The 115,343-nt window shown below is 43.8% G+C and carries 98 protein-coding genes (2 of these 98 running past the window's edge); 48 read left to right on the top strand and 50 right to left on the bottom strand.

Annotated elements, in window-relative coordinates; genetic code table 11:
* Positions 1–196, top strand: the final stretch of a protein-coding gene (locus AC3WJC_RS12555; RefSeq protein ID WP_492399459.1) for a DUF6602 domain-containing protein. The gene continues 794 nt to the left of window position 1, outside the view; the window shows 196 of its 990 coding nt (coding positions 795–990); its start codon lies beyond the left edge, outside the window; the stop codon is at positions 194–196.
* 614 nt (positions 197–810) lie between these two features.
* On the opposite strand, the gene AC3WJC_RS12550 is transcribed toward AC3WJC_RS12555, so the two are convergent.
* Positions 811–1,428 (bottom strand): hypothetical protein, encoded by a 618-nt coding sequence (locus AC3WJC_RS12550; RefSeq protein WP_492399458.1) that lies wholly within the window; start codon positions 1,426–1,428, stop codon positions 811–813.
* A gap of 202 nt (positions 1,429–1,630) precedes the next feature.
* On the opposite strand from AC3WJC_RS12550, the gene AC3WJC_RS12545 reads away from it, so the two are divergent.
* The 3 genes from AC3WJC_RS12545 to AC3WJC_RS12535 all read left to right on the top strand — a co-directional run bounded on the left by AC3WJC_RS12545 (position 1,631) and on the right by AC3WJC_RS12535 (position 5,973).
* A complete protein-coding gene (locus tag AC3WJC_RS12545; RefSeq protein ID WP_492399457.1) occupies positions 1,631–3,139 on the top strand; it encodes an IS630 family transposase in 1,509 nt (502 codons plus the stop codon).
* 546 nt (positions 3,140–3,685) lie between these two features.
* The gene (locus AC3WJC_RS12540) at positions 3,686–5,548 is read left to right on the top strand and encodes a hypothetical protein (protein ID WP_492399456.1); all 1,863 of its coding nucleotides are present in this window, start codon (positions 3,686–3,688) and stop codon (positions 5,546–5,548) included.
* A 2-nt stretch (positions 5,549–5,550) separates the two neighbouring features.
* Entirely contained in the window at positions 5,551–5,973 is a 423-nt protein-coding gene (locus tag AC3WJC_RS12535) for a hypothetical protein (RefSeq protein ID WP_492399455.1), read from the top strand.
* A gap of 59 nt (positions 5,974–6,032) precedes the next feature.
* Here AC3WJC_RS12535 and AC3WJC_RS12530 read toward each other — a convergent pair whose 3' ends face one another.
* The 3 genes from AC3WJC_RS12530 to AC3WJC_RS12520 form a co-directional block, all read right to left on the bottom strand.
* Positions 6,033–6,269: a hypothetical protein gene (locus AC3WJC_RS12530; RefSeq protein WP_492399454.1), complete on the bottom strand. Its 237-nt coding sequence runs from the start codon at positions 6,267–6,269 to the stop codon at positions 6,033–6,035.
* 65 nt (positions 6,270–6,334) lie between these two features.
* Positions 6,335–7,105: a non-homologous end joining protein Ku gene (gene ku / locus AC3WJC_RS12525; protein WP_492399453.1), complete on the bottom strand. Its 771-nt coding sequence runs from the start codon at positions 7,103–7,105 to the stop codon at positions 6,335–6,337.
* A complete protein-coding gene (locus AC3WJC_RS12520; protein ID WP_492399452.1) occupies positions 7,102–7,380 on the bottom strand; it encodes a hypothetical protein in 279 nt (92 codons plus the stop codon). The genes ku and AC3WJC_RS12520 overlap by 4 nt, the downstream gene beginning before the upstream one ends.
* A 130-nt stretch (positions 7,381–7,510) precedes the next feature.
* Here AC3WJC_RS12520 and AC3WJC_RS12515 point away from each other — a divergent pair, with 130 nt between their 5' ends.
* From AC3WJC_RS12515 to AC3WJC_RS12500, 4 genes are all read left to right on the top strand, one after another.
* Positions 7,511–8,710, top strand: a complete 1,200-nt coding sequence (locus tag AC3WJC_RS12515) for a pentapeptide repeat-containing protein (RefSeq protein WP_492399451.1) — start codon at positions 7,511–7,513, stop codon at positions 8,708–8,710.
* A gap of 1,314 nt (positions 8,711–10,024) precedes the next feature.
* On the top strand, positions 10,025–14,302 hold the full coding sequence (locus AC3WJC_RS12510; RefSeq protein WP_492399450.1) for a DUF5977 domain-containing protein: 4,278 nt from the start codon (positions 10,025–10,027) through the stop codon (positions 14,300–14,302).
* A 17-nt stretch (positions 14,303–14,319) separates the two neighbouring features.
* On the top strand, positions 14,320–17,832 hold the full coding sequence (locus tag AC3WJC_RS12505; protein WP_492399449.1) for a DUF6443 domain-containing protein: 3,513 nt from the start codon (positions 14,320–14,322) through the stop codon (positions 17,830–17,832).
* Positions 17,833–18,556: 724 nt separating this feature from the next.
* The gene (locus AC3WJC_RS12500) at positions 18,557–18,769 is read left to right on the top strand and encodes a hypothetical protein (protein ID WP_492399448.1); all 213 of its coding nucleotides are present in this window, start codon (positions 18,557–18,559) and stop codon (positions 18,767–18,769) included.
* Between the two features lie 735 nt (positions 18,770–19,504).
* Here AC3WJC_RS12500 and AC3WJC_RS12495 read toward each other — a convergent pair.
* A complete protein-coding gene (locus tag AC3WJC_RS12495) occupies positions 19,505–20,872 on the bottom strand; it encodes a TlpA family protein disulfide reductase (protein ID WP_492399447.1) in 1,368 nt (455 codons plus the stop codon).
* 561 nt (positions 20,873–21,433) lie between these two features.
* Positions 21,434–22,879, bottom strand: a complete 1,446-nt coding sequence (locus AC3WJC_RS12490; RefSeq protein ID WP_492399446.1) for a TonB-dependent receptor — start codon at positions 22,877–22,879, stop codon at positions 21,434–21,436.
* 375 nt (positions 22,880–23,254) lie between these two features.
* Here AC3WJC_RS12490 and AC3WJC_RS12485 point away from each other — a divergent pair, with 375 nt between their 5' ends.
* A complete protein-coding gene (locus AC3WJC_RS12485; protein ID WP_492399445.1) occupies positions 23,255–25,018 on the top strand; it encodes a sensor histidine kinase in 1,764 nt (587 codons plus the stop codon).
* Positions 25,019–25,027: 9 nt separating this feature from the next.
* On the opposite strand, the gene AC3WJC_RS12480 is transcribed toward AC3WJC_RS12485, so the two are convergent.
* Positions 25,028–25,555 carry a DUF892 family protein gene (locus AC3WJC_RS12480; protein ID WP_492399444.1) on the bottom strand — a complete coding sequence of 176 codons (528 nt, stop codon included), beginning with the start codon at positions 25,553–25,555 and terminating at the stop codon, positions 25,028–25,030.
* 54 nt (positions 25,556–25,609) lie between these two features.
* Positions 25,610–25,969 carry a response regulator transcription factor gene (locus tag AC3WJC_RS12475; protein ID WP_492399443.1) on the bottom strand — a complete coding sequence of 120 codons (360 nt, stop codon included), beginning with the start codon at positions 25,967–25,969 and terminating at the stop codon, positions 25,610–25,612.
* Positions 25,970–26,443: 474 nt separating this feature from the next.
* On the opposite strand from AC3WJC_RS12475, the gene AC3WJC_RS12470 reads away from it, so the two are divergent.
* On the top strand, positions 26,444–26,887 hold the full coding sequence (locus tag AC3WJC_RS12470) for an Hsp20/alpha crystallin family protein (RefSeq protein WP_492399442.1): 444 nt from the start codon (positions 26,444–26,446) through the stop codon (positions 26,885–26,887).
* Positions 26,888–26,968: 81 nt separating this feature from the next.
* Here the strand turns inward: AC3WJC_RS12470 and AC3WJC_RS12465 are convergent, their stop codons facing one another.
* The 4 genes from AC3WJC_RS12465 to AC3WJC_RS12450 form a co-directional block, all read right to left on the bottom strand.
* The gene (locus AC3WJC_RS12465) at positions 26,969–27,439 is read right to left on the bottom strand and encodes a VOC family protein (RefSeq protein ID WP_492399441.1); all 471 of its coding nucleotides are present in this window, start codon (positions 27,437–27,439) and stop codon (positions 26,969–26,971) included.
* Positions 27,440–27,450: 11 nt separating this feature from the next.
* Positions 27,451–28,371: an AraC family transcriptional regulator gene (locus AC3WJC_RS12460; protein WP_492399440.1), complete on the bottom strand. Its 921-nt coding sequence runs from the start codon at positions 28,369–28,371 to the stop codon at positions 27,451–27,453.
* Positions 28,372–28,546: 175 nt separating this feature from the next.
* Complete coding sequence (locus AC3WJC_RS12455; RefSeq protein WP_492399439.1) at positions 28,547–30,427, bottom strand: DUF4859 domain-containing protein; 1,881 nt, start codon at positions 30,425–30,427, stop codon at positions 28,547–28,549.
* A gap of 184 nt (positions 30,428–30,611) precedes the next feature.
* Positions 30,612–31,979 carry an aspartate kinase gene (locus AC3WJC_RS12450; protein ID WP_492399438.1) on the bottom strand — a complete coding sequence of 456 codons (1,368 nt, stop codon included), beginning with the start codon at positions 31,977–31,979 and terminating at the stop codon, positions 30,612–30,614.
* Positions 31,980–32,140: 161 nt separating this feature from the next.
* On the opposite strand from AC3WJC_RS12450, the gene AC3WJC_RS12445 reads away from it, so the two are divergent.
* The 4 genes from AC3WJC_RS12445 (at position 32,141) to AC3WJC_RS12430 (ending at position 33,818) form a co-directional block, all read left to right on the top strand.
* On the top strand, positions 32,141–32,518 hold the full coding sequence (locus tag AC3WJC_RS12445; protein ID WP_492399437.1) for a Crp/Fnr family transcriptional regulator: 378 nt from the start codon (positions 32,141–32,143) through the stop codon (positions 32,516–32,518).
* A complete protein-coding gene (locus AC3WJC_RS12440; protein ID WP_492399436.1) occupies positions 32,497–32,703 on the top strand; it encodes a hypothetical protein in 207 nt (68 codons plus the stop codon). The genes AC3WJC_RS12445 and AC3WJC_RS12440 overlap by 22 nt, the downstream gene beginning before the upstream one ends.
* A gap of 133 nt (positions 32,704–32,836) precedes the next feature.
* Positions 32,837–33,517 (top strand): type 1 glutamine amidotransferase domain-containing protein, encoded by a 681-nt coding sequence (locus AC3WJC_RS12435; protein ID WP_492399435.1) that lies wholly within the window; start codon positions 32,837–32,839, stop codon positions 33,515–33,517.
* 4 nt (positions 33,518–33,521) lie between these two features.
* Positions 33,522–33,818 (top strand): putative quinol monooxygenase, encoded by a 297-nt coding sequence (locus AC3WJC_RS12430; RefSeq protein WP_492399434.1) that lies wholly within the window; start codon positions 33,522–33,524, stop codon positions 33,816–33,818.
* A gap of 82 nt (positions 33,819–33,900) precedes the next feature.
* Here AC3WJC_RS12430 and AC3WJC_RS12425 read toward each other — a convergent pair whose 3' ends face one another.
* From AC3WJC_RS12425 to AC3WJC_RS12415, 3 genes are all read right to left on the bottom strand, one after another.
* Positions 33,901–35,682 (bottom strand): alpha-L-fucosidase, encoded by a 1,782-nt coding sequence (locus AC3WJC_RS12425; protein WP_492399433.1) that lies wholly within the window; start codon positions 35,680–35,682, stop codon positions 33,901–33,903.
* A gap of 118 nt (positions 35,683–35,800) precedes the next feature.
* Entirely contained in the window at positions 35,801–37,450 is a 1,650-nt protein-coding gene (locus AC3WJC_RS12420) for a glycoside hydrolase family 32 protein (RefSeq protein WP_492399432.1), read from the bottom strand.
* A gap of 70 nt (positions 37,451–37,520) precedes the next feature.
* Positions 37,521–38,585: a glycoside hydrolase family 43 protein gene (locus AC3WJC_RS12415; RefSeq protein WP_492399431.1), complete on the bottom strand. Its 1,065-nt coding sequence runs from the start codon at positions 38,583–38,585 to the stop codon at positions 37,521–37,523.
* Positions 38,586–38,757: 172 nt separating this feature from the next.
* Between AC3WJC_RS12415 and AC3WJC_RS12410 the strand changes: the two genes are divergently transcribed.
* The gene (locus AC3WJC_RS12410) at positions 38,758–39,090 is read left to right on the top strand and encodes a hypothetical protein (protein ID WP_492399430.1); all 333 of its coding nucleotides are present in this window, start codon (positions 38,758–38,760) and stop codon (positions 39,088–39,090) included.
* 35 nt (positions 39,091–39,125) lie between these two features.
* On the opposite strand, the gene AC3WJC_RS12405 is transcribed toward AC3WJC_RS12410, so the two are convergent.
* Positions 39,126–39,587 (bottom strand): hypothetical protein, encoded by a 462-nt coding sequence (locus tag AC3WJC_RS12405; RefSeq protein ID WP_492399429.1) that lies wholly within the window; start codon positions 39,585–39,587, stop codon positions 39,126–39,128.
* A 153-nt stretch (positions 39,588–39,740) separates the two neighbouring features.
* Here AC3WJC_RS12405 and AC3WJC_RS12400 point away from each other — a divergent pair, with 153 nt between their 5' ends.
* On the top strand, positions 39,741–40,301 hold the full coding sequence (locus tag AC3WJC_RS12400; protein WP_492399428.1) for a Crp/Fnr family transcriptional regulator: 561 nt from the start codon (positions 39,741–39,743) through the stop codon (positions 40,299–40,301).
* Between the two features lie 135 nt (positions 40,302–40,436).
* Positions 40,437–40,826: a RidA family protein gene (locus AC3WJC_RS12395; protein WP_492399427.1), complete on the top strand. Its 390-nt coding sequence runs from the start codon at positions 40,437–40,439 to the stop codon at positions 40,824–40,826.
* 71 nt (positions 40,827–40,897) lie between these two features.
* Here AC3WJC_RS12395 and AC3WJC_RS12390 read toward each other — a convergent pair whose 3' ends face one another.
* Positions 40,898–41,761, bottom strand: coding sequence for a DUF808 domain-containing protein (locus tag AC3WJC_RS12390; RefSeq protein ID WP_492399426.1), 864 nt, complete (start codon positions 41,759–41,761; stop codon positions 40,898–40,900).
* 236 nt (positions 41,762–41,997) lie between these two features.
* Here AC3WJC_RS12390 and AC3WJC_RS12385 point away from each other — a divergent pair, with 236 nt between their 5' ends.
* Complete coding sequence (locus AC3WJC_RS12385) at positions 41,998–43,458, top strand: S41 family peptidase (protein ID WP_492399425.1); 1,461 nt, start codon at positions 41,998–42,000, stop codon at positions 43,456–43,458.
* Between the two features lie 43 nt (positions 43,459–43,501).
* Here AC3WJC_RS12385 and AC3WJC_RS12380 read toward each other — a convergent pair whose 3' ends face one another.
* Complete coding sequence (locus AC3WJC_RS12380) at positions 43,502–44,140, bottom strand: NAD(P)-dependent oxidoreductase (RefSeq protein ID WP_492399424.1); 639 nt, start codon at positions 44,138–44,140, stop codon at positions 43,502–43,504.
* A gap of 279 nt (positions 44,141–44,419) precedes the next feature.
* Between AC3WJC_RS12380 and AC3WJC_RS12375 the strand changes: the two genes are divergently transcribed.
* Complete coding sequence (locus AC3WJC_RS12375) at positions 44,420–46,675, top strand: glycoside hydrolase family 95 protein (protein ID WP_492399423.1); 2,256 nt, start codon at positions 44,420–44,422, stop codon at positions 46,673–46,675.
* 152 nt (positions 46,676–46,827) lie between these two features.
* Complete coding sequence (locus AC3WJC_RS12370) at positions 46,828–49,284, top strand: glutaminase family protein (protein WP_492399422.1); 2,457 nt, start codon at positions 46,828–46,830, stop codon at positions 49,282–49,284.
* 75 nt (positions 49,285–49,359) lie between these two features.
* On the opposite strand, the gene AC3WJC_RS12365 is transcribed toward AC3WJC_RS12370, so the two are convergent.
* On the bottom strand, positions 49,360–50,205 hold the full coding sequence (locus AC3WJC_RS12365) for an alpha/beta fold hydrolase (RefSeq protein ID WP_492399421.1): 846 nt from the start codon (positions 50,203–50,205) through the stop codon (positions 49,360–49,362).
* 9 nt (positions 50,206–50,214) lie between these two features.
* Positions 50,215–51,081, bottom strand: a complete 867-nt coding sequence (locus AC3WJC_RS12360) for an alpha/beta fold hydrolase (RefSeq protein ID WP_492399420.1) — start codon at positions 51,079–51,081, stop codon at positions 50,215–50,217.
* A gap of 210 nt (positions 51,082–51,291) precedes the next feature.
* On the opposite strand from AC3WJC_RS12360, the gene AC3WJC_RS12355 reads away from it, so the two are divergent.
* The 5 genes from AC3WJC_RS12355 (at position 51,292) to AC3WJC_RS12335 (ending at position 58,739) form a co-directional block, all read left to right on the top strand.
* Positions 51,292–52,197, top strand: a complete 906-nt coding sequence (locus AC3WJC_RS12355) for a DUF1338 domain-containing protein (protein WP_492399419.1) — start codon at positions 51,292–51,294, stop codon at positions 52,195–52,197.
* The gene (gene amaB / locus AC3WJC_RS12350) at positions 52,197–53,735 is read left to right on the top strand and encodes an L-piperidine-6-carboxylate dehydrogenase (RefSeq protein WP_492399418.1); all 1,539 of its coding nucleotides are present in this window, start codon (positions 52,197–52,199) and stop codon (positions 53,733–53,735) included. The genes AC3WJC_RS12355 and amaB overlap by 1 nt, the downstream gene beginning before the upstream one ends.
* 3 nt (positions 53,736–53,738) lie before the next feature.
* Positions 53,739–56,669 (top strand): FAD-binding and (Fe-S)-binding domain-containing protein, encoded by a 2,931-nt coding sequence (locus AC3WJC_RS12345; protein ID WP_492399417.1) that lies wholly within the window; start codon positions 53,739–53,741, stop codon positions 56,667–56,669.
* A gap of 64 nt (positions 56,670–56,733) precedes the next feature.
* On the top strand, positions 56,734–57,408 hold the full coding sequence (locus tag AC3WJC_RS12340; RefSeq protein WP_492399416.1) for a phosphonatase-like hydrolase: 675 nt from the start codon (positions 56,734–56,736) through the stop codon (positions 57,406–57,408).
* A 77-nt stretch (positions 57,409–57,485) separates the two neighbouring features.
* A complete protein-coding gene (locus AC3WJC_RS12335; RefSeq protein ID WP_492399415.1) occupies positions 57,486–58,739 on the top strand; it encodes an alkaline phosphatase family protein in 1,254 nt (417 codons plus the stop codon).
* A 78-nt stretch (positions 58,740–58,817) separates the two neighbouring features.
* Here AC3WJC_RS12335 and AC3WJC_RS12330 read toward each other — a convergent pair whose 3' ends face one another.
* The 3 genes from AC3WJC_RS12330 to AC3WJC_RS12320 form a co-directional block, all read right to left on the bottom strand.
* The gene (locus AC3WJC_RS12330; RefSeq protein ID WP_492399414.1) at positions 58,818–59,945 is read right to left on the bottom strand and encodes a TIGR03364 family FAD-dependent oxidoreductase; all 1,128 of its coding nucleotides are present in this window, start codon (positions 59,943–59,945) and stop codon (positions 58,818–58,820) included.
* A gap of 2 nt (positions 59,946–59,947) precedes the next feature.
* A complete protein-coding gene (locus tag AC3WJC_RS12325; RefSeq protein ID WP_492399413.1) occupies positions 59,948–61,291 on the bottom strand; it encodes a DUF5690 family protein in 1,344 nt (447 codons plus the stop codon).
* A 72-nt stretch (positions 61,292–61,363) separates the two neighbouring features.
* On the bottom strand, positions 61,364–61,948 hold the full coding sequence (locus AC3WJC_RS12320) for a helix-turn-helix domain-containing protein (protein ID WP_492399412.1): 585 nt from the start codon (positions 61,946–61,948) through the stop codon (positions 61,364–61,366).
* A gap of 168 nt (positions 61,949–62,116) precedes the next feature.
* On the opposite strand from AC3WJC_RS12320, the gene AC3WJC_RS12315 reads away from it, so the two are divergent.
* The 7 genes from AC3WJC_RS12315 to AC3WJC_RS12285 all read left to right on the top strand — a co-directional run bounded on the left by AC3WJC_RS12315 (position 62,117) and on the right by AC3WJC_RS12285 (position 72,568).
* A complete protein-coding gene (locus tag AC3WJC_RS12315; protein WP_492399411.1) occupies positions 62,117–62,704 on the top strand; it encodes an HDIG domain-containing metalloprotein in 588 nt (195 codons plus the stop codon).
* 182 nt (positions 62,705–62,886) lie between these two features.
* The gene (locus AC3WJC_RS12310; RefSeq protein ID WP_492399410.1) at positions 62,887–66,165 is read left to right on the top strand and encodes a SusC/RagA family TonB-linked outer membrane protein; all 3,279 of its coding nucleotides are present in this window, start codon (positions 62,887–62,889) and stop codon (positions 66,163–66,165) included.
* 22 nt (positions 66,166–66,187) lie between these two features.
* On the top strand, positions 66,188–67,792 hold the full coding sequence (locus AC3WJC_RS12305; protein ID WP_492399409.1) for a SusD/RagB family nutrient-binding outer membrane lipoprotein: 1,605 nt from the start codon (positions 66,188–66,190) through the stop codon (positions 67,790–67,792).
* 61 nt (positions 67,793–67,853) lie between these two features.
* Positions 67,854–68,945 (top strand): phosphoglyceromutase, encoded by a 1,092-nt coding sequence (locus AC3WJC_RS12300; RefSeq protein WP_492399408.1) that lies wholly within the window; start codon positions 67,854–67,856, stop codon positions 68,943–68,945.
* Between the two features lie 163 nt (positions 68,946–69,108).
* The gene (locus AC3WJC_RS12295; RefSeq protein ID WP_492399407.1) at positions 69,109–70,827 is read left to right on the top strand and encodes an FAD/NAD(P)-binding protein; all 1,719 of its coding nucleotides are present in this window, start codon (positions 69,109–69,111) and stop codon (positions 70,825–70,827) included.
* Positions 70,828–70,872: 45 nt separating this feature from the next.
* The gene (locus AC3WJC_RS12290) at positions 70,873–71,334 is read left to right on the top strand and encodes a ferritin-like domain-containing protein (protein ID WP_492399406.1); all 462 of its coding nucleotides are present in this window, start codon (positions 70,873–70,875) and stop codon (positions 71,332–71,334) included.
* 118 nt (positions 71,335–71,452) lie between these two features.
* Entirely contained in the window at positions 71,453–72,568 is a 1,116-nt protein-coding gene (locus tag AC3WJC_RS12285) for a glycoside hydrolase family 43 protein (protein ID WP_492399405.1), read from the top strand.
* Between the two features lie 2 nt (positions 72,569–72,570).
* Here the strand turns inward: AC3WJC_RS12285 and AC3WJC_RS12280 are convergent, their stop codons facing one another.
* The 4 genes from AC3WJC_RS12280 to AC3WJC_RS12265 form a co-directional block, all read right to left on the bottom strand.
* A complete protein-coding gene (locus tag AC3WJC_RS12280; protein WP_492399404.1) occupies positions 72,571–72,927 on the bottom strand; it encodes a hypothetical protein in 357 nt (118 codons plus the stop codon).
* Between the two features lie 67 nt (positions 72,928–72,994).
* The gene (locus AC3WJC_RS12275; RefSeq protein ID WP_492399403.1) at positions 72,995–73,330 is read right to left on the bottom strand and encodes a hypothetical protein; all 336 of its coding nucleotides are present in this window, start codon (positions 73,328–73,330) and stop codon (positions 72,995–72,997) included.
* A gap of 77 nt (positions 73,331–73,407) precedes the next feature.
* Positions 73,408–73,914, bottom strand: a complete 507-nt coding sequence (locus AC3WJC_RS12270) for a GNAT family N-acetyltransferase (RefSeq protein WP_492399402.1) — start codon at positions 73,912–73,914, stop codon at positions 73,408–73,410.
* Position 73,915: 1 nt separating this feature from the next.
* The gene (locus AC3WJC_RS12265) at positions 73,916–74,620 is read right to left on the bottom strand and encodes a S24 family peptidase (RefSeq protein ID WP_492399401.1); all 705 of its coding nucleotides are present in this window, start codon (positions 74,618–74,620) and stop codon (positions 73,916–73,918) included.
* A 140-nt stretch (positions 74,621–74,760) separates the two neighbouring features.
* On the opposite strand from AC3WJC_RS12265, the gene AC3WJC_RS12260 reads away from it, so the two are divergent.
* The 4 genes from AC3WJC_RS12260 (at position 74,761) to AC3WJC_RS12245 (ending at position 76,110) form a co-directional block, all read left to right on the top strand.
* Positions 74,761–74,964 (top strand): hypothetical protein, encoded by a 204-nt coding sequence (locus AC3WJC_RS12260; protein ID WP_492399400.1) that lies wholly within the window; start codon positions 74,761–74,763, stop codon positions 74,962–74,964.
* Positions 74,965–75,068: 104 nt separating this feature from the next.
* Positions 75,069–75,389, top strand: coding sequence for a hypothetical protein (locus AC3WJC_RS12255; RefSeq protein ID WP_492399399.1), 321 nt, complete (start codon positions 75,069–75,071; stop codon positions 75,387–75,389).
* Between the two features lie 153 nt (positions 75,390–75,542).
* Entirely contained in the window at positions 75,543–75,731 is a 189-nt protein-coding gene (locus AC3WJC_RS12250) for a hypothetical protein (protein ID WP_492399398.1), read from the top strand.
* A gap of 238 nt (positions 75,732–75,969) precedes the next feature.
* Positions 75,970–76,110 (top strand): hypothetical protein, encoded by a 141-nt coding sequence (locus tag AC3WJC_RS12245; RefSeq protein ID WP_492399397.1) that lies wholly within the window; start codon positions 75,970–75,972, stop codon positions 76,108–76,110.
* 110 nt (positions 76,111–76,220) lie between these two features.
* Here AC3WJC_RS12245 and AC3WJC_RS12240 read toward each other — a convergent pair whose 3' ends face one another.
* From AC3WJC_RS12240 to AC3WJC_RS12225, 4 genes are all read right to left on the bottom strand, one after another.
* Positions 76,221–77,018: an alpha/beta hydrolase gene (locus AC3WJC_RS12240; protein WP_492399396.1), complete on the bottom strand. Its 798-nt coding sequence runs from the start codon at positions 77,016–77,018 to the stop codon at positions 76,221–76,223.
* An 81-nt stretch (positions 77,019–77,099) separates the two neighbouring features.
* Complete coding sequence (locus AC3WJC_RS12235; RefSeq protein ID WP_492399395.1) at positions 77,100–77,759, bottom strand: MBL fold metallo-hydrolase; 660 nt, start codon at positions 77,757–77,759, stop codon at positions 77,100–77,102.
* A gap of 13 nt (positions 77,760–77,772) precedes the next feature.
* Positions 77,773–78,546, bottom strand: coding sequence for a DNA-formamidopyrimidine glycosylase family protein (locus AC3WJC_RS12230; RefSeq protein ID WP_492399394.1), 774 nt, complete (start codon positions 78,544–78,546; stop codon positions 77,773–77,775).
* 78 nt (positions 78,547–78,624) lie between these two features.
* On the bottom strand, positions 78,625–80,232 hold the full coding sequence (locus AC3WJC_RS12225) for a gliding motility protein RemB (RefSeq protein WP_492399393.1): 1,608 nt from the start codon (positions 80,230–80,232) through the stop codon (positions 78,625–78,627).
* 544 nt (positions 80,233–80,776) lie between these two features.
* On the opposite strand from AC3WJC_RS12225, the gene AC3WJC_RS12220 reads away from it, so the two are divergent.
* The gene (locus tag AC3WJC_RS12220) at positions 80,777–83,800 is read left to right on the top strand and encodes a glycosyltransferase family 117 protein (protein WP_492399392.1); all 3,024 of its coding nucleotides are present in this window, start codon (positions 80,777–80,779) and stop codon (positions 83,798–83,800) included.
* Positions 83,801–83,860: 60 nt separating this feature from the next.
* Here the strand turns inward: AC3WJC_RS12220 and AC3WJC_RS12215 are convergent, their stop codons facing one another.
* The 6 genes from AC3WJC_RS12215 to AC3WJC_RS12190 all read right to left on the bottom strand — a co-directional run bounded on the left by AC3WJC_RS12215 (position 83,861) and on the right by AC3WJC_RS12190 (position 89,197).
* Positions 83,861–84,514 (bottom strand): HAD family hydrolase, encoded by a 654-nt coding sequence (locus AC3WJC_RS12215; protein ID WP_492399391.1) that lies wholly within the window; start codon positions 84,512–84,514, stop codon positions 83,861–83,863.
* Between the two features lie 659 nt (positions 84,515–85,173).
* Positions 85,174–86,430, bottom strand: coding sequence for a metallophosphoesterase (locus tag AC3WJC_RS12210; protein WP_492399390.1), 1,257 nt, complete (start codon positions 86,428–86,430; stop codon positions 85,174–85,176).
* Between the two features lie 156 nt (positions 86,431–86,586).
* Positions 86,587–86,943: a hypothetical protein gene (locus AC3WJC_RS12205; RefSeq protein WP_492399389.1), complete on the bottom strand. Its 357-nt coding sequence runs from the start codon at positions 86,941–86,943 to the stop codon at positions 86,587–86,589.
* A 274-nt stretch (positions 86,944–87,217) separates the two neighbouring features.
* Complete coding sequence (locus AC3WJC_RS12200) at positions 87,218–87,667, bottom strand: DUF983 domain-containing protein (protein WP_492399388.1); 450 nt, start codon at positions 87,665–87,667, stop codon at positions 87,218–87,220.
* Positions 87,668–87,671: 4 nt separating this feature from the next.
* Complete coding sequence (locus tag AC3WJC_RS12195; RefSeq protein WP_492399387.1) at positions 87,672–88,544, bottom strand: helix-turn-helix domain-containing protein; 873 nt, start codon at positions 88,542–88,544, stop codon at positions 87,672–87,674.
* Positions 88,545–88,633: 89 nt separating this feature from the next.
* Positions 88,634–89,197, bottom strand: a complete 564-nt coding sequence (locus tag AC3WJC_RS12190) for a hypothetical protein (RefSeq protein WP_492399386.1) — start codon at positions 89,195–89,197, stop codon at positions 88,634–88,636.
* A 150-nt stretch (positions 89,198–89,347) separates the two neighbouring features.
* On the opposite strand from AC3WJC_RS12190, the gene trxA reads away from it, so the two are divergent.
* Positions 89,348–89,644 (top strand): thioredoxin, encoded by a 297-nt coding sequence (gene trxA / locus AC3WJC_RS12185; RefSeq protein ID WP_492399385.1) that lies wholly within the window; start codon positions 89,348–89,350, stop codon positions 89,642–89,644.
* 90 nt (positions 89,645–89,734) lie between these two features.
* Entirely contained in the window at positions 89,735–89,881 is a 147-nt protein-coding gene (locus AC3WJC_RS12180; RefSeq protein ID WP_492399384.1) for a hypothetical protein, read from the top strand.
* A 5-nt stretch (positions 89,882–89,886) separates the two neighbouring features.
* On the opposite strand, the gene AC3WJC_RS12175 is transcribed toward AC3WJC_RS12180, so the two are convergent.
* Positions 89,887–92,751, bottom strand: coding sequence for a T9SS type A sorting domain-containing protein (locus tag AC3WJC_RS12175; protein ID WP_492399383.1), 2,865 nt, complete (start codon positions 92,749–92,751; stop codon positions 89,887–89,889).
* Between the two features lie 327 nt (positions 92,752–93,078).
* Here AC3WJC_RS12175 and AC3WJC_RS12170 point away from each other — a divergent pair, with 327 nt between their 5' ends.
* Positions 93,079–93,648 carry a YceI family protein gene (locus AC3WJC_RS12170; RefSeq protein ID WP_492399382.1) on the top strand — a complete coding sequence of 190 codons (570 nt, stop codon included), beginning with the start codon at positions 93,079–93,081 and terminating at the stop codon, positions 93,646–93,648.
* Between the two features lie 145 nt (positions 93,649–93,793).
* Positions 93,794–94,855 carry a type I restriction endonuclease gene (locus AC3WJC_RS12165; RefSeq protein WP_492399381.1) on the top strand — a complete coding sequence of 354 codons (1,062 nt, stop codon included), beginning with the start codon at positions 93,794–93,796 and terminating at the stop codon, positions 94,853–94,855.
* A gap of 36 nt (positions 94,856–94,891) precedes the next feature.
* On the opposite strand, the gene AC3WJC_RS12160 is transcribed toward AC3WJC_RS12165, so the two are convergent.
* The 3 genes from AC3WJC_RS12160 to AC3WJC_RS12150 form a co-directional block, all read right to left on the bottom strand.
* Positions 94,892–95,335, bottom strand: coding sequence for a DUF2147 domain-containing protein (locus AC3WJC_RS12160; protein WP_492399380.1), 444 nt, complete (start codon positions 95,333–95,335; stop codon positions 94,892–94,894).
* Between the two features lie 240 nt (positions 95,336–95,575).
* Positions 95,576–95,917, bottom strand: a complete 342-nt coding sequence (locus AC3WJC_RS12155; protein WP_492399379.1) for a response regulator transcription factor — start codon at positions 95,915–95,917, stop codon at positions 95,576–95,578.
* A 59-nt stretch (positions 95,918–95,976) separates the two neighbouring features.
* On the bottom strand, positions 95,977–98,976 hold the full coding sequence (locus AC3WJC_RS12150) for a PAS domain S-box protein (RefSeq protein ID WP_492399378.1): 3,000 nt from the start codon (positions 98,974–98,976) through the stop codon (positions 95,977–95,979).
* Positions 98,977–99,204: 228 nt separating this feature from the next.
* Between AC3WJC_RS12150 and AC3WJC_RS12145 the strand changes: the two genes are divergently transcribed.
* Positions 99,205–100,380, top strand: a complete 1,176-nt coding sequence (locus AC3WJC_RS12145) for a GAF domain-containing sensor histidine kinase (RefSeq protein ID WP_492399377.1) — start codon at positions 99,205–99,207, stop codon at positions 100,378–100,380.
* 1 nt (position 100,381) lies between these two features.
* Here AC3WJC_RS12145 and AC3WJC_RS12140 read toward each other — a convergent pair whose 3' ends face one another.
* Both AC3WJC_RS12140 and AC3WJC_RS12135 read right to left on the bottom strand, forming a co-directional pair.
* A complete protein-coding gene (locus AC3WJC_RS12140) occupies positions 100,382–100,603 on the bottom strand; it encodes a PspC domain-containing protein (protein ID WP_232176721.1) in 222 nt (73 codons plus the stop codon).
* Position 100,604: 1 nt separating this feature from the next.
* A complete protein-coding gene (locus AC3WJC_RS12135) occupies positions 100,605–101,891 on the bottom strand; it encodes a DUF2851 family protein (RefSeq protein WP_492399376.1) in 1,287 nt (428 codons plus the stop codon).
* Between the two features lie 181 nt (positions 101,892–102,072).
* Here AC3WJC_RS12135 and AC3WJC_RS12130 point away from each other — a divergent pair, with 181 nt between their 5' ends.
* The 3 genes from AC3WJC_RS12130 to AC3WJC_RS12120 all read left to right on the top strand — a co-directional run bounded on the left by AC3WJC_RS12130 (position 102,073) and on the right by AC3WJC_RS12120 (position 105,104).
* Positions 102,073–103,386, top strand: coding sequence for an MFS transporter (locus tag AC3WJC_RS12130; RefSeq protein WP_492399375.1), 1,314 nt, complete (start codon positions 102,073–102,075; stop codon positions 103,384–103,386).
* A gap of 73 nt (positions 103,387–103,459) precedes the next feature.
* Positions 103,460–104,524 (top strand): M20 family metallo-hydrolase, encoded by a 1,065-nt coding sequence (locus AC3WJC_RS12125; protein WP_492399374.1) that lies wholly within the window; start codon positions 103,460–103,462, stop codon positions 104,522–104,524.
* A gap of 1 nt (position 104,525) precedes the next feature.
* Entirely contained in the window at positions 104,526–105,104 is a 579-nt protein-coding gene (locus AC3WJC_RS12120) for a GNAT family N-acetyltransferase (protein WP_492399373.1), read from the top strand.
* Between the two features lie 939 nt (positions 105,105–106,043).
* Here AC3WJC_RS12120 and AC3WJC_RS12115 read toward each other — a convergent pair.
* The 4 genes from AC3WJC_RS12115 to AC3WJC_RS12100 form a co-directional block, all read right to left on the bottom strand.
* Positions 106,044–106,970: an aspartate carbamoyltransferase catalytic subunit gene (locus tag AC3WJC_RS12115; protein WP_228951615.1), complete on the bottom strand. Its 927-nt coding sequence runs from the start codon at positions 106,968–106,970 to the stop codon at positions 106,044–106,046.
* A gap of 91 nt (positions 106,971–107,061) precedes the next feature.
* Positions 107,062–107,607, bottom strand: a complete 546-nt coding sequence (gene pyrR, locus AC3WJC_RS12110; RefSeq protein WP_492399372.1) for a bifunctional pyr operon transcriptional regulator/uracil phosphoribosyltransferase PyrR — start codon at positions 107,605–107,607, stop codon at positions 107,062–107,064.
* A 188-nt stretch (positions 107,608–107,795) separates the two neighbouring features.
* A complete protein-coding gene (gene rpsA / locus AC3WJC_RS12105) occupies positions 107,796–109,742 on the bottom strand; it encodes a 30S ribosomal protein S1 (protein ID WP_492399371.1) in 1,947 nt (648 codons plus the stop codon).
* 120 nt (positions 109,743–109,862) lie between these two features.
* Positions 109,863–110,549 (bottom strand): ACP phosphodiesterase, encoded by a 687-nt coding sequence (locus tag AC3WJC_RS12100; RefSeq protein ID WP_492399370.1) that lies wholly within the window; start codon positions 110,547–110,549, stop codon positions 109,863–109,865.
* A 112-nt stretch (positions 110,550–110,661) separates the two neighbouring features.
* On the opposite strand from AC3WJC_RS12100, the gene tyrS reads away from it, so the two are divergent.
* The 3 genes from tyrS to AC3WJC_RS12085 are packed head-to-tail and all read left to right on the top strand — an operon-like array spanning position 110,662 to position 112,933.
* Positions 110,662–111,945 (top strand): tyrosine--tRNA ligase, encoded by a 1,284-nt coding sequence (gene tyrS / locus AC3WJC_RS12095; protein ID WP_492399369.1) that lies wholly within the window; start codon positions 110,662–110,664, stop codon positions 111,943–111,945.
* Positions 111,946–111,993: 48 nt separating this feature from the next.
* Positions 111,994–112,470: an Xre family toxin-antitoxin system antitoxin gene (locus AC3WJC_RS12090; RefSeq protein ID WP_492399368.1), complete on the top strand. Its 477-nt coding sequence runs from the start codon at positions 111,994–111,996 to the stop codon at positions 112,468–112,470.
* 7 nt (positions 112,471–112,477) lie between these two features.
* On the top strand, positions 112,478–112,933 hold the full coding sequence (locus AC3WJC_RS12085; protein ID WP_492399367.1) for an RES family NAD+ phosphorylase: 456 nt from the start codon (positions 112,478–112,480) through the stop codon (positions 112,931–112,933).
* A 3-nt stretch (positions 112,934–112,936) separates the two neighbouring features.
* Here the strand turns inward: AC3WJC_RS12085 and AC3WJC_RS12080 are convergent, their stop codons facing one another.
* The 3 genes in view from AC3WJC_RS12080 to AC3WJC_RS12070 are tightly spaced (at most 59 nt apart) and all read right to left on the bottom strand, a layout consistent with a single transcriptional unit that may run on beyond the window.
* Positions 112,937–114,103, bottom strand: a complete 1,167-nt coding sequence (locus AC3WJC_RS12080) for a hypothetical protein (protein WP_492399366.1) — start codon at positions 114,101–114,103, stop codon at positions 112,937–112,939.
* Positions 114,104–114,129: 26 nt separating this feature from the next.
* Positions 114,130–114,792 carry a PH domain-containing protein gene (locus tag AC3WJC_RS12075; protein ID WP_492399365.1) on the bottom strand — a complete coding sequence of 221 codons (663 nt, stop codon included), beginning with the start codon at positions 114,790–114,792 and terminating at the stop codon, positions 114,130–114,132.
* A gap of 59 nt (positions 114,793–114,851) precedes the next feature.
* Positions 114,852–115,343, bottom strand: partial view of a LuxE/PaaK family acyltransferase gene (locus tag AC3WJC_RS12070; protein WP_492399364.1) — the 3' portion only. Its footprint extends 495 nt past the window's final position; the window shows 492 of its 987 coding nt (coding positions 496–987); its start codon lies off the right edge, out of view; it ends in the stop codon at positions 114,852–114,854.

Raw genomic sequence — 115,343 nt, 5'->3', positions numbered from 1 at the left:
AGAATTCGCATTTGACATCATTGCATTGCTCAAAGGAACCTATCGCCCCTACGCGCTTTCGAGCATGTATGGCTTTGGTACATCAAATTGGGAAAATGGTAGTGCAGTTGATGTGAGATATACACATCCTGAAGATGTTAAAAGGTATAATGAGGAAACCGAAAGGTTTTTCAATCGTAGTACCGAAAACGAGTAGCAGTAACGCATATTGCCGCTACTTTTAAAAGTAATTAGTATGCGTCGATATATTTTTTTCTTATATTTGTACTGATAATCAACCGGATATATTTGTTCTTAATCAATTCAGCTTCCTTGCAGGAAGCTTTTAAAAATACAGGGAAAATCGGCTTGTGGCAGTTTAGTGGCAGTGATTTGAAAAGCACGCTAAAAACGGCCTAAAAACGCCGTAATCGGACAATGTTCGAATCCCTCCGGAGCCCGCAACCTTATTCTAGAAAATCATTTATCATGCGGCTTACTAAATTGGATGGTCTAATGAAATACCTTTTAATTCTACTATCAGCGGTAGATCGCACGAACAAATTCCTGGCTTTCTAACAAATCCACCTGATCCAACTTCCATACTGCGAGGGATTTAAAGGTTTTAACTGTAAATAAAAGTTTGTGAAGCAAATAATTTCTGTCTCTTTTTACTTATACTAATGTCGTGTGTCGGTAAAGGAAGTCTCCTTGGTAATTATAAAGCAAAAGGTAAAGATTATATTATGGATCTGCAGTCGTGGGAGATAGCCTGTTTAACCTTCTAAACAGTACACATGAAGTAAGAAAAAAGTATTAATTAAAGTATTATTAGATTTTAGAAATCTTGACCAGCGATTTGTCAAATTCCGCTAATAACTGTTCCCGGATGGCTTCGGCATTCTCCTGCATTCGCTTATAGATTTGCTGATAATGGTTGCAAAGATCGAAAACCGACAAATTATAAGATGGGTATAGTTCGGCGTTGGTATTCACAGCTGCAGCACGAATTTTATGCGACAAATCCGTCACCTGCAAAAAAAGACGATGAGAGTTACGATTTGCCCCTTCCATCTCCTCCAAGGTGAAGGGTAAAGTAAAATAAATTCCGATAAGGTTAAATTTCCAATTCTCTGTATGCAGCCGGGCTTGGTATGCCTCCAGTTTATTCATTTCCTTTTTCATCATTTGCAAGGTTTCCTCGCTGCGGTCGCTGCGCAGGTTCTGCCAGTAGTCTATGTTCTTGCGAACCATGGTCATCAACTCTGCATTAATAAAATAAAAGTTCTCCCCGATCTCAAGCTTCTTCAAACGAAACTGATTCTTTAACTCCATCTCTTGCTTGCGGCGGTCTTGAATATAGGAAAACAGTCCCGTCATTAGTTGAGTCAATAAGGCACCTGCCAATCCGGAAAAAGCGCCAAGCATTATAATAAAATTCTTGTCCATCGATACGATCATTTTTTACTTCGTATGCCTATAAAGTTAAATAAAGTAACATACGAAATTACTAATAATATTAGTAATTTCGTATGTTTAGAATCAGTTTCTATTTATTCAATTCTCACTTGAAATTACGTAACATTTTGTTTTGAAGCCTGTTAAATAAGGTATGTGGCGGCATCAAATATCAAAAACCAAGATGAACATCATGCGCAGGAGTTTCATTGAGGGCACCTATAATTCTCACCGGCTTGCTAAGGAACTTAATATATCGAGAAAGACATCCTGGCATTATAAGAAAGAGTTCGAACGTATCAAATCGGCGTATCCCGATAAGCTTAGCGATATGGAATTTTATATGCCGGAGCCGCCACGCCCGCACAGGGAAACACCGCTTTATGTAGAATTAATGCGCGTATTGCCCGATGTGATTAAAAATGAGAAACCCGGCACGGATGCAGAGAGCGTCTGGAAGAAGTACCGCTTGTCTTATCCTAAAGGATACAGCTATTCGCCGTTTAAAATGCTGTATTACAAGTGGATGGCCGAGCACCCCGATTTTCTGAAAGGCAGACTGATCGAACATATACCGGAGGCAGATCAAAGGGTATTGTTAAAATGGCGCCATGGTAATGACCATCGGCGCTGGCAGATCGCGGTATCACTATCAGCAGCATTGGCAGGCAGTGATGTTACCCGCATCATGGAAAAGGCAGATTGTGGACGTAAAACCGCCAATGGCTGGATTAATACCTATAAAATATCCGGACTGAAAGGCTATGATCTTCCGCCAAGAAAGACTAACACAGGGGTTATTAGCCGAATTACGGAACGTAAAGACAAACTGCTCCGGCTCTTGCACGAAACACCTAAGCTATACGGAATCAACCGCACCAGTTGGACGATAACAGCGCTTACCGAGATTTATAACCGCATTTACCCGGTCAAAGTGAGTTACTCGCAAGTGTCAGATTCGCTCAAAGCTATGGGTTATAGTTACAAAAAATCCCGCGATATGTTAACGAGCCAAGACCCAAAGTTCAGGGAGAAGATCAACCATATTCAACAGATTCTCCAACATCTAAAGCCTGACGAGAAATTCTTTTCCATTGACGAGTACGGTCCTGTCGGCATTCGTTTAAAGGGCGGCCGGACACTCAAGCGTATAAATGAGCCTCCCGATATCATACCGGAAAAACAAAAAGCCAGAGGCTTTGTCATCTGCACAGCCGCTTTGGAGTTATCAACCAATCAAGTAACCTGGTTTTACTCGGTAAAAAAAAACACATTTGAGATGATCAAATTGATCAATATCCTCTTGTCGCAATACGCGAACCAAAACGTACTGTATCTGTGCTGGGATGCCGTAAGCTGGCACAATTCTCAGATCTTGAAAACATACATCAAGGATCATAATAGTCAACGTAAACCGGAGATTAGGATCGCCCCATTACCCTCATGCAGCCAATTCCTGAATGTTATTGAATCTGTTTTCTCAGGTGTGGCCAGAGCTGTTATTCATAACAGTAACTACATTAACGTCGATGAATGCAAATTGGCTATTGATCTTCATTTTGAAACGCGTAATGTTTACTTTAAAGCAAATCCAAAGCACGCTGGTCGCAAGATATGGGGTAAAGAGCAGGTTAAAGCACATTTTAGCGAAACGCACCATACCCGAAGTAGAAGTGGCATGCGCGGCGCGAGTTTAAAATAGTTGTGGCATTTCCTATTTAAATTTCGTACCTAAAATGGTCTAATAGACTCATTGCATTGAATATACAAATGACCGATGTCTTCAATTTTGCATTAAACATGGTCGACAACGGTTCTGTGATTGTTAGCCATGTTGCAACCAATCATTGGGCAGCCTAAACATTCAGAATGTTTATAGATAGTGTTCATCATGTAAGCGGTAATAAAAATTGGGGGCTTTATGTCAAAGATAACGGTACTTAAACTTTTTATATAAGGGGGACAAATTAACCAAAGGAACATATGAGTTTGAGACCTGTCCTTGACCTATCGTCTCCTTTCGCTCCTCATTAGGCAGCTTCATTGCATTGGCATAACGGCTCCGTTCTTCCCACCAAGCTATCTCAAGCTTTTTAAGTTCCTTAATAGTTGAGGCAATTTAATTAATTAAAATATCATACAAATGTCAAAATTAATTGCAGATACAATATGTTTTGCTTCTCGATAAATTTAATTTAATCTTTAAGTAAAGTTATTTAACTGAGGAAAATAAATTTAAACTTTATCTATGAAACCAAGAAAACTATCATTAAGAGTCGTTTTTTGCATGTTGTTCCTCTTTACTGCAATGGCATCAGTCATATACAGTTGCCGAAAGGACACTCGTGAACAACATTCTAAGGGTATGAGCGACACTGCAACCCTTCAGGCCGTCGATATTGATCAACTGAAGGCGATTTACGAAAAGGAAACTAATCTTAAAGTAAATGCTGTCAATAACGTGAGCCAAAAACGATTCGTTAGAGGTAAAAATGTTGATTGGACGCATTATTTTCAAAAAGAAAGACCAGACAGTAGGGTTCTCGACTTTGATGTTGAGCAAGATAGTAACATTGTAGTGCTCGAACAACTTAAGGATGGTAAAAAGAACAATTACCGGAATAACACCAAAGCCGTATTTCTTGAATATAAAAATGGCAAACGGCTTAACTTTTATATGAAAGTTATTGAGGATGTTTCCGTTAATGGAGGATTTTCTGTAGCAAAGGAAGTTCATTATGATTACATCCCTACCAATTTCAACGGATTAATCCTGTACTATACATTAGATAAAACCTTCATAACCGGGTACCGATTCTCTCAAGGTAAACCTACCAAAACCATCTCGATAAGCGATAAAAAATTACCTGGTTCAAGTAATACAAGAAATGGATTAAAGGTCAATTATGCCATGGTCTGTGTTACTTATGATGTTTATGAGGTATGGTGCGAATGGGGTGGTACAACAGAGAATCCATACGAATACTTTCATGGCTGTGAAGAAACATATATAGGATCTGTAACTGAATGCAGCAGTACCGGGGGCACTGGCGGTGGTGGCGGCGGTGGTGGCGGAACACCGAGTGATCCAGGCTATGGTGGCGGTGGCGGAACACCTCCTACTCCTAATCCGTGTACACCTTCGGCTCCTACTGTTTCGGTAGTAACAAAAAGCGGTACGTTGAAGGTAACGGTGGTGCAACCTCCTGACGGTGGCGGTGGCGGCGGTGGCGGCGGAACTACTCCTTGCCCTACTGTAAGCCCTAAAGAACAAAAAGAAGAAGACCTCAAAGATGCACTGGACGAAAATCCTGATCTTTTAATTAAGTGTGCCGTAGCGGAAGCATTTAAAGCCCTGGCTTCTTATAAACCACCGGTACCGGTGATCGCAAGAATTGATGGGTTAAATCAAAGCTCTACAGACTTTACATTATTTTCTGATCCATTCTTCGTTCAACAAATAAAAAACGCCGCCGGTTATAAAATCAATCTGGACCGTTTTGAAATTAATGTTCAGCAATTGCCGATAATCAACGGCCAACCCGTGACCGCACCACAGTTTCTAACCTATTTACGACTTAACATCAATAACTTTGTTGATAACAGTATCGCTAAATTTGTACCATATGACGATCAGGGGCATCAGGTTAATGACTATGCAAAATGGAATTCCAGCGATCCTATGTCTGCAATTTTGCATTTAAATATGGCCGACAACGGCTCTGTAATCGTTAGCGATATTGCCAGCAATCATTGGACTGTATCAACTTTAAGAACGCCAATGGATGGCGCACATCCGGTAAGCGGAAATAGAAGTTGGGGATTTGATGTTAAAAATGATGGTACCTATACTTTTTATGTTACTGGTGCTGACAGGTTAACTACTGGAAGGCACGAGATCGCGCAATATCTATTGGGTATTCCATTTGAGGGTGCGGATAATCTTTGGAGCAGTTATCAGACCAAGGTTACAAATTTCGTTAATAGCATGAATGGAAGTGCATCAGTTGGAAATAGCATTAAGGAGCGCCCGCAATATCAAATGGTTAAAGACTATTTTGATGGCAAGATAACTTTACAACAATTAAAAGCCATGGGCGCGTGTGAATAGGTATGAAAGATACTGAAAAAATAAAGATTCTAATTAAGGCTACCCTTACAGGCGCAACCTTGCTGGCACTTTATAGTTTATTTTACGACTTCATTTATGATTTTAATAATACTGTTGATAAGATTAAACAAGTGATGATGTATTTATTGCAGTACATCAGTTTCAGAAGCTGGATAATAGCTTTTCTAATAGTACTATATTATCAGCTATTCAAAAGTGCCCGATCTCGAATCTTTATACTTGTTAAGATTTTGTTTGTACTGGGCGTATGCACTATTCTGGCGATACACTATGGCAAAGACGATTGGAGTATCACAATTGAAATGCCACGCAATGACAAATTTATACCAGTTTATTGCCTTTCTGGCTTAACATTATGGTTTTTGTTTTCAGGAGTATTAAGGCAAGACAGAATAAAAGTGTAACGCTGAACCATTATTATTGATAACAATAAAGGCTGTATTATTACAGCCTTTATTGTTAATTATTGTGGCTGCTTACCTGTGCTGTCGGTCCCAATGACAGGTTGATCCCGTTTTCCACCAGGTTGTGTTTTACTACCACTGGTATCTGCTGCACTAGATCCGCTGGTATCGCGTAAGGTGTTTTCCCTCTGCTGAATTTTGGCTTTCTTCTTTTTTCCGCCTGACGTCTGCGCTATCGCTGACATTGATCCTAAACTGAATACCGTCGCTAAGATGATGACTGTTAACTTTTTCATAGTGTCTTTATAAATAAGACACAAATACACTTAATTTGTTTAACTAAAAGGAAATCAACATTATACTATGCTCCCTTCTTTGCACTCAGGCTGCTCATCAATTGATCATAAAGATCGTCGTTCTTCGCCTTCTGCGGTTTAAGCTTTTTAATTGTTGGTCGTTTACCCTTGGCTTTTTGCTCGATGATTTTCATTAACTGGTCGTGATACTCGTCCTTGTATTTTGACAAGTCCAAATCCTCGGCATACTGATTGATCAGCGCAAGGCCCATGTCCAGTTCCTTTTTGCTAACCTTAACTTCATCATCCAAATCCAAGTCTGCCTGATCGCGGATCTGTTGCTCGAAGCGAATCCGTGTAACCACGATATCCTTGTCAACCGGATGTACGATACATAAGCTTTCGGTGCTGCGCAAAACGAACCTTGCCAGGCCTGCTTTACCTGATTTTTTTAAAGCCTCCAGCAACAACGCATAGGCTTTGTTTTTTTTGGTTGCCGGTGCGGTATAATAAGAGCTTTCATAATACATCGGGTTCACTGAGGCTAGGTCAACAAAATTTTCAATCTCGATCACTTTAGATTTCTCAGGAGCTGCTGCTTCGAAGTCGGCATCTTCAATGATCACGTAATCATCGTTATACTTATAACCTTTGACAATCTTGTCATAAGGCACTTCCTTCTTAGTATTCTCATTAACACGCTGGAATTTGATATGCGCATGATCCCGACTATCCAGCATATCAAGGTCGAGCCTGGTTTCCTGCACAGCAGAAAACAATTTAATGGGTATGCTCACTAATCCAAATCCAATTGAGCCTGTCCATATAGATCTCATAATTCGTCCTCCTTATCGTTGAAATGTTTAGGAGACGGATGCGGTATCTGCGCTTCAATCTGATCAGCTAACTGATACAACAGGTTTTCAGTAACTATGCCCGGGTTTTGGCAGATGTGCAAAAAATTATGAGCATCAGGCTCAAAGCTGGCTACAAACTGCCCGTTCTCAAATACACGATACCGGCATCGCTGTGCATCATGGTGAGGGTATTCACCCACCCGGAAATGATGTACGTCTTTGTCATGGCTGATTGTAATTGTAAAGTTCTCCATGATAAGACAACTGTACAAAGATGGGTTTTGTTTAAGGGAGCGAATAATTGTTATACTTACTGTCGTTGGATATGAAATAAAGGCAACTATTTGTAAATTAGCGTCATAGATTTTTACAGAATACGACACAATGCCAACATCCGATCAACCTGAAGAATCACAAGAAAATTTAAGCATTAATGAAGAAGAAACTCGGCATAAACTCGAAAAACTTAGATTTGAAGCGCGTTTAATTCAACAAGAAGCTGACAGTCACGCTTCTAAATTGAAGTTGGAAAAACTGAGAACCTGGCTGACTTTTATAACCGGTCTAGTAGGGATATTTGGTATCCTGTTTACATTTCTTTCTCAAAGACATCAGGTTAATATTCTACAAGTCCAACAAACGGATGACAACTATACAAAACGTGTTGAGTTACTAACTGTAGCGACTACAGAGCATGCAAAATTAGCCGCATTGACCGGACTGTTTGGATATCTTAACAAAGAGATAGAAAATGATTTATTTATTAGAACCATTAGCTTACTATGTATAGTCGCCGAGGAGGATTCATCCAACTTAATAAAGACTTTTGTCAGAGATGAGTTAGTTCGAAAAGCGCCTCTTGAAACTTTAAATTATCTTGTAGCTCAAAACAGGGAGCTTTATAAGGAGACGGATCAGGACATTGTTATTTATGGTGATCAAAAAACACAAAGCTATTACTTGGATACTAAGGAACATATCGTGTGGAATGTAAACGCGATTCAGCACTGTATTTCAGCGTTAAGAAGCGTAGAAAATTATGACTTATCTGATGTTGTTTTAGGTATTGTTAGTTATACCCATGGTGTAAAGGTTACTGCTTCGAAATATGTTTATAAAGGAGGGAATATATATCATCATGTGGAGAAAGCTGTATCAGACACTTTCGCTTTTACAACTAATAGTCAAATAAGCAATTGTAAATTTAAAAATACGAATTTTCAAGGAGCGCTATTGAATGGCATGACATTCAAGAAAGTTCATTTTGAAAATTGCAAATTTGATAACACTATGCTACTAAAAACTGTATTTTCAGAATGTACCTTTAACGAAAAGTGCAGCTTCGAAAGAATCCATTGGTATGGAAATGAGATCACGCATCCGAAGGACGGCCTGGAGTTGAATTATCCTACATGGGTAAATTGCGAACTAAAGGGAACAAAGTTCACGCCCGTAACTGGCACAGAACATGAATATTTTTTTAGTGATTCTTTACTTTTCGAAAACACCAACTGGAAATTTAACGCTGCTTACAATACACCTAATTTCTCAATCAGAAAATCCGGTTTGGCTATAAAGCATTGACATTTACTATTCGATATAGCTTATTTTAAATTGCATTTGTTGATATCCCAGTAATATCAAAACCTCACCAAATCATACCTCGATCCCACTGAAGGCCGCCATTGATTAGCATCAAAGTCATAGTAGTAAGTCCCAACCAGGCTAAAGCGCTTAAAATCGAATTGAAGGCCGGGACTGACATTCATTAACTTCCTGGAAAAGATATAGTTGCTTATAGCTTGAACACGCAAACCGAATGAAGGCTCCTTTTGCGCTACAATAAGTCGCTTTACCCCATTTACCGTTGTACGTGAGTCATTAGAATAGATGTCATGCATCTAACATTCTTACGATTCGAATAACCCCCCAAATTAAATGCTTAAGAGCGGCGACATGCACCACTTATTTTGAGTGAAGAAATTCATAAATTGTGTTAGTTAGATGAACAATTTAGCAAATTAAAATTTACAATTCGTTTTGTACATCTTAGAATATAGTAACGGATTATTTAATCTCAAAGTGATCTTACTGTTATACCCCAAGCAACCGAGCAATAGTTCCTCAGCAATACAAATCTTACTACTTTTGTATAAGTAATCAATCGAATTGCAACGTTCTTTAGTTAAGTCGCTTCCAGCAGGAAGCTTTTAAAAATACCGGGATTTCGATTAGTGGCAGTGTTTTAAAAAGCACGCTAAAAATGCCCTAAAAACGCTATAATCGAAGAAAGTTAAAATCGCTCCGGACTCATTTACAGTCCAGACACTAATTGATAAAGTGATATTTAGTCAACGATAAAGTTGTGGCACAATCGTGGCACTAACTATTATTATCCCCTAACGTACATAGAAAAATAGGGGAGAGGTTCGATTCTTATCTTCTCCTGAATTTTAAATAGCCTTATATCTTAGCAGTTTGCCCTGGTAATTTTCTGATAAAGAAGTTTACAGGGTGTAAATCAATTGTACCTATTTACCTGAACGTTCAGTCATCTTAAATGGCCTTCTTACCAATTAATAATGATAATTATTATGTCGGAATTTAATGTACTTCAATTATTAGTTAGTAATAAAATTTTTTAGTAAAAAAATAGAGTTATTAATTAATCAATCAAAAATAGTAGCAGATTATATTAAAAATCAACATTAAATCATTAAAATTGCTTAAAAATCAGAAATCGACCTTTATCATGAACTTCCACTGGCTCTCCTACTTAAGGATTATTAGTATTGAGTTACCATCGTCAAAATTATACTTAATTAGTTCTTCACCAATTTGAGTTAGAGCTTTCTATCTTCGACGTAATAAATCTTTTCACATTAGTTATTTAACATCATGAAACTTCATTGGTCATGTCCAAATGTATTGCTTACTTTTTTTCTGCTATTCTTATTTATTGATGCCCAAGCTCAAACATTTTCTTACGACAAAAAGCCAGCTGTCATCCCTCCACTTCCCGAAGCTGCCGCTTTAGGATCTTATGGTCAACACAATGTAAACCTGTCTAAGGGAAAAGTTAATTTAAATATTCCAATCTATGAATTACCTTACAGAGATATAAGACTGCCTATTTCATTAAATTATATTACTGGTGGCATTAAAGTCAATGATATGGCGACACAGGTAGGTTTAGGTTGGATATTAAATTCTGGCGGAGTGATAACAAGAAGTGTTAAAGGGCGAGCAGACTATAATGGTATTCAACAAGACTTGCCTCCGACCGGCAGTACCAACCTTTCAAGTGAGACTAAATATTGGTTAATGACTTCTTTCAAAGATTCCGAATCCGATATTTATATGTTTAATTTCAATGGGAATTCTGGCAGTTTCTTCTTTGATAGGAATGGAAATGTGCGAATGTCTAACATGGAGCAATTTAAGGTCGTGCCAATAATTGGAACAAATACGCCAATTACAGGGATAATTGGCTTTACGATTATAACAAACGACGGGTTCAAGTACATATTTGAGACAATTGAAACACAGAGTACTTGCTCCAGCAGCACACCGGGACCCGAGCTTAATGATGGTGATTTCAGCTCATGGTCTTGTAATGCAGAAAACTATATTTCCTCCTGGTATCTTACTAAGATTGTTTCACCTAAAGGAGCCGAAATGAATTTCCAATATGATTCAGGATATCAGCCAGGGTATGATGTATCTGAAACCCATAAGAGATATATCATTGACGATAGCCAAAATCATGACGTTGATTATCAGACGTTCAAAAAACAGTCAACCAGATCCAAGCTAAGGATAACGTCAGATAACGTCAAGAGATTAAAAACAATAACCGCAGGCAATTATAGGATAGAATTCATTACAGGTGCCGCAAGGACAGACTTGCCAGGAGCTTATACTCTTGGTGCGATTGACGTTTATAATAAAACAGAAAAAATCAAGTCTTTTACTTTTGAGTACAAATACCTGAGTGGACGATTAATTTTGACAAAATACAACCAGGTATCTGTAAATAACATAAACGACAAAATAAGTCATCAGTTTTTATATGATGAAGGTGGTATGCCATCCAGGCTTTCTTATAGCCAAGATCATTGGGGATATTATAACGGTCAGAACAATACTAATTTAATCCCAGGCCGTAAAATAGGGTCTAACACTTATACAGGCGCTAACCGCGATGTTAATGCATTAACAACCGGTATATTATCACTTAATAAAATTATTTATCCCACAGGGGGATCAAGTGAATACTACTATGAGCTTAACAGTGCTTACACTTCATTTCCGGTAACTAATCAAATTACGGTTGGTGATTACTTTACAATTTATACTTATAATGGTTTGCCAAATATCACTAATTGGAATTATTGTGATTATTTGGAGGAATCACATAAAGATTTTACAGTAGATATCAATACTCCGGTCGATTTTTATATGTCGATGCCATATGTACAGCCTAATGACATGAATCCTCCGGTGCGATGGGAATTATGGGATATGGATACTAACCAACAATTGCTGTATAACGCCAGTTTCACGTTGACCAGTAATAACGGGAATGGTGTTGCGAATTATAAAGCGTCGTTGGCGTTGCAAATCAATAAGCATTATAGGATAAAACATATCATAAAACCTTGTGTGTACAACAGAAATATTTCACCATATACATTTCAATACGTGTATACGAAAGGCGTTCAAACGATAACAGAAACCCAAGACGTTAATGTAGGTGGATTACGGATTAAGAATATACTTAACAGAGACGCCAACGGAAATGTCACAAATAAAAAAACTTATAACTACCCAGAGTCAGGCCATTCATCAGGCTATTTGCCTTTTTATCCGGTATATTATTATAAGTATCAAGAAAATTTCATTGCAGTTCGCCCACCCATGTCTGGAGAATTTTCACCCGTTCAAAGATTGGTAAGGGGTGGTTGCCAAGTTGGTTCATCAAGTTCAATAGTGCTCGGGTCAAATAATTTCGATGTGAGCTATGCGTATGTTGAAGAAGTGGAAAATGATTCCTATAAAACTTTGTACAATTTCACAAGTGCCTTAGATGTAAAAGATCAACTTGATCTTGGCAATGGAAGCACTTTAGAGTTAGTTGGAGGGAATTATGATAATACATTTTACGAAAATCCATATTACAATGTGGTTTCCAATGAATGGGGGCGTGGGTTACTGAAAGAGAAAACGATTTTTAAGGATAATATTGCATTGCAAAAAGAAACTAATTTATATGATTTAAATTTTGGTACTAACTCCACTAACTATGGCTCTGAAAGTTTTTTAAAAGTGAGTTGTTATAATAACGATCGTTCAGGAGGCTCGCCAGTATATGGTCCCTGGACTGTTTATCTTACCAATAACGACTCATTTGGATATGATATTTATTGGTATAAAACGCAAAATAATCACTATAAATTGCTTCAAAAAAAGACCGAAGAATTTTCAGGAGCTAATATTTTGAAAAAAGAGACAAGCTATAAATATAACTTAAATAATCTTGAACTGAGTAAGCAAACTACTGTGGGTAGCGATGGCGTTGTCAATGAGGAATACTATAGGTATCCAGAAGATATTATCCCAAATACAACTAATACCTATACTGATGACATAGCGAATGGTTATCAAAAGCTTTTGAAGCAAAATATTATCGTACCTGTTGAATCATATAAAAAGCGTAATAACCTTTTTGTCGATGCGAAGGTTGTAACCTACGACAATATATTGCCAGTCAAAAGAGCCTTATGGAATATGGCTAAAAATGACTTATCAAGTTATGCATCTTTGCAATTTAATGGCGGTGTAATTGCCTTTGACCCCAAGCTTAAAAAGGAAGTGTCATTTCAGTATGATAACAGCCAAGGAAATTTAATAAGTATAATTCCTACAGATGCACCAAGCACAAGTTACCTGTGGGGCTATAACAGTGAGTACCCTACAGCCGAAGTGAATAACGCTCAAGTGAAAGATATATTATTCGAGGACTTTGAAGACGCAACAGGAACCGGAATAAGTACATCAAGCAGCCATACCGGAAACAATAGTAAGACCAATGGGTATTCGAAAAGTCTGACAGGTCTTACTAATGGTAAATATATTTTAAGTTATTGGCGGGAAACCGCTGGCATCTGGTCGGAAGTCGTTGTTGACAATATTGTTGTCAGCAACTCAACATACGCTATCAGTATCAATAGCACCTATCATATTGACGATATTCGTTTCTATCCAAAAGAGGCTTTAATGACTACTTATGCTTTTACACCACTAGTAGGAGTGATTAGTCAAGTTGATTCTAAGGGGATGGCGAGCTATTACGAATATGACGGTTTCCAGCGTTTGCTAAACGCGAAGGATGAGGAAAAGAACATTATAAAGAACTATGCTTACAATTATGCCCCTGGGACATTGCCGGCGACGAGCCTGTTTGGCAACCTGGTTCAATCACAAGCGTTCAACAAAAACAATTGCGGATCAGGGTACATGGGCTCGGCAGTTACCTACACAGTAGCCGCAGGTACCTATTCCGGGAGTACACAAGCCGAGGCGAACCAACTGGCCTTAAATGATATTACCGCTAACGGTCAAAACTATGCTAACACCAACGGCACCTGTACAGCCTTGCCCGCAAACCCTTACATTGAACTGGAGATTAAGTCAGGCTATGTGGGGGCGGATAATCATTATTATAAAGTATTTTCTTTTGTAACGTATGCTGATGCAGCCAAGACGATACCCATGACTGTCTCCAGTAACTATCCGGTTGCCTATCAGCAAGTATCAACGACTACCTATTCCGATGGCAGCCCATCAACAACCCAGATACTCAATAAAACAATCAGTATACTGGCAGGCAGTAGTTTCCGTGATCTGACCGTAGATATAAATACTTGTGGTGGTGTTTTACCAGCTATGACTGCCGGTACAGAAGCTGCTACAGCAATGCAATCCGACGCGACAGGCAATCAGGCGCAAGCCACAGGGACAAAGTCAGAAACGAGCGGAGAGGCAACGCAGCCTACCACCACACAGCCAGCAGAGGCAACAAATACTACAAATGCAGTTCCTCCCGGCGGTGGTGGAGTTACCACTTGCACCAGTACCGATATCAGCCTGACAACAGCCGTAAATCCAAATTAACCTGCCTTATCAAGACCATGCAATTATCACGATCAACCAAACATATATTATTGAGCGGTGCAATGCTGCTGCCGGTCGCAGCAGTTCACGGCCAGTCCGCTAATCAGAACTACATCCGTGTGCGTACGCCCCGGACGGAGATCACGACAGAGACCAAACTGCAAACCTTATCATCGAATGCCGATTCCGTAATGACGGACGTGCAGTACTTTGACGGGCTGGGCAGGCCGATACAAACGGTGCAGGTAAAAGGCAACCCGTCAAAGAACAAAGACATCATACAGCCGATGGAGTATGACCAGTATGGCAGAGAAGTAAAAAAATATCTGCCATTTGCCTATACTGGAACCGCAGACGGTACCTACAAGGCAGACGCGATAATCAAGCAAGCCGCATTCTACAATCCCACAGGCAATGGCATCAGCGGCACGCAGCAGGGAACTACCGGTATCCCGGTGATACCGACACCGTATGCGCAGACCGTATTTGAGCCTTCACCTTTAAACCGGGTATTGCAGCAGGGTGCTCCCGGTGATGCCTGGCAGCCCGGAACCCGAACTGCCGATGCAGGAAGGACTATAATAGCGGACTATACATTTAACAACCAGACCGCCTTTACCACCACGCCGCTAACCAATAATGCAGGGAGCAGAAAAGTCGTGTTATATACGGTAAGTACAACCGGATCACTGACCCGCAACACCACCACACCTTATTACGCCAGTAACCAGCTATATGTGACGATCAGTAAGGACGAGAACTGGTTAATTGCTAATGGCTGCCTAAATACGACAGAAGAATATAAAGACAAGGAAGGCCGGGTGGTACTCAAACGTACGTACAACCACAATAAGAAAACCGCCTTATTGGAAATGCTGTCAACCTACTATGTGTATGACGACCTGGGTAACCTGAGGTATGTATTGCCGCCAGGCGCAAATCCCGATCTGACCGCTGGCGTACCCAGTCAGGCAGCGCTTAGCGCCTGGTGCTACCAGTATCGCTATGATGAACGAAACCGTTTGGTAGAGAAAAAGATCCCGGGCAAAGGCTGGGAGTATATGGTTTACAACAAACTTGATCAGGTAGTGGTAACACAGGATTCCTTGATGCGGATGCGTGCACCTTTACAGCGTGGTGCCTTTACCAAGTATGACGGCTTAGGACGAGTGGTCATGACCGGTATCTATGACATTCCGGGCACATCTGTTGCCGGACAAAACTATCGTGCGACCATGCAAACTACTGCCAATGCACAGGACACGATCTGGGAAAGGCGGCAGTACGGAACGCCGGTTAGCACCTATGATTATACTTCAGGTGCCATGCCTAAAAATGGTTACACTGTATTAACCGTTAACTACTATGACAGCTATGATAACATACCCGGCAGACCAGGAACTGGTGCCCCTTCTGGATACAATACAAATCCCAAAGGGTTGTTAGTCGCCAGCAGGGCAGCAATATTAAATAGTGTAACTCAGCTCCCATGGACAGTAGATTATTATGATGACGAAGGGCGTACCATAGCCACCTTTAAGCAGCATTACAAAGGCGGTGTATACACAGTGAAAAACTATGACTTATTTGTCAGCCGTTATAACTTCAATAACCAGGTAACTTCGACGACCCGCACACATTATAACTACAATGCGACAACCACTAATGCGGAGCTAAAGCTAACGATAGGTAACCGGTACATCTACGACCATATGGGACGTAAGCTAAAAAGCTGGCAACGCATGACCAATGCCGGTCAGACGGGAGATGTACGCACCTTATTGTCACAGTTAGACTATAACGAGGTCGGACAGCTAAAGACCAAAAAGTTGCATTCGACAGACAGCGCAACCTTTAAGCAAACCATTCCTTATCTGTATAACGAGCGAGGCTGGCTGGCGCAGATCGGCGATCCCACTACGGTAAGCGCTACCAGCGTGTTCGGTATGAAGCTGGATTATAACGGCGGTAGTAGTAATAAGCAGTTCAACGGTAACATTGGCGGTCTGGCCTGGAAAACGATGGTGCCTACCGGGAGCGGGCTGTACCAGTATAAACAAAGTTACCTGTACAGCTATGATAACCTGAACCGCTTGTTGGAAGCCGATTATGATGATGACAAAGGCGGTAATGCAGACAAGTATAACGAGCTGCTTACCTATGACGTAATGGGCAATATCCAAACCCTGAAACGCAAGGGCAATACGGGAACAACCTACATCAATGACTTTACTTATAATTACACTTCAGGGGGCGCAGGAAACAGGTTATGGAATGTAACAGATGCCGGAACGAGTGGCCAACCCAGTACGTATACCTATGACGGCAACGGCAATGTAAAGAGTGACACCCGGAACCAGATCAGCGACATCGGCTATAACATTTTAAACCTGCCAAGCGTATTAACTAGAACCGGCGGAAACGTTTCTTATATTTACGATGCAACGGGCGCAAAGCTCCGTAAAATTGTTACCGGTGGAGAGACCAGGGAGTACATCAGCGGTATAGAATACAGCGGTACGACACTAGACTTTGTTGCTACCGAAGAAGGCAGGGCGGTACCGAATGGTGCGGCGGCTTATAGCTTCGACTACTACCTGAAAGATCACCTGGGGAACACCAGGGCAGCGATTAAGCAGGATGGCTCGATTGTTCAGGTGCAGGATTATTATGCGTTTGGTTTGTCATTCAATCCAGGAAACGCGTACTCGCCAAGTACCGAGAACCGTTATAAGTACAATGGCAAGGAATTGCAAAGTGAGACGGGACAATATGATTACGGAGCAAGGTTCTATGATCCACTTGTTGTTAGGTGGGGAACAATTGATCCTTTAGCAGAAAAGATGAAAAGATATTCGCCATATAATTATGCGTTTAATAACCCTTTAAGGTTCATAGACCCCGATGGAATGTCACCAGAAGACTGTTGTAAAATCCCGGATTGGGTGAAGAGTGGATACAATAAGACTGTAGCGACTGTTGAAAGACTTATATCATCCATTCCTAAAGTAGATATTTCAGCTAAAATATCTATTGGTGCGCAAGGTTCACTAAAAGTAGGTAACCTTCTTAAAGCTGATCTAAATTTACTTAGCGTTACTGCTGTTCAGTCTAAGGTCTCTTTAGACAAAGGGCAAGTCGTGCATCAACAGACTGACGTTTTCGGTGTCAATGTAAGAAGTGGTGAGAATGGAGGTGCACCTTTAGAAAGCAAAGCATCTATAAAAGTGTTGGATTTTGTAAATACAGGAATTGGGCAGAAGTTTAATGTTACATTTCCAAAATATGGCGATAGTCAAACTTCTAATGCGTTTTCATATACGGAAACAGGAATTAAATTTGGGGTCCCTAGTGCCGAAGGTTCTAAATTAGAAGGAAAATTGGGCTCATCAAAAGCACCCTCAATATCTGCAACTCAAATTGATGAATATAGGTATGGGGTTAAAACAGCCACAAAAATTGATAACTCTTACACTTATGGAGGAGGATTCATACTCGTGCCAGAACTAAAAATTACCATAAAAAATTAAATATGAATACTTTCTTAAGCGGCCTTAAGCACATTAAAAATTTAGAAAAAATATTTTTAGCCTTAACACTACTATCAATTTTGCTTAAACATGTTTTCTATGTGAAAGAAACAATAGATATTCTAATATTTGGATTAGTGTTAGCCATAATTTACTTCCCTATGGGCTTTCGATATTTGCAAGGTAGATCAGGGGAAGGCAGTTTACCTTTTGCCATATGCTCTGGATTCGTTTACAGTTTGGCAACTATTTCAGCAATCTATGGAACCTTCGACGTTGAGTTGAATGTTTTCCCTGCTACTATCGTATCGATTCTCTTGGTGACTTTATTGGTTTTTATTATTATCAAACGAAAGGAACCGTTGTATTCTAATAATTACTTAGTGTCGCATTACATTAGATTAACATTCATGATAGTAATTAATCTATTAGTATTCCTATAAAATATTACTGAAACCCATCAAGTAAGTATGTAAAGTTTAGCAAACGCAAAGAAATTAATTTTACAACAAGAATGAAAATAATCATTTCGATATTAATAACATGTTTCCAAGTTTTTTCATTTCAACATAAGCCAACTGTTCCTCAATTAACGTCCGCAAGAATTGAGTTTGAAGGATTCGATACGGAGACCATCATTCAAATCAATTGTGACCGTTTCAGCAAAGTTTTTAACAATACAAACAAAACCGTTACCCTAACATGAAAGAAGAATTTAGATAAAATGAATTTTTTACTAAAATGTTTTGCGAAAGAAAAGTACCAAGATATTGATGTTAAGGGAAAAATCACTTTTCTTTATAGAAATCATCAAACAACCTATTGTTTTGACACTTTTGGTATATTTTATAAAGATGGAATGGTTCCTTATAATAAGGATCTATTGCGCTTTATTTCTGATAAAGTATACGGTGGACATCCGGATGACTTAAACTAGTACAGTAGGAACAGATGAGGTTATTCATTGTTGCCGCAAAGAAGCCATATACTAATGGTGTGAATTCTTTTTATTTATCATTTTATCTCGAAAACTATACATGAACTCGGTTTTCGATCGTTGGACAAAGTCGACGGTACGGTGTTTATATTTCTAAATAGAAGCTTGGCGGTTTGTCTTTAGGATGGAGCGCTTAATAGATGCTATGTCTTGATATATTGTTTCCGGAAGTAAGCTTCCATATGATGGAAGTTGTGGCAGGTTTACAAGCATTCTCAAATGCGCTCAAATCGCCAGAATTGAAGAATTTAAAACTTCACCGATATCGATATGATCTGACTTTACATACATGTGAGGTATCGAAAGAAAATATCATGGTCATTAGTCTTTGTTATCAGCCCAATATCACTAACTTTGCACATATAACACGAGCTATCGTTCTTTTAAATTGAAACTCCGTGCAGGAGTTTTTAAGATATATGCTGGACTGGCCGATTATCGTGGCTCTTTTATCCGTGCTTTCTGTGGCACTTTCGTGGCACAGCGTTGGAATACAGGCAAAAAATGGCTTTTAAACACGATAATTCATCAAGGTTCGAATCCCAGCGGGATCACAAGAAAAGCCTCTTTAAGCAATTAGAGAGGCTTTTTAATTTTCTGACTTTTCTACCATCGCCATATTGATCAGCGTTATTTAACACATCGCCTTGTTATATTAACAACTATAGGGTGTCTTTATTCCGTAATTTCAGAATCTATAGACGCATACAAATCGAGATGTGCCGAAGGGCGTTTAAAGTTATTAGTGATCTTGCCCTCTTTTGTGATAAATAAGTAATGTGGAATGCCAACTATTCCAAACGCATTTTTGTAGTTAGTGTATTGATCATTATTTAAAAAGAAATGGTTGCCTTTGAATTTAAGATTATCCAATACTGCTTTAAATGCATTTTCTTCTGAAGCGCCGCATAAAAAAATAAAGGTCACTTTGTCTTTATACTTTTCCATAACTTCAGGATAGTACGGAAACTCGGCACGGCATGGCGCGCACCAGGTAGCCCACAGATCAATATAGAGGTTTTGTCCAGGAAACTTCGCTGTCAACATTTTTACTATATCAGCCTCGGTGGATTTTGTATAAGAAACTTTTTTATTTGATGCCGAGCCGGAGAGAATTTCGCTGTTGAGGTAATCTTGCATTTTTGAGCTTATACCTTTAAACAACAGCGGTTTTATCTGGTTGAAAAAGCTATTAAGATATTCACTCTTTATCAGTCGGCCGTTTGCAAAATCCGCAATTCGTGTCGAAAAATTTGCAGCCTGGTAAGCTCCAACAGCTAATAAGTAAGCCGAGTCTGAAGATGCTATCGCTTTTTTATTATCCTGATATTTTTTCTCAAAAATTTTTGCATTAGAGCTATCTGCCGGTGTAGCTTTGCCAGAGAACATTCTGTTAACCAAATGAGCTTCTTCTATGTTAAGCTTAAAGTTTGGGTTGTTCACCACAGCCATACGTCTAAATCGGTAATCTACACTATCCGGTATCGATATCTTTTTTACCACAGCAAAAAATGAAGAATTGTCTGCATTATTAGCCGGAAATTTTATCTGACTGTAGTTTATAGTAATCCCTGTTTTCTCGCTTTGCGATAGAAAGTTTTCAATAAGCTTATACGTAAAATAGCTTTCCAGCCACTTGGATGTAGTTTTATCAACATTAATGAATTCAGCTTTAACTACTGCGTCGACCTTTTTTAGTTTTTGATTTAATAGGTTGATGTTATTGGCAGTATCGGTCGATATAGATAATCTGGCGGCCTTTAAATAAGTTGTTAAAAAGTTAGACAACCGGCCACGATTTTTGCCAGAAAAAGAATTTTTAAAATCTGCGCGATAATGTATGTTAGGGTAACCCCGCGTAGCCTGATTGGTTTTGAAATACCTTAGGGCCATGTGCACTGTATCATTAGGCACAACTAATGTTGTTATAAAATAACCGGTACCAGATTGTATGTTGATATCCTGTGCATGCAGCAAAAAAATAGACAGTTTGAATTTACCCTGCTTGTCAATTTTAGCTGATTTACGCTGGCTGTAACCCAACGGATCATAATATTCTACGGATATGGTTTTGTCCAGGTAAACTGATTTATCCAGTTTAGCAAAGTCTGCTACGTAACCGTCAATAAAAACATTGTCTGTAGTTTTAGCAATGCCTTGGCTGCTTAAAAGCAATAAACAGGTTAATAACAATAGTATGGCAGGTGATAAGGTCTTCTTCATAATTGATAAGCAAGTAACGAAAAAGTTTTATAAACAAATTAATAATACGCTGTAATACAAATAAACGGGCCTTTAAGAGAGTTAAGGAAAAGGAATGAAAAAGTTAGAGTGTCGAGTAACATATAAATTGAAGTTAACGCTTATTTCAGGAAAAAAACAAATATTTAAGTCTGTTTAGTTAGCATAGAGCGTTACTGCACCGTTGCTATAGATATAATAATGATAAGTTAAGCTACAAGGTTCGGCGCTCCTGAATGCGCTTGACGGCGGATCTACGGTACGACAGGTATACCACAACTACATTAATTTTATGCGAGTCATTCACAAACAAAACTTATCCAGATAAGTTCAAAGGGTATCAATAAAATTTACCGCGCACGACTAACTAACTGCCTTGCTTTCTTCGCTCAAGTCTGGGTCATAATCAAACAGGCGGCGTTCCTTGATGATCTCGGCTACCTTGGCCGGTACGTATTGTTCCCAGCCTGGTTTATGGTCTTTTATCAGCTTTAATACGTTGTCGGTTTCTACCTGCAGGTTTTTTGCATTGTAATCGCGAATGTCTGCAATTTTATCGTTAGCCACCAGGTATTCATACAGGTCGATCAGCTTGGGCGGTAATGAGAATTTGGCTACGTTCCAGATCTCGCCATCGCGCAAGGTTGGGTAAATGTATAGCTTAACCTTACGACTAAACAGGGTGGAAAACGACTCGAGTATGCCGCCCGGCAAATTAGTGTAGTGCTCTTCGGAGAAAATGTATTGCAAATTCGGGTAGCCCAGCACAATACCTATCTTGAGTTTGGTGATACTGGAGAGATAAGCGGCTAACTTATAATATTCGTGGAAATTGGATATCATAACCGTTTGCCCCATACTGCACAAAATGTCTACCCGGTCCAAAAAGTCCTTTTCATCAATGTTGGCAACATCGCCCGCATCCCTTTCTTTGAGTGATTGCAGGGTGAGTTCGGATAGCACCACAATGTTTTCCTTGTCAATATCCGGCTCGAGGGTGAACTGTTGCAGGCCGCGTTCCAGCATTTCCAGGTGAACATTAATAAGCGGGCGAAACCTCCCGCGTACAACAACAATATGTTTTTTGTAAAGTATTTCTGACGGTTGCTGGTTCTTACCATTCGGGCCGAAAAGGGCTGCGTCAGAAAAGCCGTACTTTACCAGATACAGGCTCATTAAACGGTTGTCTATCTTCTCAAAATCAGGCCCCTCAAAATGGATCATGTCGATCTGGATTCTGCTCACGTTGAGATCATGCATCAGCGATAGCAAAAAATCCTCCGGCGAATCACGATGGTAAAAGCAGGCATACAAAAAGTTTACACCCAACACGCCAACAGCCTGCTGCTGTAAAACATTATCATTATCCAACAACTTTACGTGTAAAATAACATCATGCGGCGGGCTGTTAGGCACAGTTTGAAACCGTACACCGATCCAGCCATGCCCTTCGTTTGTTTTATGATAATTAAGGGCAGAAAATGTACCTGATAGCGCGAAGAAGGTAGTATTGTCGCCACGCTGCCCGGCAAGCCTTTCTATCAGTAACTGGTACTCATGGTCAAGCATGGCAACAAGCCGCTGGCGGCTAACGTATCTCTTGATCTGTTGCGTGCCATATATCGCGTCTGAAAAGGTCATGTCATAGGCCGACATGGTTTTAGCTATGGTACCGGCGGCACCGCCTGCCTTAAAAAAATGAGCCGCAATATCCTGCCCGGCACCGATCTCCGCGAATGATCCGTAGATCTGCGAATCCAGATTGATAGTCAATGCCTTCTGCTTGGTTGAAATGTAGTTGATTTTCATAGCCGGTATTTTTTGAAAAGTCGCATGCGTTGATAGTAATAGCTCCTGAATGGCTTAATTGTTTGCAGCCTGAATTTTTAGATCATTCAAAAATTAATTCAACAAGCCGTCGCTTTTATCAGAGATTATATCTGCCCACAAGTATAGCGAATGTTCTTAAATAAGTGTTTATACTTGTTTTTTGAACTTAATGTAAAGTGTATATTTTAGGGTTGAACCCGAACTTCATTCTGGTTAATCCGTAAAATCCGTTTGGATAAAATAAATATCTTTACTTGAAATTATAATACCCCCGCTATTGAATACCACGCTGATTAAGGAACAGGAAGCCATGCTGGCTATATTAAAAGCCTGCCCGGAAACTATCTTATCCTGTTGCCTAACGCGCCTGATTTTACCATAGTTGAGGTTAGCGATGAATATAACAGAGCTACGCTAACCAAAAGGGAGGATATCATAGGGTCGGGAATTTTTGATGTTTTTCCGGATGATCCTAATGATGTGTACGCCGATGGGGTTGACAATATATCCGCGTCATTTAATACGGTGCTTAAAACAAAGCAAATCCATGAAATGGCCGTTCAGCGCTACCCCGTGCCTGAACCTGGTACCGACAGGTTTGTTGAAAAATTCTGGGCTCCGGTTAATAAGCCGGTTGTTATTAATAATGAGGTAGCTTACATTATCCATTCGGTTACGGATGTTACGGAAAGCAAGGTGCTCAAATCGCGCGAGCAATATTTTAAAACGCTGGCGGATGAATCGCCTTTTATGATATGGCGAAGCGCCGGTGCTTCATGTATCTATGTAAATAATTCTTGGATGCAGACTACCGGCCTCTCCCTGGCAGACAGTTTGGGGTCGGGCCATTTACAAGCCTTTCATCCGGACGATGTTCCCGCCCAGCGGCAGGCTTTTGCTGATGCTTTACAATCCCGGAGTTCTTATGAAACCAAGTTCAGGATCATGGATAAAAACGGTGCCGTACGGTGGGTTTTTATGAAGGCTGTGCCACATTTGCTGAATGAAACAACGGTGGAGTACATTGGCAGTATGATTGATATAACCGATCAGGAAATTGCCTCCCAGCGTATCCGGGAGAGTGAGCAGCAGTTCAGGCAAATGGCGGATTCTATCATCCAAATGGTATGGATAACGGACGCGCAGGGCATGCACGAGTATTATAACCAGCGCTGGTATGATTTTACGGGTGCTACGCACGATGAATCAGAAGGCGAGGGCTGGAATGATATTTTTCATCCGGATGACCAGGAGCGTGCCTGGAAAACATGGCATCATTCATTACAAACAGGCGAACCTTACGAGATTGAGTACCGCCTGCGCAAATATACCGGCGAATACATTTGGGTGCTGGGCAGGGCGGCGCCTTTTTATGATGCCGATGGCCGGATCATTAAATGGTTTGGTACCTGTACCGATATCAATGAGCAAAAACTATCGCAACAGCGAAAGGATGATTTTATAAATATTGCCAGTCATGAGCTGAAAACGCCGCTTACCAGTTTAACGGCGAATATTCAATTTATGGAAAAAATGATGCTCAACCGACCTGAACCCGACCCGGTGCTCAGCAAACTGGTAAGCGCCGGCTATAATAACGTAAAAAAGCTGAACAACCTGATTGGCGAATTGCTGAACGCCAACAGCATCGGTTTGGGCAAGTTAAGTGTAAAAAGAGATTGGTTTAACCTGGTTGAACTGATTCGTGAATCAACGGCTTATTTATCTACCCAGGCGCACCCCATAAAGTTAACCGGCCAACCAACGGTGATGGTTTGCGCTGATGAAGGCAAGATAGAGCAGGTAATTGTAAACCTGGTTAACAACGCGCATAAATACGCCGGCGAATCAGACTTAGTTGAAATTCATGTTGCTGACGCTGACGATCATATTAAGGTAAGCGTGATTGACCAGGGAAAAGGAATCCCCGAAGAGAAAATAAAGTTTTTATTTGACAGGTATTACCAGATTGAAAACCCGGGTGGCAGGTACTCGGGTATGGGCCTGGGGCTATACATTTGTGCCGGCATCATACATGGCCACAACGGCGAAATAGGAGTTGACAGCCAGGTAGATAAAGGCAGTATATTTTGGTTCACCCTGCCTAAAGCGGTTTGATGCGGTTTGTTATTTCGAGGTTACGTATTTCGCGGTGATCAGCAATAATAATGTACGGTCTGCCTTGGCTTCATCGTAATTTTCCCTGATAAGCTGTTTGATCTGCTTGTTTTTAAGTTTTACGGCAGCCATTTCCAAAACCTGGAACGATGCCATTTCAATACTCTCAATATTCTGCATGTAAAAAGCGATGGAAAGATCGCGCAGTTCCGGCTCGTCGCTATGCAGCCTGATGTCCTGAAAAGCGTCATCAACCAGGCCTGCCAGTCCGCTGTAGTTGCCCTTTCCGGGTTCGGCATCCAGCATGGCATAAATAATATCCATCCTTGCAATCTGCTTTTCTACATCTTCCAAAGTTTCCAAAATGGCTAAACGCAGGTCCGAAAAGTGTGTTTCCTCGGCAATCTCAGGCAGGTGTTTAACCAGGTGGGTTTTTGCCGCGTAAATCTTATCCAGATTATTAATAAAGTAAGCAGTTAGTTTCTGTGGCCCGAGATTGATTTTTCCCGGTTTTGATTCGTTTGATCTCTTTTCCATTGGCATCGGTAAAAAACAAATATAACACTAAAGCAACAGAAGTAGTCAATCAAATCATAACAGGCATTTATTTACTTTAGATAGCAGCTCGTAAATATCAAAAGGCTTTTTAATATAAAAATCGGCACCGCAATCATTAGCCAGCGCTGCCAGGTTCGTTTCGGCGGAAACCAGTACAACGGGCAGATTTTTAGGGTATTGTGCCTTTATTTGCGCGCATATCTCATCGCCTCTTTTGGCATAACCATCAATACGAACATCAAGTAAGATCATGTCAGGATTAATAATATGGATATTCTCAGCGGCTTCACCCGTATTTGAAATTACAACGTTATAACCTTCATCACGGAAGATAATATGCAGAATATCCAGAATGTCTTCATCATCATCAATTATGAGTATCCGCTTATTCATGTCCTGGCTTGTGCAATATCTATACCTTTAATTAATAATAACGCCCTGCAGTTAAAAAAAATTCGGCTATCTATGCTTAAATTTCTGATAAAGAACAATAAACCCTCTTTTTAAAACGGGTTTGTTATACTAACGCTGTAGTTATATATACGTAACTGTAAAAACAACTGTATGTTTTATAATACTATCAATATTGCGAAGTATTTATTAATACCCGGAATTAAAAGGTGTAGTATTTTGATTGCCCGGCAGCCCTGATAACTGTGACCAATAACCATAACAGACATTAAGATCTTGCCAGATTTCCTGTTACATTGAAAAACTGACAGCTCCCATTACTTTATCGCCGGCATAAATCTGAAAAATTTTCAGGCTTTGAATGCGGTTAGATGGATTGGCATTTTGTTTGATTAAGACTTTATAGTTTAATTAATTATAAGTTTTAATCATTAAAATTTTTAAGGAGGAAAACCCATGACATTGGTTAAATTTAATCCCGAAAAAAGAAACAATGGTTCATTATTGCCAGGCTTTAATGACGTTTTCGATTCAATTTTAAACGATACTTTTTTCAACGACCGCATGGTTACCCGTGTACCGGCAGCCAACATTAGTGAGTCTGAAGATCATTATCATGTTGAATTGGCCGCGCCGGGCTTAAAAAAAGAGGATTTTAAGATCAGTCTTGACCGTAACGTGCTGAATATTTCGGTAGAGCAGCAAAGGGAAAATAATGACGCGCAAAAGAATTACAGCAAACGCGAATACAGCTACAGCTCGTTTGTACGCTCATTCACCTTGCCCGAAAGCGCCAATGCCGAAAACATTGAGGCCGCTTATATCGATGGCGTGTTGAAAATTGATATAGCCAAACGCGAAGAGGCTAAGATCGTTCGCCGTCAGATTGAAATTAAATAAGGTTTAATCATCCTGTTATACGGCAAAGGCTCCTCAAAAGGGAGCCTTTGCCGTATAATACTATAAACACTTCAGCCTCAACTAATCCTTAGCTTCCCAAAGTTGTATTTTGTTTCCTTCCGGGTCTAAAATATGGATGAATTTTCCGTAATCATAGCTTTCAATAGTGTCTACCACCGTCACCTTTTCTTTTTTTAATTCCTCTACCAAGGCCTCCAGGTCTTCTACCCGGTAACAGATCATAAAATCCTTGGTTGAGGGGCCAAAATATTTGGTGTCTTCCGCAAACGTGTTCCATTGGGTAAGCCCTGTTTTGTCGCTGCCTTTTTCACGCCATTCAAAGCTGGTGCCGTACGGGGTGGTGTCAAAACCAAGGTGCGTTTTGTACCAGTTGTTAACTGCTGCAGGATTTTTGCATTTAAAAAATATGCCTCCTATGCCGGTTGCTTTTTTCATGTTTGATGATTGTTTGTTAGCCATTATTGTTTTAAAACCGAAACCCGAAAAAAAGGAAACGGCTATCAGTAGCGGGATAAGTATTTTCTTTTGCATAGATATTTCAATTAATTATCGATCCCATATTTTTTAAGCGGCCTCACTGGGATGCATATTTCCAGGTTAAAATGCGCCCAGTTGCAAATGTTTTCTTTATCCGTAAAAATCTCCAGCGAATGCTGCGTTTCACACTCGTAGGCACTGTTAATAAGCCAGTGATCAAAAAGATAGTTCGTGGCCGCGGCAACGATGTTTAAATCTCCGGACACTGTGGTTACGGCATATTTACATCCAGGCATCAACTTGGTTTCCAGATAACTGTCCGGGTCAATTTTTAAATGCCGCGGAATAGTTATGCAAACTTCATAACTGTATTTTTCCTTGGGTGTTACCTCCGGATCATCTTTTGACATGCCAAAAATGGTTTCCGAACTATAGAGGTTCATTTGTTTAGCCCATTTAACCAACACATCAAAAGCGTTTAAAACCACATTTTCCCTAAACGCGTCAGTAACCCTGATGTAAGCGATGCGCCTTTGCGGCAACCGCCTGATGGCAACCGGAAACTTAGCTTTTAATTCCGCCGCTGTCATACCACAATTATACTGATCAACCGGGAATAAGGCTTTGCGAATCTTGCTGTTTTTAATTTCGGCACCTTTACGGTATTCCATAGGCGAAATACCGAAGTATTGTTTAAACAAACGGGATAGGGTTGAGGGCGACGAGAAGCCACAGGTTAGGGCTATCTTGGATATGGGCAGTGCGGAAAAGCGTAATAGCCGGGCTACTTGTTCATTCCGCAAACGCGAAGTAAAATTGTTAACGGTTTCGCCCGTAACGGCAACAAAAATGCGGTGGAAGTGAAACGGCGAAAAAAAAGCCACTTCTGCCAGTTCAGTAAGCGAAAGTGGTTTATGTAAATTGCTGCTTATGTAATCAATGGTTTTGTTAATGCGGCTTTGGTATATTTTGTTGGATGCATTCATGGTTTTGATTACCCTAAGCTACTCAAATAAGTGCATATAACTTTACCTATCCGCAACGGAGCGTTGATCTGTTTCTAAAATCAATTACCATTTTTTGGTACGCATCAATAAAAATGCCTGCACGGTATATACCGGCAGGCATTTTAAGGGGGGGTAAATGTATGCTGTTCGCTACTTATTCAACCGTAACAGAAAACCTGAAGGTAGCTTTCGCTTTTTTGCTGCCATCCTCGTAAACCAATGCCTGGCTGATGTTAAAATGATCGTTACGTGCTACCTGCTTAGGGAACTGCCCTATGCTGAACGTGAATTTAGTACCATCCATTTCTGAAAATACCCTCGCGTCAGCCCCCCAGTTAATAACGTTACCGGCAGCGTTAAACCAATGCCCGTAACCATTGGCGGTGGTTTGCGCGTTGAGGCTGCCGTTAGCCTCAACTGCGTAAAACTTAACAGTTTGGTTTGCCAGCCCCTGGGTTATTTGTGCCGGGGTAAGTACAAAGGCCTGGGCCAGTTTTTCCAGGTCAATTTCAACCGTGTTGCGGCTGTAGTTAACGGTATCATAAGGCACCTTAACATTAATATCAAACGTTACATCCTTAGGGGTTGAGCCGGGCACAATTTCAATATCATTTAGAAGGGAAGTGTTGGTAAACTTAACCTTATATGGCCATTGATCGTCGTTCGAGTTATCATCATCCCAGGCGTGCTGCGCGTAGGTTGACGGCGCGCCGGTCACTATCAGCCATAACTTATTACAATTAGCCGGTACGGTAAAATCCGCGTTGCCGGTTTTGTCCTGAAACATGGTGCTGTACACCCTTGTGCCGTTGTTTAGCAAGGCCACGTATCCGTACCGCCAGCCTGCTACGGTTTCATCTACATGGTTGTAACCGCTCGCGTTAGCCAAGCCAGTAAATTTGGTGTTTATAGCTGTACCGGCAGCCGGTACTTTTAAAGGTACAATGTTGTAACCGGTGGTTGAGGGGCAGCGCGAATATTTTACCTGGAAACTGCCATCAGCCAGTTTATCAAATTCATAAGGTTGCTTGCCTATATAGTCGGCACCTATGGTTCGCAGGGCATCCAGATCCCAGGTGGCAAATTTGGTGGCCGCATCATAAATCTCATCATTAAGCTGTTTGTTGCTGATGCCTGTTAAGCGCATGTAGGCCTGTATCGCGTCCTCAGGTTTTGTGGCACCGCGCCATATTTTCCCAATGATATCAATACCATGTTTTGATGCCCAGTAACTGTGTATAAAGTAACTCGCATAGCGTTGATCCTCGTGATGGATATGCCGATGGCAGTTTTCCATATATACGCCAAAGTCGTATGATGTAAATGCCTCTTCAGGGTAGCTTTGATAAGCCTGCCATTGCGCGGTTTGTTCCCAAAAGCCGTTACCGGGCTTGCCGCCAAAACCATACCTAAAACCGCTTTCGCCCTTCAGGTCGCAATATACCTGGTACTGAAAGCAGTGGCCGATCTCGTGCGCTAAGGTTGAGCCTACCGGCTTTACCGTTCCCGGACTGATCCACAGCGACCCGATCATATCGTCATACCCTGATCCGGTGGCGAGCCACTCATCCTGGTAGTATAAAAATATCATCATTTTATACTTGTCAAGGTTTGATCTTCCTTGCCCCACTTCGGCAAATTTCAGGGTGTTCACGTTTAACTGATAAAAGTCCTCGGCCTTTTGCAGCAGGTTATCTATATCAACCCTGTATTGTTCAGGTACGCTTGCGGCATTTGGGTCATTACTGCCATATTGGGTATCCCAAAATACAATAAAATGTTCTGATTGCCTGCTGCGCTTGTAGTTCCATCTGCTGGCGGCATTTTCAAAATCGCTGTTCTTAAATTCTTTTGGGGTGTAAATAGCAAGCGTATCCTTTTTAAACGGCGTTTCAGGTACCGCAGGCTGTTCGCTGCGAGGCTCCTTTTTGCAACTGTTCAATACTAAAAGGCAGGCTATAAAAAGCAAGGTGCTCCATAAAATAGCAGGCGTACGCTTGTAACTAATAATTTGTTTGGGTAATAATGGCATCATATTCAGGTGATTATTTTTGCTAATATCTGCTGAATTTATCACGCCTGATAAGATGATATTGCCCTATGTTACCCGAATTTTAACCTGTGTATCAATAAGTTATTTAAATGATAAAAGGTTTAACCCGGTGCTATTTACCTGATTAAACCTTTTAATATAGTGGTTAGGTGCGTGTTATTCCGGCTTATCCTATCGCTTTATTAAGCGCTATAATTGCGGGCTTAAACATGTCGCGTGCTACCACAAACTGAATGTTTACCCGGCCGCTGGCCATACCCGCGGCAATGATAGATATATCAGCCTTAGCTAAAGCGGCAGTGGCGTTGGCGAGCAATCCCGGCTGATCCATATTGGTGCCCAACAGGCATACCATGGCCACCGGTTGCGTGGTAACCCGTTCAAACTGTTGTTGCAGGTCAATAATCAGTTGTTCCTTAAAATCATTCGCCCATATAATAATGCTGATGCTGTTGGCACTGGTTGCTTTAAAAGTATAGCTGATGCCATGCCCGGCAAAGCATTGCATAATTTTTAAATCGCTGCCTACGTTGCCGGTCATCAATGGGTCGTAAATATCTATCAGCAATTGCTGGTCGGTACCGGTAATCACCTCAATACGTTTCAGCTTTGAAATGTAATCGCGGGTGATCAGCGTGCCGGGGTGCGTGGGCTCAAACGTGTTTTTTATACGCAGGTGTACGCCCGCCATTTCCAGCGGTTTTGATGCCTTGGGGTGTATGGCTTCCATGCCAACGTCGGCAAGCTGGTCGGCAATGTCATAATTGGTATTGCCAACCGGCTTAACATTTTCAATACCCACCAGGCCCGGGTCGGCGGTTGAGAGGTGGTATTCCTTATGTATAATGGCTTCCTGCGGTTTAAGTATCTCTGCTATCTTGCTAAAGGTAACTTCTGAGTAACCGCGGTCAAACTCGCGCATAATACCTTCCTTACCCTTAGCGTAACCGGTAACAATACAAACGTTATGCTCCAGATCGAGCCCGTTAAAAGCATCGCGGATGCGTTCATTAATGGTTAATGCCCGGCTATCGTGCGAGCCGGCCAGGTCAATAAGATAAGTATTGATGTTCCGTTTTTTCAGGATATTGGCAAGTACAAACGCCGAGTGGCTTTCGCCTATGGAAGCTAATATCTCACGAACGGCAAGCAACACGCCCTCATTAAGGTAGCCCGAAGCAAGCATGGTGGTGGCGCTATCCAGGTAGCGTGTGGTAAGTTCCATAGTACTGTCTACCATTTGGTCGGCATCGGCAATGTCAAGGCCTAAAGCGGCGTATTGCGCGTTGAGGGTTTTTAAATATTGTGCTAATGCTTGTAACGCGCTATTGTAATCGCCACTGTTGGCAAACTGCTGATAAACACCGGGGGCCTTGGTTTTCTTGTTCTCCAGCAATAAATTGGTTACGCCCGAAAAGGCGGAAACCACATAAACCCGGTTGTAAACCTGCTCGGGATTGTACAGGATGATGTTATCAATTACCTCTTTCAGCGCGCTCATGGAAGTGCCGCCAATTTTCTCTACAGTTAGCATGCCGCGAAATTAATGGTTTTGAGTTATTGATGGTTAGGATGATAGCGTTTAGTTTAATTTTTAAAAGAGGATGTTTGTTGATAAGTACTGAGGATGTAGCGGCAAAAGCGCCTGATTAGCCACCAAGCGAAACTTTTGCTTACCTTCAAGCTCTTGGTTATATGGATAGATTAAGAAAGCATATAGAAGCGATTGTGCCGCTTAGTAATGAAGAGTTTGAACAGGTAGCACCTTTCTTTACATTAAAGAAAGTTAAGAAACATCAGTACCTTATTCAGGAAGGCGAGCAGGCTAATTTTGAGTACCTGATCCTGTCGGGCATATTCAGGGTGTTTTACCTTGACAGTGAAGGCAAAGAGTACATTGTGCAGTTTGCGGTCGAAAACTGGTGGATGGCGGATTACCAGGCTTATTTTAACGGTAACAAAGCTACCCTGCACATTACCTGTATGGCGATGCCGAAGTACTGTGCCTCACGCTGGATGGCCGGGAAAAACTTTCGGCCGCGCTGCACAAAATGGAGCACTTTTTCAGGGTGAAGCTAACCAATGGGTATGTGGCCCAGCAGCGCCGCATCATCTCCCTGCTCTCCGGCAATCCTCAGCAGCGGTATGAGGAGTTTGGCCAGCTATACCCGCACCTCATGCAACAGATCCCTAAAAAATATATTGCGGAATATCTTGGCGTAAGCCGCGAAACCCTGAGCAGATTGTATTCAAAGTAAAGCGGCTGCCGGCTTTTGGTGTGATTTGCCTCACACTTTTTTTGTGATTTGGCTCCTCGTATCGGGGGTGCCTGATTGCTGACATTTGAGTTATCAAAACAATCAGTAATCGATCATTAAAAAAGTAAAAGCCATGAAAAAGAAAATCCTGATCATCGTATCAAACGCCAATACCATTGGACCAAACAACAGAAGAACCGGTACCTTTTTACCCGAAGTAGCCCACACTTATGCCGAATTTGAGCATGCCGGTTACGAGGTGGATTTTGCCAGTTTAACCGGTGATACCCCATACCTGGATGCCCTGAATCTGGCAGACGATCCGGACAACCTCAGGTTTTTAACCGGAAAGGGCTGGGAGGATATGCAAAAGGCCGCCAAACTATCTGATGTTGATGCAAGTGTTTACGACGCGGTTTTTGTACCTGGCGGACTGGCACCGATGGTAGATATGCCCGAAGCGCCTTTGCTTAAAAAAGTGATTGGCGAAACCTGGGAACGCGATGCCGTTGTCGGCGCGGTTTGCCATGGCCCGGTAGCACTACTCAATGTAAAACTGAGTGACGGCACTTACCTGCTGAACGGCAAAAACATCGCCTCGTTCACTACCGAAGAAGAAGATAACTACGCCCGTGCTGATGTACCCTTTGACCTGCAAACAGCGTTAACCGCGCAAGGAGCTATCTTCCATGCGGCTACGCCATGGTCGGCCAATAGCATTGCCGATGGTAAGCTGGTAACGGGCCAGAACCCGGCTTCGGCAAAGGGTGTCGGCCAAAAAATTGTAAGTATATTGCAAACTACTAAAGCTTAATAAAATGGAAAAGCATATTCATGTATTCGCCAAATGGCAGGTTAAAGCAGGGCAGTTGGATACGGTGTTACCGCTGCTTACCCGGGTTGCCGAACAAAGCGTGGCCGAAGCGGGTAACCTGTACTATCACGTTCATCAAAGCGGGGCTGATGCCAATACGCTGTTTTTAGCTGAGGGTTATACGGATGAAGCGGCAATAACGGCACACCGTGAATCATCCTACTTCCAAACCATCGTGATCGGCAAGATCGTTCCGCTGCTGCAAACGCGTGAGGTTACGCTCACCAGGCGCCTGGTTTAAGCCATAAAGTTGGGTATAACCCATATAAACAAAGAAAGGTGCCAGCAGCACCTTTCTTTGTTTATCGGTATAAAATTAAATATTATCCCTTAGGCGAAAGAACTATCTTACGCACATTCACCGGGTTCCAGTTGGCTTGATCAGCGGTGAGGTAAATGGTATTTAAACCTGATTTATCTAACCTGATCTCGCCGATCACCAGTTTTTTATAGTTGCTGTAGCTGCCGGTTTTTTCAACTGCTTTTTGTATGGTTTGATTGCCCGCTACTATATTGATCTTTGACGTTTCAGCCGGAGTAGCCACCCAGGTTTCAACCGAGTAAGTACCTGGCTTTGCTACCATAACTTTCCATGATGCTGATGCTTTAGGGTCTGTCCAGTAACCCAGGTTTTGCTCATTGCCACCTTCGGAATTCATAGACGAGCCACCTTGTGCCGTATGCAGGTCGGCCAAGCCCGGCTGCAATACAATCGAACCATCGGCTTCAGGTTTTTGTACAAAGGCATCAACCTGCGGTTTGCCTTTGATCTGTAACTTTACTACGGTAGCTATCTCATCCAAAGCCTTGGCAGGTACGGTCAACATTACGCTGTTATCCTGTTTGCCTGCTTTTAAACTTTTGCCGTTAGCCAGTAATTTGGCCGAAAGCACTTCATTAGTTAAGCCCGGTACTAATAATTGCCCGTTTGCAGGCCAGTTATATACATGCAGGTAAATGGTGGTGTTGCCGTTGGCAGCCGCCTTAACCGTTGCCCTTCCCCATGGTAATACCTTAAACGGACTTGGCGAGGTGGCGTATATGGCCTCGTTATTAACCTTCATCCATTTACCAATAGCCTGCAGGCGCTCAACAATAGGCCGCGGGAATTTACCGCTTGCTTCGGGGCCAACATTCAGCAGGTAGTTACCACCTTTTGATGCTGTTTCTATCAGGTTGCGTATCAGCGTTTCGCTCGATTTCCAGTTATGGTCGGTTACTTTAAAACCCCAGGTATCATTCATGGTCATGCAGGTTTCCCATAAACCTTTAATACCCGTAGCCGGAATGTATTGTTCCGGGGTAAACAGGTCGCCCTTAAAGCCTCCGCCTAAACGGTCGTTAGTAATTATCTGTGGCTGCATGGCCAGCAGGGGTAAAAATTTGGCCGCGCGTTCTTTGGTCATATCGGTTGGTACATCCCACCATAGTTCGCATACATCGCCGTAGTTGGTTAAAATTTCTTTTACCTGTGGTATGGCAACCTTATCAATATATTCGTCCATGCTGCCTTTTTGCGCATCGTCCCAATAGCCGTGGTCGGCAGCGCCGCCTTTGTTGCCCCAGTCATTAGCTTGCGAGTAGTAAAAACCCAGTTTCATGCCATGTTTGCGGCAAGCCTCGGCAAGCGGTTTTATCAGATCCTTACCATAGGGCGTAGCCTTTACTACGTTCCAGTCACTGGCTTTTGTATCAAACAGCGCGAAACCGTCATGGTGCTTGGTGGTGATAACAATATATTTCATACCGGCGGCCTTCGCCATTAAAACCCATTGCTCCGGGTTATATTCGGTAGGGTTGAATTTTTTGGCGTAATCCTTATAAGTAGCTACCGGGATATGGGCATTATCCATAATCCATTCGCCCAGGCCCGGAATATCCTTGCCGTTATACTGGCCTGCCGGTATGGTGTACACGCCCCAATGGATAAACATACCGAAACGGGCTTTCTCCCACCAGGCGGTTCTTGAAGTATCAACATGGGCGTGCATAGCGGGTTTTTGGTGTGGTTTGATCTTATGATCTTTTGCCTGTAAGTTACTGGTGCAAATTAATGCAGCAATACCCAGGGCCATTTTTTTAGCTGTAGTATTAATACTGATCATGAATAATTATAATTGGTTGTACCAACAAAGATAGAGGGGTTATCAGTTTATTAATCTGCTATTTTGCCAAATCATTAAGAGACTTTGGCATCATGCCTCAAAAGCAATCCGGGTGATCTTACTCCCAGATAGATTTTACTTTAAATACCTCCAGGTTTTTTACCTCGATGTTGTTACCCCAAAAATGTAAGCCCTCTGTGTTTTTCTCATCGGGTTTGCGTTGTATGGAGTAGGAGTAGGCACCATTGTCAATAAACACTTCGATAGAGGTGCGGTCAATATAAATATCGGCGCTTAGTTCCATACTGGTCATGTCCTCGGGCGAGTAAAACGTACCGTTAACCAAGTTATAATTCATGTCATAATCAATAATATGCTGGCCAAACAGGTTAAGCCCCGCGCTTGTAGCGTGCGATAGCTTAATAGTAGCCTTAATGCGCAGGCGGTCGCTGTTGTTATAAGGTTCGAGCTGCTGGTTGGCATCGGCCTCTTTAAGATTAGTCCATTGACCGGCTTTTTCAAATAACTGTTCGGTTTCCTTAATGGGTGCACTAAACAGGCGGATGCCGTTTTTGGTGGTTTTTAAGGTTAGCTCGGTAGGTAACAGCATCATACCGTTAAAGGGCATGCCGGGATGCGATACCCGGCCCCATCCAATTTGTATGCGGCGGCCATCGCTTTCAGGTATATTGGTAATGGTTTGCGCGGCATAAATGGTACCGCTGCTAAAATAATGCTTGCCCGATTCGGGTGTGAACTTTTTGCCGTCAAACATGCCGATCATGTAGGTGTTTGACGCGCCGTACATTACCCATTTTGTTTTGCTTTTGTCGCCATCAACAGGCAGCTCAAATAAATCGGGGCACTCCCAAAAACCGCTGGTATGGCTTTGGTATTGCCAGTTTTTCAGGTTAGTTGAGGTGTAGATAGAATGGCCGTCGCGTTCATTGAGCGCCATTACCCAATGGTTACCCGGTTTATACCAAAACACCCTGGGGTCGCGTGTGTCACGGCTGTTCCATTTCTCCTTGGAATCTATGATGGGGTTGCCTTTATACTTGGTCCAGGTGCGGCCTTTGTCCAGGCTGTAAGCTATGCATTGCACCTCTTTGTCGGGCATGTCAGTAGTATAGGTAACTATCATGGCCAGGGTTTTGCCCTTGTTAAAGCCGGCGGTATTGTTATAGTCGATCACGGCCGAACCGGAGAACATCGTGCCCAATTCATCCGGACTAAGCGCCGTAGGCAACTCCTGCCAGTGTATCATATCCTTACTCACCGCATGGCCCCATGACATGTTTTCCCACTCACGCTCAAAAGGATTATGCTGATAAAACAGATGGTATTCGCCCTCGTAAAATATAAGCCCGTTAGGGTCATTGATCCACCCGCGGCGGCTGGTAAAGTGAAACTGCGGGCGGTTTTTTTCATGATACAGGGAATCCTGCCCGGCAATCTTATCATCCTGATATATTTTTGACAGGCCCGCGCCATCGCCATCATAGCTGATGGTAATTGTTTTGCCCTTCAGGTTGCTAACATCGCAAAATACCCAGTACTCCGGTTCGCCGCCGGCCAGGCGTACCTTAAAATAGCGCTCTTTTTTGCCTCCAACCGTAAAGTACATATTGCCCCGTTGCTGCGCGTGCGATACCGGGATGTTTAAATACCTTTTGGTAATTTTAACAGCCAGATCGGCAGCGTAAAGGTGTAAGGTGAAAAAAACGCCAAGGCAACAGGTTAATAAAGCTTTAAAGGTTGGTTTCATGGTTAAAAGGGTATTTATGCTGATGCAGGTTTTGCAGGTTATCGTTTTTAAAAATAGTAAAATTGATCGATTATTCTTCCGGAAAAGCATTTAGCAAAGCTTTGACTTCGGCGGCTGTAATGCGAGAGAGGCTGCCGTGGCGCGCATCGGGCGGCAGGCTTATATCTTTTACAATATTCCAGTGCAACAGATCAGGCGAGGAGGAGATGCCATACTTGTCGGCCATCGGGTAATCGTAATATAACAGCCAGGCTTTCGGGTTCAACGGATCGGCCATTACGCTGGGGCCTTCGGTAATAGTAGGTGCTATCTGCCCCTGGTTTAACGGCCCATTGTAAATGGTGTACGGCCCTTCTAAATGTTTTGACGTAGCTACACGGATGCCCCTGTGTTCGCCCGTTTTAGCGCCAAATTCCTCTTCTTTATGAAAAAGATAGTAAGTATCCTGATGCTTTATCAACGTGCCATCAATTACCGAGTAAGCTGGCGCAAACAGCACCTTTGCCGGTGTAAAGGTTTGCCAGTCGCGGGTTTTGCAATACCATAACCGGCTTTGCTGCCAGCCCTCGCTTTTAAAGGTTGATGACCATAGCAAAGTATATTCGCCGGTAGCTTCATCATAAAAATACTCCGGTGCCCAAATGTTATTTACCATGGCGCCGGTATCATCACGTACGTCCTTCATCAGCGGTAAATACTTTTCAAACTGCCAGTGTATCAAATCTTTTGATGTGGCATAGATGCAGCTTGGCCCAAACGTTTTACGGTCGGGCGCGTTATTACCGCCGCCGGTAGCCACTAAACGCCAAATACCATCAGGGCCTTTGCGTATAAACTGGTCGCGCATGTGCTGGTCCCATATCGGTTTATTGTTGTTTAAGGGTTTCCAATGCCGCCCGTCGGTTGATAGGGCTATGTGTAGCTGTGCCACCAGCATCGGGTCGGGCAAGGGTACTTCAACAGTTTTGCCCTGCGCGTCTATTTCAATACGCGTAGGGTAGCGCTGCCTGAAATACGTAAGCAGCCACACTTTGTTTGATTGTGCCGCGGCTGTTTGCAGGGCAGTAAAAAATAACAGGCACACTACAGCAAACCTTACGGCAGGTTTGCCAAGCGTAGGCACAAAAATTTTCATGCTGATATTAATTTAACTGGTTATAAAGCAACTAAAATAAGGTATCAGGCATTAATAAACTGTAATAATGCTGATACCCTTACGGTATATGCTTAATACTGCCGTTAACCAAACCTCACAACAATTTGTTGCTATGATTGTACTATATCAACAAATCAATTATCTTAAAAAAATGAACGATCAGGAATTCAGAGAGCAGCATCAGCCGCTGCATGTACCGGCTCATTACGATGCGGCTTCGCCTTTAAAAGAGCGGCTGGCATTTGCCCTGGCTGACCTGGGTGAAGGTACTGCGAAAGAGGTTACAGCGCATTTGTTAAAGCTTGAAGGCGATGGCGGCGATAACCTGAAACAGGAAGGGTTGGAACTATTAGCCATTTGGGATAAAAACGGCCTGGTTACCGTTAATACCCAAAGTGGCCAAAAGCATTATAATCTGCATAAAATTACCCATGCCAATGATGGCAGCGTAAACCCGGGTTTGCTGGCACCGGGATTGGATTAGGTTTTAGTTTTATTAAGGGCTAATATCAATAAAACCTATCTTTTAAAGGTATGCCAGATCTTTAACTGAGCAGCTTGTCGTTGTTGGTTGGTGTTAGGGTCAACATAAGTAACATTGTACAGTGTGCTTTCCCAGGTCATGTCCTTTTTTAATCCGCCTGTTAAACGTATACCGCTGTTTGATTTAAATGCTAAGTAATCGGTATTTCCATTTATGATCAGGAGCTTATCGTCGCCCGAAACAGCAGTTGAATAAGATGCTTGTGCCTGGGTGCCTGAAAAGTTTAACTTTAATTCACCGCTGGTAATAATAAGATTGCCGCCTACATTACTGGTTGATTCGAGCAAAACGGTATTCTTATCGTCTGTGTATACAGTTTTGATGCTTGATAATGTCCAGTTTCCTTTAATGTCGTCTTTAAGTTCCTGCTGAGCGCTTTTGTCTTTTTTGCACCCGAACAGAGTTAGTAATAGAATAACTACAATTGCATTTTTCATAGTGTATAATTTATATATTTAATCTGCAAATGTAACCTATTATGATGCTCTTAGGGCATATATTTAGCCGGATATATTCCTTTTTGGAGTATTGGGAGGAGGGAATTGGTACCTGGTGATTGTTTTCAGGCCAAACTTTATTTTTAGTAAAACATGTCGCAAGTACTACGTAATCATATCGAGAAGGTTGTATCACTTACAGATGAGGACTTTGCATTTGTAATGCAGTATTTTATCTCTAAAAAATATAAAAAGCACCAGTTTTTAATTCAGGAAGGCAATAAGGTACCTTATAATTTTTATGTAGTTAAGGGTTTATTAAAATTGGTACATACCGATGAAACGGCCCGGCAGCATATACTGGCCTTTGCTATGGAAGATTGGTGGGAAAGCGACCTGTTAGCCTATTATACACAAACGGCGGCAACCATGTCATTAGAATGTGTGGAAGATACAGAGGTGCTTTGCCTCTCCCTGGCTGATTACCGGGCATTATGCCTGCAAATGCCAAAAATTGAACACTTCTTTCTTGAAAAATCCATCTTCGGTTACATCGCAGCGCAGCGGCGCATCCTGTCGTTAATGACATCCGGCGCGCAGCAGCGTTATGAGCAATTATTGAAACAGCACCCCGCTTTATTACAGCGCGTACCCAAAACCTTGCTGGCTGCCTACTTAGGTGTTACCCGCGAAACCCTTAGCCGGCTTTCATGATGGTGTGATATACCGCACAGTATAATTGTGCGGTATATCACTTTACAGTACAGGTCATTCTTTTCAATTTTGTATGGTTAAATAACACACGGCTAATAGCGGTGTGTAAGCATCAAAATTAAAAAGAGTAAAAAAATGGAAAAGCGTATTATAAATCCCTGGCAATGGCAGGATGGCCGCAACTACGTACAGGCGGTAGAAGTAAAGCAAGTTGAAAACACCCTCTATTGTGCCGGGCAGGCAGCGGTGTTAGCTAACGGAGAATCAAGTATGGCTGATATGAAAACCCAATTGGAAATAGCTATACAAAACCTGGAGCTGGTAATCAGCACGGCAGGTTATGAGTGTAAAAATATAGTCCGGCTTAATATTTACACCACCTCGCATGAGGAGTTTTTTACCTGCTTTGATGTATTTCAAAACTGGATCAGCAAACATGGCATTAAACAGGCAAGTACTGTTTTTGAGGTTAAAACCTTGTTTGAAACTTTAAAGGTAGAACTGGAGGCCACTGCTGTAAAGTAATTATTACAGCGGGGTATAAACAAGTAAGGCTGCCTGATGGTAGCCTTACTTGTTTACAAAAACGCATAAAATTATCCCTTAATTAATGACACCGCTTTTTTGCCGCCACTTATAACGGCTACAGCTATCAGGCCTGCCACAAGGCCCAAAGCAAATTCTTTAACTGTTGCCGGTACGTTGGGTGCAACATGGTGTAAATAACTGATGTTATGAGTAAAAATACCGCCCGAAACCAGTATCAACGCGATGGTGCCCACAACAGCCAGAATTTTAATGATGATAGGTAACAGCTTAACCAGCAGCGAACCCAGGCCCGATAAAATGCCTTTGTTGTTCGCGTGTTTCATAAGCTTGTAACCGGCATCATCCATACGTACAATAAGCGCCACTATGCCGTATACGCCAATGGTAGCCAACAGCGCCACAACCGAAACGGTAAGTGCCTGTATGGTTAATGTTTTATCAGTAACTGTGCCCAGCGCGATGATCACGATCTCTACAGATAAAATAAAATCAGTTGTTATGGCTGATTTTATTTTGGCATCCTCTGCCGCCTTATCGTTTTCCTTTTCTTCAATTACCTCGTGCCCCGCCTTATTGCGATGAAAGAAAAATTCTATGATCTTCTCCACGCCTTCATAAGCCAAATAAAATCCGCCTAAAATTAATATGATGGTAATAGCCGCGGGTAAAAACAGGCTGAGCAATAAGGCAACCGGAACAATTATAAGCTTATTAATAAAGGAGCCCTTGGTAATGGCCCAAAGCACTGGCAACTCCCGCGAAGCTAAAAAGCCGGTAGCCTTTTCGGCGTTTACGGCCAGGTCATCTCCCAGTATACCGGCAGTTTTACGGGATGCAATTTTAGCGGTAACCGCCACATCGTCCATTAAGGCCGTAATATCATCCAAAATCGCGAAAAAACCTGATGCCATGTAGTACTTGTTAAGCGTGCAAATTATATCTACCCTGTTAACCCTGCTTTATTAAAAATGTTCGCTTTACATTGGGTTTAAGAAGTCATATAGAAAATACAACTTGAGTATTTTGACCCGGCAGCATGATCAATTAAGGAGGGAATGAGGGTGAAAAGTTAATAGATGTTAAAGTTTCCGGTGATGGCGGCCACTTTAATAGATTTGGTCACATTTAATCCTTAAAACGCCCATTAATGCTTCGTTATTATAAATTAACCCTCGTTTGTTTATTATTTGCACTGGTATCATGCCAGCAAAAAAATTCAAAAAATTCACAACCTGTTATACAAGGCATCTGGAAAAAATACGGATATGGTCAAATTATCCGCATTAGTAAAACAGGCATTGAATTTTATGATATAACGCGAAAAAGCTGCCTTCCTGTAAATACCATCAGTTTAAAAAACATTAAGGAGTTTGGGGAAATAGTTAGTGTAACTGCAGACACATTGCTGATTAAAAGCGAAATTAATAGTTACAAATTTACGCGTATAAATGCACTTCCGGGATCTTGTACGATACAGAGCGCTGTAGCTTTAAAAGATCCGGTATATAATTTTGAGGTATTCTGGAATACTTTCAAAGAGAATTACGCATTTTTCAAAAAAAGGAATATAGATTGGGATCAGGTTTATAAGGATTATCGGCCTAAAATAAATAAGAAAACAAGCGACAAGGATCTGTACCTGCTATTAAATGAAATCATCACTAAATTTAAAGATGGTCATATAACGCTTGACGCACCCGAGGATATCGTAAAACTAGCTGCCGCACCAACGCCAATGCTTAATGAAGGAAGCTCTGCTCCTGAATTTCAGCATGTAACCCCATTAAAGTTGCGTACAGCGTTATTGAACAGGTATTTGGAAAAGCCTGCCTTTTCGGGTAGAGATCTTTACGGAAACGGGCTCTTGAACTGGGGCATAACCAAGGAAAATGTGGGTTACATACAAGTAAACTGGATGCTATTTTATCATGATTACAAAATAGCGGATTCGTTAAAAGGGGATGATTATGTTGCGCTGTACTTTCAGAAAGCGGGAGACAATCCGATACACATAAGCGAGGAAGTTGAACAGGCGCGGAAAATTATGGACAGAGCACTCACTGAATTAAAAGATGTTGATGGAATTATACTGGACATCAGGCTTAATGGGGGAGGATATGATGGGGTCGCCCTTGAAATTTTAAATCATTTCGTTATTAAAAAAACGATAGCTTTTAGCAAAAGAACCTGGCTCGGAAAAGCGTTTTCTGCCCCTGCACCTACCTATTTGAGTCCTTCAGGCAAAAAATTTACTGGCCCGGTTATGTTGCTGACAAGCCATAGTACTGCCAGCGCCGCAGAAATTATGGCAATGGCCTCAATGGGGTTAAAGAATTTTAACAGAATAGGTTCGTCAACCGAGGGGATATTTTCTGACAGGCTTGAAAAAAAACTACCCAACGGTTGGAACTTTAGCCTGTCAAACGAAGTTTACGTGAACAGTTCAAACCAAAATTTCGAGAACTCCGGCATTTCCCCAAGCATTAACATAGGCTATCCGAATGACGAAAATAAATTCAGGTACTCAATTTTAAAAAATATACGTGTTGGTGATCCGGCTATAGATACCGCTATCTCATTGATAACTAATGGCAAAAAAAATCATTAGTTATAAGTATGGGCGATAAAAGCAGCCCATACTTATTCAGGAATTAAGTGTTGTAAATAAACGGACTTTTATTGTAATAGGTATCGTCAAAAAGCTGCTTAATCAGGAACGCAGCAATATCGCCTGCATTTATTTTATCTCCGATACAATCATATAAGTCTGTTGCTATTTCGCTCTGAGCATTGGTAAACTCAATAATAGGTACCCGTACCAAAGTCCAATCAACGTTACTATTCACTAAAAGGCTGTAGGCTTTTTGCCTGTCCTCCTGAATTACAGGATAGTTTGCCTTCATCCAATTAGTTGCCATAAGTGCTTTATCACCTTTTTTATCAAACGGAGTGTCAATATTTATACCTGCTACTAATAGATATCGCTTAACGCCAAAAGCCGCCATAGCACGTAAAATGTTTTTAGTGGCTTGCTCCGCAACCAGCGGTTCGCCCGGGCGCTGTCCAATTGTACTGATTACTGCGTGGCACCCATCAATTACTTTACTTACTACCGTGAAATCTAAAGCGTCTCCTTCAATTATTTTGATTAAAGGACTTTCTATTTGGAAGGTTTCCGGATTTCGGAGAAGGACGTTAACGCTATAACCTTTTTCTATTAACTGGCTAATAAGGTACTTGCCGGTTCTGCCGCCGCCACCTAAAACGGCTATCTTTATATTTTGATGCATTGTTACTTGTAAAAATTTGTCAATATTTATTTATGCCTAAACCTTAGCTTAAGCTTCATCCAAATCGTACATCGATTTGTTATAAAGTCAATATTTACAAGACAATTCTAATAAGACAAATATATACTAATTCTAAATGCAAACGGGGGCGGTTGAATTAACGCACTCAATTTTATTGGCTAATTATTATGCGATAATTACATGCGCCGCAATAAACGCTTTTGATGATGTACATTGCGCTTATAAACACTGATACAAACCAATTACCTGCAACCTTTTATGATGAGGAAGATTTACCTGTTAATTCTGCTAATTATTACGGTATTCGTACAGTTAAGCACTGCGCAGCACCGCACTTCAACGGTTGATAATAACCTGTTGCTTTGGGCCAGCAAACCGGCTACCGACTGGATGACCGAAGCATACCCCATCGGTAACGGGCGCATAGGTGCTATGGTTTTCGGCGGTGTTAAGCAGGAGCATATTCAGTTTAATGAGCAAAGCCTTTGGACCGGCGACGAAAAGGAAACCGGAGCCTACCAGGCCTTTGGTGACCTGTTTATTGATTTTGAGCCAATCGCCGATAGCACCGCATCAGCTTACACCCGTAAGCTTGATATTACTAAGGCGGTACAAAACATCAAATATAAAGTTGGTAAGGTTGATTATGCCAGGGAATATTTCTGCTCTTTTCCTGATAAGGTATTAGTGTTGCGTTATACCGCCGGGCAAAAGGCGGCTTACAATGCTGTGCTTAAATTAAAGGATGCCCACGGCGCCAAAATTACGGGCAAAGGCAACACGCTTATCATAAATGGCACGTTGGATAATGGCCTGGCCTATGCTGCTTCGCTAAAGATCATATTAAATGGCGGGCAATCGGCATTAACGCAGGATGCTGACGGCAACGCGCAGCTTTCTATTAAAAAGGCGGATAGCTTTACCATATTATTAACGGCGGCTACCAATTACAGCAATCAGCAAGCAAAAAAATGGCGAGGTGAGGTAATGCCATCCTCCAAGAATGAAAAGGTCATGGCTGCCGCTGTTATCAAACCTTACAATCAATTACTGGCAAGGCATATCAAGGATTATACAAACCTGTTTGGCAGGGTAAAATTATCCTTGGGCAACGCGCAGGCAAGCAGTGCTAAAACAACCTATCAGCGTATTGTTGCTTATAAAAAGAATAACGATACCAGCCTCGAAGAGTTGCTGTTTCAATACGGGCGGTATTTGTTCATCAGTTCATCAAGACAGGGTGGTTTACCCGCCAATTTGCAGGGCTTATGGAATAACAGCAACAACCCGCCATGGCGATCAGACTACCACTCCAACATCAACATACAAATGAATTATTGGCTGGCCGGGCCAACCAACCTGGCCGAATGCGAATGGCCGTATATAGATTATATCAACAGTATGCGCTCCGTAAAAAAGCAACGTACGCTTGAGGAATATCCCGATGTGAGGGGTTGGACGGTACGTACCGAGAACGGCGTTTTTGGCGGCCAAAGTTATTTATGGAACACGCCCGGAAGTGCCTGGTACATGCAGGCTGTTTGGGATCATTACGCTTTTACCAAAGATGTAGCTTACTTGCGCAACACAGCATACCCGGTTATAAAGGAGATCGTTGAGTTTTGGGACGATCACCTGAAGCGCCGTGATGATGGCACCCTGGTTGCCCCCATGGGCTGGTCGCCGGAGCATGGGCCTACCGAGGACGGCGTTACGCACGATCAGGAGATCATATACGATCTGTTTACCAATTACATTGAGGCCGCTACCATACTCAATATTGATAAGCCATACCGCGATCGGGTGGCCGATATGCGTGCGCACCTGCTTAAACCTAAAATAGGTAAATGGGGTCAATTGCAGGAGTGGGAAACCGACCGCGACGACCCGAAGGATAATCATCGCCATATATCGCAACTGTACGCCCTGCATCCCGGCAGGCAGATCAGCCCGACCACTACACCCGAACTGGCCAAGGCCGCTCGGGTAACCCTGCAGGCCCGTGGCGACGAATCAACCGGCTGGTCAATGGCCTGGAAGATGAATTTTTGGGCACGCCTGCACGATGGTAACCACGCCCACAAAATACTGCGCAACTTTATCACGCTTGTTGGTGGCGCGGGTGTTGATTATAACGAGGGCGGTGGTATTTACGCTAACCTTTTTTGCGCGCATCCGCCATTCCAGATAGATGGTAACCTGGGCTACGCAGCAGGGGTTGCCGAAATGCTGCTGCAAAGCCAAACCGGCGAACTGGAACTGCTTCCGGCCCTACCCGATGCCTGGTCTGCCGGAAAAGTTGAAGGCCTGGTAGCTCGCGGCGGCTTTGTGATCAGCGAGTTGCAATGGCAAAATAAACGTATTACCAAACTGGTGATCGCCTCAAAAAGTGGCGGCGTATGCAAGCTCAGGCTGCCTAATGGGTTAACCGATACCGCAGGCAAAAGCATCGGTACCACTTATAGTTTTAAAACAAAAGCCGGCGGTATTTATACTTTTAAAGCCGGTAAGTAAGGACAGTTTTTTTAATATTACGATGCGTTTCCAGAGTAATCAGCTTGAGGGGATGGTAATTTAATTTAGTTTTTGGTTGAATAACTGCCTAAATCGTTTTAACTTACGGGCTTTAAAACCAATAAATTAAATTAATAACTCCATTACTTCGCATGAGAAAAACACTTTTCGCATGGTTGCTTGGCTGTTCTGTGGCTTTTGCCCAGGAGCGTAAAGCCCCGGCTTATCCGTTAATCACCCACGATCCTTACTTCAGTATATGGTCAACCACTGATGAGTTGAACAAAGGCACCACCAGTCACTGGACAGGCGCTAACCAATCGCTCACCGGCTTAATTAATGTTGATGGTAAGGTTTACAGCTTTTTAGGCAAACCCGAAAAGGCTTATCAAACCATCGTTCCGGCAGGCGAGCAGGAAGCGTACCCCTTAACCTTTACAGAAGATAAGCCTGCCGATGATTGGATGAATGCTGATTTTAATGATGCACAGTGGCAAAAAGGTGCGGGCGCTTTAGGCAGCCGCGGCTCTGTAGCCAAAACCGTTTGGGCCAAGGATGAAGTTTGGATTCGTAAAACATTTACCATACAAAAACTATCAGGCGGCACCGTATACCTTAAAATTCAGCACGATGATAAGGCGACAGCCTACCTTAACGGGCAAAAAATATATACCAAGCCCGAGTTAGAAGGCAGGTTCGCTTACATACCGCTAACCGGTGCTTTAGCCAAAGCCGTTATAAAAGGCCGTAACGTATTAAGTGTTTACGCGGTAAATACCGGCGGCCCGTCGTTTGTTGATTTTGGGCTGGTTGAAGAGCCGCCTGCAAGCCAGGCTATGGCTTTTACCGAGGCAAAGCAAAAGAGCCTGCAATTTAACGCCACGCAAACCATCTATGAATTTACCTGCGGCCCGGCTAATTTAAAGGTAACATTTACCTCTCCTTTGCTGATGAATGATCTGAACCTGCTGGCCAGGCCGGTAAGCTATATTGCTACCAGCGTAAAAGCTAATGATGGCAAGGCACACAATGTAAAACTATACTTTGGCGCTTCAACCAACATTGCAGTGCATAATGCCTTTCAGCAGGTAACTGCCAGCAAATACACGGCTAACAAGCTATCTATATTAAAGGCAGGTACGGTTGAGCAGCCCCTGTTAAAGCGTACCGGCGATGATGTACGTATTGACTGGGGTTATATGTACATGGCTACACCACAAACCAACCATGCCGTGCAAAGCATAACCACTACTTCCAACGCGTTAAAAACCTTTTACGGCAAAAGCGTAGCAACCTCCGCACAATTAAAAGGCGAGCAGTTGGTATTAAACACTGTTATACCGGTGGGTAAGGTGGGTGCTGCACCTAAAGAGCAGTTTGTTATGTTGGGGTACGATGATTTATTTTCGGTACAATATTTCAAAAAGAATTTACGCCCTTGGTGGAATACCGATGGCAAGCAAACCATTGAGCAGCAACTGGCATTAGCCGCGGCGCAATATAAAACCGTAACGCAGCAATGCAGCGCATTTGATAAAAAGCTATATGCTGATGCCCTTAAAAGCGGCGGCGAAGCGTATGCTAACCTTTGCGAACTGGCTTACAGGCAGGCGGTATCGGCGCATAAACTGGTGAAAAGCCCGGAGGGGGAGATGCTGTTCCTGTCAAAGGAAAATTTTAGCAATGGCTCTATCGGTACGGTGGATATTACCTACCCATCGGCACCCTTGTTCCTGATTTATAACCCTGATTTGGTTAAAGGGATGATGAACGGTATATTTTATTTCAGCGAGAGCGGTAAATGGAATAAGCCTTATTCATCGCACGATCTGGGTACTTATCCCCAGGCTAACGGACAAACCTACGGCGAGGACATGCCGGTTGAGGAGTCGGGCAACATGCTGATCCTGGCCGCGGCCATCGCTAAAACGGAAGGTAATGCCAACTACGCCAAAAAGCACTGGAAAACGCTGACAATATGGGCCGAATATTTAGCCAAAGATGGCTTTGACCCCGCCAACCAGTTATCAACCGATGATTTTGCCGGTCACCTGGCGCGTAATGCTAACTTATCTGTTAAAGCTATCGTAGCATTAGGTGGCTACGGTATGATGGCCGACATGATGGGCGATAAAACAACCGGCCAAAAGTATACCGCCATGGCTAAAGATATGGCCAAACGCTGGATCGAAGCTGCCGACGCGGGCGACCATTACGCGCTGACGTTTAACGACAAAAATACCTGGAGCCAAAAGTATAACCTGGTTTGGGATAAGGTGCTGAAGCTTGATCTGTTCCCGAAGGAAGTGTACAGCAGGGAGGTAAAATACTACCTTACCAAGCAGGAAAAATACGGCCTACCATTGGATAGCCGTAAAACATATACCAAAAATGATTGGATAACCTGGACGGCTACGCTGGCTGATGATAAGGCTGATTTTAAGGCATTGATAGCACCTGTTCATACCTACGTTTTAGAAACACCTGACCGTGTACCCATGAGCGACTGGTACGAAACCAAGGATGCCCGCCGCCAAAACTTTACCGCGCGCAGCGTAGTTGGTGGGTTTTATATCAAAATGTTGAATGATAAATTAAACCGTAAGTAGTTACGTAACTGCTTACGTAAAGAGGCCGTTTGTTTCAACAGCAAACGGCCTCTTTATTTTTATAGGTATTGTACTTTAATTAAACCGGTCATCACCGCTGATAGCGCGGTAGGGATTTTTAAAGAAATGTTCTACTGTATTGTTAAACTGGTCCTTATAATTAACAAGGGTTGCATGGCCCGAGTTAGGGACGATCCATAAATACGATTCCGGGAGGTTTTGCGCTATCTCGATGGTGTGGTGGGTGGGTATGGCATCATGGTCGCCGCCTATAACCAGCACTGGGCAGCGTACCTTGTGCAGGTCGGCTAATATGGTTTTAGGCTCAACCAGCATCATGTGGTTCACTTTCCATGAGTTTTTTAATACGGCATTCTTGCCATCTTTCTTTAGCGAATCGCTGTAACGCTTATCCGTTTTGGCAATATCATTATACACAAAAGGATGCAGGGTTGTGGTATCGGGCCGAAGGTTAGCGCCGGTAATGGCCAGCTTGGCCACCTTATCCGGATGGCGAAGGGAAAGGGCCAGGCCGTTGATGCCGCCATCGCTCCAGCCAATTACGTAGCAGCTTTTAATTTGCAGCGTATCTAACAGGGCGTTCAAATCATCCGCCATCATATCATAACTTAACGAGTCGGTAGGGTCTGTTGAGTTGCCTTGTGCCCGGCTGTCAACCGCTATCACCTTGTAGTTTTTGGCGAAGTAAGGTATCTGGTTCTCAAAACTGCTGATGGAGCCGCCATTGCCATGCACCAGTAACAAGGGTTTACCCTCACCATAAGTTTCATAGTACATTTTAAAGCCCCGTAGCTTTACATATTTACCGGCGCCGCTGTTGCTGCCATATTTTTGTGCTGTCGCGGTTAAGGTAAAGCCGCATAGTAGCAGTATTATTAATCTATTATAGATGCGCATCATGTTCCCTGGTTAATTAAAACGGCCTTCACCCTCAATTTTGCGGTATGGTTTTTTAAAGAATTCATCAACCACCTTATTAAACCAATCCTTTTTATAAATAGGGGTGGCATGTCCCGAGTTGGGGATGATCCACAGATAGGCGTTTGGGATATTCTCGGCTATTTCGAGCGTATGGCTGTTTTTGATCACATCATGATCCCCGGCCATAACCAGCACCGGGCAGGTAATTTTATGTAATGCCGATGCCGGGATATTGGGCTGGTAAGATAGCAGGTGCATCACCTTAGCTACGTTTTTAAGTTTTGTCGAGGCGGGTTTCATCAGTTTTAATGAGTCCTGTATTTGGTGGTTCCAGCCCATGGCCATGTTGTTTATCTGTGCATCAACGGCAGTAGTATCAGGCCTCAGGTTCGCACCGGTAATGGCCAGTTTTTTTACCTTATCAGGATGCCGCAGGGCAAGCAGCAGGCTATTAATTCCACCATCGCCCCAACCAATTACATTAACATTTTTAATATGCAGGTTATCCAGCAGCGCGTTCAGGTCGTCGGCCATCACCTCGTAGCTTAACGAATCTGTCGCGTCCGTTGATCTTCCCTGCGCGCGGCTATCAGCTACGATCACTTTATAGTTTTTAGCGAAGTAAGGTATCTGGAAAATAAAGCTGCTGATGGAGGCACCGTTACCATGAACAATAAGCAAGGGTTCGCCTTTGCCATAAGTTTCATAATACATTTTAAACCCGCGTATGTTGGCGTATTTGCCGGTAGCGGCATTGCGGCCGTAAGTGGTAGTATCCATTTCGGCAATTTGAGAGAAAGCCATTGCCGGGGCGGTAAACAAAACGATCAGTAATATAAATTTATATAAGGGCATAGTCAGTTATTAATAAAAGCCGGTGTTATTGGTACATATAAAGGTATAATATGTTTGTTTATTTTACATTAATATGGCATATTATTTAATATGCACTGATTTTCAGGCATGTTGGTAAAATTTAATACAGGCTTGTATAATTTGTTGATATTAGTACTAAAATTATAAGCCCCCAAATCCGTTTATATTACTGATATAATACATAGGATTATGAAATTTAATGAGCATAAACCGCTGGACATAGCCCTTAACGATTTGTTTGAACGCTACAGCGAAGGTGTGCCTGCCGTTAAGCGGATCACCGCCGCGCTGGTTGAAAAAGGTGTGGTTGCCTCGCAGCAGGATATTGTGAACGACCATGTTGCCTTTCGTACGCTGGGGCTGCCGCATCTGGGCATAGCCTCATTAGGCAAAATATTTTTGCACTACGGCTATACGCAGCGCGATCATTATCACTTTGAAAAAAAGAAACTGGATGCCTACTGGTTCTCACCGCCGGAGACTGTTTACCCACGCATATTTATCAGTGAGTTGCGGGTGGATGAATTATCGCCCGAAGCGCAGCAGATCATTAAAAAATATACCGCCGATATACATAGTGACCCGGTAGATACGCTCGATCTGGATAACGGTGCCGAAGTTGGCGCGTTCTTTCAAAAACCCTTATGGGATCGCCCCACCAAGGCTGATTACCTGCGCCTGCTTGAGGAGAATGAGTATGCTGCCTGGGTAATATACAACCGCTACTACCTTAATCATTACACCATCAGCGTGCACGCGCTTAAAAACGGCTATAATACCATTGAGGATTTCAATACCTTCGTGGAGGGTTTGGGCATCAGGCTGAATACCGAGGGCGGCAAGATCAAGACGAGTCCGGATGGATTATTAAGCCAGAGCAGCACCGTTGCCGAAATGAAGGAAGCCCTATTTGCCGGTGGCGAAACGCTGGCCATAGCAGGCAGCTACGTGGAGTTTGCCGAGCGCCGTCCGCTCCCTGAATTTAGCCATATTCCGGCAGCGCAGCTAACCACCGCGCAGCGCCGTGAGGGTTTTGAAACCGGCAATGCCGATAAGATTTTTGAAAGTACATACACCAGTCAAACCCAAAAATAATGGTTGATATACAACAGATATTAAGCAGATTACACATAAATGACGTTAATCCTGCCTACAGCACCGGCAGTGTTTGGGGCGAAGTTAACAGCACGAATGCCCATACCATTTATTCACCGGTAGATGGTAAAGCCATCGGCAAGGTAAATATGGCTACCGGGGATGATTATAATAAAGCTACCGATCAGGCTCAGCAGGCTTTTACAGCCTGGCGTGCCGTGCCTGCGCCACGCCGGGGTGAGATCGTTCGCCAGGTTGGCAATGCCCTACGCGAGGCCAAGGATGATCTCGGCGCGCTGGTAAGTTACGAAATGGGCAAAAGCCTGCAGGAGGGCCTGGGCGAAGTTCAGGAGATGATAGACATCTGCGATTTCGCCGTTGGGCAAAGCCGCCAGTTGTATGGCTTAACCATGCAATCCGAAAGGCCGCTGCACCGCATGTACGAGCAATATCACCCGCTAGGAGTGGTGGGCATTATATCGGCCTTTAACTTCCCCGTGGCGGTATGGAGCTGGAATGTCATGCTGGCCTTGGTTTGCGGCAATACCTGCATCTGGAAACCGTCCGAAAAAACACCGCTTACGGCTGTGGCCTGTCAGCATATCATCAGTAAAGTATTTAAGGCGAATGATATTCCCGAGGGTGTTTGCTGCCTTGTTATCGGCGACCGTGAGGTAGGCAGCCTGATGGCTAATGACCCACGCTTGGCATTGGTATCGGCAACCGGCTCAACCCGCATGGGCAAGGCCGTGGCAACCGCGGTAGCTGCAAGGCTGGGCAAGGTATTGCTGGAATTGGGCGGCAACAATGCCATTATCATCACACCGGATGCTAACCTGGAAATGGCGCTTATTGGCACCGTTTTTGGCGCGGTGGGCACTGCCGGGCAGCGTTGTACCTCAACACGCAGGCTGATTATTCATAATTCGGTTTATGATGATTTTAAGCAGAAACTGGTTAGCGCCTATAAACAGATCCGGATTGGCAACCCGTTGGATAGCAATAACCACATGGGCCCGCTGATAGATACTGACGCGGTTAAAAATTATCTGGATGCCATTGAAAAATGCAAGGCAGAGGGCGGCAACTTTGTGGTTGAGGGTGGTGTATTGGAGGGAGAGGGGTATGCTTCGGCCTGCTATGTTAAGCCCTGCATTGCCGAGGTAGAGAATAGCTACGCCATCGTTCAGCACGAAACCTTTGCGCCTATCTTATATCTTATTAAATACGATACCCTGGACGAAGCTATCGCCCTGCAAAACGGTGTGCCGCAAGGCTTGTCATCCGCCATCATGACCAATAATTTGCGCGAGGCGGAGCTGTTCCTTTCCGGCGCGGGCTCTGACTGCGGTATCGCCAACGTGAACATCGGTACCTCGGGTGCCGAAATTGGCGGTGCTTTTGGTGGCGAAAAGGAAACCGGCGGCGGCCGCGAGTCAGGCTCTGATGCCTGGAAAGCGTATATGCGCAGGCAAACCAATACTATTAATTATTCAACTCAACTGCCATTGGCGCAAGGTATAAAATTCGATTTTTAGGGGATGCTCGATCACGGACTTCGGGAACTCAGGGAGGCATTAACAGGCGAATTACACACGGATGAACTGATGCGTGTACTGTACGCTACGGATGCCTCTGCCTACTCCGAAATGCCGCTGGCTGTAGCTATTCCGAAGAACGAGGCTGATCTGAAAAAACTCATCAGCTTTGCTAAAGCAAATCAAACCTCGCTGATACCCCGCACCGCCGGCACTTCATTGGCCGGGCAGGTAGTAGGCAAGGGCATGGTGGTTGATGTATCCAAACATTTTACGCAGATCATTGAAGTAAACACCGCCGAAAAATGGGTGCGTGTACAGCCCGGCGTGGTGCGCGATGAATTGAACCGCTACCTACGCCCGTACGGTTTGTACTTCGGTCCTGAAACCTCAACCGCCAACCGCGCCATGATCGGCGGTATGGTGGGCAATAATGCCTGTGGCTCCAACTCGCTGGTATATGGCAGCACGCGCGACCATACATTGGAAGTTAGGGCCTTGTTAAGTGATGGCAGCGAAACGGTTTTCAGGCCGATGAATTTTGACGAATTTATTGCCGCGGGCGAGGGTAACACGCTCGAAGCATCGCTGTACCGAACCATCAGGCAGCAGCTTGGCGATTGGGAAGTACAGCAGGAGATCCGCCGCGAGTTCCCGAAGGAAAGCGTTAATCGCCGCAACACCGGTTACGCCGTTGATGTGCTGCTGAACAGCAATCCCTTTAACGCTGGTGGCGATGATTTTAATTTTTGCAAACTGATATGCGGCTCAGAGGGTACGCTGGCTTTTATCACCGAGATCAGGCTGAACCTGGAAGAACTACCCCCACAAATAACCGGGTTGCTTTGCGTGCACTGTCCCTCGGTGGATGCGGCCTTACATGCCAATATCATCGCCCTTAACTATCAGCCGCGATCGTGCGAGCTGATAGACCATTACATACTGGATTGTACGCTCGATAACCCATCGCAGGCACTTAACCGTTTTTTTGTGCAGGGCAGCCCCAAAGCTATTTTGGTGGTGGAGCTATCGGCAAAAAGTGATGATGAGTTGATTGCCATTGCCGCACGGCTTGAGGATGAATTAAGGCAGGGGGGGGTGGGTTATCATTTTCCGTTGCTTACGGGTAAACAACAGAATGCCGTATGGTCGTTACGTAAGGCGGGGTTGGGCTTGCTGAGCAATTTGCCTGGCGATGAAAAGGCGGTAGCCGTTATTGAAGATACCGCCGTTGATGCTGTCGACCTGCCTGCTTATATAGCTGAGTTTAACCAGATATTAGCGAAGCATGGCTTGTACAGCGTGTATTATGCCCACGCCGGTTCGGGCGAGTTGCATTTGCGGCCCATGTTGAATTTAAAGACTGCCGAAGGTGTCAAAAAATTCCGCATCATAGCGCAGGAAATAGCCGGACTGGTTAAAAAATATCGTGGCTCGCTAAGCGGCGAGCATGGCGACGGGCGCTTGCGCGGTGAGTTCATTCCGCAGATGATTGGGGAGAAGAATTACCGCCTGCTGCAAGCCATCAAGCAAACCTGGGATCCGCAGGGCATATTTAATCCCGGCAAAATAACCGGTACCCCGCCAATGGACGAGTATTTGCGTTATACGCCGGGGCAGCAGGCGCCGCCTATCGAAACTGTTTTCCGCTTTCGCGGACAAAATATTTTACAGCACGCCGAGCAATGCAACGGCTCGGGCGATTGTCGCAAATCAGCGCAGGCGGGCGGTACCATGTGCCCATCGTACATGGCTACCCGTAATGAAAAAGATACCACGCGTGCCCGCGCCAACACGTTGCGCCATTACCTCACGAATTCCGAAAAACTGAACCGCTTTGATCACCCTGAAATAAAGGAAGTGATGGATCTATGCCTGAGCTGTAAAGGCTGCCGGTCGGAGTGCCCATCCAGCGTGGATATGGCCAAGCTAAAAGCTGAGTTTTTGCAGCATTATTACGATGCCAACGGTACTCCCGTGCAGGCTAAACTGATAGCCGCGCTGCCCAGGCTCAATAAACTGGGTATGGCCTGGCCGGGATTGTATAATTTTTTCATGGCTGATAACGCTATCGGTAATGCGCTTAAAAAAAGCCTTGGTTTTTCGGCAAAACGTACCCTGCCCAGGCTGGCCCCGCAAACCTTGCAGCAGTGGTATAAAAAGCAGGTTGATAAAAAGCAGCAGGGTAAACGTGTCTACTTTTTTTGCGATGAGTTTACCAATTATAATGATGTAAACATCGGCCAAAAAGCTATAAAACTGCTAAAAGCGCTGGGCTATGAAGTAATTATTCCGCAGCACCTGGAAAGCGCGCGTACCATGCTTTCCAAAGGTTTGTTGCGGCAGGCCAAAGCCGTGGCTGAAAGAAATGTGGAACTGTTAGCTCCGCTGATAAGTGAGGATACGCCCTTGATCGGCATCGAACCATCAGCCATCCTGAGCTTTCGGGATGAATATCCTGACCTGGTACGCGAAGAGTTACTGCCACAGGCGCAGCAACTCGCTCAACAGGCTTTGTTGTTCGAGGAGTTTATCGCCCGCGAAGCAAAAAATGGCAACATTAACGGCGATCAATTCACCAACGAACACCGGCAGGTTATGCTCCACGGGCATTGCCAGCAAAAGGCCTGGAATGTGCAGGCGGTGTCGCAAACGGCGTTGAGCTTGCCTGCTAATTATGTGGTGGAGCTTATCCCTTCGGGCTGTTGCGGTATGGCGGGTTCATTTGGTTACGAGGATAAGCATTATGATGTTTCTATGCGTATTGGTGAGTTAGTTTTGTTCCCTGCCGTTCGCAATGCCGGAGTAGGCTGCATTATAGCCACGCCGGGCACCAGTTGCCGTCACCAGATCAAAGATGGCACTGCGGTAACAGCACAGCATCCTGCCGAAATATTATGGGATGCACTTGTTAAAACCAATCCCGTTAACTAAAACTTAATACAGAATTTGTTTATCAATAATGAATTATGTTTAGTTTTGCTAAACATAATTTACAATGGCTACTACTATAAAAATGGTTGTGTTTGACATGGCCGGAACTACCGTTGACGAACAGAACGTTGTTTATAAAACCCTTCAAAATGCTATTAACCAAGCTGGTTATTCCGTAACATTTGATGAAGTGCTGGCCGTAGGTGCCGGTATGGAAAAACTACAGGCTATCAAAAGCATTTTAAAAACCTATGCCGGGGTTGAAAATAACGCTATTGCCGAAACCATTTTTCAGAAATTTTCCGCGCAACTGGATGCGGCTTACAGCAACCATAATATTGTGCCCCAGCCTAACGTGCTGGATGTTTTTAGATCCCTAAAAGCCAAAGGTATTACCGTGGTATTAAATACCGGTTACAGCAGCCACGTAGCGCAAACCATATTAAATAAGTTGCAATGGCAGGCGGGGGTGGAGTACGATATACTGATCACCGCCAGCGATGTAAAAGGTGGCCGCCCCGCGCCGGATATGATTAACCTGGCAGCCCAAATGTACAACATCAGCACAGCGGAAATAGTTAAGGTTGGCGATTCAATTATTGATATTGAGGAGGGTAAAAACGCGGGCTGTGCCATGAGCATCGGTATCACCACCGGGGCGCATACGGTGGAGCAATTACAATCAGCGCAACCCGATCACATCATCAATAACCTGCTGGAAGTCCTGCCGCTGGTTTAACCTCGCATCCTGATAAAATAATAATTGCTTAACGCCTTGTAAAGGGCAAGTGCTTACCTTGCATAAAACTTTCATACATGCTTATCAACACCAAATTTGTAAAGCTAACGGCCGTTTTTGTTGTGGCTGTTTCCGCAGCTATCGCCCAGCCTAAAACCCATAAAGCCGTTTTTATTATTGCCGATGGCATTCCGGCGGATGTGATCGAGAAACTGCCAATGCCTAACCTGCAAAAAATAGCAGCCGGCGGTAAGTACCTGCGTGCCCATGTAGGCGGCGAAAAGGATGGCTATTCGCAAACGCCAACCATATCGGCAGTTGGCTATAACAGCCTGCTTACCGGTACCTGGGTAAATAAGCACAACGTTTGGGATAACGATATTAAAGCGCCTAACTATAACTACCCCACCATTTTCAGGTTATTTAAGGATCAGTATCCGCAGAAAAAAATAGCTGTATTTTCGAGCTGGGAAGATAACCGTACCAAACTGGTTGGCGATGGCCTAAAGCAAACCAATAATATTCAGGTGGATATTCATGCCGATGGCTTTGAGCTGGACACGGTAAACTTTAAGCACGATAAGGAAAGCGCCTACATGCACCGTATTGACGAAAAAGTAGTGGCCGACGCGTCAGCCAGCATTAAAACACAGGCACCTGACCTGTCGTGGATCTACCTGGAATATACGGATGATATGGGTCACCGTTATGGCGATAGTCCACAATACTATACCGCCATTGGTATGCTTGATAAGCAGATCGGCAGCATTTGGGAAGCCATTAAGTACCGCGAGCAAAAGTTTAACGAAAGCTGGCAGATCTACATCACTACTGACCATGGCAGGGATGAAGCTACCGGCAAAGGGCATGGCGGACAGTCAGACAGGCAGCGCTCCACCTGGATAGTTACCAATACTAAGGATATCAATACTTACGCCAATTACTACAAACCCGGCATTGTTGACATTATGCCATCGCTCGCCCGTTTTATGAACATCAGCATACCGGTAAAATATCAGCGTGAAATAGATGGGGTGCCCTTAACCGGCCAGGTGTCTGTTGCACAGCCAAAGGTGAATCTGATACAGGGTGATCTGGATATTACTTGGAAGGCCCTAAATAAGGGTGAACAAGTTAATATTTGGGTAGCTACCACCAATAATGTAAAAGAGGGAAAGAGTGATACCTACAAATTAATGGGCAAATATAACGGCGATTCCGGCCACGCGCTGATCTCTGTTAAGGATACCCCTTCAGAAATTTATAAAGTTTGCATTGAGGGCAAGTACAATATGGTGAACACCTGGTTTGTAGTTAAGCCTAAAAAGTAAGTACAAATTATAAGTTAACAAAAACGGGGCTTGCATTATCTGCAAGCCCCGTTTTTGTTAATAATGCCTATTGATTTGTTATTGCCTCGCGGCGATCAGTTGCTCGCAAAGGCCGAAGGCAAGTGTCATTCCGTTGCCGCCGATGCCGTTGATAATGGTAACACCAGATTCGGGTTGCAGCACCAGTTCGGTTTGGCCGTTGGTGAGTTTAGGGTAGATGCCGTTCCAGGTTTGTATTACCTGGTTGTTTTTAAAGCGGGTAAACGTGGCCAGGTAATCCAGTATCATACGGTTGATGAATTCCTTATCGAACGGATCGTGCACCAGGCCATACTCATGCGAATCGCCCACGGTAAGTTCGCCTAAATGATTTTGTGAAGCCATTACGTGGATGCCCCATTTCAGGTATTCGGCATATTGCTCCTCATAGCGGGCTTTCAAAGCCGGTAATGATGGGGCGGCACCAAACCCCGGATAGTGTATCATGGAGAGGCTGCCGCAAAGCGACGGGCCAATGCGTAAGCCATCGGGCTGTGCGGCAAGGCGCATCATTTGCAGTTTGCATTTGGTGAGTGGTGCCTCGGCAAACAGTTCAGGGTAAAGGGTTTCAAATTCGGCACCGCCGCAAACAAATACTTCATCGGCCTGCCAGGTGCGGCTGCCGCTGCGTACTTCGGTGCCTTTTATCGCGCTGATGGCTGTGTTCCAGTAAAAAGTTACGCCATGTTTTTCGGCCAGGTAGGCGGCAACCTGCCCAATGGCGGCACGGGCTTCCACAATCATTTCGGTACCGCTCCATAACGCGCCCTTCAATCCATCCGGGTTTACCGCGTGCGATTTGGCTAAGGCCTCTGTAGGTGATAGCAGGGCGCAATCGCGCACCGTTTTATTCAGGTCGGCATACTCGGTCATCACCTGTAGTTCATCATCATGGTAGGACAGGTGGAGCGAGCCCACCTCGTCATGCCAGATGCCGGCTTCGGCGGCTACCTGTTTCCAGATACCGCGCGACAGCATGGCGCGTTCAAATAATGCTCCGTTTGGCTGCCCGATGGGCCATATCATACCGAAGTTGCGTATGGATGCGCCAACCGCGCGTTCGTTACGCTCAAATACCGTAACCTTATAGCCACGTGTGGCCAGTGCACGGGCGGTGGCCAGGCCAACAATACCCGCGCCTATAACTATGGCAGATCTGTTATTCATATTTATACTGCTGATAAATTTAACGGTTTATTTTGCACCCGCGACCGGCGCGCGCTTTGTAAAAAGTAGATAAGTGATAGCGTGCCTGCAACGCCACCGGTAATAGCCAAAATCAGTAAGGCATCCTTAAAAAAGGTATCCCAGCTCACGTTTGGGTTGCCCAGCTCCTTTACCAGCAATACGCTAACGCTGCCCAGGTAGCCAATAGCATCGGCAATGTACATTACAAAACCGACGTTGCTTTTATAGTTAAAAGAGGCGATCATCCGCTCGAAAAATATGGCGTTGTAGGGCACATAACCCGCATAAAGGCCCAGTCCGGCAAGCGTCATCCACGTAATGGGGCTGATGGTACCGGCATTGAACAATAAGGTTGATATACCGGCAAGCAGGCATCCGCAGATAATAAAAATGTGGATAATGCCAAAGGCCTTCAGGTTATCCTTTACCAATATAAGCAAGCTAATGCCCGCCAGTACAACGATGGATATAACCGAATCAATATTGGTATAAATGCTGTTGCTGTTAATGCCGAGGCCATGCCATATCTCCACCTCAAAGTTGTCGCGAATATCGCGTATCACGGTAAGCATAACATACACCGCTACGGTGAGGATGATGCCCGGCAGAAAACGCAGCAAAAAGGTACGGCGTTCGGCAGCGTTCATGGGGGTACGCTCGGTACGTAGTAATTTATCCTGCTCGGTAGGTGGGGGCATTATCTCTAAAAACAGTACAAATAGTATTAAGGGGATGGCAAACAACGCCCCGGTTAAAAAGGGCATATAATATTCGTTAACACCAAAATTGCTGATAAGCGTGCGCCCGGCGGTTTTAACAAATCCGGAGGCGAATATCAGGCTGATGGATAATACGGCCGCCATAAATTCGGTTGCTTTACGACCTTCCAGGTAGCCGAATACCAGTCCCCAGATCATCCCCAGTGGGAAACCATTAATAAACAGGAAGATAATATTATAAGGGGCAGGCACCAGCGCAAAACCCAGCAGGGCCAGCCAGGAGATGCCGATCAGTAGCAAGATGCTTTTGCCGCGGTTGAGTGCCTTTACTTCGGCTATAAAACGGATGCCATAAAATTTACTCAGCGTATAACCCAATACCTGCGCTATAACCAGCCAGGCTTTATAGCTCACATGCATAAATTCAACACCAGGGTAAGTGCCAGCCGCGAAGGCTTTGCGAAAAGCATACATGCAGGTGTAAGCCCCAAAAGCGGATATGGCGGCGAGTACCGAAATTAATCCGTAAGGCAATGTTCCTAACCGTTTTTGCAGTCGATATTTTACAGGGCTATTCGCATTAGGGATGTTACTGGAAGGAGACATGCTAAACAATTATAGTTTAGCAATAATAAACTTTGTTTATTAAAAATAAACAAAGCCAATGTTAAGTTACCTTTAAGCGTTTGGATGTTCCTCAAAAAAATAAATCACTAACATGCTGGCTGTGTTAGTGCCCGCGTTCTTAGGCGTGTGGGCTATACGGCCATCAAACAGCATAGAATCGCCCTGGTTAAGGATGTAGCTATTGTCGTTAAACTGGTATTCAACTGTTCCGCTTAGTATATGCTTATATTCATAGGCCTCGGTTTGTACCATCGGGCGATGCGCCCCGGGTTCGAGCTCCAGTATCACAATATCAACCGTTGAGTTTTTGATGGATTGTGTGAATATGCGCTGGTAGTGAAAGCCGTGGGCATCCTCCTTTTCAAAATGCTCATACTCGCTTTTTCTTTTGATGATAGGCGCTTCCTTGCCTTCTTTATGCCGTATGTCCTTAAAAAAAACGTTCAGGTCAATATCAAGCGCCTTAATAATATCTATCAGTACAATAAGGGATGGTATGGTACGGCTGTTTTCAATTTGCGAGATAAGGCCTTTGCTTACGTTGGCCATGGTGGCCAGTTCCTGCACGGTAATGTTCTTTTCGCGGCGGCGTTCTTTAATGCGGTTACTTATCTGTATCAGTATATCGTCTTCCATTGATAATAATGGGGGATGGTTAGCTGGCAGGCAAAGTATATAATATATTGGCAACACACAAATAAAGAATACCCAAATAAAGCCCGAACAATAATTTTACAAGGCTGTATTTTTAATAATATTAGGTTAACAGGATACTAATATGAATGCTATTGTTTTGCCTTAGCCATGCTACACACCACCCGTACCCCCGAAATTATTGCCGAAGAAGTATTTGCCTTATATGAGCAACATGGCGACGAAGATTATATAGGCGAACCTGTATCACAACTGGAGCACATGGCGCAGGCGGCATCGCTGGCGCAGCATGAAGGTTATGATGACGAGGTGATTTTAGCCGCTTTTTTTCATGACATTGGCCACCTGTGCGCGGCACAGGGGGAAGCGGAGAGCATGGATGGTATGGGCAATGCAGACCACGAGAAACTGGGTGCCGATTATTTATTGGAACGTGGTTTTTCGGAACGGGTGGCTAACCTGGTGCGCGCGCATGTTATCGCCAAGCGTTACCTTACCTATAAATACCCGGAGTATTACGAAAAGCTGTCGCCGGCAAGCCGGGTTACGCTCGAATTTCAGGGCGGGGTGGCGACGGATGCTGAAGCAGCCGCCTTTGAAGCCGACCCGGATAAGGATCTGATCATCCGTTTCAGGCATTGGGATGATGAAGCTAAACTGGAGCACATACCTGTTACCAATGTTGCGGCTCTTAAACAAATGGCTGTAAATCATCTCCGTAAAAATTCCGCTAAATAAGCATTGTTAACTTAATCGGTTAAGCATGTATGTTTAATGTTATTACTGGCCCTGGGTGTTAACATTCCCACAATAAAACGTTAAAGTTTATTTAAATTAAACTTAGTTTATAAATAATAAACACTCTTTACTATTGCTGCAATAAAATCAAAGTCACACCACAGATTTTTTAACAGCAAAACATGGAACACTTTTATCCTAATTTAAAACGGCTCGCACTATTTATAATGTGCTGCCTGTCGCCGGTTATTTTGTTTGCCCAAACAAAAATTACCGGTACCGTAACTGACGAGAACAAGCAACCCCTGCCGGGCGTAACAGTGATGTTAAAAGGCAGTACCCAGGGTACATCAACCGATATTTATGGCCGCTTTATTATTACGGCAAATGCAGGCGATGTACTTGAATTTAAATTTTTAGGCTTTGCCCCGCAGCAAGCTACCGTAGGTAACAGCAATACCATGGTGGTTGCCCTTAAAGGCGACAGCAAAGCACTTAACGAGGTGGTTGTTACCGCCCTTGGTGTTAAAAAGGAAACCCGCCGCATTGGTTACGCCGTGCAAACCGTAAATGGCGACGACGTTACCATGGCCCGCGACCCTAACCCGATCACCGGCTTAACCGGTAAAGTGGCTGGTTTATCGGTAGGCCCGTCGGCTGAGTTGTTGGGCGCGCCAAGCGTGCGTATACGTGGTAACCAAATATCGCTTTACGTGGTTGATGGTATACCTATTAATACCGATACTTACAACATCAGCCCAGATGATATTGAAACCTATACCGTACTTAAAGGCCCTGCGGCTGCCGCTTTATATGGTAACCGTGCATCTTATGGTGCTATATTGATCACCACTAAAAAAGGTAATAAAAACAAAAAAGGCCTTACGGTTGATGTAAACAGCAGTACCGTTATTAATACCGGTTTCCTGGCTTTTCCGCGCGTGCAAAAATCATACGGCGCGGGCGAAAATACTTTTTACAAATTTGTTGACGGTAAAGGCGGCGCGCCGGGTGGTGTTGATGCTGATTACGACGTTTGGGGCCCGTACTTTGCAGGCCAGTTAATTGAGCAGTACGATAGCCCGATCATTAACGGTGTTCGCCAGGCTACGCCTTACACCGCGCGTGGTGCCAATAACCTGGATAACTTTTTGCGTACCGGTTATCAAACCAACAACAACATTGCTTTAAGTGCCAATGGCGATACATACAACATTCGTTTATCAGCCTCGCAGCAGCATCAAAACAGCTACATTCCTGAGCAATACCTGGATATAGCCAACGCTAACATCTACGCCTCTTTTAACCCTAACCCACGCTGGAAATTTGAGGGTAACGTAAACTATAACCGCCAAACAACGGATAATTTTCCGGATGTGCAGTATGGCCCGAACAGCTTAATATACAACATCGCTGTTTGGACCGGTGCCGACTGGGACGTTAACGCGCCGGATATTAAAGCTATCTGGCAGCCGGGTAAAGAGGGTATTCAGCAGCAATTTGCCGAGTATACACGCTATCATAACCCATGGTTCATGGTAAAGGAGTGGACACGTGGCCACTACAAAAATGATCTGTATGGCTGGATGTCTGCCAACTTCAAGATCAACAATAACCTGAATGCTACCCTGCGTTCACAAATCAATACGTACAACATTTTGCGTACCGAAAAAATGCCTTTCTCGGCGCACCCTTACGGCCGCGAAGGTAACCAGGGCGATTACCGCGAAGACCGCCGTAACCTGTACGACAGCAATACCGAGTTGATGCTGAACTACGATTATACCATCAAAAACTTCCTTAATCTTTCGGGTTTGGTTGGCGGTAACATGCGTAACTTTACCTATAATTCTAACTGGGCATCAACCGATTACCTGAATGTGCCCGGCATTTACAGTTTCAGTAACTCGAAAAATCCGGTACAGGCAACCAACTTTAATTCGGATATGCGTGTAATGAGTGCTTACTACTCATTAGATGCCAGCTTTGGCAAGTATGCCACCTTGTCAACTACAGGCCGTGTCGATAAAGCATCAGCTTTCCAAAGTCCAACCAGTTATTTTTACCCAAGCGTATCATTAGCAACCGTAGTGTCTGATTACGTTAAGTTACCTGAGGTGATCAGCTATTTAAAAGCAAGGGCGTCATACTCTAATATCCGTTCGGATGCTACGTCAACAACCATCGGCCCTGCACCGTACAGCTCGATTACCGTGTTTGGTGGTGGAACCGGCGCGTCGTTATTCAACAATCCGCTGGGCTATGGTACTACTTATAACTCACCATATAATGGCCCTGATTATTCTTTGGTACCGGCTTATACAATCAGCAAGCCATACAATAACCAAACCGCTGGTTACGCACCTGACTATTTATTCCAAAACAATATTGTAACATCAACCCGTGTTAACTACGAGGAAGGTTTTGACATTAAATTTATGCAGGGCCGTTTAGGTTTAACTGCTACCGCGTTTCAGTATATTGATGGTCCGCGTATTTTACCAAATGCCATATCAACTGCTACAGGTTACACCATTGAGTATGTAAACGCCCTTAAAACTAAAAAGACCGGTTACGAACTATCGCTAAGCGGTACGCCGGTTAAAAATTTAGGTGGTTTTAGCTGGGATGTGTTGGTAAACTTTGCAACGTTTAATGATCATTATTTGGAGCTACCAAAAGGTCAGGACACTTACCAAACGTTTTTTAAAGAAGGAGATCGTACCGATAAATTGTACGGTACCGCGTTTGTGCGCAATCCTGATGGCCAGATCATCAATGATGCTGCCGGTAAACCATTGATTAACCCTGTAGCTCAATACCTGGGTAATACCAGTTCTAAATACAGTTGGGCTGTCAATAACAAAATCCGTTACAAAACTATCAGCATGGGCTTCCAGTTTGATGGTTCGGTAGGTGGTGTAATTATTGACTATATGCACAATAAAACCATGCGTGGCGGTGCTAATATTGAAACAGCCGAAGGCGCTTTAGGTGCTGCCCGTTATAAGGATTGGCAAAATTATGGCAAAACCGGTTACAATGGCAGCTATGTAGGCGAGGGTGTGGTTATATCAAACGGCGCATCTATCAATTACGATTCAAAAACAGGCGCGGTGTTAAACTACGGCCAGTTGCAATACGGGCCAAACACCCAAACTACCTTTGTACAGGATTATGTGAGCAAGTATTACAATGCCGACGAAGCTAACCTGATGAGCAAAACCTTCTCGAAACTGCGTGAAGTAACCCTTAGCTTTGATTTCCCGAAACCTATGCTGCAAAAAACCTTCATCCAAAAAGCTACTGTATCAGTTTACGGCCGTAACCTGCTGTATTTCTATAAAGATAAACGCTTTAAGGATGTTGACCTTGACCAGTACAACTATGCAACAAACTCAACCGGTTTGCAGTCGCCAACTGTACGCAGCTATGGCTTTAACCTTAACCTGTCATTCTAAACTTACTTAGCTGTAAACAAAAATGAAAAAGATATTAAAACAATACATATTACCGGTAGCGTTAGCGCTATCAGTAACGGGTTGTAAAAAAAGCTTTGATGAGCTTACCAAAAATAATAACGTACCCACTAATGTACCGGCCGCGTTATTGTTTAACGGCGTGCTTAACAGCATAGCCGAATTACCCGACGGCCAAAAAGAGATATACAACCAGTATTACCTGTATAACTATGATTATTATGGTAACAACCGTTATGATCTGGGTGGTGGTGATGATTACTACACCGTGTTAAAAAACGTACAGGCTATGGAGCAACAGGCTGCCGCTACCGGTGGCGCTGCCATAAACCCTTACGAGGCTTTGGGTAAATTCTTTAAAGCTTACCTGTTCAGTAAAATGAGCCTGGAGATGGGGGATATCCCGATGACTGAGGCCCTGAAAGGCTTGGATAACCTGGAGCCAAAGTATGATACGCAAAAACAGGTAATGCTGCAATCGTTAAACTGGCTGGAAAGCGCTAATGATGATCTGGGCCAATTGATCGCTACCCCCAATAATTTTGGTACCGGCGAGGGCGCTGTGTTAAAAAATGATATTTATTTTAATAATAACCTGCGTAACTGGCAAAAGGCGGTTAATGCTTTGTATGTACGCTTACTTGTTCAGCTAAGCAAAAAAACTTCGGATACCGATTTGAAGGTGGCTACCCGTTTTGCAGGCATCATCAACAACCCAACTAAATATCCGTTGATGGAAAGTAATGCGGATAACCTGCAGTATGTATTTTTAGCACCAAACAATTATTATCCGCAAACACCAAATAATTTTGGACAGAGTGGTTCACGTAAAAATATGTCGTCTACTTACGTTGGCCTGCTAACACAGCTTAAGGATCCGCGTGTATTTGTAACTGCCGAGCCTGCCCGTGACCTGGTAGACAAGCAAAAGCAAAGCCCGACAGATTTTGCCTCATTCGTAGGTGCCGATCCGGGGCTTGACCAGGGTGTGATGTATAATAATGCCGGTTTGCAAAAATACTCGTTCCTTAACCGTAAGCATTTTTACTCAACCTACACCGGCGAGCCAAGTGTACAGATAGGTTATCCTGAATTGATGCTGAATATCGCAGAAGGTATTAACCGCGGCTGGGCTGCCGGTAGCAATGCCGAAACTTATTACATTAAAGGTATCAAAGCATCAAGGGCATCATACAGCATTCCGGATGCTGGTACATTTACCGCTTACTTTTACCGCCCGGGTTCAACCACAGGCGTTAACGTTGATAGTAACTATGATACCTATACCATTAATGCTGATTTTAATACCTATTACAATCAATCAACCGTAAAATACGCTGATGGTGCCGATGGTTTGAAAAAGATATTGCAGCAGCAATACCTGGCCCTGTTTCGCCATTCGGGTTTGGTATCGTACTTTAATTACCGCCGTACACTTGTGCCAACCTTTACTACAGGCCCGGGTACGGGTAACGGTGGCCGTATAGCCAAACGCTTTCAGTACCCTGGTGTAGAGCGCACGGCTAACACTAAAAATTACCAGGACGCGCTTAACAGGCAATACAACGGTAACGACGATATTAACGGCGTTATGTGGATACTTCAATAATTACACAAACTAAGCGAACGGCCATTAGCGATAATGGCCGTTCGCTTTTAAACGTGAAGCAATGAAAAAACTGTGTTTAATATTACTGGGCGCTATGGCTTTAAACAGCGCGAGGGCACAAACCAAAACCCAAAACCTCATCATTGTAACGCTTGACGGCCTGCGCTGGCAGGAAGTTTTTCGCGGTGCCGACTCGGCATTGATCGCCTCAAAGTTTACAGAGGATAAGAATGGCGTGAAAAAGAAATATTGGGCGGCTACTCCGGGCGAAAGGCGCGGCACACTGATGCCCTTTTTATGGTCGGTAGTAAGCAGGCAGGGGCAGGTTTACGGCAACCGCGACCTGGGTAATAAGGATGAAGTGGCCAATGTTTACCGTTTCTCGTACCCCGGCTATAACGAGATATTTACCGGTTTCCCGGATAAGCGGATGAATACTAATGACCCGATTACCAACCCGAACATGAACGTGCTGGAATTCATCAACAAACAAAAAGGCTATAAAGGCAAGGTAGTGGCATTCGCATCATGGGAGCGCTTTCCGCAGATATTGAATACCCCGCGTTCGGGCCTGCCGGTATACTCCGGTTATGTTGACGTAAAAAATAAGGATGCCAATGAGCGAATTAAATACCTGAACGAGTTACAGCATAATGTGCCGCATTACCTGGGCGATTCAACCCGTTTGGATTTCATCAGCTATGAGTATACTAAAGAATACCTCAAACAGTACAAGCCCAAAGTAATATACCTGGCCTTTGACGAAACGGACGATATGGCGCACGAGGGCAACTACAGTTTTTACCTGGACAGAATAAAGCAGGAAGACGGATACATCAAAGCCCTTTGGGATATGGTGCAAAGCGATCCGGCTTATAAGGGCAAAACTACCCTGCTGATCACCTGCGACCACGGGCGTGGCGAGGAGCCCATTGAAACCTGGAGAAGCCACGGCCAGGAGGTCAAAAATTCAGAGCAAACCTGGTTTGCCGTTATGGGGCCGGATACGCCGCCAACAGGCGAGGTTAAAACGGCTACGACCACTTACCACAAGCAACTGGCACAAACCATGGCCATGTTATTAGGCTTTGATTTTAAGAAAGCCGCCGGGCACGAGGTTGGCGACGCTGTTATTTCGGTGATCAAAAAATAGGCTGCATAAATTTATGACTCTAAGCTGGTGCACTAAGGTGTTCCGGCTTTTTGATTTATTAGTATTTCAGGCAAACAATTTTATTATTAAGTAATTATTATAGCGCCCAACCACCAGTAAGTATATCCGGTTGCGCTATACCTGTTACTTATATACTTTAATTGTGAATCCAACTAAAAACAACCTGAACATCGGGATCATTGGCGGCGGGCCAAGCGCCATGTTCCTGTATAAACGCCTTGTTGAGGCGGCTGATCCTACCATAACCATTACCATTTATGAAAAGGGCAACCGCCTTGGTGCCGGTATGCCCTACAGCGCTGCCGGTGCTAATGATGAGCATGTAACCAATGTATCGGGCAACGAAATCCCGGAATTGGTTACCACCGTGTCCGACTGGATAAATACCGTATCAAAGGATACGCTGGATAAATATAACATTAAACCCGAGCGCTTTAATGAGTACAAAGTGCTGCCGAGATTGCTGTTTGGCCAGTATCTGACCGAACAGTTCAGGTTGTTGCTGCAACAGGCTAAGCAAATAGGTATTCATACTACGGTTAAATACAATACCCCGGTGGCTGATATAGTTGATGATCCTGAAAAAGGCATAGTGCAGGTGATCACCGCCGCGGGTGATAAATTTGATCACGACCGTATAGCTATTTGCAGCGGGCATTACTGGCCAAAAAAATACGAGGATAAAGTCTCAGGCTATTTTGATTCGCCTTACCCGCCTTCAAAATTAACTTTCAAGGCCGATCATGAGGTAGCCATACGCGGGTCATCCCTAACTGCTGTTGACGCGATCCGCACCTTGTCCAGGTATAACGGGAGTTATGCAAAGGATGATAATGGCAAGCTAACTTATAGCGTATATCCCGACAGTAGTAACTTTAAAATGGTGATGCACTCGCGCAACGGCTTGCTGCCCGCGGTACGCTTTCACCTGGAAGATTCGCACTTGGGTAAGGATACGGTGCTGAGTGCTAAAGAAATAGCGGCTGTGCGTGCGGCTAATGAAGGTTTTTTACCGCTTGATTATGTGTTCGCAAAAAACTTTAAGGATGGCATCAAGCAGAATGATCCTGATTTTTATGAAAAGATCAAGGACATGCAAATGGAGGAGTTTGTTGATTTGATGATGGGTATGCGCGAAGAGCGCGATGCTTTTGAACTGTTGCAGGCCGAGTACGACGAGGCAGAGCGATCCATCAAAAAGCGCGAATCCATATACTGGAAGGAGATGCTGGGCATATTAAGTTTTGCGATGAATTATCCGGCCAAATACTTTTCGGCGGAGGATATGCAGCGTGTTAAAAAAACGCTGATGCCGCTGATATCAATCGTTATAGCCTACGTGCCGCAAAGCTCGGCCAGCGAAATGCTTGCCTTGCATAACGCGGGTGTTTTAACCATTTTATCGGTTGGGGAAGATGGTACCGTTGAACCCGGTAACAACGGCGGCGCGACAGTTACGTATACTGATAAGGACGGCGAACAAAAAACTAAACACTACCAAACCTTTGTGGATTGCATTGGCCAGCCGCACCTGGCGTTTAATAGCATACCGTACAAAAGTCTTATCAACAATCGTGTATTAAGTCCGGCTAAACTTAAATTTAAAGATGCCGGTGCAGGGCAAAAAGTACTTACCGAAGCTGATGGAAAAGTGATAGCCGGCAGTGATGGCGAGTATTACCTCATCGTGCCGGGAGTTGCTATTAATGATGATTTTCAGGCAGTTGACGGATATGGGGCGCTTAACGAACGGATATATATTTTAGCCGTGCCTTACATAGGCGGCTTTAATCCCGACTATTCAGGCCTTGATTTTGGCGAGGCGGCATCGGCACTTGTAAAAAAAGCCATGTTGCGTTAAGGCTGGCACAGCAATTGCAAAACATTATTCAAACATCTAAAAACTATGGAAACTACAGAAAATTCAATTAACGTACTAAATGATCTGATTGAGCTTAACAATGACCGCGTTGCTGGTTTTGAAAAAGCCATTGCTGATATTAATGATGAGAATATCGATTTAAAGGGATTATTCCAAACATACGCTACCCAAAGCCGCAAGTTTAGCCAGGAGCTTACCGCGCTTACTGCAGTTCGTGGCGGTGATGTTGAAACCGGCAACAGCGTAGCTGGTACTCTGCACCGTGCATGGATCGATGTAAAATCACTGTTTGGCGGTACTGACCGTGCCAGCATACTTAGCGAAGCTGAAAGAGGTGAGGATGCCATTAAAAAAGGTTATACTACCGCACTTACTGAAGGTGGTCTTAGCGGCGAAGCATTGCAAACCGTTACAGCGCAATCACAGGATATTAATGCTGCGCATGATAGCATTAAAGCACTGCGTGATGCCGCAAAAGCTTTATAATATTAACGCGTTGATATAAAGTTAAAAATGCCCGGTAATATCCGGGCATTTTTGGTTAAAAAGCAATTGGTGTTGTTTTAACAATTATTTGTTTATTTACGGCATAACTTAAAGTGCCATGAAAACCAAATTATCCTTTATAGCCCTGCTGATATTTTTATTAGTCACCAATTGGGTTAAAGCGCAAGGGCCTGCTGTTAAAGCATCCGCATTTACACCCGGCAAAATTTGGCCTGATAACAAAGGCGTGCATATAAACGCCCATGGTGGCGGTGTGCTGTTCTACAAAGATAAGTATTACTGGTTTGGCGAACATAAGGTGGCAGGTGATGCCGGTAACCGGGCGCAGGTAGGTGTGCACTGCTATTCGTCAAAAGATCTGTATAACTGGAAGGATGAGGGCATCGCGCTCGCAGTATCTGCCGATACGGCCAATGATATTGCTAAAGATTGTATACTGGAGAGGCCAAAGGTGGTGTTTAACAAAAAAACAGGCAAGTTTGTAATGTGGTTTCACCTGGAGTTAAGGGGGAAGGGCTACAGCGCGGCCCGTGCAGGTGTGGCGGTGAGTGATAAAGCAACCGGGCCTTTTAAGTTTGTAAAAAGCTACAGGCCTAATCCGGCTGCTATGCCGTTTTATACGGCCAGTACCCCTGAAAAAGATAAAGTTAACTGTGCCGCGCCCGGTAGGGACGACGAATATTTTTGCCGTGATTTTCCGGGTGGGCAAATGGCGCGGGACATGACCGTGTTTGTTGATGACGACGGCAAGGCTTACCACGTTTTTTCATCGGAGGAGAATTACACCTTGCACATAGCCGAACTTACGGACGATTATACCGGCCACACCGGCAAATTCATTCGCGTTTATAAAGGCCGACAAACAGAGGCCCCGGCATTATTTAAACGTAATGGTATTTATTACATGATTGGTTCGGGATGTACCGGCTGGGCACCCAATGCCGCGCGCTGGTTTACTGCCAAATCTATCTGGGGCCCATGGACGTATCGTGGCAATCCGTGTACGGGGGATGGTGCCAATGTTACTTATGGCGGCCAAAGTACACATGTGCTGCCGGTGCAGGGAAAAAAGGACGCGTTTATTTTTATGGCTGATAAATGGGTACCCAAGGATGCCATTGACGGGCGTTACCTATGGTTGCCAATTACTTTTAACGGCGATGATATTACCATCAGTTGGAAAGACGAGTGGAATATGAGCGTGTTTAAGTAGAACTACACGGCCTGCTGCTTAGGCAGCTTTTCTTTAATTTCATTCAGTTCCATTTCATAGGCGCGCATACGGGTGTGGAGAATATCTAACTCGGTGCGCAGCATTTGAATTTCGGTGATCAGTTTAGCGCTGTCGGCTTTATTGATCTTTTTATCGCCGGTACCCAATATCAGCCATTCGGGTGAGTATTTAAGCTGGAAGCAGAGCTTGCTGATAAGGTAATAGCTCATTTCCTGCTTGCGGTTAATTACCTTGCTTATAAACCCCTGGTCAACACCAATGGCGGAAGCTAAACCAACCTGGCCACCATGTTCTTTCACAATTACTTTAAGCCGTTTTACAATGCCGTCATCACTCATGATGGTGCAAGTATAATCAATTTGGCATTAAGCTAATATTAAACAAAAAATTTGCGGTGCCGCAGCCTTACCTCTTGCTATGCTTATTAATATAATTAAGTATCAGGTCGAGCCTGTTGGTATACTCGGGTAGGGGCATTTTCCCGGTATTGTAATCGTGGGTGGTTTCGTCAAGCTTTTGGCTTACCTTATTATACAGTGCCGAGTTTGCTGTTTGTATGTTCGATAATACATTTTGTAGCTTATTGAGTTTTGTCGCTGTAGATTGTTTCATCAGCAAGGGCTCAACATCCTGGCTTTGCTCCAGTATAGTATTAAATTTTTTGCGCTGGCGGATATCAAATATCAGGATCAGTATCAATATAACAGTGCCTCCGTAGGCGTAAGGTAGCAGTTCGTTCATGGTAAAAGGGTATCTTGTTTAACCTTACGAATTTTATGCCAATCTGGTTTTTTAACGATCATTAAAAACCGATCTGCCTATTTTATATCTTTCTCATAGCAATAAAAGCTGAGGCCGGGTTTATGGGCAAGGCTTATTTTGCCCTTGTTAATATACCCGGCTTTTTCAAGCAGGCGCTGCATGCCGGTGTTTTGCGTATTGGTGTCGGCCCGTACTTTGGTGATGCTTTTGCCGCGTGCTACTTCGTCGGCATGGTTTAGTAAGGCCACGGCAATCCCCAATCCTTGAAATTCCGGGCTTATGGCCATGCGGTGGGTAACCACGGCAGGTAAATTCACATCAATATCCGCCTGGGCGTAATCCGGTTCTGCAGCGGTGGTAATGGCCGTAACACCGGCAAGCTGTCCGTTATGTTCGGCAACCCAGAGTTGTTCTAATTCAATGTCGTTACTAAATACCTGGGCGTTAGGGTAGGTGTTGTTCCATTGTTTATTACCCGCAGCCTGCATCAGCGGTACTACCCGCGCAACAATGTCCATTATTCCAGGTACGTCGGTGAGTATAGCTTCGCGTATGAATGTCATATTAGTGGTTATGCTTTTTATGGATATCCTTAACTAAACACAGCTTTTTTATGTCGGCTATCTGTATTACAAACGGCGCGTATTTAAGCCGGTTGCCTACCATCTCGGTGGTATTGTCGGAGTGTGCTATTACTTCTTCCGGGTTATCGCCCGCCAGCAAGCGTTTGTACATGCGGTAATCGCCCCATTCAATGTAGTATACCTCGCCGGGCAAAATCTTCATGTCATGTATCACTTTTAGGGCAACCCAGCAGCCATTTTCAAGGTATGGGTACATGCTATGCCCCCAAACCGGCAGCGCGAAATCGCAATCCTCAATCCCCGGAAAGTTCATATGTCCTACCGGGTTGCTGTCGTTTATATCATTGTAAACCTCAACACCGGTTGCCGTGGCAATTACTTCATACATGGGTATGCCTTCAAAAGGTTTTTTGCTCAGGGTGATTGCTGTGTTGTTTTCTTTATTCTTAGTAGGAGACAGGTGTTCCTGATAAATTTCTTTAAATAACTTTAATTTTTCTGGATCAATATTCTGCCTGCTTTTTACAATTTCTGTAATTGTGCTGGCAGAATTGTAACCAAGAGCTTCGGCAAGTTGGGTGTTGTTATAAAATGCTTTACCACGTAGTTGCGTGTAAAGTATAATAAACTCTAACGTTTCGGGCCGAATGGTCTTTATCTTATTCGGTTTTGCAGATTGATCCATAATGAAAATATTTTATTTATTTCTTGATTTAAATACAGAAATATCTTTATATTTGTTTCGTTGTTTAAGGCTAAGCTAAAGCATATAAACTTATTTTCCAAACATCTTATAAAGAATTTACAGTAATTAAAGAATTTAGCATGTACATCGCCTACATATCACCTACACACTCGCCGGCAGCTATCGGTAATAATGAATGCATTGCCGCCGATGGTGCTGACCTGGCCTTTCATAACGCGCGAATGGAAGGTTATACGGCTGCATGTGCCAGGCTAAGTGAGGAGATTGCCGCTATTCAGCGTTACCTGCCCGGCTGGCTTCCGGAACGGCCGGGGCTAAAGTAAACCAGTTAACCGCCCCTTACCGGGGCAAATTAAAATCACATCTTAATCCCTGTAGCCGCTGCTATGCCGCGCTACTGATTAAACAAAGCTCCTCCTGAAGGGGGTTGGGGGGCATACGTCATGATCAAATTATCGCAAAAACTAAACAGCAGCTATGGTGGTTAATTATTTCGGTTGATTATAATTACAGCCGCATAGCCATTGCCGACCACGACCTTAATGATGATGCGCTTACCTTATGGCTTGAGGACAAGCAGGATTATAAAAATACGCTCGACGAATGCCTGCGCCTTGATTTACCTATAGCCCGCTTTGCCCGCATAATTAAAAGCGAAGGTTTAAACAGCTACGAGGGCACTAAGGTGCATGCCAAAAAAGGCTATCTATACAAAACCCGTATTGAGATCAGCGAACCGGTAACCTAGTACCGTGATGATGCTACGGTAACAGAGCAGCAGTGGGCACGTGAGGCTATACTTAAAGCCATATTAACCCAATTGGTTGAGAATGAAGTTTATGATGGTGTATAACAGCCAAGTGGCATAGTATGTGCCTTTATTAATAAAACATATACCGCCATGGAAAACAGATATATTGAACAACCCGCCGTAAAAGTAAAAACCGTTAATAACGATAGTTTTTGGCAAGTGATGAAGCCATTTGTAAAGTTTGGTGTAAAAACCATGGGCATAATGGCCGGCGCGCTTTGGACCATCATCAAGATCATCCCTAAGCCATCTGAATTTAAGGCTGAAAAACGCCCCTAAGAGTGGTTTTTATAGTCAACTTGTGTAGAAAGTCCACATAGTTTTTGGGTAGTTGGGTATTGGCACATAAGCAGTTAAATAATTTTAATAACTCTTATTTTATTATTAATCAATTACTTAAAATAGATTTATGGTTAAGCTGGGCTTGAAAAGCTTGTAGGTAAAACAGATTGGTCATCTTATTGAATACTATTCAGTAATTGTTTGGTATAATAAAATAATCTAAAACTGAAAAACTATGAAAAAGCTATTAAGCGTGCTGGTATTATCAGCCTTTACTTTAGGATCATTTGCTCAAACCGCACCTAAGGACACTACAAAAAGCACAACCAAAACAGACACTGTGAAAAAAGACACAACCAAGAAGAACAAAAGGTAATAATCTCCCTTCTATTCACTTAGTGTTGATTTAACAGACGATATGTCTATTAAAATAGAAACCCATAGCCAACAGGCTATGGGTTTTTGTTATTATATTAAACCTGAAAACTATATTACTCCACTCGTATTGTATTGGTTTTGCTTATGAGTTTGCAGCCAGGTGTATATATAGTCTGCAACTTCCTCCCAACCGGGTTCGCCGCAAATGTAATGGCTACGGTTGGTAAATTCTTTAAAATCAGTTTTACTAACCTCGTCGGTATAGCCATTTGCGTTTTTTTCACAAAGCGATGCCGGTATAATCTCATCCTTTTCGCCTGCGATAAACAACAAAGGTACATGTGGCATATCCAGATCAATACGGCCATCCGGGCCCATACAGTCGCGCAATACATTGCGGCTATCATGAGTAGCGGTTTTTTCATAAGCTATTTTAGCTTCAGCCTCGTTCAATGTGTTGCAAAATGAACCGTGGAAGCTTTCAAAATCCATATAAAATGGCTCGTTGCCTTTTAATGGGTTGGCTATCAGGGCACTGTTTTTCATAAAGCCCCAGTCAAAAGCCAGCATGGCGTTTGGTGCTACCGAACTAATAGGTACTCCCAATTCTACCAAACCTTTGCTTACTAATATCTGAGTGATAATACCGCCAACAGAATGGCCGATAACAATTGGCGGTTGCTCCTGAGCTTTAACAATAGCTTCTATTTCATCAACAATTTGTTGCAGATGCAGATCGCCTAGGTTTTGCGGTGGATTTTCACGTAATTGTTTTGGATCGCCCTCGTGTAACGGCCAGGCAGGCGCTATACAGTTATAACCTTTTTCAGTAAAATAAGCTATCCATTTTTCCCAGCTTTTTGGATTTTGAAACATGCCATGGATAAATACGATCGTGTTTTTCATAATAGTAATGTTTATAACTATTTATATAAAAAACATACCATTATAAGTCATTAACAACCGAAGGGAGTAGGGTACTTGTATTTATATAATTATGCTCTGACCAACCTGGTACAACTCATGAAAGGTGATGCCTTGCTGCTTAAAATGTTTTTTATAGTTAGCATAGCGCTGTAGTATAAAAAAGTCGCGGGCATAGCCATCATGTACAGGTAGTATTTGTTTAGGTTGCATTTTGTCGGCAAAGGCGGCAATGCGTAATTCGTTGGCAAAGGGGGCCATGGTTACCAGCAGTAACAGTGCAATGCCTTTGTACTCCATCAATTCATCGCCAAGGCTATCAACCGGGTAGAGTACTTTATTGTTAATTACAAATGCTGTCATCTGCGGTATCGGGTTATCCAGTAAAGGCTCATGCGTAACCGGGATGGCCTTTATTGTAAAAGGGCCTATTTGCAATTCGCCATTTTCGATCAACGTATAGGCAAGGCCTGCTTTGGTAAGCTGTTCGCCAACCTGGCTGTTGGCATATAGCTTGGCATCGGCCACAGTTAAAATATTATTGAGTATCTCCAGGTCAAAATGATCGGGATGAATATGGGTGAGCACAATGCTGTTAACGCCGGTAAACATATCGGCTGTAACGCGCCCCTCGGCGAATGAAAATTTGCCCGGATCAAACAATAATTTATGGCCTTCGAGTTCAAACAGCAGGCAGGAGTGCAGGTATTTACTGATCTTCATTGGTAGTAATTTATTAGGTGTAAAGTTCCTGTTCGTCGGTATAATAAGTTTTGCGGGTACCGTCCTTTATTCTTATTTCGGCACCATCAGGACTATGCGTTTTTTTAGCATTATGGATCAGCATAAAATCCCTTACCTCGCCATTTATAATATTCGGATTGCTTTTTAGTATCTGCTTTTCGGCATCGGTAAGTACATTCTTTATCGCCTTGGCCAGGGCTTTTACCTTATCTGCCGGTATTTTATTACTTGCCGAAAACGGCGAGATACGTGCGTGCCACAAAATTTCATCAGCGTAAGCATTGCCAATGCCTTTGATGATCTTTTGATCGAGCAAGATGTTTTTAACGGCTGATTTTTTACTTCCGAGCACCCTGGTATAAAAATTCACATCGGCTTCTTTAGCCAGTGCATCCGGGGCTTCCTTTTTTTCAGGATTGAGGGTAGGGGTGGCCGCTTTCTGAAAATCGGTAAGGGTAAGCCCGCTGCCATCAGTAAATTCAATGTCTATAATAGGATATTTGTTGGAGTTCTCTCCCTCAAATAAGAACAGCTTTCCGTGCAGCATCAGGTGCAATGCCAATACATCACCCTTTGAAAAGCGAATGTGCAGTTCCTTACCATCACGGTAAACCTCCTCCACCTTTTGATGCTGAAGTGTGTGGTTGAGTTCATCAGCGCTTACATTGAATTTGCCGGTATGGGTAGTAACCTGCTTTACGGCTTTACCTTTTAGTTTTTTATTAAGGTTGTGGCTGAATGCCTGCAAGTCGGGTAATTCGGGCATGGTAAGTGGAGTTTTTTTATAAAAACAAAGGCGCTGACAATATGTTCAGCGCCTTTTAATATTTACTTTCGCGACAGCTTAAAAATCAGAATATAAATTGCGGAAAGTACTGCGCAGGCCGACGGTAAGTATTGCGGCATTTGATGTACCCAAACGGTTTGATTGCTGGCGATAAACCCCGCCTATTTCAAACTTAACATTGTAACGCGGATTAATCAAAAAGCCAACGGTGCCCTCGGCATATTTTAAGGTAGTATTTAGGCCTTGCCCGGTGCTGGTACCCGGTATGTTATCGCCGTTAAAACCGCGTAATAAATTTTTGCCATAATTATCTTCAGTGCCGGTTTCATCAAGGCCATATTTGGCGTAGATCATTTTACCCTGTATATCAAACCTGCCTACAGAATAGTTAATGATGCCCAGTGTCTCTTTAAAGTTCGCGCCAAAAGGATGTGCCAACGGTTCGCTAAAGGCGGTATAGCCGCTTAACCGCTGCGCGCCAATGTAGGTGTAAGGCTGTGCGGTGTTATACTCAGCCAGATAGTTTAAGTTGGTTACGCCAAACAGATCGGCACCACGTACGCCAACCTGCCATGCGGTGCTGTTGATGGCTTTGCCCTGGCGGCCCTGAACACGATCAAGCACCAATTGGCCATAAAGGGCATTTTTATTAAGGAATTTATATTTACCGTTAAAGCCCGTTATGGAATTGCCCGGCATGCCTGATGGCCCCATTGAGCTTGCAAAAAACAACGGATTAACAAAGTTTACATCAAAGCCACGTCGGTTGCCCTGGTCATCAGCCTCGGGGGCAATGTATGCGTTAAAAAAGCCTAATGATGCCCGGTTGCTAATGGTCCAGTCGATATAGTGAAAGGCGGCCCATTTGCGGCGTGTATTGCCAAAGGTATCAAACCGGCCTGCCTGCCTGTCCTGCATTTGTGCCCACATAGCCGTATATTGTACAGGCCCCAGTGTAAGCGTGGTGCGGAAGAACGGGTAGTTGGTGGCATAGTCTGACAGAAGCAGGGAACGGTAGCCGTCGCCGATAAAGTTTTTATCCTGCCCTAAAGTAAAATTAAGTTGCTTGATAGGTGTGTATGATATTACCGAAGTTACGTACGACCAATCTTTGGTTTGTTTTAAGGCAAACTCACGATCATAAGCCTGGCCGGGTATCATTTGGGTGGTTCTTACATAATCATCTATGTAGGGTGCAAATTGCCCCTGGTTTTCAAAACCGCTGGTGTAAAAGGAGAATTTAGTGCCTATGGTACCACCTATCTGGAAGCCGCGGGTATTTAACCAGGTGCTTTCCTTGCTCTTAAAATCGCGGCCTATGGTTAAATCGGGCAGGTAATCAGCATAAAAGGTGTAGTCGGCTTTGCGTACATCAAACAAATGCTCGCTAAACAGCTTGCGGTAACCCCAGCTTTTACGGGTGCTATCCACCCCTAAATTCATCAGCTCATTGTATCTCGCGGTAAGCGAACTGTCAATCAGCAGCGGTTTTAACGCCGTGTGCAGGTTGTTTGATGTTGAATAAACATCGGCATTAAATTTTTGGTAGAACTGGTATTGATAAGGCAACTGAACGGATTGCGCACGGGCAAATGTGCCGCACAACAATGCGCCTGCCGTAGCCAATAATAATTTACAGCGTTTAACAGCGTAGATTTTTTGCATTTACACTAAATATGGGTACAAGATATAAAAATGGAGCTCAATATTTATATATAATTTGAGCTTAGCCTGCCAGCTATAAATATGATAGTTAATACTAAACCGGGGATTATTGTTTTTATCGGGTTAATGATTATTTTCACAACGTATGATTTATAAATCTAAAGATGTTACTAACTCAATTATTCTTTACATAGTTACATGGATATTAATTATAATATTTAATTTATTTGATGTTTTTAGATCCGGGCCTTGTACCCCTGGATTTGATTTTATAAGCATATACTTATCCATTATATTCAGTGCAGGCATAATTGTTATTATTTTGATTAAAGCAGCTATTAAATGGAGGCACCCAAATTGGTTATTGCTGCTAATTCACACATTTGGGCTTGGAAGCTATTTCCTGTTAGGATGGTTGTTGCTTGTGCAATAATTTGAATTAACGCCAATTTAACAGTTCTTGTTAAAAAAAGTTAATACCTGTGGTACTCCTCATAAAAAGCGGATATTTACGGCATTGAAGAAACTTTTACATCACTCCCTCATGCCTTATACTAAAATTAACAACCTGCTGGGTTGGGCTTGCTTTATTATAGCTGCCGTTACGTACACGCTCACGCTTGAGCAATCCGTTAGTTTTTGGGATTGCGGCGAATTTATTTCCTGCGCGTACCGTTTACAGGTTTCGCATCAGCCGGGCTACCCGCTTTTTGCCATGATAGGCAAAGTGTTCTCGCTGCTCTCCTTTGGCGATCGTACCAAGGTGGCGTACTTTACCAACCTATGCTCGGCCATGGCCAGCGCCGCTACAGTTATGTTTTTATTTTGGACGATAACCGCCTTAGCTAAAAAACTCACCGCTAAAACTTATGCTGATGCTATGCCCGGCCAAAGGCTCATCAGTATTATGGGGGCCGGCCTTGTCGGCGCGCTGGCCTTTGCGTTTTCTGATACCTTTTGGTTTTCGGCGGTCGAAACTATTGTGTTCGCGCTATCATCACTATGTATAGCTCTGGTGTTTTGGGCCATTTTAAAATGGGATGCTCATGCTGATGAACCCGGTGCCGACCGCTGGCTGGTGTTTATCGCCTATGTAATGGGGTTATCCATTGGTATACACCTGCTTAACCTGCTTACCATACCCGCGCTTACTATGGTATACTACTTTAGGCGATATAAAAACATCACCCTAAAAAAAGGTGTTATGGTGCTTTTGTTGGGCGTTGTTTTACTGGCTTTTGTACAATACGGCATTATACAATACACGGTTAAATTCGCTGGTTGGTTCGATATGTTTTTTGTGAACTCCCTTGGGTTTGGCTTTAACAGCGGCGCTATCGTGTTCTTTATCATACTGATCAGCGCCATTGTTTGGGGCATACTGTACAGCATCAAACACAAAAAGTACTATGTGCACCTGGCGCTCATGTGCCTCTCGTTTTTATACCTGGGTTACAGTTGTTTTATGTATGTGCCGATACGTTCAACGGCTAACCCTACGCTAAACAATACCCACCCGGATAATGCCTTTACGCTGGCCAGCTATCTTAACCGCGATCAGTATCCGCCAAGTCCGTTATTATACGGGCCATACTTTGATGGTAAGCCTATTGACCAAACCCAGGGCAAGGCACGCTATCGTAAAGGCGAAAAAAAATATGAGATAACCGGCTACAAGCAAACGCTGGTTTACGATCATAATACCATACTGCCCCGCATGTTTAGCGATGATGGCGACGACCCGCAGTTCTATCGCCAGTGGATGAAGATGGACGAAGGCCATACGCCTAATTTTATTGACAATATGGGTTTTATGTTCAGTTGGCAGATCTACCAGATGTATGCCCGTTACTTTTTATGGAATTTTGTGGGCCGTTATAATGATATGGATGGCCAGCAAAGCATGGCTAACCTGGACGGCAACTGGACAACCGGCATACTTGACGGGGCTAAACATCTGCCTAAATCAGTAATTGAAAGTCCGTCCTACGCGCCTTTATATGGCCTGCCGCTTATTATTGGTTTGGTTGGCATGTATTATCATTTTAAGCGCCGCAGGCGCGATGCTTTGGTGATAACCCTTTTGTGGTTTTTTACCGGTATAGCCATTGTGCTGTATGTAAACCAGCCATCTATACAACCCCGCGAGCGCGATTATTCGTACGTAGGTTCGTTCTACGCCTTCGCCATCTGGATAGGGTTGGGGGTAGTAGCCATTAGCGAAATGCTGCAGCAACGCTTTAAATTTAATAAGGCCCCGCTTGCGGCAACGGTGTTATGTTTACTGTGTGCCCCGGTGTTGATGGCCTTTAAGGAGTGGCGCGGGCACGATCGTTCTACCAAACTTACCGCGCATGATATGGCTTATAATTACCTGATATCGTGCCCGCCAAACGCCATTTTATTTACCTATGGCGATAATGATACCTACTCGTTATGGTACGCTCAGGAGGTGGAGAACATCAGGCCCGATGTGCGCCTGGTAAACCTGAGCCTTTTTGGCATCGACTGGCTGATCAAGCAGATGCAGCATAAGGTAAACGAATCGGCACCGCTGCCTATAACTATGCCGTATGATAAGTATAAAGAGGGCGTACGCGATGTGATCTATTTTAAAGATGAAAAGATACCCGGCCATGTGGAAGTGAAGGAAGTATTTGATTTCATTACATCCGATGATCCGCAAACGCATGTGCAATACCAAAGCGGCATGGAGGCCAATTACCTGCCTACAAAAAACTTTAAGATTACCGTTAAGCCCAAAGATGTTATTGCCAACAAGGTATTAAGTGCCGACCAAAACCGGATGATGGCCGATAGCGTGGTATGGCAGTATAACTCAAACCTCATTGTAAAAAATAACCTGGCCCTGATAGATATTTTGGCCCATAATAACTGGAAAAGGCCGGTTTGCTTTACCGTCACCATCGGCTCCAGCAACATGATGGGTTTGGATGATTACCTGTACCGCGAGGGTTTTACTTACCGCTTACTGCCTTTAAAACCTGATACCACGCTTCAGGATCAGGGAGCGAAGGTAAATACCGGGGTGATGTATGATAATGTGATGAACAAATTCAGGTTCGGCAACTTTAAACATGCCCGCTATTTAGACCAGCAATCGGTAATGATGTTTTACCCGGCGCTTACCACTACGTTTCTGTCGCTTGCTGATGGGTTGATGGCCGAAGGTAAAACCGATATGGCCCATAAAGTATTGAACCGTTTTGATGAAGTAATGCCTAATATTAATCCTTTTGTTGATGTAGCTAACCGTAAATCGCACATGGCGGAGATCGCCTTCCGGTTAGGCGATCATAAGCTGGGTACTAAAATGGCCGATGATATTTATAATTACCTGACGGATGAGCTGGATTATAACTACACCATTTACGATGACAGTCCGTACAGTGTAGACCTGCGGCTGGTTAACATCGGGGTATATATATTAAACAACATGGCCCGCTACACCAAAGCTGCCCACCAGGATGCGCTCGCCGCCAAAATTGAAAAGAAGACCAGGGAGTACGAACAGAAATTCGCCGCGGTTTTGCAGCCGGTAGAATAAAACAAAAGCGGGTAGCTGTGCAACACAACTACCCGCTTTTGTATATATATATATCAGATATTACAATATTTCCTTCAACTCCCCAAAGCTTGATATTGTGGCTACCTGTCCGCTTTCCACCTTGCCGAAACCGTAGTTGCAAAATATAAAAGGGACATTCGCTTTAACGGTCGCCTCGTAATCGCCCTGGGTATCACCTATGTAAACGGGGGCTTTCAGGTTAAAATCATTCACAATGTCAATTATGTTTTCGGCTTTGGGCTGGCCTTTGGTGCCATAGCACTGATAGCCCTCAAAGTAATGCTGTAGCTTGCTGTGGTTAAAAAAGGTTTCGGCATAACCATTCTGGCAGTTGCTTACAATAAACAAACGATAGTGCTGTTTCAGGTACTGCAACGTATCTTCCAGTTGCGGGTAAAGCTCTCCGCCTAAAGTGTTCAAAATCTCCAGTTCGGTTACTGAGCAATGCGCCTTAAATTCATTGCGTTTTTCATCATCCAGGTAAGGCAGCAGCTTTACAAATATGGCATCATAGGCCATCCCCGTAATTGAGCGAACATCAGCCTGTGTAATATCGTCCCTTATAAAATCAACCTTTTGCTTGGCGGTTTGCCAGGCCACGGCCACGTTGGCGGTACTATCCCACAGGGTGCCGTCAAGGTCGAAAATGATGCTGTCGTATTTATTTTTTAATGAAGTCGGAGTATCTGCCATAGGCGGCAAAGGTAATAAAAGCGAGGGGGAGTTATTGTCTGAAAAATTCAATGCTGTTTTATATATATCTTGTCATTTCGAAGCGATAGCGAGAAATCTGTCAGCGTTTATAGCTAAGCGACGGATTTCTCCTCGTACCTCGTTCGAAATGACAATTTTTTTGATTGATTACTATCTTGTCATATCGAGCAATAGCGAGATATCTGTTCGCTTTACTACGAACGCAGGCAGATTTCTCCTCGTACCTCGTTCGAAATGACAATTTTTTCTTTTCAAGTCCTCCCTCCCGGGGAGGATTTAGGAGGGGTTCAGAGCGTTAGCCTGCCGGAAAACCGGGCCGGGAGTATGGCCTGTGCGGCTGAAGGTTTTTTCCGGCTTGATGTTTGGTTACTTTGTATCTAAGATAAAGTAACTGGCCTCTGCGGCCAAGAGCAGGCTGACGATAATTAAAGCACAATCCTTAATCAAAGCAAATTCAAACACAGTTTATTACCTGTCTTGAACTTCTTTTGAGCGATCAAAAAGAAGCAAAAATCGCCGGCTGTTTAATTTTCTGTGAAGGGCAGTGCATCTCAGTGCTATCCGAAAATTAAAAGGCCGGAATTGTAGGGTATTTAAGGTTTGTGTATTTTAAATTAACAAGCAAATGAGTGGTGAAGTTACCCTCTCTTCAACGTCAGTACCGTTATTTCCGGCCATATGCCCAGCCTGCCAGTGAAAGCTAAAAAGCCGAAGCCGCGGTTTACGTAGAGTTTAAGGTCATCCTGCATGGCGAAACCGGCCCATTGCAGGTAACGGTATTTTACCGGGCTCCAACGAAAGCCGGGGGCCTCAATGCCAAATTGCGCGCCATGCGTATGGCCCGACAGGGTTAAATGTACCGGGTTTTTGTGGTAACGAACAATCTGTTCCCAGTGAGTAGGGTCGTGGGAGAGGAGTATCTTAAAGTCATCATTGCTTAAACCTTTAAGGGCTTTGTCCAGGTCGCCAACCTTAATAAAGCCATGCCCCCAGTTTTGTACGCCAACCAGGTTGATCTTTTGTCCGTCCTTTTCAAGCGGGATGTTTTCGTCAAGCATCAGGCGGAAGCCCATATCCTTGTGGTGCTGTTTCAGTGTATCTAGATTGGCGGCTTTGGCTTTCTCGCTATCCCATTGTATATAGTCGGCATAATCATGATTGCCTAAAATAGAATATTGCCCGTATTTAGCCTTGATCTTACCAAAACGGCTGATATAAGGCTCAATTTCGTCGGCGGTGTTGTTCACCAGGTCGCCGGTAAAAACAAACAGGTCGCTGTTCAATTCAATTACCTTGTCAATACCCTTTTGTACGGCATCAACGTTATCAAAACTGCCGGAATGTATGTCGGACAATTGGGTGATGGTAAAACCGTCAAACGCTTCGGGCAGATCCTTAAAGTAAACGTTATGGCGATGTATGCGGTAATCATACTTACCCTTGAACATAGCATAAAAAAAGCCGCTGAAGGGCAGGGCCGCCAGCAGCACAGCAATTTCACTGATGAATTTACGCCTTTCAGGGAAATATGGCCGGCTTTGTTCAATGCCGTTTTTGCCCGCGTTGGTTGCTACGCCAGCCACAAAACGGCCCAGATCGCCAAGGGAAAGTACCAGTACAAAAACTATCTTGCTTACAAAAAAAGCCAAAAATACACTCAGCGACCACATGTGGAACTGCGACAGCCCGCGCGAGGTATCTGTAAAAGAAATGCCTAATACAAAGGTGGCTGTTACCGCTACTGATACAACCAGGAAGCCCCATGTTAACAACACGCGCCAGCGCGATTGCCAGTCGGCAGCCAGGGTGCGTAAGCCCGAAAATACATACCAGTCGAGCAGCAGGCTAATTGCCGCGAATATCAGGAAATAGATGAAAAAGCCGCCTCTGCGCATAGTTGAATATTTAGTGCAATTTAGTTAAGCAATGGTAATTAAAGCGTAAAAATAGCTTGCAATTGTGTTAAGTACAGGTGTTAACAAAAAACATGCCCCACGGTAAACCGCGGGGCATGTAAATATAGGGGGATATCAATAGTTGTCTCTTCAGTATTAACGATGCCTGTAGCGATCGTGTTTGTCGTGGCCCCAGCCATGGCCATGACCTCTGCCCGGGCCGCCGTAATATCTAACGGTACGGTACCTTACCGGGCGTTCGTAAATTACGGTACGTGGCGCGTAAACTACCGCCGGACGACGGTATACAACCGGCCTTTCAACCACAACGGTACGCGGGTGATAAACTATCGGGCGTTCATATACAACGGGTTCTTCATAAACTACCGGTGGTGCATAATACTTTACAGGCGTGCCAAAGTTGGCGCTTACGCTAACACGTACCTGGGCATTAGCGGCCGATACGACTCCGAAAGTTATAAGTGCAATTGCGATTAATTTTAAAGTTTTCATTTCTCAAAAGTTTTAGTTCAACATAAATAAAACAACCGCCGGCATATAAAAATTATCAATCACTATCGGCTACAATCACAAAATCCGGCCGGCGGTTGTTTAAATATTAAACTCACCAAACCTGCAAGGGTTTAATTGATAGGGCCAATTACAACTACAGGTTTTTAACTTTTTATTTGGCTGCTCGGCTTTTTTGAGAGATAATTATTTGATTATTAATAAGATATTTTGAGAGATGGAACTGCTTGATTTTGCCGGAAAAATTTGAAAAAATTTAATGATGATGCCCATTGTGGGTATGTTCATCCGGCAGATCGCCGGATAATTCAGGGCGGTAGCGGGCGCTCGGGGTCATCCAGTAAAGCAGTATCACCCTTGAGTAGCGCAGGTTAAATGGCGCGAGTATAAGTATTGAACCCAGCAGCAAACCAGCATACAACCATGGCGATTCAGACCCTGTAAGAATAATGGTGGCTACCGCTATGGTAACCATTTCGGCCACGTTAAGGGCGTAGCTTACATACATGGCTACGTAAAAATACCCGGGTTCACGCTCAAAAGTAAGGCCGCAGTGCGGGCATTTTTGGTACATGTTTTGGCCCGTAAGGTTATACATGCTGTTGGCAAACATATTGCCGCGGCGGCAGCGCGGGCATTTGGCCTTAACAAACGCGCTGAATTGCGGTATATATCGGATATCGTTTTTTGTTGTTGAGGTAGCCATGGTATTATTTATTAAAGTTTTTACGGAATTCATCAGGAGTGGTGCCGGCTTGTTTTTTAAAAAAGCGGGTAAAGTAGGAGTTGTCGGCAAAGCCCAGCCGACCGCCAATATCAGCAACGCTAAGTTTAGGGTTAATGAGCATACGCTTAGCCTCCAGTATCACCCGGTTACGTATCACCTCGCCGGCTGATATGCCCAGTATATCATTGCATAAAGCATTAAGGTGATTAGGGGTTATATACAACAGGGCGGCGTAATCCTTAGGCAGCTTGAGGGTGTTGTAATGCTGCTCTATCAGTTTACGAAAGTTGGCCAGCAGTGTGTGGTTGTAAGTAGGTGTAGCTACCTCCGCATTCTTTTTATGCTCGCGTGCCACTAAGGTAAAAATGCGGATCATGGCGGTACGGATCATATCAAAGCTATAGCGGTCATGACTCCTGTTTTCGTCAATCACACTTTCAAACAATGCCGTAACCGTGGTTTTTGTTTGGGCGTTTAGCTGTATCACGGCATCATCAGGGTTGCCGCTAAAAAACGGCAGGGTATCCAGGTAATCAGGCCTCAGCAAAAACGAGGTAAAAAAGCTTTGCGAAAAATTAATGATGTAACCATCTATCTCACCCTCAAAAAACCAGCTATGCACCTGGCCGGGTATCATAAAATAGATCTGGCCGGGCTTTACATCATACGTCTCAAAATCAATAACATGTGTGCCGCTGCCTTTGGTAAAGTAAACCAAGTGGTAAAAGCTGTGTTTGTGCGGAAAATGCAGTTTATCGTGCTTTTTCAGATAGTCTGCAAAGCGGTCAACCAGCAGGTCGTGTTCCTGCTGGCCGCTCAGCGTACAAATATCATATACCGGATAACCACTAATCATACTACAAAAGTAGCGGTTATATGCCAGTAACTATGGTAATAAACAGGGTAAGTGTGGTACTTTTTACAGATAAGTAAAATGTGCTATGCTTATTTCTTTTGCATTACCTGCATGTTAAAGTCAATACCCGCAACCGGAATTTTTTCCCACTCGCTTACTGCTGAATCTTTGTGATAAGTGCCGCCATTAAATAAGCCGATCGCAAATGATGCTTCAGGCCCCGGAGAGGTTTTTAACCATTCAATACTTACCAGTATATCGCCGCTTACCTCAATAGCATAAGGCGAAAGGTCAACAACGGGGCGAGATTTGCCGGGCGCAATAGCACTTGTTATTTCCTGGCTGGTCAGTTTTTCACCCGGCTGCTCGTTAGCGAACCGGTAAACATTCACTTTAAAAAGCAAGCTGTCCTGCTGGCGGTTCTCCACATCAAAAGTGAGTTTAAGCAGTTGAACTTTCTTTTTACCGGCCTTCATTTTTATACCTATTTCGCCGCCTTTTGTAATCGAGAAGGTATTGTTTGATGAGCCTGAGCGCAGCTTATTACCAATGGTTTTTATTTTTTGCGCTTGCGCGGATAGGGTAGCCAACAGCATCAGCACGGCTAAACATGTTTTTAACAGGGATGCTTTAGCGTAAAATTTAGATAACATAGTTATAAAGTTATTTGGGTTAGATATATTCAGTAGACGGCATTAAATAAGTAATGGTTGCAAATACAAGCGTTTTTTTCGGCAATAAAAAAACGGCATCATAAACAAGTAGGCTTTACGGCTGTTGTAAGTTTACTAAATAATTAAACAATGGCAAGCTTTCAGGATATCATAGCATCAGAAAAACCGGTACTGATTGATTTTTCGGCCGAGTGGTGCGGGCCATGTAAAATGATGCCGCCCATATTGCAGCAGGTTAAAAACGCTTTGGGCGATAAGGTAACCATTATTAAGATAGATGTGGACAAGAACCCCGCTGTAGCCGGAACTTATAATGTACAAAGCGTACCTACGCTGATGGTGTTTAAGAACAGCGAAAGCAAATGGCGCCAGTCCGGTGTAATACAGGCCGGGCAACTGGAGCAGGTGCTCAGCCAATTTATTTAATTAATAATCAGCATTGTAATTAAACTGATACAGGGCAGCGTTAAACCATTGCTGCCACAGGCTCTCTATGGTGTATAAAACTTACACAATATGAAAGCTAAATTCAATATTCTCCGCACCGATCTATACAATGTATTGGTTGAAGGTAATGGCAATAAGCAACAAATGGCACGGGTGTTTTTAATGTTGTTTATACCCCTTTATGTGCTTTATACCTCCTATGCCCATATCCATTAATAATATCAATTGGTTTTAATAACCCTTTTTACAATGGTTTGCTCATCCTGTTTTATCATCACCAGGCAAACACCTTGCGGCATTTTGCTGATGTCGATGGTTTGTGAAAAGTCTGTGTCAGCCTTAGTATAATCCTTATTGCTGTAAACGCGGCCGGTTATGGCATCGGCAACACTAATGTTAACCGTGGTTTTGCTGTCATTTTTAAAGCTCACATTAACATATTGTGTTGATGGGTTAGGATATAGGTTAATGGTATAATCGGCAACTTTGGCAGCAGTGTCCGGTTTTTGGCTAATGCCCCCTATACCTTGCTTAACCGACATGATCACTTTTTTTGAAACACTCAGCGTGCTATTATCCTTATAAACGGGCAGAACTATTATTGGTGTTTCGCTGATGTTTACGGCAAATTGCCCATTGTTTACCTTGCGTTTACTTACGGCAAGCGCGCCCGCCTGTGGGGTATATATGCGTGCCGAATCAATACCCGGCAGGTTGAGCGTGTATTTACCGGTAAGGCCTTTTTCATTAGGGATATAAAGGATATAAGCAGATTCTCCGCTCAGGTCATAACGGTCAACCACGGGGCTGCTGCTTAATGATTCGGCGTAGGTGTATTTGCCCAGCGCTCTGTTAAATTGATTAATATAATCGGCCGCCAGCTTGCGCGTGCGGTTAGGGGTAAGCAACCCCGACGAACTGTACTGAACCGGGCTTTCAATATTATCATCATACGCCTGGTAAAAAAACAAACGCTCAACACCGCTGCGGGCATACAGCAAGGCGGTACGCAATATCCAGTCGGCCTGGGTTTGTTCAATAGTTTTATTACCGATAGGGATGGCTCGGATAGGGCTGTTAGGATGAATATCATACCCCGCCTCGGTTACCCAAACAGGCATGCCATAGCAATATTTTTTAGCCAGCTCAACAAAGTCCTTCGCTTTTTGCAAGGTGTTGTTTACCTCGGGTGCCATACCGCGTGTTGGTACCGAGTTGGGTATCATGTCGGCATCGTGCGAGTACCAGTGGTAGTTGATCACATCCCAGCACAAATTTACGGTGCCATCTGCTTTTAAGCCGCGGTTAATGCGGCACCACTGTATCATTCCCATCACGTACTCCGGGTTGGCCGAGGCCAGGCCGCCCATAACCACCTTCATATTCGGGTCGGCATTTTTTACACCTACACCGGGGCCCATGGTATTTTTATGTCCATCGTAAAAGGCTGATAAGTTTGCCGCATACTCGTAGGCGGTTTGGTAAGCCTTGCGGCCTTTCCACCATTTATCGCGCTCGTTATCGCACTCAATGTACTTTACATAGTTAAGGCCTACGCGTACCGTGTTAATCGGGTCGTCCGTCCACCGCGGCGAGCTGTTTACCGATAAAAGTTTTTTGTTGACTGACCGATTGCTGCCATAGCGCGCGGCGTATTGAAAAGCTACTTTGGCTTGTTCCAGGTATGATTTCGGATCGGCATAATCAGCGCCGTATTTCACCGGGATGTTCTCCGTATCGCGTTCGTTTTCGGGATAGGTTTGCAGCATCCAGTTAGGCAGCGTTTTTAAATCGGCCAGCACCATAATATTGTTCTCATAACAGGCTTTGTACATGGCATCGTAATTCCAGCCACCGCTGTGGGTGGGGGCATAGGTAAAGCCGCCTTGTTGAGATTCCAGCTTTTCCCAATCCATATAGTGCCTGATCTGCGAGAAGGTACGTATGGCCGCCAGGCGTTTAGCCTCTACTACAAAAGGGTCATAAGGGCTTTCAAAATCCCACTCAAAAGCGTTTACACCCATAAAGTTTTTCAACGGGTATGTTGCCGTAACCGGGGTTTCGCCCCCGGCAGAAGGTGTTCCGGGTTGCGGATTGGTATCGGTGTAATTACCATAAAACTCTATCTCGGTAGGGAACTGGTACCAACAGTTCAATACAATGTACCTAACGTTGGTGGCTATGCTGTCTAACAAAAACTGGTCGGCACGTTCAGGGTAGGGACCAACCCACCTGTTCCAGTACCCGCCGCGGTAGGTAGCAATATTTGTACGTTTGCCTGCACTGTCAATAACCGCTACGGTAAGCGGGTAATCGCCAAGGGCACCCGTGTGGTTGAAGAATTTTATTTTGGCCAGGTCTATCCGCTGCCCGTCCGGAACGGGGTAATAAGCATCATAATTGCTGAACAGCTTACCCCAGCCTGTGGTAACTTCTGTATCGGTAACGTCATCAAATAAACCACCCAAGCCATCGCTCACATTATTTAGCTGATACCAGCGGCTAACTTCAAGCGGAATTTTTACATAGCTATCAGTCGGCTCGGCAGGCGGAGTAGTTACTGGTGGCGTAGTAACCGGCCCTTCGGCTACTAACTCCATAGCCGGCGAAGTTGCGCGTGTGGTATCTTCTTCGCCATAAACAAATACCTTTTGCGGGATGTTATTGCTGTATTTATGAACAATTATGGCATCCGCCTCAATGGGCGCGGGCAGGTCAATAGTTTGAAAGATGCCGTATGCCGGGCCGGTAAAATAGCCAAGCAAGGTGCGTGTGGTGCCGTTAAGGGCGTAAATTTCTGCGGGTTTGTCTTCAAAAACGCCTGTGTAATCATACAGTTTAAGCTGTGATATACGGCTGTGGTACTTAAACCTCAGCATTACATCGGCATATACAAAATTGTTCTCCCAGGCTTCGGGCACCAATACTTCCAGATCATCATTTAACCAGGCTGAATAGTTTTGCCCGGTATTTTTATCGGTTGAGATGGAAACGGTTTGAATGCGGTTAAGGGGAGCTTGAGAGAATGCCGGTATGCAAACAGTAATTAATACCAGCAGGATAATGGATTTTATAACATTCAACATCGATCTTTCGCACAAATTCATATATAACCAATACTTTATACAAACCGGCGGATTGCGTATCGCCGGTATAGTTAATTAATCAGGTAAGTGGTTTATACGCAGAAGTAACAGGTAAGTTACAAGCGGGATTTGTTTGTTGATTATAAAAGATATTTAGGGTTTGATAGAGATTGGAAAGCTGCTGTAGCGGTGCGATTTAAGCTAATTTATTAATTATCATCAATATGTAAACTATTAGATGTTTAAACAAATAAATTTTTAAACATTAAACCTATTATTACATTTGCACATCAAATAACGGAAAATATTATTTAAATAAATACGACAATGAAAAAAACAATTATCCTGTTAGCCGCTGTTTTAATGCAAACAGCAGTTTTCGCGCAATCATCATGGAAGCTTGACAAAGCTCACGCCAACCTTAAATTCAGCACAACGCACATGATGCTATCCGACGTTGACGGACGTTTTAAAGATTTTGACGCGACCATTACTTCATCAAAAGCTGATTTTAGTGATGCTAAACTTGATTTTACCGCACAGGTAGCTTCAGTTGATACGGATAACGAAAAACGTGACGGCCACCTTAAAAGTGCCGACTTTTTTGACGCTGCAAAATACCCTACCATCAGCTTTACCAGCACTAAATTAACACCAGCCGGTGCCGGCAAATATAAAGTTACCGGTAACTTAACCATGCATGGTGTAACTAAACCGGTAACGCTTGACCTGTGGTTCCGTGGTGCAAAAGTTAGCCCGATGACTAAAAAGGATGTTGCCGGTTTTCAGGTTAGCGGTACCATTAAACGTACCGACTTTGGCGTAGGTACCGTACCTGCGGCTGTAGTAAGCGAAGAAGTTGAATTTAAAGCCAACGGCGAATTCGGCAAAGCTTAATCAGTATTGGTTAATTCGTAATTCGATATATAAATATGAAGGGGCGCATTTATAAAATGCGTCCCTTTTGTTTTAAATAGGTTCATTGTTTTTAGGTTTATATTATTGTATAATTGTTTATTAAATAATTACAAACCTTATCATTATGGATTTCAAAGATGCCATATTACAATTTGCTGCGCGAGTAGACAAATTGTGCCCCCAGATTCAAACTGAAGAAGCCACAAAGAACGCTTTAATAATGCCGTTTATCCAGTTATTAGGATATGACGTTTTTAACCCTTTTGAGGTAAGCCCTGAATTTGTTGCCGACATTGGAATTAAAAAAGGAGAAAAAGTAGATTATGCTATTCTAAGTGAAGGTAATCCGATTTTACTTGTTGAATGTAAGCACTACACTCAAGATCTCAATCCTCATAATTCTCAATTATTTAGATACTTTCATACAACTGCGGCAAAGTTTGCTTTGTTAACAAATGGTGTTGATTATCGCTTCTATACGGATTTGGTTACTCCCAATAAAATGGATGATAAACCATTTTTTGAGTTCAAAATAACCGATATCAAGGAAAATGAAATCATGGAACTTAAAAAGTTTCATAAATCTTATTTTAATATTGATAATATTACTAATACAGCAAGTGAGTTAAAGTATCTAAATCAAATTAAACATCTTCTCCATCAAGAGTTTGGCGATCCAAGTGATGATTTTGTGAAATACTTTGCACGTAAAGTTTATCCTAATACCATCACTCAAAAAGTATTAGAACAATTTAAAGCTATAACTAAAAAGGCCTGCTCTGTTTATTCCAGCGACTTGATAAATGAAAGGTTAAAAACCGCACTACAGGTGGAAAAGGTAGAAGAGGTGACAGAACCTGTTGCTGAAGTAGGGACAATTCAGGACGGAGATAATAAAATAGAGACTACAGAAGAAGAGATTTTTGCTTCTATGATTATAAAATCTATTGTAAGTGAGTTTGTTGACCCCAAACGGGTTATTTTACGAGATGCATTAAGTTATTGTGCGATTTTATTAGACGATAACAACAGAAAGCCGATTTGCAGGCTATTCTTTACTAAGAAAAAACTCAGTATAGCATTAGTTGACGATGCTAAGAATTTTGTAAGAAAAGAAATTCAGACGTTAGATGATATTTATTCTTTTAAAGATTCTTTGCTAACTACTGTCAAAAGCTACATTTAAAAAAGTAGTTAGTGCTTACTTGTTAAGGGGCACTAACTACTTTACCCGCTTAAAAATCATGGTGCGGCCTATGAATTTTACGTGCCAGTAGCCTTTAACTTTCATCACATCATTGCCATCCAGTTTTACTGTGGCATTCCAGGTTTTGCCTGTCTGGGCTTCGTAAATGGAGCCGTTCTCGTAACTATTGTCGTTGGGTTTGTAGATTAAGCCGGTTACTACATCCATGCCTAAAAGTTTCCGGTCGCGCAGCTTTTCGTCGGGGTTGTGTTTGTCGGTCCATTCGTCCATCGGTTTGCTGTCGTCATCCTTAAACCAAACCATTTTGCCGCGGTATTCGCTGCCCTGCTTATATATTTGCACCACCATTTTTTTATCCGCCGATGTCCATTTTCCTAATATGGCATCGCCGGTAGTTTGCGCGTTTACATTGAACGTTGCAAACCATATTAAGGCAGTGGTGAGGATGGTTTTTATCATGTAAAGTACTTTAGGCGTAGCTTATATAACTAAGCGTCATTGCGAGGTACGAAGCAATCTCTTTAGGATAGTCCCGATGACCTATCGCTCGGGGATTGCTTCGTACCTCGCAATGACGTAGTTTTTATATTATTCAATTCTGAGGCGGTAGCGGGAAATCCGTCTGCGTTTATAGCAAAGCGGACAGATTTCTCCTCGTACCTCGTCGAAATGACATTAAATTTTAAAATTCTGGTCGCCTTATTTTATCAGCGCTTCTATTTTTTCTAGCAGGTCATTCATCTCAAAAGGCTTGGCCAAAAAATCGTCGGCACCGGCCTGCATGGCAGAGTCCTTGATATCCTTACTGGCTGATATCATGATCACCGGGATATGTTTTTTGGTTTCATCGGCCTTTAAATTACGGCAAATATCGCGGCCGTCCTCGCCGCTCATCCATATATCAAGCAGCAGGAGGTCGGGCAGGTTTTCTTTTAACGAAAGCACCGAAGAGCCTTCAACAGTAGAGGTAACGGCATATCCTTCAAACTCAAGCAGCATCTCAACGGCATCCACAATCCCCGGATCATCATCTGCTATCATTATTTTTTTGTGTTTCAGGTCTGTCATCTATAAAAATGTAAAAGTATCTTAAATAAGAATTAATTTTCGGGCTGCACGGGCAGGCTGAAATGAAAAGTTGACCCTTCACCCTCAACACTGTTCACCCACATTTTGCCGCCTTCGCGTTTAATAATTTCTGAGGAGATATATAAGCCGAGCCCCAGCCCCGGAAAGGTGTGCTGTATGTTACCGCTCACCCGGTAAAACTGCTCGAACACCCGGTTTTGTTTATCATTTGCAATTCCGATACCAAAATCCTTAACACTCAGGGTAACGGTATCATTTTCGCGCTGTGTGCTCACAATTATCTTACCTTCAGTAGGCGAGTATTTAATGGCATTGCTGATCAGGTTCACAATAACCTGGCTCAAACGGTCACGGTCTGTATAAATGTTTCCGGTTTGGGCAAAACTTTCTATAAGCTGATGCTTCACGGTAGTATGCTGCAAATCGTCCATTACCTCTTTAACCAGGCTGTTGAGGCTAAACCAGGTTTTGTTGAATTGCAGCCTGCCCGAGTTGATCTTGGTTACATCCAGCAGATCGCCTATCAGGTTAGTGAGACGGTTTATCTGGCTGTCCATACGGCTTACCATGGCGGCCTTGCTGTGTTCGCCCTCTTTGGTAAGCATTGCGCCAAGCACCTGCGCGTAGGCCTTTATGCTGGTAACCGGTGTTTTAAGTTCATGACTGGCTATGCCTAAAAAATCATCTTTTTGGCGCTGTAGCTGTTTATGCTGATCAATATCCGTATTGGTGCCAAACCATTTGATGATTTGCCCATCGTGATAAAAAGGCAGCGCTCTTGACAGGTGCCATTTGTATATCCCATCAGCATCGCGCAGCCTGAATTCAACCTGGAAAGGCTCCCCGTTATTTAGTGTATTACGCCATATATTAACTGTACGCTCTAAATCATCAGGATGTACAGCGCCTTGCCATAACGAGCCTTTGATATCATTAGCATCAACGCCAAAATAATCGAGCATGCGGCGGTTTACATAATCAAGTTCGCCATTTAAACCGGCTGTCCATAACTGTACGGGCATAAAATCGGTAACAAAGGCAAACTGGTTTATCTGCTCGTTAAGCTCGCCATTGGTTTGTTGCAGCTTTTGGTCAGTCAGTGTTTTTTCGGTAATATCAGTACATGAGCCTATGTACCCGGCAAATGAGCCATCGGCGTAATATTGAGGGTTACCCTTGGCTACGCACCATAATATAACACCATCCTGCCTTACCAGCCTGAAGTTTGATATATAAGGCACTCTTTTCAGGCGGGCATCGGCAAAGTCATGTTCGGCAGCGGCGCGGTCTTCCTCAACAATGGCGTTTATCCAGCCATTGCCCAGCACATGTTCATAGGTCTGGCCTGTCCAATCCAGCCAGGTTTGGTTGGCATAGGTAACTTTACCATCCTGATCGGCCATCCATAACGCCGTTGGCGATGCTGAGGTGATATTGTATAGCAAGTGCTGGCTTTCCTGCAAGGCCTGCTTATCGGCAAGTTCCTGCCGCAAATCCCGTGATATGGTTGCACGCCCCGTCGGTTCGCCGGTAATGGGGTCGTACACTAAAATGGTACGGCCTTCAACAGGTATCGGTTCGCCGGTTTTAAAATGTTTATAGGTTACATGGCCTGTCCAGATGCCCTTTTCAGCCAAGCCCCGGCTGTAATCCTCACGTATCCTTTCCATCTCGCCGGGCATCACATAGTCGGCATTGGGGCGCAGCACTTCTTCAAGGCTGTCCAGCCCTATCATTTCGCGGCCGTAGGTGTTTACATAGGTAACTAAACCATCTAGGTTTGATAGGGCCACAAATATGCTGCTGTTATCAACCAGCCCCAGCAGCTTGTTCTTTTCGCTGTTGGCCAGTATTTCGGGGCGCAGATCGCGGCTAACGGCAGCAAAGGCGGTAGGCTTACCCGTCATGGGGTCATCAATACGTAAGGCGTTAATGTGTACCGGTACATGCGCGCCGGTGGTAAAATTACGGTAACGTATATCGCCGCTCCACTTGCCTCTTTTTAATAATATAGGTAGTACTTCGTTTTGCAACCGCTGTAAATCATCAGTTATAAAAATATCTGTACCCTGTAAATTATTAAGTGTTGTTATGCCGAGCAATTCCTGCCCGGTTTTGTTGATGTAGGTGAGCTGATTATTCAGGTCGGCCACATAAATTATGTCGTCGCTGCTTTCAACCAGCGCGTATAGTTCACGTTGCTGGCGGTTATCTTCAACCTCGCGGGTAATATCCATAGCTGTGCCTGCAAAGCGGTAAACAATGCAATCGGCATTAAAGTAGGCTTTACCTTTACAGCGCAACCAGCGCAAGCGTTTATCCGTAGCGCCAATGGTGCGGAATTCGCAAAAATAATTTCCGTTGGTAACCGAATCAATGCTGACGGCCTGCTGTACAGCCTGGTTTACCCTGTCTACATCATCGGGGTGAATGTTGCTCAGTACATTACTGTAAGTAGTAATATCATCCTGCGGAAAGCCATATAATTCTTTACAACGTTCATCCCAGGTAACTACGTTGTTCAGCGTATCAAGGTCCCAGGTGCCTAACTCGCCTGCATACAGGGCAAAGCGGGTACTCTCTTCACTGTCGTAAAGTTTTTTGCGGGTTAAAACCAGTTCGGTAACATTGGTAGCGGTATTTAATATACCCCATACCAAACCATCCGCGTTTTTTAAGGGCTTGTAAGTAAAATTAAAATAAAAGGTTTGCAGGCGGCCGTCAACCACCAGGTCAACACGGTCTTCTGTAGCTTCATAAGCTATGCCGGATGTGTAAACATTATCAAGCAGATCATAAAAAGGTTGGCCTTCGAGTTCGGGTAGTGCCTGCTTCAGTGTTAAGCCAATAACATCGCTGCCTTTGCCCCAAACTTTCAGCATGGCATCGTTAGCAAGCTTCACAAGCATTTCGCGGCCGGTATATAAACCAACCGCCGTAGGCGACTCCTCGATGAGTGTCCTGAAAACGTTATCGTTAAAAATAGGTTCAGGTTCAGGGCTGCCGGTCATTATCTTAGTAAAAACTTGTAAATATGCTGCATGATTAATAAATTGATCGTTTATAAAAATGATTTGGGTTGCTGATTTGTTTTAAAAATTTGCAATTAACGGCGTGTTAAATTATTAAACATAACGAAACATACAAAGCAAGTAAACAGGCATTTAAGTACCAAGGCAACAACTACGGTTAGTTATACGTATAAATTTAACCTTGCATTAAAATTTAACAATAGCAACATGAACAGTGCGCAATTGCCGGCTAATGAATTATCAAGGCTGGAGGCATTATATAAAACCGAACTGCTTGATACACCGCAGGAGCAGGAGTTTGATGATATTGTAAGGCTCGCGTCAGACCTTTGCAGTATGCCCATATCGCTCATCAGTTTGGTTGATGCCAACCGCCAGTGGTTTAAGGCACGTGTAGGGCTTGAAGTTGCCGAAACCAGCCGCGATATATCTTTTTGCAGCCACGCCATATTGCAGGATAATATATTCGAAGTACATGATGCAAAGGAGGACGATCGGTTTTTTGATAACCCCCTGGTTACTGATGATCCGTCTATCCGTTACTATGCAGGTGTGCCCCTGGTAACCAGCACAGGCAGCCGCCTGGGTACGCTGTGCGTTATCGACCGTGTGCCCCGGCATCTGGATGAGCGCCAACGTTTCGCACTAAGGGTTTTGGCTGATAACGTGATAAAGGTTGCCGAGCTGCGCATTAAAAACAAGCATCTTAATTATTTAACGCAAACCCAAAAGCGCATCATATCCATACTGGCGCATGATGTACGTAACCCGCTGGCCTCGCTTAAATCAGTTATCGAGTTTCGTAATAGCGATCTGCTGGATGAGGCGGAAACCAACAGCATGATGGGTTCGATCAGTTTACAGCTCGACAGCACCATTGATATGATCGAGAATGTGGTTAACTGGGGCGAGATGCAGTTAAAGTTTGATAAGTTCAACTATGATAATATTGACCTGCGGGAGCTGATACAATGCATCATCGGTTCGCAGGTGCTTAATAACCGCGATAAGGGTAATACCATGGTAAATGGCATTGAGCAGGAGTTTGTGATGAACACCGATAGGCGAGTGCTTGAATTTATACTGCGTAACCTGATGAGCAATGCCAACAAGTTTACCGAGAAGGGCACCATAACCGTCAGCGCGGCAAAAAATGGTAACCAAACCGAAATTACGATAACTGATACCGGAGTTGGCATGCCCGAGGCCAAAGCTGAACAATTATTTAACGGCAACGAGAATGGTACCACGCAAGGCACGCAAAACGAAAAAGGCAATGGCCTTGGCCTGCTGCTGGTAAAAGAGTTTGTTGACCGCATGAACGGCAGTGTATCCGTGCAAAGTAAACCGGGCGAGGGTAGCAGTTTTAAAGTAATATTATAAGCTAAAGATCGGTAAGGCGTGTACGGGTACGTTTAACGTAGTTACGGATATCAAGCACGATGCCTGCGAAGAAATAGAATATCAACGGAAAGCCTACCGCCAGGAACGAAGAGTAGATGAAGAACAGGCGAATTTTAGCTATGGATACATTGAAGCGGTCGCCCAGGTAAGTACATACCCCGAAAGAGTAACGCTCAAAAAAGGTGATTATCCTTTGCAACATATCAGTTCAGCTTTAGTATTTTATTTCCAACGGCGCAATCAAGGCATTTCTTATAATCGCAGTAATTATTTTTTAATTCCAGGAATGCCTGGCTTTCAAAAGCCGTTTTTATTTTCAACCCTAAGTTAACAAAATCCGCGGTAATGTTGTTTGTTTCGGCAGGTAAACTTTCTAACAACTTTAGTGCTCGGTTAATGTGGTATTGCTGCCGGTGCTGCTTGCCATAAGTAAACAAAAACAAAGCTACCGTATTGAGCAGTAAAACATTGGCTGATGCCTTGCCCAGGTTTTTGGGTGATGGTTTGCTTTCGGCATCAAAGCGGTAATGGTTTTCCCAGTAAGGATTGATGCTGATGTTATCAAACAACTCCTGTAACCCTTTAACTTCCCGTATTTCCAAAACCTTGCTCAGCAAATGGTTTGATTGCATAATTAGGCTCGCAAACTGTGCCAGCCTGATGGTAGGAAAATTTTGCGGCCGCATACGCATAAACTTCCATAAGTGGTTATCAATAGGAGTAAGGTTGTGTTTGTGCTTTAAATATTGATATTCCGTTTTTAATTTCTGCGGATAATCATCAGCCACATCACCATCCAGAAATCCGGCTTGACCGAATATCAATGCCTCAATTTGCAGCGGGTTGTCCTTGTGTTTGGCCAGAGTGATCTGCGGCAGCGAGCGGGCCAGTAATTCAAAAGGCAGGGCATTGGTTTTAAAGCCAAAGTTGGCGGCTAAAAACTGGTAAAAAGTTTCTTCCCAGTCGCCGCGGTTGGCAGCCAGCGTGGTTAGTACGGCTTCCGATCGTTTCTCGAGCCGTTCAACCAATATGCGCGACAGCCAGTTGCTCATGGTAAGCTCATCAACAAGAGTTATGTTCGCCTCGCAGGGGATGAATTGCCTTTCGCCAAAAATAAGGTTGTGGTAACGGCCATACAGATCGGGCGAAATACGGTTATGCAGCTCAAGGGTGGGTAACTTGCGGCCATTTGGGAGGGTAACCGGGGCATCATCACGGTAAACTACGTGCAGTATCACATTGTCATAAGCCTTATCGGTAGTGTGGTTGTGGCGCTGCCAGTCGGCCGAGGAAATATGCAGTTCCACATTGCCTGCCCAGGTAGTTTCGCCAATGCGCAGGCGCGCGTTGTGGAAATCGGGCCCGGCATGTTTGTTATGCATGCCTGCCGAATATACCTCGATCTCATCACCCTCAACAGTTTTTAACGCGCTACGATCAAACAGCCTGAACTTCCATACATAGTGCAAAAAATCCTCAGTGATAAGCATGGTGCAAAATAATGGTTTTGGCTGGGATTGGTATAATTGGATTTAATTTTCGTTAGCTGGTTCGCCCTTCCATCCTTCCGCTTTTACCCCTCCGCTTTTACCTTTTACCTTTCTGCTTTTACCTTTCCACTTTCGCCTTTCCGCTTTTACCTTTCTCCTTAAAAAAACCTACTTTTAAATCATGAACCAAACAGCAACCCCACCTACTACTGCCGAACGCCTGCGATCCATCATTGGCGGCTCTATGGGTAATTTGGTGGAGTGGTACGATTGGTATGCCTATTCATCTTTCTCGCTGTATTTTTCTGATTCCTTTTTTAAGGATACTAACCCTACAGTGCGTTTACTAAATACGGCCGGTATATTCGCTATCGGTTTTTTAATGCGGCCTATCGGCGGTTGGCTGATGGGTATGTTCGCCGATAAAAGAGGGCGTAAAACAGCGCTTACCTTCTCGGTATTGCTGATGAGTTTGGGTTCATTGATTATCGCCGTTATTCCATCTTATGATAGCATTGGCGTTTTCGCGCCGCTGTTGTTGCTGCTGGCCCGTATGTTGCAAGGCCTCAGCGTGGGCGGCGAATATGGCACCAGCGCTACCTACCTCAGCGAAATGGCCGATAAAAAGCACCGCGGTTTTTATTCCAGCTTTCAATACGTTACATTAATTATGGGGCAATTGCTGGCGATGGGGGTACTGGTGTTGTTGCAAAGGGTATTTTTAACCGAGGAGCAGCTACACGCCTGGGGTTGGCGCATCCCGTTTGTAATAGGGGCCATACTGGCTGTGGTTACCATGTACCTGCGCCGCAGTTTAAAGGAGTCGTCATCCTACCAAAACCAAAAAAACAGCGCCAACCCATTAAAAGGTACATTGCGTGCATTGGCGCAGCACCCAAGGGCGGTTTTCACCGTGATTGGTTTAACATTGGGCGGTACAGTAGCCTTTTACACGTTTACCACCTACATGCAAAAGTTTTTGGTTGATACCAGCAAATTCAGCAAAGCCGAGGCCTCGTTAATATCAACCGTGTCGCTGGTTTTCTTTATGCTGCTGCAACCCTTGTTTGGTTTGCTGAGCGATAAAATCGGGCGTAAGCCGTTACTGGTAGCTTTTGGTATATTGGGTACGTTGGTAACCATACCCGTGCTTAAGGCATTGAGCAATACCCACCAGGCCGCGCCTGCCTTTTTGCTGATCATGCTGGCGCTGGTGGTAGTAAGCTGCTATACTTCTATCAATGCGGTAGTAAAGGCCGAACTGTTCCCCGCCAATGTAAGGGCATTGGGTGTGGGTTTTCCTTATGCCATAGCGGTATCTATTTTTGGCGGTACCGCCGAGTATATCGCGCTGTACTTAAAAAGCCAGGGGCACCCCGAGTGGTTCTTTTACTATGTTACCGCATGTATATTTATATCGTTACTGATATACGGCACCATGAGCGATACCCGCAAGTCATCAAAAATAGAGGATGAATACCTTAGCGAGGTATAGCTTTTCAAAAAGCCGATAATCAGCAAAAAAGCTTATTTTTGCGCCTTACCAAACGGGAACTACCCGGTTTTATATGACCGATAAACAGCACCTTTTTCAGCAGGCGGTACAGTTGCTTCAGCAGTTGATCGCTACGCCCTCATTCAGTAAAGAGGAAGACCGTACTGCCGACCTTATAGAACAGTTTTTAAAGCAGCATGGCATTTCTGTTCACCGTAAGCTGAACAACCTTTGGGCGTGGAATAAGCACTTCGACCCGGCCAAGCCAACCATCCTGCTTAACTCGCACCACGATACGGTTAAACCCAATTCAGGCTATACCCGCGATCCGTTTGATGCCAAGATTGAGGACGGCAAATTATACGGGCTGGGTAGTAATGATGCCGGCGGTTGCCTGGTATCGCTCATTGCCGTATTCCTGTATTTTTATGAGCAGGAGGGTTTAAAATATAATTTTTGCCTGGCCACTACTGCTGAGGAAGAAATATCAGGCGTTAATGGTTTGGAGTTGATTATCCCCGACTTAGGTAAACTTGACTTTGGTATAGTAGGGGAGCCAACCCAAATGCACCTGGCCATTGCCGAAAAAGGCCTGATGGTACTGGACTGTACCAGCCATGGCAAAGCAGGCCATGCCGCCCGTGAAGAGGGTGACAATGCCATTTACAAAGCGATAACGGATATTGAGTGGTTCCGCAACTTCAGGTTCCCGAAGGAATCGGAAGTTTTTGGTCCGGTAAAAATGTCGGTTACCATTATCAACGCCGGTTCGCAGCATAACGTGGTGCCCGCAAGCTGCACTTTTACGGTTGATGTGCGCGTTACTGATGCCTACCGTAATGAGGAGGTGCTGGAGATTATCCGTGAGCATGTAAGCTGCGAGGTTAAGCCGCGTTCAATCCGCTTAAAACCATCATCAATTGATAAGGCCCATTCGATAGTACAGGCCGGCATTGCCCTGGGCAGAGATACCTACGGTTCGCCAACCACGTCTGATCAATCATTGCTGGATATTCCATCACTGAAAATTGGCCCCGGCGATTCGGCAAGGTCACATACCGCTGATGAGTTTGTTTATGTGGATGAGATAGAGCAGGGGATAGGGATCTATATTGATATGCTGGAGCAAATTTGCTGATATGAAGTTTAACCTGTCGCCCACCCTGCAAAACGTCAAAGTAATACTGCGCCCCCTGCAATTGAGCGACGAGGCTGCTTTACAACCCATAGCCAACGATAAGGAATGCTGGATGTACAGTCCGGCAGAGCTGTCGCAACCCGGTGCTTTGCATAGATACATAACTGAAGCCATAGCCGAAAGGGAAGCCGGTACCTGCGCCGTATTTGCCATAATTGATGCCGCTACCAACCGGATAGCAGGCAGCACCCGTTTGGCTGAAATATCATGGCAGCATGAACACGCGCATTTGGGGTGGACATGGATAGCCCCCGAGTTTCGCGGAACAGGCCTCAACAAAGCCATGAAATTTGAGATACTGCGTTATGGCTTTGAGGTATTAGGCCTTAACCGCATCCAACTCCGTGCCGATGAACGTAACATCCGCTCGTGCAAAGCTATTGCAAGCCTCGGTGCCAGGTATGAGGGTACCGTACGGCAGCATATTAAATTATATGATGGCTTTTTACGAAGCTCGGCATATTACAGCATATTAAAGAGCGAGTGGCCGGAGAGCCCGTTGCATAAATTGGGGTTTTAGCATTTTCCAATGCCTTAGATAACCAACTCGCAAGTACGCGCAATTATTTTATTAAATTATAGAATAAACCAAGCGTTGGCCTGCCGGAAAATCGGGCCAGGGAGTATGGCCTGTGGGCGGAAGGTTTTTTCCGGCTTGACTTTTGGTTACTTTGTGTCAAAGACAAAGTAACTGGCCTCTGCGGCCAAGAGCAGACTGACGATGATTAAATCACAATTACTTAAATAAAGCACTAACAGTTTATTACTTGTCCTCAATTTCTTTTGAGCGATCAAAAGAAACAAAACTTAGCGTCAGCGATCTCATGAGCACCAAAAAAAAATATATGCGAATAAATCGCCGGCTACGTCCTGACGGTGAAAGGTTGTGCTTTGGCAGGGCTTATGCTGCTCCGGGCATTCCTGATGCCGGTATTATAGGTTATTTACGGTTTGTGCGCATAACTATAAAACGATAAATTATACAAAAAGAGCGTTGGCCTGCCAGACAACCGAGCCAGGGAGTATGGCGTGTGGGCGGAAGGTTTTTTCCGGCTTGACTTTATTCACATTATTATTTGTTTTTTAAGGCGTTCATGAGATCGCTACGCTTAGTATGGTTACTTTGTGTTAAAGACAAAGTAACTGGCCTCTACGGCCAAGAGCAGATTGATGATGATTAAATCACAATCACTTAATCAAAGTACCAACACAGGATCTTTATTACTTGTCCTCAATTTCTTTTGAGCGATCAAAAGAAACAAAAATCGCCGGCTTTTTAATTTTCTATGAAAGCCAGTGCATCCTTCTGCTATCCGAAAATTAAGAGGCCGGAATTGTAGTGTATAATTGGGTTGTACTTCAAAATTTTTAAGGTTTTTTAGTTACCTCTATTTGAACCTATTTCTAAATTACAAGGTGTTATTTTAAGTACTCCCTCTCGGGGAGGATTTAAGAGGAGTTATACAGTTTGCCCCGCCAATAAATACAGCACCGCCATACGCACAGCCACGCCATTCTCTACCTGGTCAAGTATAACGGATTGTTTGCTGTCGGCCACATCGCTGGTTATTTCAACGCCGCGGTTAATGGGGCCGGGGTGCATCACCATGATCTCTTTATCCAGGCTATCCAGTATTTGCTTGTTCAAGCCGTAAAGCATGGTATACTCGCGCAGGGATGGAAAATATTTTATATCCTGACGCTCTAACTGTATACGAAGCATGTTGGCCACATCGCACCAGTTAAGGGCTTTGATCAGGTTGTGCTCTACTTTTACGCCCAATGTGCCAATATATTTAGGTATGAGTGTTGTAGGGCCGCAAACCATTACCTCGGCACCCAGTTGTTTGAGGCAAAGTATGTTGGATAGTGCCACACGTGAGTGCAGTATGTCGCCTACGATCACTACTTTTTTACCGGCAACATCACCATATTTTTCGCGGATAGAGTAAGCATCCAACAGGGCCTGGGTAGGGTGTTCGTGCGCACCATCGCCGGCATTAACTATTTGCGCGTTCACGTGTTTTGATAGGAAGATGCCTGCGCCGGCATACGGGTGGCGCATTACTACCATATCCACCTTCATGGCTAAAATGTTGTTTACCGTATCAATCAGCGTTTCGCCTTTGCTCACGGATGATGACGATGCCGCGAAGTTTACCACATCGGCCGAGAGGCGCTTTTCAGCCAGCTCGAACGACAAGCGGGTACGGGTAGAGTTTTCAAAAAATATGTTAGCAATGGTAACATCCCTAAGCGATGGCACTTTTTTGATCGGCCTGTTCAATACCGCTTTAAAGGTATCGGCAGTTTGTAATATGAGTTCAATGTCTGCCTGGTTCAGATCCTTGATGCCTAAAAGGTGCCTTGTGCTTAATCCTGCCATATTATTTGATTTCGAAATTCGGATGTCCGATCTCGAATTTACTTTAAATACTATACTCTGTTATATACACTTAAATTACGAGCCGTTAAGCTTACTTTACTTCGCTCAGTAATTCTATCTTGTCCTCACCGTCGGTTTCCTTCCAGCTTACCACTACACGCTGCGAGGCGATGGAATCAACCTCAATACCCACATAGTCTGCAGCCACCGGTATATGCCTTGAGTAGCGGCGGTCAACCAACGTTAGCAGTTCCACCTTTTCGGGGCGGCCAAAGGCTTGCATGGCATCCATGGCGGCGCGTATGGTACGGCCGGTCCATAGTACATCATCCATCATTACCACCTTTTTGCCCTCAATTATAAAATCAATACTGGTTTGGTTAGGCACCAGCGGATTTTCGCGCCTGCGAAAATCGTCACGGTAAAAGGTAATGTCCAGGTCGCCCTGTAATATGGTGTGTTGTGGTAATATTTTGCGCAATTCTTCGGCCACACGGCGGGCTAAATAAATGCCGCGGGGCTGTATGCCTATAAGTACGGTGTTTGAAAAATCATTATGATTTTCGATCAGTTGACGACACAAACGCTGTATAGTTATCTGAAATTTCTGACCGTCGAGCAGTGTTAGATTTAGCATCGCTGGGATAGATTTGGGCAAAAATAGGAATTTTGTTGATTAGTTGAACGTCAAATAACGATTAGTTATCAATTTAGAATTTGCAGCATATAATTACATCATAAGTGATTATTAAATCAACCAAACAAAAAAAGCCGCTGTACCTGGGTACAGCGGCTTTGCTATGAAGAATTAAATTTACTTAATGCTTATTTTGAATCTTCCTGAGATTTGCGGGCTTCGCTTTCAGCGCCTTCCATCTGTTGTTTCAATTGTGCAAGTACGCTAAGATCACCTAAGGTAGATTTCTCAACAGAATCTTTCACTTTTTTAACAGCATTGCTGGCAGACTTAGCTTCCTTCTTGCGGTTCTCAAAATCCTGAACACGTGCTTCGGCGCGTGCTTCTTCCCAGATGCGTGAGTGAGAAATAACAATACGTTTGTTCTCTTTGTTAAACTCAATGATCCTGAATTCAGCAGTTTCGTCAGCCTTAACGCTTGTTCCGTCCTCTTTAACCAGGTGTTTGGTTGGCGCAAAGCCTTCAACACCGTAAGGTAAAGCTACGATAGCACCTTTGTCAGTTACTTTTAACACAGTACCTTCATGTATCGAATCGATAGTGAATACGGTTTCAAAAGTATCCCAAGGGTTTTCTTCCAGTTGTTTGTGGCCTAAGCTCAGTTTACGGTTGTCGGTATCAAGCTCCAGAACTACAACGTTCAGTTTCTCGCCAACTTTAGTAAACTCGTTAGGGTGATTCACTTTTTTAGACCATGAAAGATCAGAAATGTGGATCAAGCCGTCAATACCGTCTTCCAGTTCAACAAACACACCAAAGTTGGTCATGTTTTTAACGGTAGCTACGTGCTGAGTGCCGATGGCGTATTTCTCAGCAGCTTGCTGCCATGGATCAGGCGTTAATTGTTTAATGCCTAATGACATTTTGCGCTCTTCGCGGTCAAGTGTAAGTACTTGTGCTTCTACTTCGTCACTAACTTTAAGGAATTCCTGTGGGTTACGCAGGTTTTGTGACCATGACATTTCTGATACGTGGATCAAACCTTCAACACCCGGGGTGATTTCAAGGAATGCGCCATAATCAGCAACGGTAACAATTTTACCTTTTACGATTGAACCAACCTGGATGTTCTCATCCAAATTTTGCCAAGGGTGAGGGGTAAGTTGTTTTAAGCCCAGGGCGATACGTTTTTTCTCGTCATCAAAGTCAAGTACCACAACGTTGATCTTTTGATCAAGCGCAAGTACTTCACGCGGATGCTCGATACGGCCCCAAGATATATCGGTAATGTGCAATAAGCCGTCAACGCCACCCAAATCGATAAATACACCGAAGTCGGTAATGTTTTTAACGGTACCTTCCAATACCTGGCCTTTTTCAAGGCGTGCAACAATCTCTGTTTTTTGGTTTTCCAGATCGTCCTCAATAAGAACTTTGTGGGAAACCACAACGTTTTTAAATTCGTGATTGATTTTAACAACCTTGAATTCCATTGTTTTACCAACGTACACATCGTAATCACGGATAGGTTTGATATCGATCTGTGAACCTGGTAAAAAGGCTTCAACGCCCATTATATCAACAATTAAACCACCTTTAGTACGGCTTTTCACAAAACCGGTGATGATCTCATCGTTATCTAAAGCAGCATTAATGCGCTCCCATGATTGTTGTGTTTTTGCGCGTTTGCGTGAAAGTACTAACTGACCGTTAGCATCTTCCTGCGATTCAACAAAAACTTCAACTTTATCGCCCACTTTAAGGTCAGGCATATCACGGAATTCAGAAGTCGACACTAAACCGTCTGACTTGAACCCTACGTTTAATACAACATCTTTACTGTTGATGTTTACTACAGTACCGGTAATGATCTCGCCTTTAGTGATCGAGCTGAAAGTACCATCGTACAGTTGCTCAAGCTTTTGGCGCTCGTCATCATTGTAGTTACCGAATTTTTTGTCATCCGCGTCCCAGTCAAAATCTGCTGATGGGGTTGCCAGTTGTAGTTTGATGTCGTCAATAGAAAATGAATCAGCTTCTGATTCAATTGTTTCTTTTTGCGCAGAGGCATTTACTGAATCAAGTTCAGCTTGCTTCGCTTTTAGTTCTTTTTCTGCTTCTTGTTTTTTTGCCATTAAATAAATTTTCTCCTTTTTCCCAATTATAAATTGGGACTGCAAAGGTACAGATATATTTTTAGTACAAAAAAATTTATTTGATGTTATATGTTGATTTTAAAGGGGTTTTTATTAACATCAGGTGATTTTTTCGGCGTTAGAGGCCAATCCCTGGGCTACCACATCAAATACTTCCATATAATGGTTAATGATTTTTTGGCGGTACGAGGATAGTACCTCATCTATAGCAGCCTCCTGTTCAGGTGTAAAAGGGGTGGGCCAAACACGTAGGCAAATGCGTTTTAAGGCGTAGGCAATGTGTTGCGTTTCGGCATAGGTATGCAGGTAGCGCTCTTTTATAAACAGCTCAAAAAAGCGCATAAACACATCCGGATTATCCATATCGCTAAAATGCAGAAAATCTTTAATTACGTCTTTATCGCAGGTTTGCAGGTGATCGTAAAAGGCATCGGTATCAACCTCTCCGGTGGTGATCAGCAGGTTGTCCAGTATCAATTCAATAGCTATATGCCCTAAAAAAAACGGCTTAACCGCCGTGCCTTTAATAATGGGGGCCAGCTCAAGCTTTAAGGCATGCGAGTGTTCGGTGAAAAAAGCTGATGAATGAAAATAGCGGTCAACCTCCAGGTGTTTTCTCCAGCCGCCTATTAAGGCATTTACACGCGGATCCGGGTGGGTCAATTTTTCGGGGTGGATAATTACATTTTTATCGGCATTTTTGAGCAGGTCAGGCAGTACGGTGCCTAACACAAAATAGCAGTTGGTGTTATCACGCTCGTAAAAGTAATGCGACAAAAAATTCATAGGTGGCGTTTGAATTATAGTTACGCGATCATCCCAAATTACTAATTTTTAATGAGAACGGCGGCAATGATGTTATTATTTTATCTTTGCAGCTTTTGAAAAATCACTTACAATGAACTTTGTTGAAGAATTACGCTGGCGGGGCATGCTGCATGATATTATGCCCGGAACTGAGGAGCAATTGAATAAAGGTATGGCTTCGGGCTATATTGGTTTTGATCCTACCGCCGATTCGCTGCATGTTGGCCACCTTACCCAGATCATGACGCTGATCCACTTTCAGCGTGCGGGGCATAAGCCGTACGCGCTGGTTGGCGGCGCTACCGGTATGGTTGGCGATCCTTCAGGTAAATCGCAGGAGCGTAACCTGTTATCAGAAGATGTGCTTCAGCATAACCTGGAATGCGTAAAAAAACAACTGGAGCAGTTTCTGGATTTTAACAGCGGTGCCAACAGCGCGCAAATGGTTAATAATTACGATTGGTTCAAGAATTTTACTTTTTTGGATTTTATACGTGATGTAGGTAAGCACATTACCGTAAATTATATGATGGCGAAGGATTCGGTTAAGAAACGCTTGGAGGGCGATACCGGCATGTCATTCACGGAATTTACTTACCAGTTGGTACAGGGTTATGATTTTTACTACCTCTGGAAAAACCACAATTGTGTATTACAAATGGGTGGCAGCGACCAATGGGGTAATATTGTTACCGGTACTGAATTTATACGCCGTAAAGGTGCCGGAGAGGCTTTTGCCTTAACCACCCAGCTCATTAAAAAGGCTGATGGTACCAAATTCGGTAAAACCGAAAGCGGCGCCGTATGGCTTGACCCGGCACGAACATCACCTTACCAGTTTTACCAGTTTTGGCTAAACAGTACCGATGCCGATGCTAAAAGCTACATCCGTATATTTACTTTGTTGGATAGGGAAACCATTGAAGCTTTAGATGCCGAACATGATACAGCACCGCACCTGCGCACACTGCAAAAAGCGCTGGCGAAAGATATTACTATCCGTGTACATGGTGAAGCCGCTTACGAAAAGGCTATCAAATCATCTGAGTTCTTATTCGGTAATATAGGTATTGAGTTTTTAAATGAACTTACTGATGCTGAAGTAAAAGGCGTATTTGAAGGTGTACCTAACTTTACTATATCACTTACCGAACTTAATGAAGGCATTAGCGCTACTGATTTATTGGCCGGTAAAACAACCGTGTTCGCTTCAAAAGGTGAAGCTAAAAAAATGATACAAGGCGGTGGTGTATCTGTTAATAAAAATAAAATAGCTACCCCTGATGATGTATATACTTCTGCCAGCTTGATAGGCGGCAAATACCTGGTAGCACAAAAGGGTAAGAAAAATTATTTTTTAATTGTAGCAGAATAAACAAAATCCGACATTTTGTATTTATATTTGTATAAATGTCGGAGGGTTATGAAAAAGGATGATAAAAACGAGTTGAGCGAGCCGATGGTAGCATACCTGCCATCGCCAGCACCATATTATAACTTACTGGGTAACAGTAATGCATTAAAATTCAATACTGAATTTGATATTGTTACTTTGGCAAGGCAGGGTTTCCCTAAACACGTATTGCTGACACTGGCCAAAAAAATCTCCTTGAGTATCCAGGAGTTGGCCAATATATTACATATCTCGGAGCGTACGCTGCAGCGTTACGAGGATGATGCCATTATCAAAAAGGAATACGCCGAAAAGGCCGTTGAGCTTGCCCGCCTGTATAAACGCGGCGAGGAGGTTTTTGGTTCCGCCGATAAATTTAAACAATGGATAAAAACGCCATCGTACATATTTAAAGGTGAAACGCCGGTTTCATTATTAGATACCTCAGCAGGCTTTGATATGGTGTTCCGTGAGCTTGGCCGTATTGAGCATGGCATATTCGCTTAAACTGTAAATGATAGTTTACCGTATTACAAGCTGCGATTATGGCCGCGATCTTGCCGGTACCGGCGCACGCCTGTATGGCGGCCGCTGGAACAGCGAAGGCAGGCCTATGCTTTATACTGCATCATCACGCTCATTAGCGATGTTAGAGGTGTTGGTGCACTTACCGCCGCTTTTAGTGCCCGACAATTATTGCCTTGTTGAAATAGAACTACCTGGAAATAATATTTTTGAGGTTGACGTTAAAACGTTGCCGGGTAACTGGCATGATGATATTTCGGTATCAACACTGACACGCCAGATGGGGGATGATTTTTTGAAAAGGGGCGAATATTTAATTATGGCTGTACCCTCTATCATCGTTCCGGCAGAGTTTAATTACCTGATCAATCCACGCCATGCCGATATGGAAAAAGCCCGGATTGTACATGTTTCACCATTCAGGTTTGACGACAGGTTGTTATAGCTCTCAGCTCCTGTAATCTGAATTAATCAACGCGTTAGGCTTCAGGTACAAATTATCGTGCTGAAAATCAAATACCAGGTTAAACCGCTTGAGCAGATCGTTTCCTAAATAATTTATTTCAAACCCAACCGGGTTTTTGCCGCTTAGCATTAGCGCAGGTACGTTATTGAGCCTGAACTTTCCTAATTGATATAAGGGTGTAAACACCGTTTTTACGGGATATTTCACGCCGCGCGGATCTGTGGCCTCTAACTGTTTAGCTACTTTTAAATTTTGCGGGAAATTATTGCGGGCTACCCAACTACTGTCCAGGATCATGGCACGGTCGGCGCCGGTATCCATCAAAAAATCACCCGTATAGCGCTTGCCATTGATGAGGAAACTACCGTCAACGCATACAAACGAGCGGATAAATTTGAGTTTCAGCTTATCATATCCCTTTAAATAAGCCGGTAGTTGGGTATGGATCAGTAAGAGGTGCTTGTCGTAATTTACTTCAACAACCTTGCCTTCAAACAGGTTCCAGCCAAAGCGGCCATCCATTTCGTGCGCGGTTTGGTTGTTTATGGCTACCTCGGGATTGTTCCACACTGTATTGCCCATCTGTATTTTACTGATCTTATCAGCCTTACTGAAATCAGGCTTAGTCTGGCCACGCTGACCGGTAAGCAGGTGCGTTTTATTAAGCATGGCATCCCGTATAATGCGGAAATCAAATGAGCCAACATCAAAATGCATGTTTAAGGTATCAATGTTATTTAATATACATTTTACCTTAATGGCGTTAAATGCTGTCAGCTCAAACGGAATAGTATCAGTAGCGGCGGCAACCTTCTGTTTTGTTTGCGGCGGAATGGCGCTGGCTATCTGCGTATAGCACGAATCGGTACCATTAAGTAAAACCACAAAGTTAAAGCGGCTGCCGGGTGTAACCTTTACTCTGATGGAATCGATATCGGTATAAAAAGTAACCCACTTGGTTTCGCGGGTGCGTTCGGCTGTATAAACATCGGGCCTTATCTGGGGCGATAGGTTCCAGGCATCTTTGTCCAGAAAGCCGCCGTCCCTTATACTTGCCTTTTTTGAGGTCGCTTTTATAACAGGCAGCTTTTGTTGCGCTAAGGTCGGATTAAGATAGAGTGCTATAAAAAGCAAATAAATATATTTCATGCTTGCGCCGGGCTTAGCTGCTGCTATTATAAATCTTTAAGTAGTTCCAGCTTCTTTTGGTTATATTCTTCCTGCGAGATCAGGCTGTTATCAAAAAGCATTTTCAGTTTTTTGAGTTTTTCGGTCAGCTCGTCGGGCTTAGCAACAGGTTCTTCCTTAACAGGCTCAGGTACCGGTATAGGCTCGGGAGCAGGGGCAACCGGAGCAGGTGCGGGCGGCTGAATAGCTACATGGCCGGGGTTATCAATATTTACTGAACCCGATTCGGCACGTTTTTCTTCCAGTTCGCGCAGGCGGCGGGCTTCACGCTCGGCCTCTTTACGCTCCTGCGAATATTGGTATAATTTGCGTGCCTGTACTTTAGGCAGGTAATCAACACCCATTTCGGCACCGTTTACGGTTTTTACCGTGAATACCGCGCCAATAATCTCTTCTTTGGTGTGTACGTCAACAATATCCTTCCACACAAAATCAATAAATTTAATGGACAAGCCAAGGTTAGCGGGGGTAAAGAATAGGACACGTTTATTGGTAAGCGCTATACAATCCGGAAACAGGTTTACCAGCGGCTTTTTTTGTACGGCTATGTATAATATTTCTTCGCCGGTTGTAAGCAGATCAACCAGGCGGGTATATACTTTTTCAACGGCAGCGGCATCCTGCTGATCGTTTAGAAATTGTTCTATCATATTTTTTAGCTTTTGGGCTCACGCAAAAATAGCAAAATACTGATAGGTGCAAATAAAGTTTACGCTATCAGTAAATTACAGCCGCGAATGTCTGAATTATCAAAGCGTCCCAGTATTTCAAAGGAGCCATCGGCATATATCTTACCCAGGTCCTGCGTGGCAATGAATGAGCAGGAGTTGATATTGGCCAGATCGATAATATTGATGCCGCCCGTTTTGCCGGTACCGATGATACTCAATGGATCATTCGGGTCGCGGGGAATGATGCGCATCCAGGGCGGACAATTGAATATACCCTCGCCTTTCGAGTAAGCCTGCGAGAGCAGTTCCGTCATGCCGTATTCTGAATGTATTGCTTTAACACCAAAACCCCGGCCAAGCGTGTCATGCAGTTCCTCACGGATCATTTCCTTACGGCGGCCCTTCATGCCCCCGGTTTCCATCACCATCAATTCCGGAAAATTCATCGGGTACAGCTCAACAAAATTGAGCAGCGCAAAGGTTACGCCTAATAATAAAGTTGGCTTTTTTAATTCCTGCTGTTTTTTAAG

It is taken from the genome of Mucilaginibacter sp. FW306-07-L (assembly GCF_058782065.1).
This window is presented reverse-complemented; position numbering and strand designations above follow the sequence as displayed.

Coding starts and splice junctions, on each gene's coding strand:
- AC3WJC_RS12520 (WP_492399452.1), bottom strand. CDS start 7,380: ATGGAGAACTTTACAATTACAATCAGCCATGACAAAGACGTACATCAT.
- AC3WJC_RS12365 (WP_492399421.1), bottom strand. CDS start 50,205: ATGATGCGCATCTATAATAGATTAATAATACTGCTACTATGCGGCTTT.
- AC3WJC_RS12470 (WP_492399442.1), top strand. CDS start 26,444: ATGACATTGGTTAAATTTAATCCCGAAAAAAGAAACAATGGTTCATTA.
- AC3WJC_RS12500 (WP_492399448.1), top strand. CDS start 18,557: ATGAATTTTTTACTAAAATGTTTTGCGAAAGAAAAGTACCAAGATATT.
- AC3WJC_RS12230 (WP_492399394.1), bottom strand. CDS start 78,546: ATGCCCGAATTACCCGACTTGCAGGCATTCAGCCACAACCTTAATAAA.
- AC3WJC_RS12450 (WP_492399438.1), bottom strand. CDS start 31,979: ATGCTAACTGTAGAGAAAATTGGCGGCACTTCCATGAGCGCGCTGAAA.
- AC3WJC_RS12375 (WP_492399423.1), top strand. CDS start 44,420: ATGATGAGGAAGATTTACCTGTTAATTCTGCTAATTATTACGGTATTC.
- AC3WJC_RS12440 (WP_492399436.1), top strand. CDS start 32,497: ATGGAGCACTTTTTCAGGGTGAAGCTAACCAATGGGTATGTGGCCCAG.
- rpsA (WP_492399371.1), bottom strand. CDS start 109,742: ATGGCAAAAAAACAAGAAGCAGAAAAAGAACTAAAAGCGAAGCAAGCT.
- AC3WJC_RS12360 (WP_492399420.1), bottom strand. CDS start 51,081: ATGCCCTTATATAAATTTATATTACTGATCGTTTTGTTTACCGCCCCG.
- AC3WJC_RS12460 (WP_492399440.1), bottom strand. CDS start 28,371: ATGAATGCATCCAACAAAATATACCAAAGCCGCATTAACAAAACCATT.
- AC3WJC_RS12325 (WP_492399413.1), bottom strand. CDS start 61,291: ATGTCTCCTTCCAGTAACATCCCTAATGCGAATAGCCCTGTAAAATAT.
- AC3WJC_RS12475 (WP_492399443.1), bottom strand. CDS start 25,969: ATGAATAAGCGGATACTCATAATTGATGATGATGAAGACATTCTGGAT.
- AC3WJC_RS12490 (WP_492399446.1), bottom strand. CDS start 22,879: ATGAAAATCAACTACATTTCAACCAAGCAGAAGGCATTGACTATCAAT.
- AC3WJC_RS12540 (WP_492399456.1), top strand. CDS start 3,686: ATGAAACCAAGAAAACTATCATTAAGAGTCGTTTTTTGCATGTTGTTC.
- AC3WJC_RS12545 (WP_492399457.1), top strand. CDS start 1,631: ATGCGCAGGAGTTTCATTGAGGGCACCTATAATTCTCACCGGCTTGCT.
- AC3WJC_RS12120 (WP_492399373.1), top strand. CDS start 104,526: ATGAAGTTTAACCTGTCGCCCACCCTGCAAAACGTCAAAGTAATACTG.
- AC3WJC_RS12165 (WP_492399381.1), top strand. CDS start 93,794: ATGGATTTCAAAGATGCCATATTACAATTTGCTGCGCGAGTAGACAAA.
- AC3WJC_RS12505 (WP_492399449.1), top strand. CDS start 14,320: ATGCAATTATCACGATCAACCAAACATATATTATTGAGCGGTGCAATG.
- AC3WJC_RS12115 (WP_228951615.1), bottom strand. CDS start 106,970: ATGGCAGGATTAAGCACAAGGCACCTTTTAGGCATCAAGGATCTGAAC.
- AC3WJC_RS12135 (WP_492399376.1), bottom strand. CDS start 101,891: ATGCTTATCACTGAGGATTTTTTGCACTATGTATGGAAGTTCAGGCTG.
- AC3WJC_RS12260 (WP_492399400.1), top strand. CDS start 74,761: ATGTACATCGCCTACATATCACCTACACACTCGCCGGCAGCTATCGGT.
- AC3WJC_RS12510 (WP_492399450.1), top strand. CDS start 10,025: ATGAAACTTCATTGGTCATGTCCAAATGTATTGCTTACTTTTTTTCTG.
- AC3WJC_RS12075 (WP_492399365.1), bottom strand. CDS start 114,792: ATGATAGAACAATTTCTAAACGATCAGCAGGATGCCGCTGCCGTTGAA.
- AC3WJC_RS12395 (WP_492399427.1), top strand. CDS start 40,437: ATGGAAAAGCGTATTATAAATCCCTGGCAATGGCAGGATGGCCGCAAC.
- AC3WJC_RS12235 (WP_492399395.1), bottom strand. CDS start 77,759: ATGAAGATCAGTAAATACCTGCACTCCTGCCTGCTGTTTGAACTCGAA.
- AC3WJC_RS12190 (WP_492399386.1), bottom strand. CDS start 89,197: ATGTTATCTAAATTTTACGCTAAAGCATCCCTGTTAAAAACATGTTTA.
- AC3WJC_RS12080 (WP_492399366.1), bottom strand. CDS start 114,103: ATGAAATATATTTATTTGCTTTTTATAGCACTCTATCTTAATCCGACC.
- AC3WJC_RS12285 (WP_492399405.1), top strand. CDS start 71,453: ATGAAAACCAAATTATCCTTTATAGCCCTGCTGATATTTTTATTAGTC.
- AC3WJC_RS12265 (WP_492399401.1), bottom strand. CDS start 74,620: ATGGATCAATCTGCAAAACCGAATAAGATAAAGACCATTCGGCCCGAA.
- AC3WJC_RS12155 (WP_492399379.1), bottom strand. CDS start 95,917: ATGATAGCAGATGATGATCCGGGGATTGTGGATGCCGTTGAGATGCTG.
- AC3WJC_RS12310 (WP_492399410.1), top strand. CDS start 62,887: ATGGAACACTTTTATCCTAATTTAAAACGGCTCGCACTATTTATAATG.
- AC3WJC_RS12445 (WP_492399437.1), top strand. CDS start 32,141: ATGGATAGATTAAGAAAGCATATAGAAGCGATTGTGCCGCTTAGTAAT.
- AC3WJC_RS12150 (WP_492399378.1), bottom strand. CDS start 98,976: ATGACCGGCAGCCCTGAACCTGAACCTATTTTTAACGATAACGTTTTC.
- AC3WJC_RS12430 (WP_492399434.1), top strand. CDS start 33,522: ATGGAAAAGCATATTCATGTATTCGCCAAATGGCAGGTTAAAGCAGGG.
- trxA (WP_492399385.1), top strand. CDS start 89,348: ATGGCAAGCTTTCAGGATATCATAGCATCAGAAAAACCGGTACTGATT.
- AC3WJC_RS12515 (WP_492399451.1), top strand. CDS start 7,511: ATGCCAACATCCGATCAACCTGAAGAATCACAAGAAAATTTAAGCATT.
- AC3WJC_RS12145 (WP_492399377.1), top strand. CDS start 99,205: ATGAACAGTGCGCAATTGCCGGCTAATGAATTATCAAGGCTGGAGGCA.
- AC3WJC_RS12420 (WP_492399432.1), bottom strand. CDS start 37,450: ATGAAACCAACCTTTAAAGCTTTATTAACCTGTTGCCTTGGCGTTTTT.
- AC3WJC_RS12125 (WP_492399374.1), top strand. CDS start 103,460: ATGACCGATAAACAGCACCTTTTTCAGCAGGCGGTACAGTTGCTTCAG.
- AC3WJC_RS12195 (WP_492399387.1), bottom strand. CDS start 88,544: ATGATTAGTGGTTATCCGGTATATGATATTTGTACGCTGAGCGGCCAG.
- AC3WJC_RS12435 (WP_492399435.1), top strand. CDS start 32,837: ATGAAAAAGAAAATCCTGATCATCGTATCAAACGCCAATACCATTGGA.
- AC3WJC_RS12300 (WP_492399408.1), top strand. CDS start 67,854: ATGAAAAAACTGTGTTTAATATTACTGGGCGCTATGGCTTTAAACAGC.
- AC3WJC_RS12245 (WP_492399397.1), top strand. CDS start 75,970: ATGAAAAAGCTATTAAGCGTGCTGGTATTATCAGCCTTTACTTTAGGA.
- AC3WJC_RS12415 (WP_492399431.1), bottom strand. CDS start 38,585: ATGAAAATTTTTGTGCCTACGCTTGGCAAACCTGCCGTAAGGTTTGCT.
- AC3WJC_RS12290 (WP_492399406.1), top strand. CDS start 70,873: ATGGAAACTACAGAAAATTCAATTAACGTACTAAATGATCTGATTGAG.
- AC3WJC_RS12330 (WP_492399414.1), bottom strand. CDS start 59,945: ATGAATAACAGATCTGCCATAGTTATAGGCGCGGGTATTGTTGGCCTG.
- AC3WJC_RS12090 (WP_492399368.1), top strand. CDS start 111,994: ATGAAAAAGGATGATAAAAACGAGTTGAGCGAGCCGATGGTAGCATAC.
- AC3WJC_RS12275 (WP_492399403.1), bottom strand. CDS start 73,330: ATGAACGAACTGCTACCTTACGCCTACGGAGGCACTGTTATATTGATA.
- AC3WJC_RS12340 (WP_492399416.1), top strand. CDS start 56,734: ATGGCTACTACTATAAAAATGGTTGTGTTTGACATGGCCGGAACTACC.
- AC3WJC_RS12345 (WP_492399417.1), top strand. CDS start 53,739: ATGCTCGATCACGGACTTCGGGAACTCAGGGAGGCATTAACAGGCGAA.
- AC3WJC_RS12240 (WP_492399396.1), bottom strand. CDS start 77,018: ATGAAAAACACGATCGTATTTATCCATGGCATGTTTCAAAATCCAAAA.
- AC3WJC_RS12390 (WP_492399426.1), bottom strand. CDS start 41,761: ATGGCATCAGGTTTTTTCGCGATTTTGGATGATATTACGGCCTTAATG.
- AC3WJC_RS12400 (WP_492399428.1), top strand. CDS start 39,741: ATGTCGCAAGTACTACGTAATCATATCGAGAAGGTTGTATCACTTACA.
- AC3WJC_RS12535 (WP_492399455.1), top strand. CDS start 5,551: ATGAAAGATACTGAAAAAATAAAGATTCTAATTAAGGCTACCCTTACA.
- amaB (WP_492399418.1), top strand. CDS start 52,197: ATGGTTGATATACAACAGATATTAAGCAGATTACACATAAATGACGTT.
- AC3WJC_RS12305 (WP_492399409.1), top strand. CDS start 66,188: ATGAAAAAGATATTAAAACAATACATATTACCGGTAGCGTTAGCGCTA.
- AC3WJC_RS12130 (WP_492399375.1), top strand. CDS start 102,073: ATGAACCAAACAGCAACCCCACCTACTACTGCCGAACGCCTGCGATCC.
- AC3WJC_RS12370 (WP_492399422.1), top strand. CDS start 46,828: ATGAGAAAAACACTTTTCGCATGGTTGCTTGGCTGTTCTGTGGCTTTT.
- AC3WJC_RS12210 (WP_492399390.1), bottom strand. CDS start 86,430: ATGCGCAGAGGCGGCTTTTTCATCTATTTCCTGATATTCGCGGCAATT.
- AC3WJC_RS12270 (WP_492399402.1), bottom strand. CDS start 73,914: ATGACATTCATACGCGAAGCTATACTCACCGACGTACCTGGAATAATG.
- AC3WJC_RS12465 (WP_492399441.1), bottom strand. CDS start 27,439: ATGCAAAAGAAAATACTTATCCCGCTACTGATAGCCGTTTCCTTTTTT.
- AC3WJC_RS12205 (WP_492399389.1), bottom strand. CDS start 86,943: ATGAAAACTTTAAAATTAATCGCAATTGCACTTATAACTTTCGGAGTC.
- AC3WJC_RS12380 (WP_492399424.1), bottom strand. CDS start 44,140: ATGCATCAAAATATAAAGATAGCCGTTTTAGGTGGCGGCGGCAGAACC.
- AC3WJC_RS12425 (WP_492399433.1), bottom strand. CDS start 35,682: ATGATCAGTATTAATACTACAGCTAAAAAAATGGCCCTGGGTATTGCT.
- AC3WJC_RS12550 (WP_492399458.1), bottom strand. CDS start 1,428: ATGGACAAGAATTTTATTATAATGCTTGGCGCTTTTTCCGGATTGGCA.
- AC3WJC_RS12220 (WP_492399392.1), top strand. CDS start 80,777: ATGCCTTATACTAAAATTAACAACCTGCTGGGTTGGGCTTGCTTTATT.
- AC3WJC_RS12180 (WP_492399384.1), top strand. CDS start 89,735: ATGAAAGCTAAATTCAATATTCTCCGCACCGATCTATACAATGTATTG.
- AC3WJC_RS12280 (WP_492399404.1), bottom strand. CDS start 72,927: ATGAGTGATGACGGCATTGTAAAACGGCTTAAAGTAATTGTGAAAGAA.
- tyrS (WP_492399369.1), top strand. CDS start 110,662: ATGAACTTTGTTGAAGAATTACGCTGGCGGGGCATGCTGCATGATATT.
- AC3WJC_RS12175 (WP_492399383.1), bottom strand. CDS start 92,751: ATGTTGAATGTTATAAAATCCATTATCCTGCTGGTATTAATTACTGTT.
- AC3WJC_RS12160 (WP_492399380.1), bottom strand. CDS start 95,335: ATGATAAAAACCATCCTCACCACTGCCTTAATATGGTTTGCAACGTTC.
- AC3WJC_RS12320 (WP_492399412.1), bottom strand. CDS start 61,948: ATGGAAGACGATATACTGATACAGATAAGTAACCGCATTAAAGAACGC.
- AC3WJC_RS12385 (WP_492399425.1), top strand. CDS start 41,998: ATGCTTCGTTATTATAAATTAACCCTCGTTTGTTTATTATTTGCACTG.
- AC3WJC_RS12250 (WP_492399398.1), top strand. CDS start 75,543: ATGGAAAACAGATATATTGAACAACCCGCCGTAAAAGTAAAAACCGTT.
- AC3WJC_RS12225 (WP_492399393.1), bottom strand. CDS start 80,232: ATGCAAAAAATCTACGCTGTTAAACGCTGTAAATTATTATTGGCTACG.
- AC3WJC_RS12100 (WP_492399370.1), bottom strand. CDS start 110,549: ATGAATTTTTTGTCGCATTACTTTTACGAGCGTGATAACACCAACTGC.
- AC3WJC_RS12410 (WP_492399430.1), top strand. CDS start 38,758: ATGAACGATCAGGAATTCAGAGAGCAGCATCAGCCGCTGCATGTACCG.
- AC3WJC_RS12335 (WP_492399415.1), top strand. CDS start 57,486: ATGCTTATCAACACCAAATTTGTAAAGCTAACGGCCGTTTTTGTTGTG.
- AC3WJC_RS12530 (WP_492399454.1), bottom strand. CDS start 6,269: ATGAAAAAGTTAACAGTCATCATCTTAGCGACGGTATTCAGTTTAGGA.
- AC3WJC_RS12215 (WP_492399391.1), bottom strand. CDS start 84,514: ATGGCAGATACTCCGACTTCATTAAAAAATAAATACGACAGCATCATT.
- pyrR (WP_492399372.1), bottom strand. CDS start 107,607: ATGCTAAATCTAACACTGCTCGACGGTCAGAAATTTCAGATAACTATA.
- AC3WJC_RS12455 (WP_492399439.1), bottom strand. CDS start 30,427: ATGATGCCATTATTACCCAAACAAATTATTAGTTACAAGCGTACGCCT.
- AC3WJC_RS12315 (WP_492399411.1), top strand. CDS start 62,117: ATGCTACACACCACCCGTACCCCCGAAATTATTGCCGAAGAAGTATTT.
- AC3WJC_RS12200 (WP_492399388.1), bottom strand. CDS start 87,667: ATGGCTACCTCAACAACAAAAAACGATATCCGATATATACCGCAATTC.
- AC3WJC_RS12085 (WP_492399367.1), top strand. CDS start 112,478: ATGATAGTTTACCGTATTACAAGCTGCGATTATGGCCGCGATCTTGCC.
- AC3WJC_RS12480 (WP_492399444.1), bottom strand. CDS start 25,555: ATGGAAAAGAGATCAAACGAATCAAAACCGGGAAAAATCAATCTCGGG.
- AC3WJC_RS12140 (WP_232176721.1), bottom strand. CDS start 100,603: ATGTTGCAAAGGATAATCACCTTTTTTGAGCGTTACTCTTTCGGGGTA.
- AC3WJC_RS12355 (WP_492399419.1), top strand. CDS start 51,292: ATGAAATTTAATGAGCATAAACCGCTGGACATAGCCCTTAACGATTTG.
- AC3WJC_RS12405 (WP_492399429.1), bottom strand. CDS start 39,587: ATGAAAAATGCAATTGTAGTTATTCTATTACTAACTCTGTTCGGGTGC.
- AC3WJC_RS12170 (WP_492399382.1), top strand. CDS start 93,079: ATGAAAAAAACAATTATCCTGTTAGCCGCTGTTTTAATGCAAACAGCA.
- ku (WP_492399453.1), bottom strand. CDS start 7,105: ATGAGATCTATATGGACAGGCTCAATTGGATTTGGATTAGTGAGCATA.